This is a genomic window from Roseivirga sp. (assembly GCF_049099775.1).
GTDB lineage: Bacteria > Bacteroidota > Bacteroidia > Cytophagales > Cyclobacteriaceae > Roseivirga.
This window is the reverse complement of sequence record NZ_JAGDZM010000002.1, coordinates 403,137-518,479: the sequence shown is the minus strand read 5'-3', so window position 1 is coordinate 518,479 and position 115,343 is coordinate 403,137. Positions and strand designations below refer to the sequence as shown.

Genomic DNA, 115,343 nt, shown 5'->3' with positions numbered 1-115,343 from the left:
TCTAACCTCCCCAAGGTAAAGACATCTTTCAGTAGTGAGTTCAGTCGCTCGAGTTCTGTTCTGATTCGGGTTACGTGTTTAGAAAGCTTTAAGTCAACTGGAACACTAGATTTATCTAAGTACATCGCAATTAACTCATTACTCGATTGAATAGTGGTTAATGGGGTTCTAAACTCGTGCGAAGCCATAGATATGAAACTTGACTTGAGTTTATTTAACTGGCGTTCTTTATCCAGAACTTTAATAATTTCAGAAATGTCTCGGGTAGAAGATTGAATGTATTTAGTCCGCTGATCGCTATCTAGAATAGCGGTCATAGAAATGCCCACCCAGAGGTACTCACCATCTTTCTTTTTCAGGCGGAAAGACGTAATGGTATCTTTTCTTCCGTTCTTGATGGTATCTTTAATAGCTTGGCCTAATTTCTCGCTATCTTCTGGATGAACATGTTGATAGACATCAGTAATCGCCATTGTTTCTTCCACAGTTAAACCCGCTAATCGATAGCAAGAAGGAGAAACAAAGGTGAAGTTTCCGGCGAGATCATGTAGAGCAATTACATCTCCTGAATTTTCAGAAACCAACTTATACTGCTCTTCTTGTTCTCTAAGTTTGTCTTCTGTAATTTTCTTTTCGGTAATATCTGTTTTATTGGAACGTATGTAAATTGCTTCCTCCTCATCATTGAGAATTATACCTCCAGTGACTTTTACCCAGCGCCATTCTCCAGACTTATGAAGGAACCTAAATTCAGCTGAGCTATCTTTAACCTTATTTTCGATGGCCTCCTGCATGGAACCAGCAATCATTGGTAAGTCTTCAGGATGAATAAACTCAGTGGTATTTCTACCCAACATTTCTTCAGGCGCATAGCCCATTGTATCTTTTATGGAAGGTGAGATAAAGATATAATCTCCTTTAGTATCCATAAGTGATACGATGTCGTTCGAATTTTCTGTGATTAGCTTATATCGTTCTTGGCTCTCTTTTAGCTTTTGTTGCGCTTCAATTCTATCCGTTACGTTTCTTGTAGATGTTTGGAGATAAATGGCCCTTTCGGTTTCGTTGTCAAAAATGGCACCTGCCACGGTTTCTAGCCACTGCTTCTGGTTATTGATATCGTAAGCCTGATACACCATTGTCGCCGTTTTCTGCTCTCCTCTAATGACAGACAATATCGTATCTCTAAGCAAGTTTCTATTCTCTTCCTCAATAAACTCTTCTAAGCCGAGTTTTTGCATTTCTTCAGGCGTGTATCCTAATACATCAGTTGAAGATGGGCTTACAAAAACAAACTCACCTGTAACTTCATGCAGGCAAATACAATCACTCGAGTTCTCGGAAATAAGCTTGTATTTCGCTTCACTTTCTTGCAACTGAGACTGTGCTTCTTTTAGCGAAGTGATATTGGATAATGATCCAACAGCTCGTTGCGGTTTGCCTTGACTATTGTAAATAATTCGAGCCTTGAAAAGAGCCCAAATAATTCTTCCATTTTTAGCGACAAGCCTAATCTCTAAGGTTAGATCGCCTTCTTGCGCTTTATAAGTGGCATTAATTTTATCAATAAATTCTTGCGCCTCCTCTGCAATTATATATTTCGAAATCAGCTTGTCATCTAGTGGCCTAACTTCAGGAGGTATTTCCATTCCTTCCCAGAATTGTGGTGATAAATAGGAGTATTTAGACACAAAGTCATACTCCCAGATTACATCGTTTGTACCCTCAACAGCCAGCTGATATCGTTCATTACTTTCCTTAATTTCTCGTTCTAGGTTCTTTCTTACTGTTACATCTTGAAGTATGGTAATAAAACATTCTTGATTTTGGAATTCAAGCGGCATCGTAGAGGCGCTTACCCAAAACGATTCACCATTCTTGTTTTTTAGCAGTAATTCATGATTCTGCACATGGCCATAGCGCGTAAGGTCTTCTATATAAGCCTTTCTCCCCTCAAAATTTTCATAAAACTGAATCACCTTTTTTCCCAGGAAGTCGGAAGGCGACATTTCATAAACTTTGAAGAGTATTTCATTCGCAAAAATGGAAGTACCTCCCTCTTTTGTAGAAATAAAAACAGGATCTGGTAAAGCATCAACAATACTTTTCAAGCGTTGCTGGCTTAGCTCTAGGTTCAACCTTGACCTTCGAATGCTGTCAATGTCAATACTGATACCATCAATTCTGATTGGTCTATCATCTTCGAAAAATACACTTACCCTATCTCTAGCGTACCGATATTCTACGCCCTTTCTCTTTACCCTGTAGGAATAACTCGCAAAACCTGTTCCAAGGGCATTAACCATTTCTTCTAAAACCCGATCTCTATCATCCGGATGAATTAGTTTTTGCCATTCTTCAATGGTTTTCGGGGGTAATTCAAGTTGCTCTATATTACCATGTTGAGCTAAGGGGTCGTTATGATAAATAATTTCATATGGTTCTGAAGTAAGATTTATCGACCAGACTGTTTCTGTAAGATTAGAGATAACTGAGGATAGATCGACCTCCCTCTTCTTCGCATCCGCAAAATCGTTTAAAGTATCCCTAAAAATGTTTTCCATCACACTATTGCTTCGTCAGCCATGAAATTGATTATTTTTAAAGTACTATTTTAATGGTATTGAGCCAATTAAAATAATAATTTCAGATATTCACCTAAATAAAGTCTCTAACATGGAACAGGCCTATAGCCAAAGTCCGAGGATATTGATTGTCGAGGATGAACCGTTTATTGCGGAGAATCTACAAGAAATGTTAAGTATTTTCGGCTACGAAGAAACGGAAATTGCCAACTCCGCAAACCAAGCCATCAAAGCAATAAAGAGTTCTAGACCTGATTTGGTGCTCTTAGATGTGAAAATAAAGGGAGATCAAGACGGAATTGAGCTTGGTGCTATCATTAAAGAGCAATACAAGGTTCCATTCGTATACATCACATCTTATTCTGATAAAGAAACGATTAACCGTGCTAAACATACGCAGCCTTTAGGTTTTATTGTAAAGCCTTTTACTAAGGATGACGTGTATGCGGCCATTGAGGTAGCCTTGTTTAATAAAAACAGAGTTGCTGGAAATGCTGCTGCCGGCCCTATGGTTGCTGCCAACCCAACTACTTATAGCAACGATTCCATTTTTGTTAAGAAAAAGAGTCTTTTAGAAAAGGTTAAGTACGAAGACCTGCATTGGATTGAAGCGGATGGAAACCACATCACCATTCATGCGAGTGATGGTAGAGATTATACCATTAGAAAGTCTTTAAAGGAAATAACGGATAAACTACCTAAAGACAGGTTTTTACGTGTTCATAAGTCATTTGTAGTGCTTGTTGAAGCTGTAACAGCTATTGATACGAACTTTGTTTATTTGGGAGAAAAGAAGATTCCTATTGGAAGGTCTTATTACAACGCTTTCACGGCTACCTTAAATACGATTAGCGCTAGTTAATTTCTACTATAAGAGTAAAGTACCACCGGCTGATTATTTGCTAATTCACTAATAGTATAAAACTGATTGCCATTGGTATGCCAAGCTATGGCTTCGCCTTGTGGCTCAACAGTATAATTGAGTTTAGAAGGGGTAGTGGCTAAAAGTTCTCCTATACTTTCATTTCCAGTTTTTACCCAATGATAAATATTCAAATAATTTTTAATCAATACTTGACTACCATCTAGGGAAATATCTGCCGCTGTAATTTGAGTAAATGGCAATACGGTAACTCTTTCGGCAGTATCCATCTCTGCTAAATTCTGTGGAAAAGGTAATACATAAAGGATTACGCTTGCCTCCCTTTTTGAGACGATATAAACATCATTAGAAGAAGGGTCTACCATAAGTGCTTCTGCATCTCTCGGACCATCTTCATAGACATAATTAATCGTTTCTACGTTGGAAAGTGTCGAAGTAGCCGGTATATCAGCCACGTTTAAATCTGGCTCTGGAACCCTATATATAGCTCTACTGGGTCGTTCTCCTCGGTTATCGCCAATGTCACCTGCATATAAATAGTTTGTATTAGGAACAGGCCCTGTACCGATGGCAACATCTTCCCAGTCCAAATTCTGAGCACCATCAATCACAAATCGACCTGAATCTGCACCCGCTTCAGTCATCAGAAAAAGTACAGGATCTCCACCGCTATCATTATGAGACCACAAATAAAGTGGGTTCGACCTACTGTGTGCTAAGCCTGAGGCTTCATCTAAATCAGAGATTTGAATTTCACCTAAAGACTGTCTATCAGAAAATAGATCACTCAATTCTTGGTCATCCAACTGAGGGTTGGTGTCTTGGCCAGAATCTTTACAACCATTGGCACAAATTGATAAAACTACTAAGGCAGCGAATATCCTTTTCATGATGAACTTTATTGAGTTTACAGAAATTCTGTGCATCACTTTAGCTATTAACTGCCCTTAGAAAATTTTAGTATAGAAAAAGCTATTTCAAACTAGCTCTTACTTTGGCGACTTTGGCTTTTGTAAGGGTAGTCTTAGATTTGTTTTCCCAAGAATTCATGACATAGTTCAATACATCAGCAATGTCCTGATCGTCAAGACCGCTAGCTGGCATTACTTGATTGTATTTAGTGCCATTCACCTCAATTTCACCTGATAATCCTTTAATAAGGCCAGCGATAGCTCTATCTACATCTTTCATTAAATAGTCTGATTTAGCTAAAGGAGGAAAAACAGTTGGGATACCTTGGCCACTATCCATATGGCAGGCTAAACATACGGCGCTGTAAGTGCTTTTTCCTGCTTCCATGCTCTTCTTTAAGGTATTATCCTGATCCTTGAAAGTGAATGATGCCATCATGATTCCTAGAAGAACGACTACTTGAATTGATCTTTTCATAATTATTTGCGTTTCTGTATGCTAAAATACTGATTTATTGAAACGTACAAGCAATATGCCAAACAGATAAAAGGGGCTTTTTTTAATTAAATATCAATCTCAACTTGATTTCTTATCAAATCTTCGAACTCTTCACGCTTTCTTATCAAATGTGCCTCGCCATTCAGTATTAATACCTCGGCAGGTTTCAACCTTGAATTATAATTAGAAGCCATACTAAATGCATAAGCACCAGCATTTTTAAAAGCCAAAATATCTCCTTCTTTTACTTCGTCAAGTTTTCTATCTAGACCAAAAGTGTCTGTCTCGCAGATATACCCCACTACAGTGTAAACCCGTTTGGTATCAGAAGAGTTAGAAATATTGACAATCTCGTGATAGGAATCGTACATCATAGGTCTAACCAAATGGTTCATTCCTGAATCTACTCCTACAAAAACGGTGGCTGGTGTGGTTTTTACCACGTTAGTTTTTACTAAAAATAAGCCTGCCTCACTCACTATATATTTTCCTGGCTCGAACCACATTTCAAGTTCTCTGCCATAGTCGGCACAAAAATTCTTGAATGACTCACCCAGTTTCTTCCCTAAGTCTTCTATATCCGTAGTGATATCTCCAGACTTATATGCCACTTTAAAACCTGATCCAAAATCAATAAACTGAAGGTTCTCGAAATTTTTGGCAGTATCAAAAAGAATTTCAGAGGCACGTAAGAATACTTCTGAGTCTAAAATGTCAGACCCTGTATGCATGTGCAGCCCTACCACATTCAAATCGTAAGTTTTTACAACACGGAGAATATGAGCCATTTGGTAAATAGAAATACCAAACTTAGAATCGGCGTGACCTGTCGATATCTTTTTATTCCCTCCAGCCATAATATGAGGGTTCAATCGGATGCAAACAGGTACTGAACCATGGAATTCATGTCCAAATTGCTCCAGAATAGAAATATTATCAAGGTTAATCATCACACCGATTTCTACTGCTTCCTTTATTTCATTAAAAGAAACACAATTTGGCGTATACAAAATTTGATCTGGAGTAAACCCTGCCCTTAAGCCCAATCGCACTTCTTGAATAGAAACACAATCTAGTTCTGATCCATAGCTTCTAAGCAACTTGAGAATAGACAGATTTGTCAAAGATTTACAAGCATATTTGACCTTAAGCTTCACACCACCAAAGGCGTTATTTAGTCGGTCAAACTGTGCACGAATCTTATCGGCATCATAGACGTACAAAGGCGTGCCATATGCTTTGGCAAGGTCGAGTAAATCGACGCCTTGTACATTATATCTGTCGTTTTCAAGTAACATGATCAATAAATTGAGCGGCAAATATAAGCGCTAAAAAAGAAAAAGAGGAAGCTTTTAGAACTTCCTCTCACTAAACAAATTGAAAGCGTATCTTATTATTCTATAATTACTCTTTTCGTTAGGGCCTTGTTGTTCTGTACTACTTTCATAATATAGATCCCAGGATCTTCGTCGCTAAGGTCTACTCGGAAGTCATATCGGCCATTGCGAGGAGCGCCAGTTCTATTATAAACCTCATTGCCATTAGGGTCGACAATGACTACTCTGATATCCGACTCGCTACCTGTTTCAAGCTCTACATCAAATCGACCATCGCTCGGGTTAGGGTAAAAATTAATATCTCTTAATTCTAAACGCTCCATTTCTTCGGTCCCAGCTACTTCTTTATCTTTTTCACTTGCTGACCTTACAAAAACCTTCACTCGGGAAATAACCTTCACATCATCGTCATCGTCACCAAACCTCCAGGTTCTGAAAGAACCATTGTCGTCATCATCGAAATCGAAATCAAAGTCGAACTTCATATTGCCAAACTGGTCTTTTAGTGCATCTCTCAAGGAATCCATATCCATGAATTCTTGATCGTTGAAAAAGAAACGACCATTATCATTTTTAAAGCTGAAGCGCTGCATCAGCGAATCCATGTCCATAAACTCGTCGTCATCGAAACCAAATGAAAATACATTCGGTCCAAAACCTTTCATCATACCTCTCAGGCTGCTTCTTAAAGAGTCTACATCAAAATCATGATCATCCCAAAAACTGTTTCCAGGTCCATTGCGCAAGAAAAACTTAGGTGAACTGTTTGTTCCTCCAAAAGAGAAAGAAGTTCTGAGGTCGATGCCATATTTCTCCAGATCAGGGTCATTCTTCATGTCTTCATGAGAGTCATAAGTTTTTTCAAATGTGGTTTCATCATTGCCCACAATCTTTTTCACTTTCAACTTGACTTTACCGTCTTCCGTGGTGGAAATAGAAACGGACTGACTTTCTCTTTTACCTTCATCTTGCGCGTTTAAGGTTTGACCGAAACCTATGAGCATCATGAGTAGCACTGTGGCTACTATTTTTGCTTTTTGCTGTTTTAAATAATTCATAATTAAATAATCGTTAATGACTTGATATAAAAGTACTTGTATGAAATGCAAAACGATGTTAAAGGTCGGTTAAACGATGTTAATTAATGTTAACCTGATGCTCTAGGGTAATAATTAGAGTACTTTTGGATATGACTCGTGTTCGAATACGATGGTTAATTGGCTTGCTGAGCTTCGCCCTTCTAGGCTTAGTTGGGTTCCAATACTATTGGATCACAGAGGTTACCAAAGTGAATAAGGAGCGCTTCAATCAGAGTGTAAACGAGGCTTTAAATGAAGTTACGCAAACACTAGCCATTGAACAAGGGGTTAGTTTCCTTGAAGCCAATATGGGAACTAGGCCTCCACTAAGACGGGCAGATCAACCTGTTTATAGAGATTCCTTACGTAATGCTTCCAATGTCAATAATCCGGAAACTGTTTCCGCTTCTCCTATGCCTTCCCCTCCAGAGGAATTTGTACAGGCATTTTTCCGCGTTCAACTTGACGAAAGAAATGGACAAATTTTAATAGAGCTTGATATTGAAGGATTATCTCGAGCATTACCCAATAATTATGCGGCACAAGGCATAGACCCACGGCAGCAACAGCTTCAAATGGAACGCCAGCTGAATACATTAAAACGGCGTTGGGCTAACCATCTGGCTGGAAGTGAGCAACTATTTACAAGAATTGATCCTTTAAAACTAGACACGCTAATCGCGCAAGGCTTAGAAAACAGGGGTGTTAATATTCCTTATAACTATGGAATTCTACATGCGCCTTCCAATGAACTAAAACTATTTAATGCCAACCAAGAAAGTGATCGTGAGAGCGTTAAATCATCAGAATTAAAAGTGAATCTATTTCCAATGGATTTGATTGACAAAGAATTTTATCTAGCCATTGACTTTCCAAAACAGAAAAGCTATTTATCGAACAAAGCCATCATTCCTCTTTCAGCATCAGGTTTATTACTCATCCTTGTGATTGGCTGTTTTGGATACGCCATTATGGTCATTCTAAAACAGAAAAAGATTTCTGAAATCAAGAGCGACTTCGTGAATAATATGACGCACGAGTTTAAAACACCGATTGCCACAGTTTCTTTAGCAACTGAAGCACTGCAGGACAATGATATGAAAGGCAATCCAGCCATTGTAGATCGATACGTACAAGTGATTCGCGATGAGAACAAAAGGCTAGGCATGCAAGTGGAGAAGGTTCTTCAAATTGCTAGCCTAGACAAAAAAGATTTTAAATTAAAATTCGAGGAAATAGACATTCATGGAGTAATTGAAAAAGCGCTCGTGAACATAAATATCCTTGTCGAAAAGCGTGGCGGACAGGTTACGAGTCAACTACATGCATCAAACTCTGTATTAGAAGCTGACCCCGTTCATTTGACAAACATTATTTATAATTTGCTCGATAATGCTAACAAATATTCCCCCGAACCTCCTCAAATACACATCCGAACCGATAATATTTCATCTGGAATTATTTTAAAAATTACAGATGCAGGTATAGGTATGTCTAAAGAGGCCATTGAGAAAATTTTCGAGAAGTTCTACCGAGTATCTACTGGAAATGTTCACGATGTAAAGGGTTTTGGCTTAGGACTCTCCTATGTAAAGACAATTGTCGATATGCATGCAGGATCGGTCAACGTAAAAAGTGAACTCGGAAAAGGAAGCACATTCAAAATATTTTTACCTTTTAATCATGGCTAGTTTCAAAATCTTACTTGTAGAAGATGACCTCAACTTAGGTCAGATATTAAATGAATACCTAAGCTTGAAAGGGTATGAAACCAAGCTCTGTCGCGACGGAGAAGAAGGCTTAAACGCTTTTAAAAGAGAGTCATACGATCTATGTCTTTTCGATGTTATGTTGCCTAAGAAAGACGGCTTCTCTATGGCCAAGGAAATCAGAAAAAATGACTCTGTCACACCGATCATCTTCCTAACGGCCAAATCTATGAAAGAGGATACGGTTGAGGGCTTTAAGATTGGCGCAGACGACTATATTACCAAGCCTTTCAGCATGGAAGAACTCTTATTAAGGATTCAAGCTATACTCAGGCGAACTGCCGAAAAGAACCCTCAAATTTCAGATCAGAAATCATTCGATTTTGGAAACTTCCACTACGATTATGATAAACAACTTTTAAGCGAAGGCAATAATCAGACAAAGCTCACATCGAAGGAGTCCGAACTATTGAGACTGCTTTGTTTACACATAAACCAGCCTTTAGATAGATCTGTAGCCCTTAAATTGATTTGGAGAGACGATAGTTACTTCAATGCGAGAAGCATGGATGTCTATATCGCCAAGTTAAGAAAGCACCTGAAAGTAGACCCAACTGTTCAAATTATGACATTACATGGCTCAGGTTTCAAACTGATTACGGACGCTCAGGCTTCTTGACGAAAACAGCACTTTTATCTAGGGAAACTCGCTAATATTCCTTATTTTCATAGGCTTCGGTTGTAACAATTATTTAAACTTGACTTTACCAGAGCTCGTTTAAAAATTGCTATTTTTGACCGTTTTCCGATTTGTACAAGAGAAACATATGATTCAAATTATTCCTTCAATATCAATTATCAATGGCAAACTGACTAGACTTAAGCAGGGGGATTACTCCAATGAAAAAGTTTATAAAGATAGCCCTGTTGATATTGCACGACAGTTTGAAGAATACGGAATCAAAAAGATTCACATTGTCGACTTAGATGGTGCTAGGAAAGGGAGTCCGGTAAACTACCATATTCTAGAGGCAATTGCTGGCTATACCAACCTTAAAATTGATTTTAGTGGTGGTATTTCCACTGATGGAGACATCAGCAAGGCTTATGAATATGGCGCTAGCTCTATTACCGCAGCTTCCATAGCCATCGATAAGAAGGAATTATTCTCTTCTTGGATGATGTCTTACGGTCGTGAGAAAATCACGCTAGGTGCCGACGCAAAAGACGGTAAAATCGCTATTCGTGGATGGCAAAAGAACACCAAAATAGAAATGGAAGAACATATCGACTATTTCTATATGCGTGGAATTAAATATGTTAAAAGCTCTGATGTAGAGAAAGATGGGATTCAAGAAGGACCAAATTTTGAAATGTACGAAGGGCTTGTGAAGAAATTCCCTAATGTTCATTTCTTGGCCAGTGGTGGCGTAAGGTCAATTGACGATATCAAGAGGCTTGAAGATACAGGCGTTAAAGGAGTAATTTTCGGTAGAGCGTATTACGAAGGCAACCTAAGTCTTAAGGACATTGAAAACTTACTTAAGTAGTAAGTCTTAGAACGTATAGCTCAGTTTTAGACTAACGTTTCTGCCCAAGTCATCGGCATAATATCTAAATCTATTCAAATAGTCTCTATAACTGTTATTTAACAGGTTATCAACGGACACGAATACATTCAATACATGACCATTCTGCATTGGCCAATCGAAACCTCCGCTTAAAGCAAAATTCACATAACCACTTGGTGGATCTATAAAATCAAATATGCTCGGGTCATTGGCGAATAGATCAACATCATTATTTCTTGCTTCTAAAACATCGGCAATACTAATTACTCTAGGTGCATTTTTCTGTTCCGCTACGGCCTTAAAGCCAACCGATGCATAAACGTTCTTTAATTTACTTTCATTGAAAAAATAGGACACCGAACTCTCTATATGACTGGTTGGAATATTAATTAAGGGGCTATCTAGCGTTCTGTCTTTTGCATTAATGAGAGATGCACGCGAGTTAGTTTTCCATTTTTCAGAAAAATCATAATCCAAGTCAATATCTAAGCCATATAAAAGGGCATCTGTTTGTCTATACCTGAAAACAGGAAATGCTCCTCTAATCGTGAGCTCGACACTCTCAGGCCTTAAGAAAATGTAATCATTGATAATGTTATAGTAAGCTGAAACACTTAAGTTCATGTTACTCATCTGTTTTTCGAGACTAGTAATCCATTTGACCGACTTTTCTGATACGAGTTGATCATTTCCTTCTTCCAGTGCCGCAGCACCATGGTGAAGACCTTCACTGAAAAGTTCATTCACGTGAGGTGCTCGCCAAGCAGTACCCACGTTGGTGCGCAATGTCCAAGAATTATCTAAAAAGAAAATAGCTCCCGCTGAACCAGTCACATTGCTAAAGTCAAATTCAGGTTTTTGAAGCACATTATTTCGATCAAATCGCTTGATTAAGTAATGCTTAAAATCGTACCTAATGCCTATTTCCAGCTCGAATTTCGATTCTAAATAACGACTAATGACATGAGCCCCAGCGGTTGAATTAGTAAAATTTGGAATTAATGGTCTGATACCTGTTTCAGAATCATTGTCATTGTCTTGATACATAAATGATGCACCCACATCCCATTTCCAGTTGCCCGTTGCATCCATATCCAAATCTACGTCTAGGGTATGGGTGGAGAGCGCTAAAGATAAAGCGGGAACCTCCGATCGACCAGCACGGCGAACATCGAATTCCTTTCTGACATTTTTCTGAAAACCATACTGTAGCGAAAAATCCCCGATATGGCCATTTGCCTTAAAAAGTTGATGCTGAACGTCCTGAAAAGGGTTAATAATATCGTAGCTAAAATCTTCGATGAACAGGGGCCTATCGCTTTCAATTGCCCTCTCTAAATCTGTCAAATTACCGATATGAGCACTTCTTAGAACACCCAATTCAGAATCGAAACTGCTATAGAATACTTCAACGCCCTTATCATCTTCATGAAAGCCTAAACCAACTGAAAAATTGCGCTCTTCTACCCCTGTATTTGTTAATCTATAATCAGCTGCTTGTGAGTCACCGGCTTTTTTAAAAGTACCCTGCACTCGCCAACCAAAGCCTTCAAAACCCCGGACTCCTCCTTCTAATAAGACGGATGTTGCATACAGCCTGCTATTTGACGCGCCAACTGTATTGATTTTACCCGAAAAAGATGCTGTGCTAGGAAGTTCGGAAGGGTTAACTAAAATAACGCCGCCAATTGCATCAGGGCCGTACTTCACCGCTGCTGCACCTTTTATCAGTTTTAAATTATTAGCTACAAAAGGATCAATTTCCGGCGCATGTTCTTGCCCCCATTGCTGACCTTCTTGACGAATACCATTATTCAGGATAAGAATTCTATTGCTATGGAGTCCATGAATGACTGGCTTGGCAATTGTTGGCCCCGTTTGTAGCATATTGACTCCTGTAATACTTGTTAGCGCCTCTCCCAAAGACGCTCCTGCCGACCTTCTTAATGCCTCAGCATCAATTTCTTCAATTTTCAACGAAACAATTTCTTCAACCTTCTCCTCTTCTACGGTAACGTCATCCAGACTCTTAACATCAACTTTTAACTCGATAGTAATTTTATTAATTCCATTTTTTAGTTGATACTTTTTCTCAAATTTTTGAAAACCTACAAATCGAACGATGATCGATATTTCTGACGAACAAACTTTAGTTACTTTAAAAGTTCCATCAATTTCGTTTACAAGCGTCTGCTTTTTATTACCTTCTTGGATTTCTACTGTGGCCAATGGTATAGCTTCGCCGTTTTCAGCTGAAATTACCAATCCGGCAATTTCATACGGGCAGTACTTTTGAGCCTTTATTGGTATGGCTAAAAGGAAACAAATACAACAAGTTAAAAGGAGTGCCCTTAACATTGTGCAATATTATATGTTTTTGCAACAGTATTGCAAAATTATAATGTGAATGGTAAGGATTGACTAAAAGGAGCCGGAATTATCGACTTGTTTGAACTTATAAAACAACAAGTAGAAAATATTAAAGGAAATATCAGATTTACCCTCCTTCACTTTCGCTTTATCTTCTCCAGAAGTTGAAGGCGTCGGTTTAGCAGGTATAGTATTTAGTTTAATTGGGATAGTGGAAAGCACCTCATTGGCTGGAACTTTTAAAACTTCAGCTGAAGGAGATAACTCTAATTTTCCATCTTCAGGAAGTGCTTCAACATTTGAAGAATCGCTATTTGAAACGATTGGAACCACTCTTTCTTCAACTCCACCTTCTTCTTGCGCTTGAGCGTTTACACTCAAAAAACATACTCCGAGGAGCGAACTAGCAATGTATATAGAGACCTTTTTAAACATACTTTACTCAGTAAAGGGTCATAAAAATAACAAAATTTTGTAACTAGCCTTACGTGCATTACAAAAAAAAGTTTCTGTGCAATGCAATTCAAGTCGATAAAAGCACAAAATGAAGCATATTGATTGGGAAGATTTTCAGAAAGTTTCACTTCAGGTAGGAACCATAGTAGAAGCAGAAGTTTACAAAGAAGCTAAGCGACCTGCCTACATTCTTCATGTCGATTTAGGAGAAGAAATGGGCATTAAAAAATCTAGTGCTCAAATTACATCCGTTTATTCTCCCAATGATTTAATCGGAAAACAAGTCGTTTGTGTAACAAACTTCCCGCCTAAACAAATCGGTAAAATAATGTCAGAAGTATTGGTTACTGGTTTTCCTAATTCTGATGGCCAAGTTGTACTTTGCACTCCAGACATGGGCGTACCTAATGGGTCCAAACTCTATTAATAATTTTCAGTTGGGCATTCAAGAAATAGCGAAAACGGTTGGAGGTAGGTTCTTATCAAGAGCTGAGGACACTGACATTGAAGAAATTTCAATCGACAGCAGGCATATTAGACTCAATTCGAAGGAATTATTCATTGCGCTAAAAGGTAGGAACCACAATGCCCATGAATTTATTCCTCATTTGATTAAAAGAGGCGTTAAAAATTTTCTGGTCGAAGAGTTCTTCCCTGAACAAAAAGGCGTAAATATTTTACAAGTCGATTCGTGCTTGAAAGCCCTTCAACAATTATCAACAAAAAAGCGGCACTCATTTTCTGGACGAGTGATTGGTATTACTGGTAGTAATGGAAAAACTATTGTTAAAGAGTGGTTATCGGATATTCTATCTAACCAATTCACCATTCTGAAAAGCCCAAAAAGTTACAATTCTCAAATTGGTGTACCGCTTTCTGTTTGGCCAATTAGCGATCAGCATGAAATCGGAATTTTTGAAGCAGGTATCTCTCAACCAAATGAGATGCAATATTTAGCTGATATTCTTGCACCTAATGTTGGTGTGTTTACCAATATCGGTACAGCACATGAGGAATTTTTCGAGACGGAACAACAGAAAATTAGAGAGAAATTAAAACTCTTTGCTCAAAGCGAAAGCCTGATCTATTGCGCTGATTACATTCAATTATCTAAGGAAATTGATTCAGGTTATGCTGGAAAAAAAATTAGCTGGGCATTTCACGAAAATGCTCGGTATAAAGTAGCGTTCATTGGTAGCAGTGAACTGACCATTGACGATGGCAATACTCAAACCACCTTTAACTTAAATTTTAAAGACCAGGCTTCACTTGAAAATATTGTTCACTGCATAATAACATGCCTGCATCTAGGACTTGAAGCTTATCAAATCCAACAAGGAATAAATGTTATTCAGCCAATTAAAATGAGATTGGAGCTGAAAAGAGCCATCAATCGTTCCTACCTGATCGATGACACATATAACAATGATGCTGCTGGATTAGAAAAGGCACTCGACTTTATGGATCAGCAAAAACATGTGAATAATAAAACCGTAATTCTTTCAGATTTCGTCCAGTCCAAAATCACTGACGACTTTTTCAAATCCCTTAATGGGCTTTTAAAGGAAAAGAATGTCACCAAACTAATCGCCATAGGACCGGAATTAGAAAAGCACAAGGAAGCCTTTCAAATGCAAACTAGCTTTTTCAAAAGCACTGAAAGCCTATTAGCATCTAACACCATTCAAGAATTCAACAAGGAACTTATCCTTATCAAAGGCGCTCGAAAATTTGAACTTGAAAGAGTTTCTAAAATCATCGCTGAAAAAGGCCACAAAACGGTTTTAGAAGTAAATCTTGATGCCATTACGCATAATTTAAGCTTTTATAGAAGCCTTTTAAAGCCTGACACAAAAGTGATGGTGGTTGTAAAGGCTTTAGCCTATGGCTCAGGCGGTGCAGAGGTTAGCAAAGTCTTGGAGTATCATAATGTGGACTACTTAGCTGTAGCCTATGCAGATGAAGGCGTGACGCTACGTAAAAATGGAATAACCTTGCCTATAATGGTAATGAATGCATCGGAGGATGACCCTTTCAACCTAATGCATTTTAACCTTGAACCTGAAATTTTCAGCCTCGAACAACTCAAATCGTTTTCAGAGGTTTATGCCATGGCTGGAAAAAAGCTTTCGGCACATTTAATTTTGAACACTGGCATGAACCGGCTTGGCTTTAACCCTGATGATTTAGAAATGTTGATGTCATTTTTAGCATCAGATGATACCGTTACTGTTAAAAGTGTTTTCACCCATTTAGCTGCATCTGAAGACCCTAACGAGGAATCTTTTACTAAAGAACAAGTAAACTTATTTAGAAAAGGAGCCGAACGTTTAGAGGCCATTCTGCCTTACAAAACCATTCGTCATATACTTAATTCAGGCGGAATTGTACGTCATAATGCCTTTCAAGAAGATATGGTAAGGCTAGGTATTGGGCTTCATGGAATTGAAGTAAGTCAGCTCAATGCTGATCGCTTACAGAATTCTGCTGTCTTAAAAACGGTTGTATCGCAAATTCGAATGATTACTCCAGGTGAAACGATCGGCTATGGCAGAAAGGGTGTCGCTGAAAAAGAAATGAAAATAGCGACCATAGCCATTGGTTATGCTGATGGGTATTTAAGAACCTTCGGGAATGGTAAGGCCTATGTTACTATAAATGGTAAAATGGCAAAAACCGTAGGTAATATCTGTATGGACATGTCGATGATAGACATTACTGGTATAGAGGCTAAGGTTGGAGATGAAGTAATTGTATTTGGAGATAATCCGACGGTTAGTCAGCTGGCAGAATGGGCCAATACGATCCCCTATGAAATATTGACGAATGTGAATAGTCGAGTCAAAAGAGTCTTTTATACTGAGTGATCAGCCTCCACAACCCAAGTTCTTTTTTAAATCCACGCCTTTCGGAAAACCGCCAAAGTCAAAGTCATCTTCAACCTCATTTGATTTATCGACTACCTCCTCTTTTGTTTTACCTTTTCGAAGTGCCGTCTTCGGAATTGACTTTTTTTTCTTGTTTGTCATGTCTTTATAACCTTAAATTAGACTATAAAATTCAATTACACACGCAGTGATCTGGCTAAAAAAGCAATTTCAACCCGTCGATAATGCCCCATTAGTTCTTTTCAGAATCGTTTTTGGGTTTTTGATTTTTGCTGAAAGCTTTGGCGCAATCATGACTGGATGGGTACGTCGTGTTTTTATAGAACCTGAATTTACGTTCACGCTCATCGGCTTTAACTGGCTTCAACCTCCCGACGATAATTATAGCATGTACATTTATTTCGGTTTGATGGCGACCTGTGGCATTGGGGTAATGCTAGGACTTTATTATCGCGCGTCTTTGGCTACGTTCACCCTCCTCTGGACCTGCGTTTATTGGATGCAGAAATCGTCTTATAACAATCACTATTACTTTCTAATACTGCTTTGTCTTTTCATGCTTGTGGTTCCGGCTCATGCCTACGCCTCCTTAGATGCAAAAAGAAAAAACGCTGTAATCTCCACTACTTGCCCAAGGTGGTGCATAAACATTTTCATATTTCAGATGTGGATTGTGTACACCTTTGCGGCAATTCACAAATTCTATCCTGGATGGGTTTCGGGTGAGTTTATTGCCATGAATTTTGCGAGCAAAACAGACTACTGGCTCATTGGGAATGCGCTTGGTCAGGAATGGCTGCAGAAAGCTGTAGTCTACGGAGGAATAGTCTTCGACGGACTGATTGTTTATTTTCTGTTATTCAAAAAAACACGTGTTCCTGCTTTTATCATATCAATCGTCTTTCACCTTTTCAACTCGTTTGTATTTCAGATTGGGATTTTCCCATACTTAATGATTGGTCTCGCCGTATTTTTCTTCGAGCCAGAATCTGTACGCAGAATCTTCTTTAAGTCTAAACCCATTGTGAACTATGATGAATTTCCATTACCCAAATTAGGATCAAGAAGTTTGGCAACTTGTTTTGTGATGATAGTCTACTTCAGTTTTCAGTTCTATTTACCACTTAGGCATCACCTGTATAAAGGAGATGTCTTTTACACCGAAGAAGGACACAGACTTGCCTGGAGAATGATGCTGCGGTATAAATCGGGCAATGTTAAATACAACATTACTTCTAGCGACTCTACCTGGGTAGTGAAGCCAAGAGATTTTTTAACCAGAAAACAATCCTCCGCAATGCCTGGCAAACCAGATATGGTTTGGCAATTCGCTCAATACTTAGACAAAAAGTATAAAAAAGAAGGTTTTGGAGATGTTGAAGTACGCGCCGAAGGCTATGCGAGATTAAACGGTGAACCCATTTATAAGCTAGTTGATGAAACTGTTGACTTGTCGGCCATTCGATGGCAATCTTTAAAGCATGCTGATTGGATCTTAACGCCTGACAAATAAGCTCAAACCCTTTGTAAAGCAGATTCTGACAACTAAATTGCGCCTCTTTATAATTAATCTAAATAAGAATTGCGGAACCTGACCCATCTCAAGCTATCCGAAAAGGGTATTATTAAAGGCTTTACAGACGATACGTTATCTGTTAAACTGATGGAAATGGGATGTTTACCGGGTGCCGAAATCTCTTTAGAACTTGTAGCCCCTTTGGGTGACCCTATTGCCATAGAAGTGGCCGGATACAAACTCTCTCTTAGAAAAAACGAGGCTTCGAGCATTCTGATCGAAGATTAAAAATATGTCAGCCAAGCCGGATTTGAAAATAGCTTTAGTTGGTAACCCAAATTCAGGTAAGACTACACTTTTCAATTTACTGACTGGTCTTAAGCAGCGCACGGGAAACTTCCCCGGTGTTACTGTCGATAAGAAATCAGGTCCAGTAAAACTTTCCGATGGACAAACGGCCGAACTTATCGACCTCCCAGGTACTTATAGTATCTACCCTAAAACATTAGATGAACAGGTAGTTCAAGATATCCTCTTCGACGAAGCGCACGCACTACATCCTGACTTAATTGTCATTGTGGCTGATGCTTCCAACCTAAAAAGAAACCTGCTACTTTTCACTCAAATTAGAGACTTGAACATCCCCATAATTCTTGTCCTGAATATGATGGATGTGGCCGAGAGAAGACAGTTAAAGATTGACTTGAGGGGATTGAGTATTGATTTGGGTGTAAAAATTATACCAACAAATTCACATTCTGGTGATGGTGTAGATGCGCTAAGAAACGCCCTTAATCAGTCTTTAATTAAGCCTAAACGCGCATTTTATAACGTTAGGCCATTGGCAGAAAAAACCATCGATGACTTAAAGTCGGAATTCAACCTTCAGGATGACTACCGTGCCTATCAGCTAGCGCAACAAAGTGTCAGGCTTAATTTTTTAAGCGAAAACGAGAAAAACAGAATTGAGGCCATCAAACAAGAAAATGGTTTCTATGATGTGCCTACGCAATCTCAAGAAACCCTCGATCGGTATGCATTAATTTCTGACATCGTAGATCGGAATATCAAAAACTCAGAAGAGGCTGGTAAAATCACGCTTTCACAAAAGATAGATAGAATTACCACACATAAAGTATTCGGCTATGCTATCTTCTTAGGCATACTTATGCTCATTTTTCAAGCAATCTTTTCTTGGGGTAATGCCCCAATGGACTGGATTGAAGGAAGTCTTGGTAGTTTGAGCGATTTAGTAAAAACAAGCCTGCCAGAAGGTGTATTAAATGATTTACTCACCGACGGTATTATCGCAGGACTAGCCGGTGTACTAGTATTTATACCTCAAATAGCCTTGCTTTTTGGCTTTATATCCTTGCTGGAAGAGTCTGGCTACATGTCTAGAGCTGTTTTCTTAATGGATCGGCTCATGCGAAACTTTGGGCTTAGTGGTAAAAGTGTTGTACCGCTTGTTTCTGGAATGGCCTGCGCCATACCGGCTATTATGGCCACAAGAAACATTGAGAGCTGGAAAGACCGTTTGATTACAATCTTTGTCACGCCATTTATGAGTTGCTCGGCAAGGCTACCCGTTTACACTTTACTCATTGCACTAGTCGTACCAGATGAAACTGTCCTAGGTGTATTCAACCTAAAAGGGCTAGTTTTAACTGCGCTTTATTTATTAGGATTCTTCGCAGCACTTCTTTCCGCTTGGGGAATGAAGTTTATCTTAAAAACTAAACAGAAAGGTTATTTCATTATGGAATTGCCAGGGTATAAAATCCCTAAGTGGAAAAACGTAGGCCTAACCATTTTTGAGAAGTCTAAGACTTTTGTTTTTGAAGCCGGTAAAGTAATTATAGCGATTTCAATTCTTCTGTGGGTATTGGCCTCTTATGGTTTTGGTGATAAGTTTAACAACGCTGAAAAATACGTGCGATTGGAACTTCCTACTAATGCTTCAGATGAGGAATTTGAAACCAGATTGAACGCCTATAAATTGGAACATTCTATGGCGGGTTCTTTCGGTAAGCTAATCGAACCTACTATTTCGCCACTTGGCTATGATTGGAAAATAGGCATTGCCCTCATTACATCATTTGCTGCAAGAGAAGTCTTTGTTGGAACCATTTCCACTATCTATAGCATTGGTGCGGATGAAGAAGATCAACTGACTATAACTGAAAAACTGAGCAAGGAGATAAATCCAAAAACCGGAGAACCTATGTATACCATGGCCCTTGGCTTTTCGCTTATGGTATTCTATGCATTCGCTATGCAATGTATGAGTACAATTGCAGTGGTTTATAGAGAAACTAAAGGCTGGAAATGGCCACTTATTCAGGTAGCATACATGACGGCCGTGGCATACTTATCGGCATTAGCTGTGTATAATATTTTCTCTTAGTCTGGCCGGTAGTTTAACGGGAGAAAGTCTGAAAAAGCGCCCCATCTCCACCAACCACTAAACAAGACATCTCTTGGATTGGTAAACTGACCCGGAAACACAATCGGTGTATCTCTATTTTCAAAGAATATGATAGACTTCTGAAAAATCTCCACCTCATTCGCGTCTAAACCGATGGTCTGGTAACTCGAAAGACTCAACGAATCTGTAAGTGAAATGGAAGAACGAACTTTTCTGTCGGTGTATTTAATATTACCGCTACGCGACGTGCTTCTGTAAAGCTTCTTATAGCCACTATCCTCATATTCTCCTCGGTAAGTAATTTCTAAATCCGATTCAGCATGTAGCGTAAAAAGGTAGTCTGTATCCGTCTTTCTTACCTCAATGATTTCTTCTATCGGCGGGGGGTTGAGTGGCGTAGTATATTCAGCAGTTACAGAATCGTACTGTATCAAGTTTAAGCTAAACCCTTCTTCGTCCGTAGTACCATTGAGCATAGCATTTAGGAAGTGTCTTACAGAACCATTGTATGCCTTCTCTCGTGCGTTTTCCCATCGGTTATACCTTTTCCTAGATCGAGCCCTCATCTCCTCGAACTTGGCACTTCCAATGCTAGACTTTAAGCCATTCTCGTACTTAAATTCTTCTAAGATATAGCCTACTCTATAACCTAATGCGTTATTCTCTATGAAAAGGATGTCATCCGCCGTTACTCTATAGTTTCCTAGGGAATCGAGCACTTCAAAATTTAAGACCTCGGGGTTAACAATCTTGCACTTTTTGGCATTGTCTGATTGCCCCAAAAACTCCGTTTTAAACCTTCTGAAAAGATTTCTAGCTTCATAGCTTTTTCGTTTTCTCGATTTACTAACGACATATATACTTTCTAAAGCGACTGGATCTACTTCCAGTTTAATCACAAAGTTGACATTGTCGAGTTCTTGTTTGTAGTTAAAGGGAATTGATTTTGGCTTATAGCCTACGTAGGAGATTACAAGATTAAATCCGATATCGGGGATATTCTCAATTTCAAATTCACCTTTTAAATCGGTTGCTACTCCCAATGTACTTCGCTCAATAAATACACTGGCGTATGCAAGCGGAGCTTCACTATCTTTATCAATAACGCGGCCGGAAATCTTTCGCTCGCTGTAAATATTTTTAAGAATAATAACCGTACCAGCTACCTCGCGATAATACAGGTTGGCCATCGACAGTAAGTCTTCAATAATTACCCTAAGCGATTCATTACGATAAGACCTATCGAACTTAGGTTCTCGAGAAATAATATTGCTGTTGTATGAAAATTTTACGCCGCTGAGTTTATCAATTTGGCGCAAAGCGTTTGGAATGGAAACCCCATTAAACTGTACCGTTATTCTAGAATCAAGGTTAGATTCTTCTGCCTCTTGGGCATAAGCTTTGATTGATGAAAAGATTAAAATGGAAATCAGAAATTTCCTGACCATGTACCAAGTTAATTAGCACATGCCTTTCCTTCTAATTTTATCTGATTTTCTTTAGTGCGAAGGACTATTAACTGACTTTGAGGGAGTGTTGCTTTCATTACTTCAAAGGCCTGGTCAATCGACAGGTTTTCAAAAGTGGACGTCAATGCACAACCCTTTAAGGCCTCACTAAATTCAATATCGATCCAATAAGTGTTTTCTAGCACTTCAACAACCTCCTCGAAACTAGTTGCTTCGAATACTAATTTTCGCGTCCACCAAGCGGCATAGTTATTATCCGTCATTTTGCTTTGCTCAAGTGTCGTCCCATCTTGAGACAATTGTGCGCGCTCGCCGGCTTTTACTAAACCATTCTGATCGCTCACTGCATTTGACGAGAACCGAACTTGCCCTTCCGTTACATTGAGTAGAATATTTTTACCTGGGTAGGCATTTACATCGAAGCTAGTTCCTAACACTTCCACCTCACTTTTCTCAGCACTAATAATAAAAGGTAAATCTTCATTGCGCGTAACATCAAAATTAGCGCCGCCTACTAGCGTTAAGTTTCTATGTGCATCGCCAAAGCCTTGCTCATACGTGAGTGTCGAGTTCGCGTTTAGCTTGATCAATGAACCATCAGGGAGCTCAAACTCCTTCATTTCTGCACCAGTACTAATTTCACTCAGTGTTTTAATACTATTATCCGAACTTGAGAAGGTCTCTTTAACAGTATCAGATAAGAAGTATCCTGCCACTAAAAGAATTAATAGAGTGGCTGCTATTTTCAATAAAGTGTAACTAGGTTTAGGCGCTATACGAGCGGTTTTATTCAAAGGAGTTTTTTGAATAGACATACCTGCCCAAGCCTCATCAGCATCAAACGATTGCAGATTGGCGCCATCAGATTCGTGCCATAAGTTCAAATAATCTTCAAACTCATTTCTTAATTGCTCATCTTCAATAAGTTGCAATTCGAACGCTGAACGTTTCTTCTCACTTAACTCATTAGCCAAATACTCGGCCATCAGCTTTTCCATCTTCTACTTTTTTCTATTCTCAAACTTAACAACCAAGCCTATCATAACCCCTACATCAATGTGATAATCGGCAGAAAAAAGACTAAATAGTCCTTTAAACTAGCTCTCAACAACTTAAGGGCTTTTCCCATATGTACTTCTACGGTTTTTTTGGATATGCCTAGCTCTTCCGCTATTTCATGGTATTTCAAACCTTCTTCCCTACTTAACCTAAATACACGCTGGCACTGAGGAGGCAAATCACTCAATGCATCTTTAATACGGTTTTGCAGCTCAAAATCGGGTTGGTGACTAACAAATTCTCTTTGGATTTCTACAATTCGGTCCTGTTTTCGAGCAACGAAAGTTGAAACTACCTTACGGTGTTTAATGTAATTCAAGGCCGTATTATAGGCCGCTCGAAATACATAAGATTTGAAACTAATATCGGAGCGAATGAGCTCCCTTTTTTCCCAAAGATTAACAAATGTGGCCTGAACAATTTCTTCTGTGGTGTCTCTATCACGAATAATACGAATTACATACCGACATGCCGGTTCGTAGTATTCAGCGAATAGTTTTTCAAAAGCTGCTTCACTGCCTTTAGAAAAGGCATCGAGCAACTCGCTTTCTTCAATAGCCACAGATTATCTGTTCAGTAAGCTTTGAAGATATAAAGAATTTCTAAATAGAAAGAATGTGTCAATTGACTAGTTTAGCAGACTTTCTGAAATCCATTTATACATTATTTCCGTTAAACCGGATTTAACTCACATTGCCTTGAAAAAAGACATCTACAAAAACTTTGAAACGCGTCAATCGCAGTTTTCAGAAACTGCCGGTAATCTCAAAAGTTTATACACTACACTATCATGGGTTCGAGTGCTTCTGTTTGTTGGAGCGACTATAGGAGTCATAGTTTTTGCAGACAATAAAGACGGCGCGGCCATGCTTTTTACAATAGCGGCAGCGTTTGTTGCTTATGTAGCTTTGCTCAAAAAACATTCGACGGTTCGGTTCGAATTAAAGCTGGCTCAAGCTCGTGAGCAGATTAATACCAACGAGTTAAAACGAATGGACAATGACCTCAAGGAGTTTGAGGATGGCAAGAAATACTACGATATAACACACCCATATCATGAGGATCTAGATGTTTTTGGGAAGCATTCGCTTTTCCAGCTTATCAATAGAACATCTACATTTCTAGGGGAAAAGACTTTGGCCCAATGGTTAGGTTTTGGAGCCACTGTAGATGAAATTCAGGATAGACAAAAAAGTGTTCAAGAGCTTTCATCTAACTTAGATTTCAGACAAGATTTTGAGGCTTATGGAAAGGCGAGCAGTGATACTGATATTGACCACCAGCCATTGCTCGATTGGCTCAATGAGGACAATTCACTAAAAAACGTTGGTCTATATAAGGTGGCACTGGCTATTTTACCTGCGGCGATGGTCATCACTATCGTGCTGAGCTCTTTGGGTACACTTCAATCAGGAATTCCAGTACTGATTGGCATATTTAACCTAGTGATTTTAGGGGGCGTTTTGAGTAAGGTTCATGAAGTGAGTAAGCGAACTGAAGAAGGATATAAATCATTGAATGCCATGAGGTATCAAATTCAAATGATTGAAAATACCGATTTCTCAAGCCCGCGATTAGTTCATTTAAAAAAGACGATCTCAAATGATAAAACCAGCGCCTCCCAAACTATAAAAAGTTTGACTTTGATTTTGGATAATCTTCAAAACAGGGTCAATGTATTTTATATCGTGCTTGACATACTCTTGCTATTAGACATTTTCTGGTACATTAAAATTGTTAACTGGAAAAACCAAAACAGTGCAGATATTAAAACTTGGTTTGAAACCATCGGAGAAATCGATGGGCTTTCTAGCGTTGCTGGTTTTACTTATTCAAACCCAGACTTCAATTTCCCTTCTATTAGTACCAATCATTTCGATATTGAAGCAGAAGCTCTTGGGCATCCGCTTATTAAATCTGGGAATAGAGTTACTAACAATTTCGAGTTTCATGGAAAAGGAGGAATCTGCTTAATCACGGGGTCCAATATGAGCGGGAAAAGCACCTTTCTGAGAACCGTTGGTGTGAATTGTGTTTTAGGCCTCATGGGTGCTCCTGTTTGTGCTGAAAAAATGACGGTAAGTCCGTTAAACGTATTTACGAGCATGCGTAGTCAAGATGATTTAGAGGAAAATGTTTCTTCGTTCTACGCTGAATTAAAGAGACTGAAACAGCTTCTTGCTTCAATCAATAATGAAATTCCTATTCTATTTATGATAGATGAAGTACTGAAGGGGACAAATTCAAAAGATCGTCATAAAGGTGCGCTCGCTTTGATCAAACAACTTAACGCTTCCTATGCATTTGGGTTTGTGTCTACACACGACATTGAGCTTGGTACCATTACGAATGAGCTGAAAGGAGTGAAAAACTATAGCTTCAATAGTGAGATCATCGGGGATGAAATTAAGTTTGATTATACGCTGACACCTGGTATTTGCAAGAGTTTTAATGCTACCAAACTGATGCAAAAGATGGGAATAGACATTCCTGAGTAAGCCTCAATTTTAGTTTATTTAACTAACTTTGAGAATTCTTAGAATTGCTTTATGTCGTTTAATCCTAACCTTAAAATAGGTGTGCTTGGAGGCGGTCAGTTGGGCCGCATGATGATCCAATCCGCCATTGATTTCAATCTAGATATTCACGTTGTCGATCCTGATGCAAACGCACCCTGCAAAAACATTGCTACTACGTTTAGAACTGGTTCTTTAACAGACTTTGACACGGTTTATGATTTTGGGAAAGACAAAGACCTCGTTACGATAGAGATTGAAAACGTCAACACGAAAGCATTACATCAGCTAGCCGCTGAAGGCAAAAAAGTATTTCCTCAGCCTGCCATTATTGAGCTTATTCAAAATAAGCTTCACCAAAAAGAATTCTACAAAGCGAACGGTATACCAACGGCAGGTTTTACAGTTGTGAATAGTCGAGAAGAAGTTTCTATGCTTGCGGATTCACTTCCATTCGTAAACAAGTTGGCAACAGGTGGCTATGACGGTAGAGGGGTTCAAGTAATTAGAAAAACAGAAGATTTAGATAAGGCATTTGATGCACCTGGCTTCGTTGAAGACCTAGTAGATTTTGAAAAAGAGCTCTCCGTTGTGGTTGCGAGAAATGAAAATGGAGAAATCCAGACTTTCCCGACAGTCGAAATGGTTTTTCACCCCGAAAAAAACTTAGTAGAATACTTGTTCTCTCCTGCTGAAATTAATGCCAAAGTTGAAAATGAGGCTCAGTCATTAGCCAAAGACCTGATTGAAAAATTGGACATGGTAGGCTTATTGGCCATAGAAATGTTCTTAACAAAAGAGGGCACTCTTTTAGTCAATGAAGTTGCTCCTCGAACTCATAATAGTGGGCACCAGTCTATCGAAGGAAATGTCACTTCTCAATTCGAGCAGCATTTGAGGGCCATTTTAAATTGGCCGCTTGGCGCTACAGAAAACGTTAGCCCTTCAGCCATGCTTAATGTTTTGGGTGAAGATGGTTTTACAGGTGAAGCGAAATATGAAGGCATGGATGAAGTACTCGCTACATCAGGAGTTCACGTTCATTTGTATGGAAAAAAACTCACTAAACCTTTCCGTAAAATGGGCCATATTACCATAACGGATAAAGACAAGGAGCGATTAAGAGAAAAAGTTAACTTCGTAAAATCACAACTTAAAGTAAAAGCATGAGTCAGCCAGTCGTAGGAATCATTATGGGTAGTCAATCTGACTTACGTGTTATGCGTGAGGCAGCTTCAGTTTTAGAAGAACTTGGTGTAGCATTTGAACTCACAATTGTTTCAGCACATAGAACTCCTGATAGAATGTTTGACTATGCAAAAGGGGCAAAGTCTAAAGGACTTAAAGCCATTATAGCTGGTGCTGGCGGAGCGGCTCACTTGCCAGGTATGGTAGCCTCTTTGACTACACTTCCTGTTATTGGCGTGCCAGTTAAATCAAGTAATTCTATAGATGGATGGGATTCTGTTCTATCTATTCTTCAAATGCCTGGGGGCGTTCCTGTAGCAACTGTTGCATTGGACGGCGCTAAAAATGCGGGTATTCTAGCGGCTCAAATCGTTGGAACCTCTGATGACAACGTAGCACACAATCTGCAAGAGTATAAAACTGCGCTCAAAGATAAAGTGGAACTTAGTATAGACGAGGTTGCTCAAAAAGGCTGGAAGGTCTAAATCTCAGTATTATTTTCAATCGGGCCAAAATCCATCCAGAAATCTACTTGATCGTGTTCAATTACCTCATTGGTTGATCCACTGACCGTGGTCGTAAGGCTATTGTCACCAGACTTCATTGCACCCTTAATTTTGAACGCTTGATCAATAGGTAATCGAAATATCTCTATATAATCGGTTCCTGGCTTTGTGTGCGAGTTTGGAGTTGTCATGGTATTGCAATGCTAACACAAAGCAGTTGTTAGCTCCCTACAACATCCTTTATCAAAACATTAAAGAATTGTGTACAAGACTAGTTGTCCTTTTTCTTCTTCTTTTTAAGTAGGCCTTTCAGAACACCCTTAGCTTTATTTTTAACCTCTTCAAGCTTTTTATCTGTGCTGTCTTTGTTCAGTCCCAATTTTTGAGCGGCAAGGGTAGAAATGGAGTCTTTCTGTGCTTGTAGTAAAGCATCCGCTTTTAATGTCATGGAATCCTTTTGCGCCTCAACTACTTTTGTTGCTGAGTCTTTTGCTGTAGCCACTTTGTCATCTACTAGTGCCTTAGCTTCTTCTTTCTTCTCGTCTACTTTATCTGAAACCAAACCAGTTACTGCTCCTTTAACTGTTTCGCCTTCTTCAGAGCTTACACTTCTTAAAGAGAACTCGGGCTTAGAAAATATACCCCCCATGCCGATGTTCAAGGTAATGTTATCGCCAACTAGACTTTGCCCACCGGAAAAAGAAGAGACCAATGAATTCAACTGTCCTCCAACTTGACCTGCGGGAACATCCATTTTTAGGAGATAGTCAATTGATCCGTCAATTCCTGTGCTACCAGAAACCACAGTTTTATAGTCACCTAATTTTACGTCAAACGGTTTTATAAATAGCCTTCCTTCCTTTACCTCAGCGGTCATCTTGATCTTGTCCAATGTAGCCGTACCAACCTTGGCCAGCTTTGTCACCGAGGTTAAACCAGATAGTAAATCTGAATTGCCTCCTAAGCTCGCTTCTAGCACTTGTATTAAACCACCTCCGGTAAGGGAGGTATAATCAGGCATCATATCAGCACCTAAAAACCCTTTTAAGCTAAAATTAGAAGTAAACTGCCCAGTCATTTTTTCAGCTACGGGTGCCATTCTTTGTACCATATCCAGGGCTTGAAATGAGGAAGGAATTGAGATCTCTTTGGCACCAAACTTAAAATCGAAAGTTGGTTTTTCAGGCTTGCTGTCATATTCTCCGTTTACATCGACGCGCCCGTTCATTGCGTTAAAGCCAGCATCCTTAAGGTTTATTTTTCCTTTACTTACAACAACCTGTCCCTTCATATTATTCATCTCTAAGCTGTTGTAAGTAACTTTATCGACTGAAGTCTGGAGGTTGAACTGAACATTTTCAGGGATTCTCACTACTTCCATTGCTTCTTCACTTGTTTCTGATTCCGTCGTCTCTGCCACTTCATCAGTTACCATCCATTCACTTATCGCTAGCTGGTCCGCTGTCACAGATAACGTCCCTTTCAAGACCTCGTCATTGAGTGCAAAGCCCAAATAATTACTGAGTTTACCTGTCATGTTATAACGAGTCGATCCTGCGGTTCCACTGTATTCTGAAAGTTCAATTTGGCTATTGGTGAATTTGGCTTGCGCTTTAGAGATAGTTATCGCCTGATCAATGCCTTCTCCTTGATAGTCAAAATTGGCCAAGGTTAGCGAACCACTAGTTGGCATTTTATTATAACGTTTGGCTTCTAAATCACTCATTCGTCCTTTACTAGATAATTCTGTGGAGATTTGACCTTTTAGCTGCATCCCTTCCATAGGATAAAGCTTCATCAGTTTATCTAAGTCAAGGTTTCCTTTCATTTTCACATCCCATTCGAAATTATCTGGGTTTTGAAGTGTCATACTCGACTGAAATGGTTGGTCATCTAGCTCCATCGAAATGTTTTCAACAGAAATCTTGGTGTCCTTTAGTTTACCAGTCGTGTTGGAAATATTAGAACTCACCAAAAACTTTTCAATCGGCGAAGGTAAATCTGGAGTTTTTATAAGTCCATCGACTAGGTTGATGTCTATATTTAGTTTTGGGATTATGTGATTAACGCTATCATAAACGCCATCGGCTTGGGCACTGAAATCTAAAAGTCCAGCGAGTTCGTATCCCTCGATTGGAAAATAATTCATCAACTCATTCAGGTTTAGCTTACCCTGCATATCTGCATTTAACCTGAAATCTTTCAAGTTCTGCATAAGCAATTTCGCGTCTACCGGGTTCGACCCCATTTCGAGATGCATTTGACTTAGATCGATCCGTGTCTCTTCTATGATTCCTGATTTATTCTCAACATTAAGTCTCATTTGAACATTGCTAACAGCATCTGGTAAATCAGGATATTGAAACATTCCATCATTAACCGCTAGATTTAAGCCAAAAGCTGGCATTGAATCCTCATTGTATGTACCTGTTACATTGCCATTAAAGGATAGTGTCCCGTCTGACTTCAAGTCTTTAAAAGAGTCCGTATATACGCCTGGAATTAGAGAAAGCAACTGTTTAAATTCTGACCTAGGCGCATTGAATTTCAAGTCCATACCGAAGCCATCGTCAAGAAGTGCGAAAAATCCATCGACCGCGAGTAGGAATGAATTAATTGATATTTCATTTTCCTTGAAAGTGTATTTCGAATTGGGCAAATCCATCGAAAGAGTCGCATCGATGTCTACCAACTTATCGGTGACATAGTCTGTGCCATCGTAATTAAGATCAACCAAATTTAATGTTCCTTCCGTTATCAGATCGAAAATGTCAGCTGCGAAATCACCAGAACCTTGAATATTAATATCTGCTAATTGAGTAAAGAAGCCTATCGATTGATCATAATAGACGAAATCTCCTTCTTCTATGCTAAAGGAATTTATCCCTAAACTTAGGCTTGCTCCTTCTTCTGTTTCTTCTGCCGCTACTTCTTCAGACGCACTTTCTCTAGCTATATCATAGTTGGCCGAACCGTCTAACAAAGTGATGATGGTTATATCAGGCTTAACCATCTCAATGGATTTTAAATTTATGCTTTCTCCAAAAAGAACTTCTTGCAAATCAATTGAGGCGCTTAAATTGGCTACACTTAGTAATGTATCCCCCTCAAACACTCCTTTACCTGTGATACCCATATCCGAAAGGCCTAATGTGAAATCTGGGAAATTGCTAAAGAGATTCAGGCTTACGTCTCCAAAATACAGTTCAGCTTCGGTACTTTTCTCAAATTCGCTGATAACCAAAGCCTTGATTTTATCCTTAAAAAGAACTGGGATTAATATGATGGCCATCAATAGGACGCCAAGAACGATCAAAAATATTTTACCAACCTTTTTCATAAGACTTGTGATATGCTTAACTCGAATTTAGGGATTTATTGAGTCTAGAGCGCTAGTAAAGCGCAATCTTCAACAACCTTTAACACTACTGACTCTTTTTGATACCTCTTATTTTCTTAGGTCCCCACCAAAGCCAAAAACCGGTGATAATTAGGAGTAGTAAGCCCAAGCCAAGGAAGTTCATGGAGAACAACTTAAAAAAGTCCGAAACAATGGATCCATCATGAAGGCTTTCAATCCAATCAGAATGTCTTTTTGCCACGGATAGTACTTTCAATGTAGTAGCATCTACTTGTACCTCCCAGTTTCCAGTATCGAAGATAACCTTTGCAATTCCTTTAGTCGGGCGATATTCGATGCGATCTAGATTTTCACCGGTTAAGTTCAATGAATCCACGGCGGCAAGGGCTGCATTCGCCAATAGATCGACAGACTGATATTCTGAGATACTTAATTCTTCTCCTTTTAGAGTTGGAGGCTGAAGCACATCAACATCTTTCTTCCAAGCTAGAAGAATACCGGTTATAGCACTGATAACTAAGAGTATAGCAATGCTTAAACCAAGATATCTATGAATCTTTCTATACCCTCTAATCGACTTCGCAATTGTTCTCGTGCTCATATTCTAAATCAGTGCGCAATAAGTACAAAAAAGCATTTTGGTGCAAGTCTTAATGTTATGTTAACATAATGTTACCTACATCTTGAAAAGATGTGTTTACAGCCTTTTTAGGTAGTATATACTTTACGTATTTGTTTTAATGTTAACTTAATGTTAACTTAACGTTATGCTGAGTTTATAGAAACGTCATATAAATCAGTAAGTGAAGACTTGATGAAGGGAAGAATTACCATATTAACAGTGTTTTTGATTTGTCTAGAAACGGCATGTTTCGGACAAATGGATGTTATGGTTACTGAACTCAGAAAAGAAAATACTCATCCCATTAAGGCATTCTTAATTGAAAAAGAACTTCGCACTAATGACGCTGAATTGTCTAATTTATATACTGCATACGATGATGTAGTTGATATTCTTGAAAGACTTCGGAAGCACAAAAAGAGAGATAGAGCGTTCCTTAGGTCGATTTTCTATAAAGTCCACAAAAGAATCCTCATCAACTATGAACGGCAAGCCACTATGGCGGAAACCATGCAAACGGGCAATTTTGGTTGTCTTACTGGTACAGCGATCTATGCTCTCATTTTATCGCATTTTCAATTTGACTATGAAATCATAGAGTTACCAAATCATGTGTTCATAAAACTGAATGTAGACGGTCAAGATATGCTAATAGAATCGACAAATCCAGAAGGTGGGTTAATGAGTATTAGCAAGAAATTAGCCCAAAACATGGAACAAATTGGGTTTGACACTCGTAAACTAAAATTGTTGACCACTGTAGGCGAAGGTAGTGTAGGTGAGTGGGAGTTATTTGAAGGGCATGTAAAAATCAACCTTAGGGAGTTAGCTGGACTTCAATATTTCAACGAGTCAATCCGATACTACATTCAAAAAGAATATTTATTATCGATGGAAATGATCTCAGCAGCCTATGAGCACTACCCATCCAAAAGAAATGAAAAGCTGATGCAGTTAGTTATAAATAAAATATTGAAATACGATCACATTAAAGAGGAACTGAAGAACAAGTACTTAAAGCAGTACATCACTCGTGTTAAAAAACAGAAAATCAGCCAGACTAAGTAAAAACAACTAGTCCAATTCTATTATTTGAAACTCTACCCTTCGATTTAAGGCCCGCCCTGCCCTAGTATAATTTGTAGCAATCGGGTATTTCTCTCCATACCAGACAAATCGTAACCTTTCCGAACTTATACCTAAAGACGCCATAGCTCGTTTTACTGCTTCTACCCGTCGCTTCGAAAGTCTAATATTATAATCATCGGTACCATAGGCATCTGTATGACCGGAAAGCTCAACAATGGCATTTGGATAGTCATTCATAAATTCGGCAAGGTTCCGTATTTCAATCCAGGATTCGGGTTTTAGTATGGCCAGATCAAAATCAAAGAAGACATTCTTTATAACGAACGATTGACCTGGAACAGCTTTTACTACTTGTGGTGTCGTAGCCAAGGTTGGTAATTGAACACCACTAATTACTGCATTTGGACTTAGGTCAGGTAAACCAAGTTCTCTTCGCTGTGCATTTAGGATTTCAAATGTATCTCTTTTAAGCTCTGGTAATGCCAATGTAATGGCTACAGCCTTAATTACATCTTCTGGTACTTCAATCGGTTGTCCTAAGTCTAAACGAGTGCTGTCAAGGTCTAGTCTATCAAGGTTTACGGCATAAACATTCAAGTCTGAAATGTCCAGCAAATCGATAGTTGAACCGACTGGGATAAATCCAGGGATTACGGCTTTGTAGCTATATATTTCATCTGCGGGTAATTCTATACAGTAATTTCCGTTAGCATCAGTTCTTACCCTGCCTACTTCTACACCGTCTCTTAATCTAGAGAATACAACTTCAGAGTCTAAAGCACCTCCATTTTCTGGGTCGGTAATCTTACCACAAAGCGTTACTAATCTGAGCTGCCTTGTTACCAAAGGCAAAGTTAGGGAATGTATATCGAGATCGTTTCCTTCTACCTCTCGACAGAAATAACCAAAAGAACCATCTTTTGGTAGGAAGAGAAACATATCATCTTCTTCCGAATTAATTACTGGACCTAAGTTCTCTGGCTCTGTCCAACTCTTCCAAGAATTGTCTAACCTTCTTGTCATAAACAGATCTTTCCGCCCATAGCCACTATGCCCATTGGAAGAGAAAATGAGAGTCTTTTTATCGGACATTAAAAATGGGCCTTCTTCTTCACCGGCCGTATTTATAATTGGGCCCATACTAATTGGTTCGGTCCAAAGTCCATCTCTTTGAAGGAAACTTACATAAAGGTCTCTCTGCCCTTCTGTTCCTCTACCTTCTTCTGATATGATGAGTACCTCACTATCCGTTGTAATTCCAAAATTCACATTCTCATGAACATTTAAATCATTATAGATTCTCATGTTTTGAGGGTAAGTCCAAGTAGTTTTATTAAGTCTTCTGCTTTTAGAAATTCCGTAGTTCATTCTACCGGAGAGGTACTCGTTTCCTAACACTATGTACTCTTCATCTTCTTGTAAAAAGCCGCTGATAAAGTTAGGGTCGAGGTTATTTAACGGTTCACCAATATTTAGTCCGAGCGACCAGTCTTGTGTGATATTATCAAAATCAGAATACCAGATATCCTCTAAATCATCTAGGCCACCTACGTTTCCTTCATGGCCTCTTCGACTATAATAAAGCGTTTTGCCATCTCTTGTTAGTAGGGGTTTAATTTCGCGTTTATCACTATTTATCAAGTCATTTAAACGATAGACTTGAAGTTTCGTATTGATGTCTGGCATTAGGTTAATCTTAGCCTGAACTGGTTCACTTGAATTGGAAACTCCAATACAGTCTATATCTGAAAAACCATCTACAGCAGAACCTTCTATGATTATTTTAAGTGCTTTTACATTGTATTCTGTTTTATCGATAAAGATTCTGAACATTCTCCATAACTCTCTTACCGGGCCCGGTTCTTGTTCGAAAAGAAGATATTCATTCCCATCGGGGTCATAGGCAAAAACCTTTGAAATAGCCCCCGGGTTATAAGTTTCACCTATAGCGATTTGCTCAATAGGCATAGGCAACTCAAATTCTACTTTTATATATTCTTGCGTATTGGGCTTATAAGGCCTCCAAGCATTTGGGTTGTCACCTCCACTAGGAAGAATATTGGGTTTCAATAAGGCTTGACGAGCAGAGTGCTCTAGTTCAGTAAATTCCGACGAAACCTCTGCCACCCGCGTTGCCCATTGAACGGTGGTTTGAGCGACAGCCGTCTGAATAACTGTGCAGAAAATGAGTAGTCTTAAAATGTGCTTCATCTATGAAGAGAATACTTAAACGTATCGCAAAAAACTTTTAACGCTAGTGCGAAATTAAACATATGTAGTTTAGGCAATCTAATTCAATTAGTGAGGTTTACGCTCAAAGATAAGATAACCGAATGATAACATAAGTCCAAATGGCACATTATTCTGTTCTATGTAGTTAAGTCTTAGGCTAATTGGCCCTGGTAACGTGTTATAAATCAATGCAGCCATCCCTAGCAAAGACACTGAATCAAAGCCCGTATTCACCAAAGCTTCTTGATTTGACCCTTCTATTATACTTTTAAACGGGCTATATGCATATAGCTCTAATCTCATTTCAAGAGAGCGTCTGGGCTTCCAAACATGTTTCATGCCCGCTCCAACAAAGCCTTGTGCGCGATAATTTTCTAAAAAATATGTTTTTGAATCGAATAAAGGCTCAAAAACCGGAAGATACATTTGAGTCCCTCTGAAGTTATATAGGGGATCGAAGGTTGAATATTGTCCGTTGAACATCCAACCAAATGAATATTTTTTGTTCACTTCAAAGTATTCTTCAAATCCAACATCGAGCGCTAGCCAATTTGCATCTCTAGAAAGTTCTGTTACTTGATTCGGGTTGAAAATTATAGAAGTAGACCCTGGATTATAATCAATAGAGCCATTGAAATATTTTGCCGAAGCAAAAAACCTTGTGCCTGATGATGGAAACTGTTTTTTATTGAGGCTATTGCGCTCATAATTAAGCTCAGATACAAAGGAGGTTAGGTCTAGCTTGTCTAAAACATCATTTGAGGAAACTACAATGCTATTGCCAAACTCATCGGTGTTGCGAATAAATCGAGTATTGAATGTGACTAGGCTTCTTCTTCCTAGGCCTATTCCCAATGTAGCCCCAATACTTCTATCAATTCTGTTAATTACCAATGGCTCCACATCCTTGTCGAGAATATCACCGGTGTTTAGGTAGTCCCAATGATTAAATGTGAAATTGGGCTCTACAAAGAGTCTGTTTTTTGGATTAATATTCAGTCTAGCCCCAAGACTCACGGCCTCGTAAAACCTTCCGGTTGATAGTCTTAGTTTATAGGTATTCAACTTTCGTTTAAATGAATTTAGTTTTGCACCTAGTTGTAAAACACTAATCTGCCGAGTGGCGATATTTCCGCCAAAATCAAGCGTCAATGCTTTCTTTGCTGTGGGTTTTAGGAACAAATCAAAAACGTAGTGTTCTGATTTCTTATCATATGAAAAACTGGGATAAACATTTTTGAAATAAGGTTCTGAAACTAACTGAAAATAGGCATTTCGTATATATTCAAGCTCTTTTTTGCCATCTGTGAAATCAATGAGTTTCTTAACGAACTTCTGTTGGTCTTTATCAAAACCGTGAAGCTCTAGTGCGCCAAACTCATAGGGTAAAAAAGATTGTTTGAGTGCCGTTCTTCTTTCTTCTAAATCAGATTTTTTGATAGTCCTTTTCACTTTCTCTTTTAGAATTGCCACCTTCTCCATCGCAGCCTCATATCCGATATCCACCAGAGTACTGGCCTTATCAAAGTCAAGAGCGGTGTAACCCTTAAGGTTTGGTTCTATATAGACATCTCCTTCTCTTAATTCATCTGGATCAGAACGATCTAAAAACATAAAAAGAAGGGTGTTATTTATCACTTCCTCATCTGTTTCGTATGGATATGATTTATCTTTTTTTGTGGCCACATTAGAGCCTATTACCATATCTGGTTTAAACTCATCGAGCATAATATCTACAGGGAAATTGTTATAGATTCCCCCATCAAAAAGGTACTGGTTGTTGAATTTAATTGGTCTATAAAAGAAAGGAACTGCCATCGAAGCTCTAACAGCTTGCATAATTGAACCTGAATCAAGGGCTATTTCTTTCTGCGTGAATACATCCGCAGTAACGGATTTAAATGGTACAAAAAGCTTATCGAAATCAAAATTTGCTTGTTGTGCTGCTTGGGTCAGGTATTCATTTAATACAAAGTTGATGATCAAATCATTGGCCAATGGGGTATTAATACTGGCCTTAGATTTCTCATCAATTAGCAGGTCTAAGCTGAGCCAAGAGGCATCGTCTTGAGATTTTGTATAGTTGTATTGATACTTCTCAGTGGATGTTCCATTCATCCAATGTTGAAAAGAAGGGCTACTCACAATGGCTTCCATTTCCTCAGGGCTCATCCCTGCAGAATATAGCGCCCCGACAACGGCACCCATTGAAGTACCAATGATGTAGTCAATTGGAACCTCATTTTCTTCCAAAGCCTTAATTACGCCAATGTGAGCGCTTCCTTTAGCTCCACCACCACTTAATACTAAGCCTACACTTTGTGCCGCAATAGTGCTTGTCAATAATAATAGTGCTATGGAAGCAAAGGTCTTCATGCTAGAAGGAAGAAACAAAAAATGAAGGCATACACCTTCTTAAGAAAAGGTTCTTTTAAAAATTTACTCGTTGCTCGCGCTTACCGACTTGTCAGACCAAGTGTTTGGTATGTCTTCTAGTCGTTTATCCATCAGACTCATCAATGCATCGAAACGGACCAATTCTCCCGCTGGCAAAGGTTTTTCTGCCGGAAGTTTCTCTTTCAAGAAGTCTACTTGTTTTCCTCTTTTCCAGAACCTAAAGCATAAATGATTTCCAGTACTGCTACCTGTACTACCCACGTAACCTATCGTTTGGCCTTTTTTAACTCTTTGACCGAGTTTGAATTTACCAAAACGGTTCATATGCAGATATCCGGTTGTATAGGTACCATTATGCTTAATCTTGATATAGTTGCCATTGGGTCTCGTAAATCCTCTGGCTACAATTACTCCATCTGCTGCTGCTTTAATTGGTGTGTTTTTGCTAGCGGCAAAATCGGTTCCTAAATGTGGCTTATAGCGGCCGTACATTTTCAGGTACCTATTGGGATTATACTGAGATGAAATTCTGGTAAACGCTACCGGATATCTGAGAAATGCTTTCTGGACGCTTTCTCCTGACTCGTCAAAGTATTCATGCCCATCACCCATATCATATCCATAGGCCATGTAGTCATTCTTAATGTGGTTAAACTGTGCACTAATAATTTTTCCAATCCCTACTGACTTGCCTTCTACTAGCCTGTCTTCATAAATAATTTTAAACCAATCTCCTTTTCTGAGCGTTTTTGGATCGATTTGCCAGCCAAAGATATCGGCCATAGCATTTACTAAAGCGGGAGAGCCGCCTTCTGCGCGAATTGAATGATCTAGTGTTTCTGAAATTACACCCGCCATGGTTCGCTCAACAATTTCTACATCGCGGGACTCTCTAAAAACACCTAGAGAATCCACCAACTGATAAACTACATACTCTAAATCATTCGGCTCATATACAAAGTATGATGCTTTTTTAGTGGAATCGGAATTATAGAATATTGTATATTTTTTGTTTACAACAAGACTTCTTACGCTAAATACATCGCGCGAAATCTTATCCATATTAAAGATGTCTTGTCGGCTAACGTTGTAAGGCAAAAGTATATCGGCGAAAGTCTGGTTTCTTTTGATGCGTCCTTCTTTCAATTCAAATAAATCTACAGGAATACCGAATTTAAAAAGTGGTGTGTCATCTAGCGTTTCTTCAGCTAGCGACTCCTCAGAGAAAACCTCTTTATCATCGAAGGGGGACGATGATGGAGAAAGGAAATATACTAAGGTGAAAATGGCAATCAGAGAGACTCCAATAACAGTGACCAAACGCTTACTCATGAATAACTTTTTTGCCTTAACGCGAAAATAACATTTTTAAGGTGTAAAACATTCAAAAAATGCTGATTCCATCTATTAGGAGGCTTTGAGCCTTAAACTATTGAGCACAACACTAAGAGAAGAGAACGCCATTGCGGCGCCTGCTATCATTGGGTTTAATGTAAATCCATTGATAGGAATTAGAATGCCAGCGGCAATGGGAATAGCTACTAAATTGTAAATAAATGCCCAAAATAAGTTCTGGTGCATGGTTTTAACCGTTTTATTAGAAAGTTCAATCAAGGTTAAAATCTTAGGTAAATCTCCGCTTATTAATGTTACATCTGCGCTTTGCATGGCAACATCCGTTCCTGTACCCATGGCAATGCTCAAATCTGCTTCAGCCAAAGCAGGGGCATCATTTATTCCATCTCCTGCAAAGCCTATCGTCTGATTTTCTTTAGCCTCTTTTACCAATTGCGCCTTATCATGAGGCAATAAGCGAGCATAGTAGGATGCTACACCAGTTTCATGAGCCACAGCAGCAACTGCCGATTCATGATCTCCAGATAAGATCTCCGTTACAACGCCTTTTTTATTCAAAGCCTTAATCACCTCAGGTGCGGTAGATTTTACGTTATCTTTAAGACCAAACATTGCCATAAGAGATTTTCCTTCCCAAAACAGCACCAAACTCAGCCCTTTACTCTTCATATTTTCTAGGGCTTCTAGTTGAATTGGAATTAGGTTTGTTTCAACATTTTTAACGCCTGATACTGTATATTCTTTCTCTTCAATTATCGTTTTTAACCCTATTCCTGGTAGTGTTTCTACCTGTTTCATCATAAATGGGAATAATCGAAAGTTTTTGTCCAAGTAAGTAACTATAGCTTGGGCTATGGGATGAGAAGAACTTGATTCTAAGCCATGTAGAATACTCAGCAGCTCTAACGACATGTCCTCTTCAAAATAAAATTGAGCAGCTGTTACTTCTAATTGACCTTTTGAAACTGTTCCTGTTTTATCAAGAAAGAGTTTGGTCATCTTCTTTGCTTTCTCCAAAGCGGTAGCGCTTTTAATTAAAATACCGTGGCTAGCTGCTTTACCAATACCTACCATAATGGCAGTAGGCGTTGCTAAGCCAAGCGCACATGGACAGGCAATAATTAAAACATTGAAAGTATTGACGAATGCTAAACTGATAGAAGTTTCTGGTACCAAGAAGTACCAAACACTAAAGGTTAAGAGTGCTAAAACCAAAACTATAGGCACAAAAACTGATGCTATTTTATCAGCTAGCTGTTGAGCGGGAGCCTTTGTGCCCATGGCATCGGAAACTAGTTTAATAATCTGACCGAGAACGGTATCTGCCCCTAGCCTTTCTGCCTGCATCTGAATCAATCCTGTTTGATTGATCGTTCCTGCTTTAACGCTATCGCCTTTTTGTTTTTCTAATGGAATAGACTCCCCTGTAAGCATACTTTCGTCAACAGCTGTGGAACCACTGATAATGACACCGTCAACCGGAAACCTTTCCCCAGCCTTTACCAGAAGAATATCTCCGAGAGCAACTTCGTCTAAATTGATTGTCTGATGCTCATCATCCTTCAGACGTATTACGTTGTTTACTTTTAGTTTATATAGGCTTTCAATCGCATCGCTAGTTTTCCGTTTTGCTTTTTCTTCTAGAAATTTACCTAATAGTATAAACGTGATGATTACCGCTGCTGATTCATAATAAACATGCGTTTCAATTCCTTGCGCTTCAATCCATTTTGGGAAGAATGTGGTGACTAAACTGAATAAAAATGCCGCTCCAGTGCCTGTAGCAATAAGTGTGTCCATATTCACGTGCAAACGCAGCAACTGATTAAACGCGCTTCTATAAAACCTGAGTCCCGACCAAAATAGTACTGGAAGGGTAAGTCCAAGAAGTAAGTATTCTTTGAATTGGAAAATGCCGACAAACATGGAAAGCACTACTATCGCTATTGTTAGTGGCATAGCAACAAACAGATGCTTTTGAAGGTTTTTAAGCACTAGCGCTTGACTATTTTCTTGTGAATCGGATTCTAAAAGGAGATCGTACCCTGCACGCTTTACCTGCTTCCTGAGTTTCGAGAGCTTTATGCCTTCTGATAGCTCAAGCTGAACCGAATGGGTAGCATAATTGACGTTCGCTACGTTTACCCCATCTTCTTTGAGCAAGGTTTTTTCGATAGTGCTAGCACATGCCGCACACGTCATGCCCTTTACTGGAATGGTATATGAATTGGAAACTTCATTCATATACTAGTCATTTATCGATTGGCAAATTCCGCTTTAGCTTCATCGAGAAAATTGATGAAGTTCTCAACGCTTGGGTCATATGATACAGGCGAAACCAAAGGTTGTTCATTGTTGTCGAGTAACACATAATATGGCTGTGCGTTACCGTTAAATCGAACGATCTGGAAATCGAAATTCTGCTTACCGATGGTCTTTTTTACTTTATTATCGAAAGAAGAGGTATACCATTCCGATTCTGGCAATTTGGTTCTATCATCAATGTAAATTGCCACTATCACAAAGTCTTCCTTCAATCTTTTCAATACTCCTTCATCGGCCCAAACGTTTTGCTCCATTTTTCGACAATTCACACAACCATGGCCTGTAAAATCTATGAATAGGGGTTTATTCACTTCTTTAGCAAATGCAATTGCCTGATCATAATCAAAAAAGCCTTTCAGCCCATGTGGCAACTCAAGAAAGTCAGCATACTTTACTTCTCCTTTGAAACCATCGGGCGCAACGTTCACTTTTTCTTCAATAGCTGCTAAACCGAGTACTTCTTGGAATGAGAAATCTGTGCTTTTTTCCGGAGGTAAATAACCTGCCAAAGCATTTAACGGGGCGTTGCCAAACCCTTGGAATAGATAAACTGAAAAGGCTATACTACAGGCTGCCACCAATAAGGCGATGGGCTTCAATTTTCTATCTTTACCATCATGTGGGAAACTAATTACCCCAATTAGATATAGTGCCAATAGGATGGCAAGTACAAACCAAATAGCGATATAAACCTCTCTATCTAAAAGTCTCCAATGGTAGGCCTGATCGGCAACGCTTAAAAATTTAAAACCAAGGCCTATTTCAATGAAGCCCAACACTACTTTTACGGAATTAAGCCATCCTCCTGATTTCGGTAGATCTTTTAGCATACCTGGAAAGAAGGCAAAAACGGTGAAAGGAATAGCAAAGGCTGAAGAAAAGCCTAACATTCCAATTACCGGCTTAATAACTTCTCCTTGAAACGACTGAATGAGCACAGTACCTACAATTGGACCGGTACATGAAAATGAGACGAGTACAAGGGTAAAGGCCATAAAGAAAACGCCTAAAAAGCCTCCTTTTTCAGCCTTCTTATCCATTTTATTGATGAAACCCGTTGGCAAGTTGATTTCGAAGTAACCAAAGAAAGAAATCGCAAAAATCACGAATACTAAAAAGAAGATAATATTCGCGACTGCACCTGTAGCCAGATCATTAGCCAAACCAACTCCAAAAAAGCTGGTAAACACTAGGCCAATAAGAATATAAATGGCGATTATAGAAAGTCCATAGGTTAAGGCCTTGACTTTTGCTTGACCTTTTGATTGCGAGTTATTGGTAAAGAAAGCAACCGTCATCGGAATCATTGGAAAAACGCAAGGCGTAAGCAATGCCGCCAAACCGAAAAGAAAAGCCCCAATAAAAAAGCCCCAAAGAGAACTGCCTTCATTGGCATCTAACAATTGACTGTAGTCTCCTGATGCCGAAAGGGTTGTTCCTGAAGCATTTCCTTCTGCCCTCGTATTTATAAAACCAAAATCAAGGGTATCATCTCCTAAAACGCAGAGTTTGGTTACATCGGAGCAAGTCTGAAAGGATACCTCTCCTACGATATTCAAATTATCATTCAGCACTTTAATTCGTTGCTTGAACTGACCTTGGCCTGTAAAGTAAGTCACATCTGCCTTCCAGGTATCTTCGTATTTCTTCTTAGGGTTAATGGGTATCAAGTCACCGATAAGTTCGAAAGAACCGTTCATTTCGAATTCAATGGCCGTCGGTATAGGTCCAACATCCTCAGGTATATCGCTAGAGTATAAGTACCAATTGTCGACAATTTCTACATTGAGTATGAGATCTATTTCATCTCCAGCCTTTACGGATTCTTGACTTGCACTGTATGACCATTTTGTTCTTTTATCAATTCGTTGACCTAATTGAATTGGCTTTGGGGTTCTCTTTTTCTCTACAACACTTATGAAAGAGAAATCAACGTCTTGATAACCGGGAATACACAAACCATTAACATCTGTACAGGTCTGAAATGAAAGCTCTCCAGTAATATCAAGGTCCTTTTTCAACACCTTTATTTTCTGTCTGAACTCTCCTACCCCAGTAAAATAAGTCACATCACCCTTCCAGATTTTGTCAAACTTTTTCTTTGGGTTAATGGGCATTAAGTCGCCAATTATCTCGAAAGACTCACTGTCTTCGAACGTAATTTCGGTGGGCATTGGACCTAAATCTTCTTCAAGATCGCTAGAATAGAGGTACCAATCGTCTATGATTTTGGCTTTGAAGATGAGTTCTATTTCGTCACCAACATTTACTTGCTTTTTACTAGCATCAAAAGTCCATTCCGTTGTTTTACGGAACTGACTAAAACTGTCGACGCTGACAAGAATTAGAAATAGAAATAATAGATACTTTTTCATAGCCATGTTACAAACGCATTAAATCGGTTTAAGATTCAATACAGTTTAAGTGAAACCACCCTACTCCTGCATGTCGGAAAAATTCTGGAAGAATAAAGGAATCGTCTCTATCCCTTTATAGTAGTTGAATAGCCCATAGTGCTCATTTGGAGAATGTATGGCATCGGAGTCTAGTCCAAATCCCATTAGAACAGTTTTAGAACCTAGTATTTGCTCAAAAAGTGCAACAATCGGAATACTTCCTCCTCCTCTAAAAGGTATTGGTTCTTTTCCGAAAGTAGTTTCCATCGCTTTTGATGCCGCCTGATAGGCTATAGAATCTGTAGGTGTTACTGCTGGCTGACCTCCATGGTGCGGAGTCACTTTTACACTTACAGAATCTGGAGCTATTGATTTAAAGTGCTCTTCAAAAAGTTGGGTGATTTTATCTGGATCTTGATTTGGCACCAAGCGCATGGAAATTTTAGCGTATGCCTTGGAAGCGATTACAGTTTTAGCCCCTTCTCCGGTATAGCCGCCCCATATTCCGTTTACATCCAACGTAGGTCGAATCGAAGCTCGTTCCATACTGTTATACCCCGTTTCACCTTCAATATCACTCAAGCCAATGGAATCCTTAAACTCGCTCAACTTAAAAGGGGCTTTTGCCATTGCAGCTCTTTCAACTGCCGATAACTCCACGACATCATTATAGAAACCCAAAATATTGATCCGTTGATTTTCATCTTTCAATGAGGCAATCATTTCGGCCAAAATGTTGATTGGATTGGGCACTGCTCCCCCATAAAGTCCTGAATGTAAATCTCTATTAGGACCGGTTACTTCAACTTCTACGTAGCTCAGTCCTCTTAAACCCACAGTTATTGATGGTACGTCGTTGGCAATAATTCCAGTATCTGAAACTAAAACGATATCCGCCTTAACCATTTCTTTATTCTCTTCTAAGAATATGCCAAGGTTATCTGATCCAACTTCTTCCTCGCCTTCAATGATAAACTTCACATTGCAATTCAATGAATTCGTGGCCATCATTGTTTCGAAGGCCTTTACATGCATGTACATTTGGCCTTTATCGTCACAAGCACCTCGGGCAAAAATTGCACCGTCAGGATGTAGATCCGTTTTCTTTATAACGGGTTCGAATGGTGGTGAATCCCATAATTCGTAGGGGTCAGCTGGCTGAACGTCATAATGCCCATAAACCAAAACGGTAGGTGCATCTTGAGCGACTATTTTCTCTCCATAAACAATTGGGTGACCGGCAGTCTCACAGATTTCTGCTTTATCAGCACCAGCAGAAAGGAGCTTTTCTTGGATAAAATTTGCCGCATTTCGAACATCCTCCTTAAAATTACTATCAGCACTTACCGATGGTATTCTTAAGAGGTCAAGTAGCTCATTTAAAAATCTGTCCTTATTGGATTCTATATAGTCGTTAATGGCGCTCATGCATTTCTAATTTGAAGCAATTTACTTGAAAATGTGCCAAAGTGCGAATGGGAAATCAGATAATCAATGGGTGGTAGAAACAGACTTAGAAACCATCTCCGGTAACTGCCTTTTTCTTCTTCAAAGTCTGATTGGAATCGGTAGACATCAGCAGCTTATAAGGCTCATCTATTCCGTAGTAGAGTTTTCGAAAATCTCTAGCCCAATTGCTGATCTCAGGAATACTTCCTAGTGATACCTTGAACGATCCGATTTGATTTTTGCCGGTATTGGTATTCAAAACTGTAGCATTGTAAATTTCATTCGAAGAAAAGGATGTAAAACTGAAACCATCATAGTTAAAGAAGTACCAAGTACCATCGGTCATTTGTAGTAAGATGGTAATGATGTCGCCCTCCCGCGTTTTACGAACTTCAATAAAGCCTTGCAGCTCCATATTAAGGTCTATATTCGACACATGAGAAACTCCAATTGGACCTTCGCTATAAAATGAATTTGTCTGTTTAGACCACTTCATATGAACTTGCGAAATCACCAAGTCTTTGATTAATTCTCCATTTGGCGAAGCAGAAGCTAATGGAATTGGCACTGTTCCATAACTTTCGTCCCACTGCCTTGTTGCCTCGTCACCGATAAATTCGGCCACTCTATAAATCAATTCAGATCTATCAGAAAGTGCCCTGGTAACACCTAAATTTTCGGCCATATCCGTTAGGTTTTGACCAATTGCTGCTAATCCGTCTACTGGTAAACCAAAGGAGAGCACTAACATCGCATCAAGATCAAATGCGAGCGAGTCTAAATTTCCGTCGCCTTTTCCAGCGGCCTGAATATTAGCTCCTTTTGAACCTGCAAAGAAGTTAAGTCGGCCTTCAAACGTAATATCCTGACTGTTTTCTTGATAAGAGAACATGCTGCCGGCATAGTTCGATTCTGGGTTTGCAGACTTGGCCGGGTTTTCAATTTTATAAGACTCTTTATCATTATCATAAAACAGATTTCCTCCTCTTGGCACAAAGAAATCATCGTCTGCCGGATCACGCTTTTCTGTAATGAACGACATGTAAGGATTCCTTCTACTATCGAAATGTAAGCCTGCATTTAGGGGCGATCCTTCTCGAGTAACTGCTTGGTCAAAAGGAATTACAACTTCTTCAACATCATCGTTTGACGCATGTTCAATCCAAACATTTCTCTCCGATATCTTCTGTAAATCAAGTCTCACGGCACCGTTTAGCCGAAGTGCCTTTTTGTAGGCATACATTGTTAACTCTCCTTCATAGATAAACCCTGGAGAAATAACCACTTCTTGCGAACCTAAAACTCTTCCGGACGACTTGGTATGCGGTCCATTTACTTCGTCATTTTCTACAAATTGAAATTGATCGAATTGGATGGAAAATGTATCTGCCTGTGCATTAACCAATTCATAAGTTCCTTTTCCCCTGAATTCTGTCCTCGACAATATCTCAATTTCAGCATTGAAAAGTCTGTGATAAGCGTTTGCCGTATCAATTAAAATTACGGCGTTTTGAAGTTTCTCAATTCGCGAATTTTCGAGTATGGTCAATTCATTTCCTTCTGGGGTTATTTTGGCATCTGCCACCTTTATAAATGGAATCCCTTTTACATTTAGCTCCTTCTTTTCAATGTCATAGAAACCGTCAGTTGCACTAAAAGCAAGTGAGTCTAACTTCTTATTGGTAGAATAAAAGAATGATTGTTCAATCGGAACACTTTCCGGTTTAGTCATGGTAACCGACTTCTGATTTACATCCCATAGTGCCGACGGTATAGAGGTTTTAAATTGTGCAAATGGAAATTCTAATGATGCTTCACCGGCCACCCCAGGTTCTATTCTTGCTAGCGCGTTGGCTACATCGAAATTGATATTAGAGTTGCTTGTACTTAAGATGGGTTTGCGTGTATTTGGTGCTGCTAAGGTAAATTCTGTGTGCCTAGACAGGAATGAATCTGCGGTAAAAGCAATTGAATCAGATTTTAGCTGCGCACCATTAATTGCCATTTCTCCTGAGCCAAATAAGCCCACCTTTCTCAAGACCATTTCACCTCTTAATTGTGCTTGGTTATCGAAAATTTGGAAGGGTTTCTTAAACTCAAGGTTCTTAAGAATCATACTGTCTCGCTTTGCGAGCCAATTCATGTCGTAGGCTTCTAAAGTCATGGATGGGAATGACACCGTATCGACCATCCCTTTAGTCATAGTGGCTTTTATACCTTTTGGTGTAACAAGTGAGTCGAGAAAAAGCGTTGCTCGTTCTTGGGTAAAGGTTGTGGTGAGATATTCTATACTGCCCGGGGTAGAAATTCCATTTTCATCCATTTTTACATCCCCATAAAGCCGCGCTCCTTGTTCATAGAGATTATATCCGCTATCTGGAATAGCATGTTGAAAACCGAAACTCTTATCTTTCATAAGCTTCAAACTCTCTTTAAAAACTGGCAGAATTCCACCTGAATAAAATGTTCCTTGAAAGGCATATTTTGATGGATCTGCGTCAGCAACGCTGTCTAAAACAAAGGGCGGAACATCGAAGTAAACGGTGCTATCATATGCTCCTTTTAGCACGTCCTCTTTGCTGAAATATACATTGGCGCTTTTTGTTGATGTAAAGATTGGATATTCTGGCATAGACCTAAAAGCGGATTTATTATCTGGTTCATTGATCAGAATTAATCCTGAAGTTCCTACAAGCTTATTGCTTAACTCTTCTCTCTGCCCACGTGCATTTTGGACTTGCAGCTTAATGGAATCAATTTTTTCCATGTTCACTAAAAAGCTATCGTAACGAAAGGTAAACTGGGTTCCATTAAACTGAAAATTACCTGCATTAAGCGATCCATCGAACTCAATATCTCTATTCTTTAAAACGCGCATCACACCATCGTCCGGGGCAATCAATACGTCGAGTGAATCACTCACTACAAACCTTTGTACACCTCGAACGGTAAGCACAGAGTCTTTAAAGTTCATGGTTGCATTTGGTGCATTATCTATTATCGACGGAATCAAAATATCGTCGTAATTAGGGTCTTTTCTTCCTGCTGCAGCATAGTGGTACCCTTTTTCCAAAACCTCCACTTTTCCCGTTAGCCTATCGAGTTTGACCATACCCTCTGCCATGAGTAATTCCATGGTCTTTTTCACAAGGGATTCATCTAAATTTTTATCTCTGGCCATCTGGCTGGTATAAAAAACATCGCCTCCTGCCTTTTCAGCCATATTTACGGCCATAAGCAATGGATGAAAGTTGAACACTTGTGCCAGGTCTTCAAATTTGGCGTTACTATAAAAGTCTTTCGATTCTAACATGAGCGGAACATCAGCCCTTGCTGAGTTAATGGCAAAATCTAAGGAATCAGAATTCAGATCCCAGCTTAAAGCATCACCAGAAATATCCATGTTGTAAAAGGAAGATCTAAAAGGGGTTGTTTTATATCCTTTAACACTTGTTTCTAATTTGAGTATGTCTGTCTCATAGTCGTAGTCAAACTCTACCGCTGGGTGATAAACGGAATCGGCCAAATGATAAATCGTGAGCTCTGCATCTAGAGAAGATACGGTGGAGTCTTTATTATCAAAGGTGAAGTCTTTACTGCGCGCAGTGAACCGTTTTACGCCGTCAATTGTCCCGGTTATTACTGCAGTTTCTTCGTACAGTGATCGAGAAAAGAAGTCGAGACCTTCGTAATTGATTCCTCCTTTGAAGCTTATTTTTTCAGAGCCCAATCCTTTAATCGGCGTATTGGCATTATATGAAAGAAATCGAGGAAAAGTTCCTCTTTCGTTTCTTGACGGGCGAATATTCAGGTATAACTCTCCTTCAATGGGTTTTTCGATTTTAGCTGGCTGGCTAAAGAGTACATTCTCAAACTTAAAACTGCGCTGATTTACGGGCAGCTCAAAGTTCTTTAAACGAACTTTCATTTCTTCTTGGGGCATTCCCAATTCAGACCAATCAACAATTCCATCTTGACCGATAAATATATTTTTATCGAACCTAAAATAACCGGATGTTCCTTCGATTACCGCAGTATCAGTGGTACTAGCCAATACCAAATCCCCTTTTATCAAATGGATTACTTGACCAAGTTCTTCGTATTGTTCCGGGAGGTCTTCGTTCATCAGATCTCTCGGTTTTGGTTCTGGAGCCTTATAGCCTGCCTTCGATCTGGCCAGTGCTTCTTCGACTGTTAACTTCTTTTGAGGTTTATAAACAACTACTTCATCTGCTGCTTGGCTTTCCTCGTTTAAAAGGACTTCATAGGTTGCATTTTTAAAATAAACGGATTGATATCGGTCGGCATAAATTGCCGTATTTTCCATAAATCCATGCAATGTTTTCAGATAGGCAAGAAACTTGACTCTATTGAGTTTTTCTGTTGCACCTCGTATTGATTTCGTCAGATTTTCCATCTGCTCATCATTGAAATTGTGCTTTTCCTTTGCAAACTGTAAGGCCTCAAAAAGATCGCGAAGGTCATAACGAATTCTGACTCTCAAGGCTTCTAGCTTAACCAAGCTAGCCAATAAGTTCTGTTTTACTTCGGGCGTAAAACGGCTCTGACGATAGTTTTCAATAAAGAATTTATATTCTGGAGCAAAGTCGGCAACATCGTTGTCTTTAACGATGGCTTTTACATTTGGAGATAATTCAACAGGGTCGTTCGCTGCTTCTTGCGCATGGAGTGTACCGCACAAAAATAGGAGTAGAAAAAACCTAAAAACGACCTTTTGACCAGTAAGCATATCAGATGAAATCTTCCTTGACTTAATAAATGAACGAAGAAATGCGCAGAATAGTGAAAACTTAGGTCACTTTCTGATATACAATCCCAACCCAATTTTTGCGAGTTGTATGCCTAACTTCTTTCAACCCTTGTCCAACTACCAATTCATCAACTTTTGGAAGGTCTGACTCGTAGAAGCCGCTTAAGAACAGGTAACCGCCATCATTTAGTAATTTGACGTACTCAGGAATCTCATCTAGCAATACGTTTGTATTGATATTCGCCAAAACTAAATCGTAACTATCCTTCAAAGCCAATTCTCGGATGGTGCCTTTTTTTATAAAGTTTGGCTTTACCTCATTCAGGTCGAAGTTGTCTTGAGAATTTTCAATACACCATTCATCAACATCAGTTGCCGCAACGCTACTTGCCCCTAATTTGGACCCCATAATAGCCAAAATCCCTGTCCCTGAACCTATGTCAAGAAGACTTTTTCCTTTGTGGTCAATGTCATATTGAAGGGCTAACATCTGATGGGTTGTTTCATGATGACCTGTTCCAAATGACATCTTCGGATTGATGACGATTTCATATGGAAACTGAGGTTGTGACTCATGAAAAGTAGCGCGAACGTATACTTTATCATCTACATTAATGGGATCGTAATTCTTTTCCCATTCTTCATTCCAGTTTACTTTTGGTATCTTCTTTAACTCATACCAAATTCTGGTTTGCTTTCGGTAGTTGTTAAATAAGGTTTGGACTGCAGGATGGCTAAACTCGTCTTCCTCGATATATGCTTCGAACCCAAGTTCAGTCTCTACAAAAGACGTAAACCCTATTTCCCCCATTTCAGCAGTTAAGATTTCACCAAAAGGTGAGTCGCAGTGTACATTGATTTGAATAAAATCCATTAGTAGGATTTAGTAATATCAATGAAATCGCGTGATTTTAAAGATGCTCCTCCAATAAGACCTCCGTCAACATCTGGTTGACTTAATAATTCTTGCGCATTGGATGGTTTCATACTACCTCCATAAAGGATCGAAATTTCTTCTGCCACTTCATGAGAGTACCTATCAGCTAAAGAGGCTCTTAAGCTCTTGTGCATGTCTTGTGCTTGTTCAGCACTTGCCGTTACGCCTGTTCCAATCGCCCAAATTGGCTCATAAGCAATGACTACTTTTTGTAGGTCTTCGGATGATAGATCATAAAGACTCTCTGACAATTGATTGGTAACAAACTCTACATGTTTACCTGCTTCGCGAATTTCTAGGGATTCGCCACAACAGAAAAGTGGTGTTAAACCTTTGGCTAGTGCTAACTTTACTCGCGCTGCCAACTGTTGGTTTGTTTCAAAATGATACTCTCTTCTTTCACTATGACCAATGATGACATAAGAAGCACCGGTAGAAGTAATCATATCGGCTGCTAAATCACCCGTATAGGCTCCTGATTCATGCTCACTCATATTTTGAGCTCCTACAAAAACTTTGTCTGAATTGGCAGTTATACCGCTAACTTGAGATAAATGAATTGCTGGCGTACACATTACTACTGTGACATCATTTGGCGTTTCATCATTTGCAATATTTACGACTTCAGAAGCCAGCGCAATGCCATCTTCTAAGTTTTTATTCATTTTCCAGTTTCCGGCAATTATCTTCTTTCTCATAGTTGATTTGAGTTATGCTCAAATATAATTGAGTTAAAAAGACTAATGCTTACAGATTGAATAAAAAATAAAACCCCACATCTCTGCGGGGTTCTAAATCGAATTCGACCAACAAGCGAAGATCTTTTTGTTCCTCTCCGAAGACCTCCAATGTTGTTTAGCAGAACAAGTAACCCTAACAATTACTCTGGCTAGAAACTAAGCGTCTCTTAATAACTAGCAAGCCAATAATTTGGTATTCCACATCGAACTACCTAAACATATCATATAGTGTTTTGCGTACTGTTCATTGACAATTCATATGCTCTAAGCTTCTGTTTTCGAAGCTGATACTTGGCTAAATCAATTAACCTTCCTTCTGGCCTTAAGCCATCAGCAGCATAGTATTCATTTATGTTCTCTTGGCTCACACAGATAAGGGCTATATTTTTTCCTCTTTTACTGGTCACAATAAGGTCTTCTATAGACTTAATTAGTAACTTTTTCAGGCCCTTATTGTATATCCAAAGCGGCTTTGTGTGAACGAGATTTAGACGATTATTTAATTTATGTTTGTGTATAGAAAGCACAATTGATGAGCCGAAGTACCCTTCGATTTCCTTATAGTCAATAATACTATTGAACCCAATAGAGAACTCTGTACACAGCCCAAATAATTGAAAAAATGGACTCCAAATAGCACGCATCTTATAATTAAAGAGCGTTCCATCACCGGTTATTTGTCCCCAAACACTATTGTATTCAAATATTAAAGCACGGCTTAATCCTTGATCCATAACTCACCTTGTTTTTTACACTTAGAAAGTCATTCACCATATGATTAACAGTTCTAGATTTATGCGCTAGAACTATTGGATCAAAACTCCAAAACCAACGGGAAAACAACTTTGACGGGGAAGGCAGTGATGAGCGTAATATTGACGTACGGAAAAAGGTATTTGCATATGCAAACCCAACTAGGTATCCGAAATCTTGAATTATTTTATTAAAAGGTATCACTGGCCTATTAATTGTTTAATGACTCAAAATCATCTATTCGATGATTGAGAGCTTAACAACTGTGCGCCAGCCAGCAAAACAAGGTGTTTTGCCTCTTAATTGTTACTGCTCCGATTACTCTAATTGAGTAATGCAGTGGTGAATATAGGAATTGGAATATGACAAATCCAACCTTTGACGTAATTAGTGTCTATAATTTTTAATCAAACACAATAATTATATTTATTACTCTACTTTATCTAAAATAGATATAATTTTTAATATGGAGTATGGCTATATCTTTTGTAGCTTGGAGCACTGATCCAGAACAAAACTTAGATTAAAATACTGTCCCTGATAAAATTTTATGGCATCAATCAATGTTATCAAGGAAGACCATCCAAGATACTTTTGGGTTCATTCTCAATTTCCTTCTAAGTCTATGCTTGGCTTTCTTTACACTATCGGGCGTTATATTAAGTAACAAAGAGATGTCCTTTGTGGGTATATTGGCCTTAAGCATAATGCATAATCGTAAATCATATTCCGTAAGAACAGGATATCTAAAAGATAGTCTCTGCCTTAGTTTAGCATGTGTACCATGGAGTTCCAAAACCAAATTATTAACCATGTTTCTTTCTTGAATAGTCATCGTATACTTTGCAGGTTTTTTACTTGTTTTTTTACCAGGACTAATATATTTCATGACAAACTCGTCCGTCGACTTACTACCGTGACATTTCATTCACAGTTCGCGGTAAAAAGGATGACATTTGAAAAACCCTCCTTTAATGTGTGTTTAAGGCTATAATTATCGGTTCAAGATGTCGTTCTACTCACCTATTATGACTGATACTTCCATTAAATACTGGTCGGTACTTGTCTTGTTTTCGATGTGTTTTTTTGATGGAAGTCGTTTCGGTCTACCGCATTAATTTCTCCATCTAGGTTGAAGTCTGCCGCACCATTACTACCATAACTAAAGGTGATCCCATTATTTGTTTGCCAGGTGCCGAGGTCTGTACCATTAATATTTCCATCTTGGTTTAGATCACCAGATGGCATTCCGAACTTGCTCCCAGATAAGGCTACTAGTGCCGTTGTGGTTTGATAAGTATTGGCTGAGTTTGCTGTGAAATCTATTGTCAGTGTGCCGCTACTTCCTACGATAGCATTCGCTGACATGATCGGCAGGTGGTTTCTGTGATAGATCACCACATAGTAATCGGTTCCAGTATTCCCTGATAAGTTTATTGAAAGGTTACTTGTCCCGTCTATAGCCTTTATCGACCCATTGCTCATTAAGAAGCCTGCTGCTGAACCCTTTCTGGTTGAGTTTACCGCTCCTGCTGCCGAACCCGCCTCTCTTAATTCTACCAATACCCAATCTACCGCTCCGTCTGGAACAGCAGCTGCGCTCGCCACTGACTCTGAACCTGCATGGCTGTTAGTTCCATTATAAGGAGCACTGGCAGAAACTAGATTTGCATCTTCTAAAGTAGTGTTCATTGCATTAGTGCCATTCCAGGCGCCTTCTAAGAATACCGTTGCTGCTACTTGAATAGACGCAGGCGCAAGCGTGGTTACATCAACCTTTGTAGGACTTGCTTGTATGTTGGGAGAGCTTTCATCGTCTTGTGCTACAACATATACATCATAGGCTGTCCCGGCGCTCAGGCCTGTTACACCAAAGTTGTTAGTGAATCCTCCAGAGTTTACGACTGCATTTCCACTAGTTACTACTGAACCTCCCCCTGAGGATTGGCCTGCTTTTACATTCGCCGATGTTGGGGCAGTGGCTCCATTAGCCACAACTACATAGTAAATGGTACCCGCCTCGTTTATATCTGTGCCTAAGGTAAACCCTGTTTGTGTGATAGAGGAGGATGTTGGTGTAGCGTCAAAAGATGGAGGATCAGTGTCTGAAGAAACCGTCGTTAAATTCGCTGGTATAGCAGCGACAGCTGTTGTGTAATTAGATGCATTGCGATCATTTGTTTTTATAAAGTTACTCGGGTTGGTCATGGCAATTTTTGCAGCAGCTATTGCGGCAGCTTGATTTCCCGCGCTGGAAAAGTCATAACTTCCACTATAAACTACATTATCCCATTCATCACTAGCACCACTGCCAGCTCCTAAAGCTACCGCTGTCCTAGGTGATGTTGAAGCCGATAAACCAGTTGGTAAATGCGACTGCGTAGTACCATCCGCACCGTTACCAGCAAATTGTGTCGATGAAGTATGCGCAATAAAGATATAACTCGGGTTCCTCCCCGGTTCTTGGCCTCCAGTGCCATCTCCATCCTGAAAAACCAATATTTGATCACCTGAGGTAGAAAGGTTCGTACCTCCACCAGATCTTCTCATTCCAGAATCGGTGTAATCGACAAAATCACTACTTGTACTCCATGTAACAATGTCTCCAGCACTTAAACCTCCAGCAGGAACCGTGTACAAGTCAGCGCCTTCGCTACAAGCAGATGCATCATTTGGAAAGAAACTTGGATTACTTCCAAAAGATCCGGATGAGGTTACTCCACAATCTGTGAAATAAATCTTAGTGCCAGCTAGAATATCCACAAAGGTTATAAATGTATAATCATCAGGGTCATCGTGCGTCATTTTGATTATGGCAATGTCACCTACGCTTAAGGTAGTGGTCACTATCTCCTTTTTGCTTTCAAGTAACTCTAATAAACTATTTGTTGTAACGCGAGAAGAAATATTGAGGGCATCAGCAGGAAAAGCAACAATTCCATTATTTCGCATGACACCCTCACTGGAAGAAGAATTGTCTTGGTCAGTTTGACAATACAAATTCAGCGTACTTATTAAAGTTAATGTACAGCCAATAATCCATTTCTTATTTCGAATCATCTCTAGTCGGTTTATCAAAAAAAGAGTGCCCAAAATTCTTTTGAAAACATGGTTTGGCGGTCAACAACGCAAACAACCAAGTACAAAAAGAGTCAGCGCGATTGCGCTCTTATTGGGCATTCTTTTCTACACGACTAAACTATTCCATGATAGTGTGGGTGACAGGATTGTAACCGTGACATTTCAGTCACACTCAATAGGAAAAACCATGACATTTAAGAAAAAGCCACGTTTAAGCTTGTTTTAAGGCTAAATCAACCTCTTTAAGATATGTGTCTAAATGTTGTTTATGGGTGAGCCCTATTTTTTTATTAAGCCTAGACTTTGCCTTAATTACGCTATTAGGGCTTATGGCCAATAGGTCAGCAATCTCTCTTGTGACCAAACCTAATTTGATTAAGCAGCAGAGCCTTTCTTCATTGACCGTTAACTGGTGACTATCTAAGGCGTTAAAAAAGGACGGAAATTTTTCGTCAAAGGCAATTCTAAAAGCAACCCAATCTACAGCGTGCATACTGGAAGATTTTAAGAAATCGACAAGCCTATTTTCTTGTGCACCTTGACTTGCTAGTTCTTCTGCTTTCTCTAACTTTTCTTTATAATCGACTATGCGCCTTCCTTGATCTTCTATTTCATAGTTTTTCAACTTCGATTCTTTCTCAAGCAGGGCCTGCTCTTTTTGTGTCAATAAAAGTCGATGTTCAAGTCGTTTTTTATTCCACAGGAAAACTAATATACTCACGAGAAAAACTATACTGAGCACGAGAATTAGCAAATTCTTCTGGGTAATCTTAAGCTTATTAATCTTATTAAGTTGCTCTTCCGCTTCCGCCTTAGTTTTCAATTGATCGAATTCATATTTGGCATTTATTTCCGTAATTCTATCGAACCTCTCTTCTGAAAATAAGCTGTCCCTTAAGTTTGATAAGGCCTTTTGAGCAATAAATGCCTCTTTATATAGGCCTAAGCGTTCATTAAACTCAACACTCAAATCATAAAGATCCATTTTCAAACCAATGCTCTCTCTATACACATCTCTCATGAGCATGATTTTGTTTAAAAGCGTTAATCCCTCGTCATTGCGCCCATAATCTAAATACACTCTTGCCTTAGTTCGCATTATACTCACTGAACTTAGGGTCAAGCCTAACTCTAAGCTCAGGTTTTGAGCGCTATCTAAATACTGCAAAGCTCTTTTTTCTTGATACAATTTGGAGTAAATCTGACCTAATTGAGACCAAGAATGAATCTGAAGTTTTCGATCACCCGCTTCTTTAATGTAGCCTAAAGCCTCAAGGTGGTACTTTTCTGCATTTGCGAAATTGCCTCTTGCAAACTCAAGGTTACCAAGGCTTCCTGTAAAATGGATTGAATTAAAACTGGGGTTTCTAGATTTAATGGATTGAATACCCTCTCTAAGGTACATTTCGGCCTCATCATATTGACCGATAGCGGATTTAGCTATACCTAAATCTAATAGATTACTCATTTCAAGGTTATGATTCTTTGATAGCCTAGCCTCTTCCAATCCTTCAATAAAGCATTCAATGGCCAAATCGTAAAAACCAGACTTCATATAGTTTGATCCTAAACTATAGTTGACCTGAGCTATCCCTTCTTTATATGAAGCTTGCTTTGCGAGCGCCAGCGCTTCACCCAGTTTTTCTCGACCCTGTTCCAATTGGAATTTTATGTTGTGAAGTGCACCTAATACGGTTAGGGCTTCTACCTGACCCTCTATATATTCCAACTCCTTAGCAAGAATAAGTGCGCGTGAGGCATATTGTTCTGAAAGCGCCGGATCGCGATTGAACATCTTAATTGCCGTTTGATATAGCTGAATTACTTGTACCGTATCTGAGCGCTTTTCTATTTCAATATCGAGGCTTTCGACATTGATCTGCGCCACACTATTATGCGCAAGAAAGAATAGTACGATGATGGTTATACAGCCCTTCATTCTAGGTTCACTTAGATATGTCCCCCCAATATATAAACTTGGAAGAACACCATTATAAAACTTGTCCCCCTTTGCAGAAACAAAGGGGGACAATAATTAGATAATTAATGAACAAGATAAATGACTAAAAAGCAAGAGGAAAGCATCTTTAGCGTCAGAAATAAAACTTATTCTGATCTTAACGATTTCACGGGATTGCTTAAGGCAGCCTTTATGCTTTGATGACTTACTGTAAGTATTGAAATAACTACAGCCACCAAGGCAGAAGTCGCAAAAACTACCCATCCAATTTCAATCCTATAGGAGAAGTCTAACAACCACTGATTCATGGCAACCCAGGCCAGCGGTAATGAGATAATAATTCCTACAGCGACCAGTTTTAGAAAGTCAGTGGATAAGCGAAGTGTAATTTGAGCTACGCTAGCTCCAAGTACCTTTCTAATACCTATTTCCTTAGCTCTTCTTTCGGCATTGAAGGCTGCTAAGCCAAAAAGCCCTAGGCACGCTATGAAAATAGAGAGCATGGTAAAGGTGATGAAGATACGCCCTAATCTCTGCTCTGCTTTATAGGTTTCATTAAATGAATCATCCATAAAGTAAAAATCGAACGGCTGGCCCGGTGCCATTTCAGACCAGAGGTGATCAATTTTTGTAATCGTTTCAGAAAAGTCTGAAGCATTTAATTTAACCATCATTCTATTCGCATCTCTTTTCCCAATTATCAAGCTTAAAGCATCAATATTATTCCTGAGGGTTTCAAAATGAAAATTCTTCACCACTCCGATAACTGTGTAAAAGGCCATTTCACCTTCATCTGGATTTCTGAAATCATCAGTAATGCGCATGCCTAGTACGCTTTCAGGAGACTTCCCAAGCATTTTCATTGCTGATTCATTTAAAATAACGGTCAACGAATCCGTTGTAAGTGATTTTTGGAAATTCCGACCTGCAATAAGCTCTAGATTCAAGGTCGGAACGTAGTCGAAATCAACATGCCACTGATCGATTATAATAGCAGACTTAGCCTGAAAGACTTCTCCTTCTGGAAAGTAAGTCACCCCACTTCTATCAGATGGCGTTGGCAGGTAACTGCTCAAGGAAGTTCTCTCTACCTGAAATATCCTATTTACTTCTTGTTTGAAAGCTTGTACCTGATCACCTACAGCACTTACATCATTCAGCACTAGAATTTGGTCTTTTTGAAAACCCAGATCTTTTCCTTGAATAAAACTAATTTGTCTAAAAACAATGAGCGTACTGGCAATTAGAAATACAGATACAGCAAACTGAACTATGACCAGAATGCTTCTAATTCTAGCGCCTCCGATGGACTGATCTCCTCCTTTTAAGCCTTTCAAAGGTGAGAATTTCGACATTAAAAATGCTGGATAGCTACCTGAGAAAATGGCTAAGACGAGTGTGATTCCAAGCAACAACAACCAGAAATTTGGCGCATTAAAAGGAATCGTCATTTCCTTTCCAGACAATGCATTAAAATAAGGCATCACTAAATAAGCAAGAGCTATTGCCAACACTAATGACAAGCATGTGACCAGTGAAGCTTCGGTTAAAAACTGACCAATGACAGCAGAACGGTGCGACCCGAGTGTCTTTCTAATACCTACTTCTTTAGCTCTTTTCAAAGATCTAGCTGTAGATAAATTCATAAAGTTAACACAGGCGAGAAGAATCAGAAATAGGCCTATAAATGATAAAATGTACACATTCTGAATATCTCCATTTAGATTAAATTCTCCTGAAAGGTTTGGGGATTTTAAGTGTATATCCGTAAATGCAATGGCATCGAATATCATATAATTACCCGATTCTTCTTGCGCTTTTACACTTTGCTCTGTTAGGCCAGGAAATGTTTTCATAGCCCATGGAATGAGGTATCTGTCTTTTACTGTTCCTAGATACTCCTGTAAATCGGCTGCATTTGCACCTGGCTTCAGTTTGACAAAAGTCGGAAAATTCCAATTATTCCAAGCGGGACTGTCATAGTCATCGAAACTAGAAATAGAGAGCAATACTTGGTAATTATTGAGAAAGGAGTTCTTAGGAAAGTCTTCAATTATGCCTGTTACTAAGTAGACTTCATCATTGTCTAAAAGCATCTGCTGACCCAGTGCTTCATTTAACCCAAAGTGTTTTTCTGCCGCAGTTCGGGTAAGTACTAAGGAATTAGCTTCATTAAATGCCGAGTTTTTATCACCGATCATAAGGTCTAAACCAAACATTTCAAAGAAATCTGGGTCGGCCGCTACTACTTTATCTTCTTTTACATTCTGGTCGGCATCGATGTGTCTAATCAACTTGCTCCCAGTGTTTTTAAACCTTGTTATAGATTCAACATGTGGATAGTCACGTTTCATTACTTCTGCTAAAGGCCCAGAAACGGCGGCGTATTTATTGGCTTCACCAGCAATCTTATTGTCAATATTCAGACGGTAGATTCGCTCGGAATCGGCGAACATCTTGTCGTAGCTGAGTTCATCGTATATAAAAAGTGAAATCAATAGTCCGCCTGCCATACCCACAGCAAGACCAAAGGTATTTAGCGTGGTAAAAAAGGGCTGCCTAATGAGGTTTCTCCACGAAACCTTGAGATAATTCTTGAACATGGCTGTTGTATTTGAGTTGTTAAATTTTTGAAATGATTTGATAAAAGCTGGCCTGAAGTACTTCAATACACTCCAGGTAAACTTTCTCCGTGCCTTAGAGGGAGACCTCTCATAACGTTTTTCGAAGAGCTCGACTAGATCGCCTTCTACTTCTTCTATAAAGTCTTCTCTGCAAAACCATCGCAGGAACTTCAATGACCGTTTTGGTGGCTGAACATTCATTGGCCAAATGAAATGTTAGGGATTTGCTTATATATGCTCGTTCTCAATTCATATTGACGGTCTAGCACTTTTTTACCTAAAGCTGTAACAGCATAATATTTCTTACGCCTTCCTCCTCTTTGATTGGTAATTCCTCCATAACTGGATTCTACAAAGCCCTTTTGTTCGATGCGTTTTAAAGCCATATGAACTGCACTTATACTGACTTTTTTACTGAGTTTCTCTTCTAAATTTTCCAATATAAGTACTCCATAAGCCTCCTTATTATAGGCTGCAACAATTAATAGCACGAGCTCTTCGAATTCTCCAAGGGAGTGGTCAGACATAGGTTAAATATTTACTCAACAAAAGTAAAAGTAATAATTAAATTCACTTTTGTTGAGTAAATGAAACGATTTTTAAAAATTAACTAGAAAACAGAGTTTCTAGTCATTCAAAAAAAGACTGATCATAAACGGGTTTATGAATATAATAGCGGAAAGCAACTCTGGAAATGATATGACTTTTAAGACTTACTCAGAACTACTCCCCAAGTATCCTGCGGTCTCATGACTATTTTCTTCCTCAGCCGATGCTTGGCTTTCTTAACACTATCGGGGGTGATGTTTAGCAGGGTGGCGATTTCCTTGGTGGATAGGTTTGCTTTCAGGTAAGTGCATAACCTTAAGTCGTAGGCCGTCAGGTGGGGGTGATGCTGCTTTAGATTGTCTTGCCAATCATTGGCTGAACTCTGTAACTCCGAAATCAAATGATCAACCAATCGTCGTTCTGTGATCATCATAATCTAAGTACTTGGTACTTGTCTGGTTTTAGCTGTGTTCTTTTGATGAAAGCCATTTCGATCTACTGCATTGATTACGCCATCCAGATTGAAGTCAGATACGCCATTGCCTGAGTAGCTGTACACTGCGCCGTTGTTGGTTCGCCAGGTGCCTAGGTCTGTGGTGTTAATACTGCCGTCTCCGTTAGAGTCCCCTGCCGGCATGCCAAACTTGCTGCCTGCTAGCGAGACTAGGGCTGTAGTGGTTTGGTAGGTGTTCGCTGAGTTGGTTGTGAAATCTATCGTCAGTGTTCCACTGCTACCTGCTATGGCATTGGCTGACATGATCGGCAGGTGGTTTCTGTGATAAATCACCACGTAGTAGTCTGTTCCTGTATTGCCAGATAAGTTGATCGTCAGGTTGCTTAATCCATCGGTAGCTTTGATCGTTCCATCGCTCATCAAGAAGCCTGCCGTCGTTCCCTTCCTTGTTGCGTTGGTTGCTGTAGCAGCTGATCCTGCTTCTCTTAGTTCTACCAGTACCCAATCTACTGCACCATCGGGGACAGACGCTGCGCTGGCTACGGATTCTGAGCCGGCATGGCTGTTGGTTCCATTATAGGGAGCACTGGCTGAAACTAGATCAGCATCTTCTAAGGTTGTGTGCATTGCAGCAGTACCGTTCCAGGCTCCTTCTAGAAATACTGTAGCAGCTACCTGAAGTGAACTTGGGGCTAAAGTGCTTACATCTACTTTAGTAACTGATGCTTGGACATTCGGAGTGCCTTCATCATCTCTGGCTACTACATATACATCATACGCCGTACCGGCAGCTAGACCTGTTACTGCTGAGGACAGGGTGAAGGGATCTGCAAGACTTGTGCCGTTGCCTGATTTAATCGCTACACCTCCGCCATTGGCTTGGCCAGCGATTACATTAGCTGAAGTTGGTGCAGTAGCCCCATCAGCCACCACCACATAGTAAATATCTCCTCCTTCATCTATGCTGGCTCCTACCGTAAAACCTGAAGCCGTCACTGAACTCGTAGCCGGGGCAACATCGAAAACGGGGGCGTCGGTGTCTGTTGTTCCTATCGTTATTTGGGAAGGAATATTGTTAATAGCATTCGTATAAGTAGCATCAATGGCTAAACCCGTATTAATATCAACCACGTTAGGACTATTGGTACCGTGCCAATTGCTTAAATTGGTTATGCTAGCCTTAGCATCAGCTATACTCGTAAAAACATATTGACCCTTGTAAACAACATTATCCCATTCATCTTGAGTTCCAGAACCAACCCCTAAGCCCAAGGCCGTCTTAGGGTCAGAGGTGTCACTCAGGCCTGCCGGTAAACTACTTTGGTTACTATCATTGGCATCACCAGTAAACACCGTTGAAGAAAGTTGAGCAATAAATATAAACTTAGGGTTGCCAGAAGCGTTTGATACACCTGTTGGAGAGGTAGCAGACTGATAAACAATTAACTGATCCCCAGATGCCGCAAAGTTTAGCGAGCCGTTAAATCTTGAGTCGGTTGGTGTTGAAAAATCCGACGCAGATTCACTATACTTGACCGTACTTCCTGCACTTAAACCGCCAATTGGGGCAGTATATTGGACAACCCCTTCTGTTGAAGAAGAGGGAAAGCCACCCCCAGCAAAAGTTCCAGCATCTGTAAAATAAATTACCGTACCTGCGTCAACGTTCACGAACGTAACAAAAGCGAAATCGTCTGGTATATCTGCTTGAACCCAGATTATGGCAAGATCTCCAGCTGACAAGCTAGTGCCACTTACTGGGTTACTAATCGTTCTATTTTCGAACGCATTAACCCTCCGGTTTTTTTCCGAAAATGAAGAGGATTCTTTAACAATAGAGCCTTTTAAAGGAATAAACTTAAAGGTACCTTCGGAGCGATGGTTATTGCTATTTACTGTTGATAAGGTTTGATCTAACGAAAAGAATATTTGCCCAAAAGATTGCATAGCGTTCAACATGAGTAAAAGGGCAAGAAAAGTGATGTGCTTCATGAATTAAACTTTTCGTGAAGCTTAGAATAATATTATTCAGGCCTATGTGACACATGGAGTCGAACTTGGACAATCTGTGACGTTGGTTACTTTTGAAGTATGAATACCCGCATTTCCTCAGGGCTAGCAAAGTTCAATTTCCTGTAAAGACGGTGTACGGACTTTCTAACACTGTCATAGCTAACATTGAGGATTTGTGCAATGTCCTTGTAAGAGAGGTTAATCTTAAGCAGAATTAAAAGGTCAAGTTCATTTGGGCTTAGACTACCGAACGTATTTAACAAATTAGAAACAAATTGTTGATGCACCTCATCAAATTTTAAGCGAAAATCTTCCCACGATAAATTCTGGCCTGCTCTGCCCTCAACCGAAACTGCCATTTGACTGAGCTGCTGTTCTTCCCTGTCTCGGCCATTGCGTTCCGAATCAACTAGCTGTACTTTATACCCCTCAACTAATTCCTTTTGATGTTTAAGTTGGTTAGTATAATGCAGCAACTTTAAATCTTTTATTTCTAAATCTTTATTCGAATTGATCTTTTCCTGTTCTAAGAGTTTTTTCTCCACTTTAACTCTTGACATTTTACTTTTAAACCATAGCCATAAAAACACTATTAAAAGAGTCAAAATGACAATTGAAATCAACAATGAAACCTGTCTCGACTTGATTAAGCCTGACTGAAGAGCAACTCTTTCGAGTTCCTTTTGGCTTGCCAGTAATTCTTGCTCTTTTTGATTGAATTCATATCTGACTCTTATTTTGTTCAATTCAATCTGTTTTTGGGCATCAAACATTTCTCGCTCATACATGAGGTATTCATCGAGGTGGTAAAAAGCCATTTTCAGATTACCCATTGATCGATAGGTTTGATTGAGCGCTTGATGTGCTTCGAAAAGAGCGTCTCTAGTACCAAGTTCTTCTGCAATCTTTAAGCTCTTTAAACCGTAATCAAGAGAAGATTGGTAATCGAACTGTTCCCTAGATAGATCGCTTAAATGGTTATAAGCTCTTGCAGTCGAGCGGAGAACATTTGCTTCTTTGGCTGCTGTAAGAGACTCTAAGAAATACCTCTTTGCCTCTCTCCTATTACCAATTAACCTATAACAACGGCCAATATTAGCCAAAGTAATATAGTCTCGGGTTTGGACTTTCATATTCCTTCTCAGTTCTAATGACTCTAAGTGATAAGAAATAGCCTCTCCATAATCACCCTGCGATTGCTTTACTGCGCCAATATTATCCAAACTAAAAGACCAGCCAAGTGTATCGAAAAGTTCCTTTTTCATTTCTATTGATTGTTCAAGTGCATCAATGGCCAAGTCATAATCCCCAGTCTCTTGATACAAGTTGCCGATGTTATTAAGCACTTTTCCAATTGATACTTTATATCCCAAATGCTCTTTTATTTCTAGGGACTTAAGATAATAGTGAAGCGCCAAATCATACTCGCCTATTTTTTTATACAGCAGGCCTATGTTTCCATAACTAAAATGAACAGACATGGTATCTTCAGCCTGTTTCCTTAATTGAATAGCTCCTTTGTAATAATTCAAAGCCTCGGCATATTTCTGTTGCATTGAATAATTAACGCCTAAACGGTCATTTGCTAATCCTTGTCCATCTATATCTTCCGCCTGCGTATAAAGCTCCAGAGCTTTTACATAATAGATCGTCGTACTGTCGTACTTTCTTTCGGCTTGAAAGGTCTGTCCATAAACAAGATTGGCTAAACCCTTTAATGAGTAAATTTTACTTCCTTCTAACTGCTCAATAGCTTTGAGTGACTTTGTTCTAGCCAAGTACGGATTTTTCATTCTGAGTAAAGCAGTAGCCCAGTTTACATTGAACTGCGCTTTCTCTTTAGATGCGGAAGAAGAGTTTGCAAAATCATTATAAATGTTAGCTAAACTATCTGCCTTGTATGGATTAACATCCATTTGCTGCTTGATTAATGAATTAATCGTCTCAAGCTTTAGTGAAGATCTTTTTTGTTCTGCTAACCTATATAGGCTATCTAAACGAGATGTTTGGGCACTTAAAGAACCTGTCAGAAACAAAAGTGATACTATGATACGTTTCATAACGCTAATCTAGCTCATGTCCGCCTCAAAGAAAATTGCACTAATTCTCAAGGTACTAGTATAAATAAAACACTGTGTTTTAATATTCAGTGATTTTCAATAGAATTTATCCCTTGATAATCATTCTCTCCATCGTCATTCTAATAAAACATCAAAGAAAGATGCCCAATTTTCCTTACAACCCACTCTCAGTTTCTTCCTTAGCCTGTGCTTGGCTTTCTTAACACTATCGGGTGTGATGTTTAGAAGAGTGGCTATCTCTTTAGTGGATAGGTTGGCCTTTATATAGGTGCTTAGACGCAGGTCATAGGCGGTTAAACTAGGGTATTGTGTTCTTAATTTATCCTGAAAAGGAGAGGAAGAACTTTGCAGTTCAGTTATCAGGTGATCCATGATTCGTTGTTCTAAAACTGTCATCTTTTAACTGTTCGGTACTTGCGTTGATTTACCGGAATTTTGTTGCTGATGATCATTTCGATCTGTAGCGTTTATCTCGCCATCCAGATTCAAATCACTTTTCCCGTTACTGGAATAGACGTAAGTAGCCCCATTCTGAACTCGCCAAATTGCTAAATCATTAGTGTCGACATCACCGTCATCATCCGCATCGCCAGAGGGCATCGCGAATACACCTGTATCAACTTCAATCATAGGACTTGAACCGAAAGCCTGACTTTGGCTGCTGGTAAAGTTGTAAGTATAGGTGCCTGAAGAAATCGAAACTGCTCCCGCCGACATGATAGATAAATGGTTTCGGTGATGAATTACCAAATAATAATCGCTGCCATTCGCAGCTGAAATAGTGAATGTACTACCATCTTTGTCAACAACAGACCCATCGCTCAATACAAAAGCGGCTCGGCTACCGACTCTGCTACTAGCGGCTGTACCGGTTCTAACCTCTACTTCAATCCAGTCAACTGCGGTTGCCGGAATTCCTGAGGAGGATTCCGCAGCTGGGTTGGTATAAGGCTGTGCCGTGGGAATCTCATTATTCGACCTTAAAAAAGTGCTCATTGAACCGCTTACAAATGGACCCTCTAACATAACTGTAAGCGCAAAATCTGCCTGAGAAGTAGTAAAACTTGCAGTTGAGCCATAACTGGTACCTTCTGAATTCGTAGCATATGCATTGAAATAGACCGTTGTGTTTGCGGGTAAGGAATTAATGGTTTCGCTAAAACTTCCCGTTGCCGTTCCTCCCTCCGCATCAGCGTTGACTCCTGCGTCTCCAATTCTAGGATCAGTATCGGTTGTAGACCAAACTACGCCTCTGGCCGTAATGCTGGCACCACCATCTGCTGTGATTTCACCGCCCATTAAAGCACTTGTGGCTAAGATGGATGATGCCGCTGTAGTGGTCACAGTTGGTGGTGAAGAAGAAGCTGCCACAGTACCAGCGACCCTCATATTATCAACTATAAATGTTTCATCACCTCCATTCGATTTCATTACGATACGAATAGAAACATTAGCACCGGTGCCTGCTATGTCAAAGCTTAAATCCGATAGCGTAATATTATTTGCTGATAAGGTGCCAAAAGGTAAAACAATTGTGCCGTCACCACTTCCATTATTATCAGCATCTAATGAGACATTAGTGCCACTACCTGATCCTCGGAAGGAAGCTAATAAGGTATAGCTCCCCTGCGTAAATGCAGTTGAAACTCCTGGATGGGAGGTAATATCTCCGTCGAATGCATAGTAAATCTGAAGGTAGTCGTCAGTTTCAAACCTATTCTCTCGATCTACTCCTAAAAGAAATTTGGCCTTTAATCCCGTTGCGCCAGAAACATCAACATTATTAAAGGTTATGATACTCAAATGATCTAATCTAGGGTTATCGTCATCATCAAGGTCATCAACAGCGTAAAAGTGTTTATCTCCTGTTCCATCATCATGTATATTATCAGGATAACCTGAAGAAATATGATAGGTTACTGAAGGTCCGGTTCCAGCGTTGGCATCATTAACTACACTTGAATAGTCACTAAAACCGCCAGACCAATCATTGCTGGTATAACCAAGTTCATCGCCAGTGCCTTCGAAACTCTCGTATGCTATAGTAGTTTCAGCAAACTCTGTTAGCACTATTGTCTCGTTAGTAGATAATGGTATTATGCCCAATAAAAGTAGTAGTAGGCTCGAATATCTGATCATGTTTGTCTTGGTCTTAAAAAAACCAGAATACCTGCCATAAAAGCTTATGGGAGTACTTCCTTAACATGAATTAATAGAATGACCTAGTGGCTTTAAAATATATTGCTTGAGTTGCCCTTTATCTAAAGTGAGTCGTTATTCTGGGTTATTTATCGGTTTTGGAAGGAACTGTGGCATTTAGCTGTTCTAGTAAATATTTCTTCCTTCTACGACTCACTTCTAAACGCTTTCCATCGATCATTTTTACAAAGCCCCCATTGCCATATTCATAGTTTGAGATGCTATTGAGATTGACCAGGTGAGATTTGTGAATTCTCGAAAATCTAGATTCTGGGAGCAATTTTTCGAAATAGCCAAGGTTTTTGGAAGAAAAAAAGGATTGATCTCCCGTGATAAATATTCTAGCATAGTTCTCATCTGCTATAATATATTTTATCTCTGATTGGTCGATAAACTCGAAGCCTTCTTTGGTAGGAACGACTAGTTTTTGCTTGGTCATGGAGTCCTCAAAAGCTGCTTTGATCAAACGAAGTTGACCAATGTTACTTTGACTCACTCTACTTTTGAACCGATTAATGGCCTGATCTAAGTCTTCCATGTCCACTGGTTTTAACAAATAATCAAGCGCAGCACTTTTTATGGCTTTCAGGGCATATTGGCTATATGCTGTAACAAAAATGACATGGTAATCTTGAAATACTGTTTTCTCTAGCACATCAAAACCGGTAGACTTGCCTAAACGAATATCAAGGAAAATCAGGTTTGGCTTCTCTATATCTATTCTTTGAATGGCCTCATCCAAATCGAACGCCGACGGCACCAATTTTATGTCAGGATGTTTAAGCTTTATAAGCTTCGATAGCAATTGTTCTCCTGACTCTTCATCGTCAATTATGAGTGCTCTAATCATATGCTTAGTTGTGGTAAGAGTTGCACTTTTACTTTGGTCCCTATGCTTTGGCCTTTTTCATAAAGGTCTAAAATTTCAACTTCACCAGAATGTTCTCCTTTGTGTTTCCGAACCAGTTCGTTGACAATCCGTGTTCCCAACCCTTCTTCTTTTTTGTTACGTTCAGATTCCCTGCCAACCCCATTGTCCACCACCTCGAGTCCTAAGCCTTTAAGCGTATTTTTAACCCTAATAGTTACAAGGCCTCGCCTTTTGTTTTTTAAGGGGGTTATACCGTGCCAAATAGCATTTTCTACATAAGGTTGAATTAGCATACTTGGTACTTTGGTTTGTAAGTCCACCTCTGGAGAAACTATTACTTCAAAATCAAATTTATTGTTGAGCCTCAGGTTTTCCAATTCCATATAAAGTCTAAGTGTTTCTAGTTCCTCGGCCAGAGAAACCATAGATATATCCGAGAACTCCAGCACCCGTCTGATCAGTTTACCAAACTTTGCCAGGTACTGATAGACTCCCTCTGTATTATTGTCCAAAACCATGTTTTGAATTGAATTGAGGGAATTAAATATAAAATGTGGGTTTAGTTGAGATTGCAAGGCCTTGCGCTCTGCCTCGGCAATTTTCAACTGAATATCGAACTTACGTTTCTCTTTGATTTTATTTCGCCTAACTACGAATTGGATTAATAGAAAAAGGGAAATGGAAAAAGCGATTATAGACAGAGTTATGAACCACGAAGTAGCCCAGAACGGTGTGGCAATAGTAAATCGTCGATTCGAAACTTCACTTTCGTCTCCGAATGCACTAATTGCCTTTACCTCAAAGTTATAGTTTCCGGACCTTAAGCCATTAAAATCAACTGTATTCTGGTCGGTCTTCCGCCAAGTATTATCAAAACCTTCAAGTCTGTATTTATAGGTCAGTCTATTTAAACTCTGAAAATGTAGCCCATCGAATTCGAATTTGATATTCTTAACATTTGGTGTTAAAGGTGCCATTGACATGATAAGAAGATCATCAACAATCATTGACCTCATGTTGAGTTTCGGTACAAGCTTTGGCGACTCCCAATCGGTTAAACTAATTTTTGAAATCCCTTTACTTGTCGCTGCCCAAAGTTCTCCTTCCTTGATTATCAGGTCGTTCACATCTTCACTTATAAGGCCGTCCATTGACTTAATGCTAGAGATTAATTGCTCATCATTCCCTAAATCAAGTCTATCTATCCCAGAATTTGTGGCAAGCCAATAAACGGAACGGTCTTCTATAAAGACTCTTTTTATAATGTTAGAAGACAAACCATCCTCTGTCGTAATATTTGTCAAACTATCACCTGAAGCTAACAGTAATCCGTATCCACCTGAAGCTAAAACATAAGTGGAATCGTTTATGCTGATGATATCATTAATGACAGAATTCATCGCAGGGTGGCCATTCACTTTTGAGAGTTCTAATTCATCATTCAAAAAATAGAGTCCTCGTGCACTCGCGATTAGCATTCCATTTCCATGTGGTTCTATATCCAGCACAGACCCAAACTTAAATGACTTTACCGCAAATGCTCTATCGCTATACCTCCAATTCTTAAAAACAGTCTTAGGCCCGATCTCATCAAACTCCTCATATAACTTGTCTATGTCAATCACTACAAGCCCCCAAGTTATGCCCATAGCATATAGTTGGTTCGTCCATTTATTAATCGTCTTGATTGACCCTGGCATTCGTGAAAAGGTACCATTGGCTCTTTTTAAAAGGAGACCTTCCTCAAGTACAATCAGAAGGTCGCCATCATCGCGACCTTTCATTATTTTTTTTGTCCTTGACCTTCCATTGGATAAGTAAAGGGAATTGATGTCTATTTTCTCATCTTTTATTTGACCAAACCTTGCCAAATTTGCCCCAATCCATATTTCGTTGTCCAAATCCACAACGGTCAACACATTCCCAATCGGCACATTGTTAATTTTTGAGATTGATCTATTGTCTAGCGAAGTCACAAAGTATACTCCGTCTCCAAGCGTGGTAAACCAATAACCATTTTCTCTATCCTTCAATACATGAGTAATCTGTTTACCGGGTAAAAAGAGTCTCGAATCGCCTGTTTTTTTATTTAACCTTAGCGCACCACCGAAAGTACAAACCCAGACATCGCTGTCCTTGTAGACATGCATTTTCGAAAAATCTTTGAGCCTTGAGATGTCCTTGTTACTCAAACGTTTTATATAATCTTTATCTCCATTCTGATTAGAAATCATTAAATAGGAGCTATTACCGGATATGAACTCTGCTTCATCTGCTGTTCCTATTACCGAGATTAAACGATCTTTATGCTGTGCAGCATGGCTTAGGTTATAGGTAGTATTATTAGCGATTGCTTTCCCCCACACCTCACCATTTTTTTCAATAAATGAGCCAATACGCACTTTTTGGTTTAAAGGGTTTTCGCTAAAATTAATGACCTCTCCTTCTCTACCGATCTTCACTAAATGTATTTTACTAGCTAGCCAGATGTTTTGCTTGGAGTCCTCAAAAAGTGAGATGTAATAGTTATTCATTACAACTTTTGCCAGTGTGGTGTCATTAGTTGCGTTGTAAAAAGTTCCTTCCTTGTAGTAACTTAATTGACCATTGAAAGATGAGAACCAGATTCTACCTTGGGTGTCTTGATCTATTCTGAAAACTTCATTATCTCCCAGACCATCGGTTATATAAAAATTCTCGAAGCTTTTTCCGTTGTACCGGCTTACACCTGTTTCAGTGCCAAACCAGATATAGCCTTTATCATCTTGCAGGGCGCAATAGACATTATCGCCAACAAGGCCATTTTCAACCGTTAAATTAATTGAGGTAAGCTCAAAGTCTTGCGCAGAAAGCGACAAGGTAAATAAGACTAATACTAAAGCAAAGAAACACCTCATTCCTACCAATTACGGTGGATTATCTTTTCTAAGCAAATTAATAAATGGGGTGTACGAATAACGATTTTCTCAATTCCAGAACTTTTCTGAAAACGAATCGAACGGCATCATTTCTAATTTCTTCCTCAGCCGATGCTTAGCTTTCTTGACACTATCTGGTGTTATGTTGAGTAACGTCGCTATTTCCTTCGTAGACATATTAGCCTTTAAATAAGTACAGAGTCGAAGGTCATAGGCCGTTAAATGAGGATAACTGGACTTAATGCTATCTAGAAAACTTGATGCTGAATTTTGTAACTCCTCTATCAAATGGTTCATAATGCGTTGCTCTAAAACGGTCATAGCCTTAGCCTTATGTGGTCGGTACCTGTCTGGTTTTACTCGTGTTCTTCTGTTGGAAGTCATTCCGATCTACTGCATTGATCTCTCCGTCTAAGTTGAAGTCGACTAGGCCACTGCCTGAGTAGCTATATACAGCGCCGTTGTTCGTTCGCCAGGTGCCAAGGTCTGTGGTGTTAATGCTGCCGTCTCCGTTCGAGTCCCCAGCTGGCATACCAAACTTACTGCCTGCTAGTGATACAAGGGCTGTAGTCGTTTGGTAGGTGTTGGCTGAATTTGTGGTAAAGTCTATAGTATAACTACCTCCACTTTCTGAAATAGCGTTTGCCGACATAATCGGTAAGTGATTCCGATGATAAACCACCACATAAAAATCAGCCCCAGCGTTGCCAGTTAGCGGAACTGTCAAATCACTCGTGCCATCTGAAGCTTTTATTGTCCCATCATTCATCAAAAATCCAGCAACTGAACCAACTTTAGTAGAATTGAGTGCCAATGCTGCAGATGAAGCCTCCCTTAACTCCACAAGCACCCAATCGACGGCTCCGGCAGGAATAGAGCCCGCACTACCACCACTATGGCCATTTATACTATACGGTTGAGTTGTAGGAATGCTTGAATTAAGTGCGGTGTTTAGATTGGTACCATTAAAGGCGCCTTCTAGAAATACTGTCGATGCCACCGTTGCCGATGAGGGTGCGCTGGTTGTGGCAATCATGGTGGCTGCTGTACCATCAAATGCACTGTTCGCAATTATCGCTGTATATGGGCCTGCATTGAAAACTTGGCCTGCTCCATAGGTTCCGGGAGTTGCATGAATGGCTGTACCTGCTGGAATAGTGAGGGTCTCGCCATTAGCAATTGTTGCTGAAGTGGGCAATGTGAATACAACTACTTCATCTGTTGTATGAATAAACGGGCCGAAAGTCAGGCCATAAGTGCCCATATTAGCAACATTCCCTGATTTACCACCGGAAGTTGTATAACTAAGGCCAGAAGCGCTTGCAAAACCTCCCGGCGAAGGTGTCGCATTGTAAAGGTTCTTGATGATTATACTAAAAGCATTTTGAACAGATGAGTAAGACTCTGAAAACTGGAAAGTAGCTGGCGCATTTAATACCATCTTTAACCTGTAATTGCCCATTGTTCCTGGCTCTACACTAAAAGTAGCGTCCAATTGCTGAGCCTTTAGTTGTGTTTGACTTATAAAGATTAAAAGAATCAACCCAGCAAACCCTACAATTTTTCTAATGCGATTAAACACTGTCATTTTCAGAATACATTAATGATTATCGAATCACGAAGACATTTCGTGATCGTTAAAACTTAATGCTAAGAAACTAAACAAGAGGGTGTTAGGCCAAGCGATTGAGGCGGACAATTGACGGATTGAACAACCGGACAATTGACGGACTAGACCAAATCCGATAGGAATCCGAGTAATTCTTTCGTTTCAACAAACCCGAGTTTTTGTTTTAGTCTATACTTGGCTCGAATTACGCTATCGCTTGAAATATTCAGCAACACAGCTATTTCTTTATTTGACAGGTTGATCTTTAGAAGAGCTAGAAGTCTTTGTTCGCTATTTGTTAATCGTACCTGTTTATCACTCTCGATCAGGGAGAAAAATTGTGGATAAACGGCTTCGAAATAAATAACAAATGCTGCCCAATCTTTTTCCCCATTTACGGCAAAGTGCATCTTCTCTACGAGATCATCTAAATCACTATTCGAATTCTGATCTAAATCGAGTTTTTCTTCAAGTTCAAGTGCTTTTTTCTCAAGCGTCTTGTTACTAGATAAAAGCCCTTTAGCATATGCCACCAATCCTTCTTTTTCCGTTTCAAATTGGTGCTGTTGCAGGGCTATTTTCTGATGGGCGATGAGTCTATCTTTTTCCTTTATAAGCAGTTTTGTTTTGAGCTTATTACGATTCCATAGGGCCCAAAAAGTAATCATCAACAGTACTACCGCAATAACCAAGGTCAATTGCTTACTTTTTGCAATTTTTAGGTTCTCTATTTCAATTTGTTGTAACTGCATTTCTTTGTCAGCCTCCAATTTTTGAAACTCGAAATGTTGAGTCATTCTAGCAATATTCTTCTCACTAGCGCGAATAGCTATTGAATCTTTCAGGCTAATGTATTTCCTGTAATAGACTAAAGCTCTTTCATGATTCGGTAAGGACTCGTTTGCCTTAGAGAGCAAGGAATAGACTTCACTTAAGACTATGTCATCTAGAAATTTCTCTTTTTTGAGTGCCTGCTGTAAAAAGCTGATTGCTAATTCAAACTCACCGGCAGAGATCATCATTTCGCCTCTGTTTTTAAGAATTATTGCCAGGCTTCTCTCATTTTTCAGTTCTATCCAAATAACCTCTGCCTGATCATAGTAATTGTTGGCATTACTGAAATCTCCAAGCTGGGCATAAGAATACCCCATGTTGAGCAAAACATTGGCCGACTGTGTTTTAGAATTCTGTGTTTCAAAAACGTTAAGGGCTTCTTCAAAATAGATTAAGGCACTACCATAATCCTTTTTTACAGCACTCAATATTCCAAGGCTTCCATTAATCTGCCCCTGTCTAATTTCTGCAATTCCAGCGCTTGAATCGACTAGTTTCCGGGCATCAAGCAAAAATTTCTCGGCATCTGCATAATCTTTGAGGCTTTGTTTAATGGAACCAATATTGATGAGGTTAGACACTTCTAAATCAGCATTTTTAATTTTCTTGGCCGCCTCAATACCAGAGAATGAGAGTTCAAGGGCTCTGGCGTAATCATTCCTCCTCATGCTGAGCGTCACCAAACTTAGGTTAGCATAGGCCATACCTCGGTGAAAATTGAGTGTTTCAGAGATTCCTTTTGCCTTTACTAATACTTCTTCCGCTTCTTGATAAAGGGATTTACCATTTAGGATTACTCCTTGATTGATGTAGGACATGACTTTACCTTCATCATAGCTTATGCTTTCTGATAAATGAATTGCTTGATTTGCCAAATCCATGGCTTCATCAGGTGTAGCGTACATTAAGCCTCTAGTCAAGCTATTTAGTGCATCGACTTTTTCTTTCCCTTTGAGTAAAGGAATTTGATTTCTGACACTATCGATTCGGGCTTGCTGAGCAAGAAGGTTTACAGAAAAAAGTAAGAAGGTTAAAAACCAAATTTTAGCTGCTCGCGACATATTGAAACAATGTCGAAAGTAGTAATTAGTGAATCATTGTCCAAAAAGAGCATTAAAGGAAGTGATTGGACTCATTTTCAGTTTCTTCCTGAGCTAATGTTTTGGGTTTCTATTTAACTGATTTTAACTCATTCACTGGATTTGGTCAACTTCGAATGATCATAAGTTTCCACAATGTATTTTAACATAAGCCGAGCAAGTTTGGCCCTACCGAAATCAGCAGCGAGTTTTAGCCCTCCCTCTGCCAATCGTTCCACAACGTCAGGGTTGACTTGTAGGGTATCGAGTTTAGATATGAATTCTTCTATACTGTCTGGCTTAAAAGTTAATCCCGCTTGATAAGCTTCTACCAATGCCTTAGATTCTCCTTCTACCCCTAGTAATATGGGCTTACCCATAGCAGAGTTTTCAAAAATCTTTGAAGGGATAACTGTTTTAAATGTCTCTGATTTCTTCAAGGGTACTAATGCGCAATCTGTAATACTAATATACCTGTTCACCTCTCTGCTATGGACCATGTTAAGCATTGTAACATTGGTCAGAGACAATCTCTCACACTGCTTTAATAACCTCTTTTTCATCGCACCTTCTCCAACTAATAGAAAGTGAATATGTGGGTTCTGAACCCGGGCAGCGGCATTCAGAATCATATCTAGGTTGTGTGCAAGGCCATGAGTACCTATATAGCCCACCACAAACTTACCTTCCAGTTCGTGTTGCCTTATTAGTTCATCGTCTGAAGGTTGAGGAAAATACCGCTTATGATTAACTCCATTTTTGACTATTTCAATTTTTGAAGAATCTATACCCTCGCCACTAATACGTTCTTTAAAGCTATCGGTCACAACTATGATTTTATCTGCTTTGAGATAAAGGAAAGTCACCAGTTGTTCAAGTTTCTTGAGTATACGCTTATTATTGATTGCGCCTAAAGCATGTATTGATTCAGGCCAAAGGTCCCTTACCTCCATAATCCAAGGCTTGCGTTTAAAGACTGCCGCACAATAACCACCTAAGGCGGTAAATAACTGAGGAGAAGTGGCAATAATTATATCGGTTTTAATAAACAGGCTGGCGAAAAACGAGGTTAGTGCAAAGCTCATATAGTCTAAGATGCGCTTGAAAGTACCTCGGTTAGGGGTAATGTAGGTCCAAACGCGTATCACTCTGATGCCATCCATCATTCTACCGCGATACAGCCTGTTTTTATGACCAGGGTATATTTCACCTTTCGGGAAATTAGGATTGCAGGTGATCACTGTTACTTCTGCACCTAACTTTATCCATTCAATACAATGTTCATATGTCCTGTTAGCAGGGGCGTTACTCTCAGGAGGAAAGTTATCCGTAAAAAAAAGAATGCGCACTGGTTTCATGAAATATGGATATGAGTAGTTAGCTTAATTGAAAAAGTAATAACCGCCACTTTCGCCTTGCGAGTCATATTAAACCCAAGAGCTAAGTCATATGACTCAATGTTAATGGCGGCGGCATTTTCAAAAAGTATTGAGCCAAACTCCCCTATGATTTTCTGGCCTTCAAGGTTAATTTCTATTGAAGGTTCAAAGTGAAAGAATGCTTTTGCTTCTGCTGGCCTTGTAAGGCTATCTTTTATAACAATTGTATCGTCAGAAATCTCAAATGACCGCTCGTGAGTAATCCCCCAATTTTCATAGCCATTATGACTAGCGATTAACCTTGATGGCTCGTCTGCAATGATGGTAGCCTTTGCTCTTCTTCCTACACGGAAGCCTCCCCAAACATCTGTTTGCTCCATATTGTTTACCATCACCGTATTATGAGCAGACGTTCTCCTTTGAGCCGATCGCTTGCTGTTTTTTTCATATGTAGAAATACCAGTGTCTACTATTACAGCCTGATCCCTAATATTGAGCAAAAAATTTAGTGTATCGCTGTGTGCATGACCGGGGATATAGTCGGGACCAATATTGCCAAAATCTACGAATAACTCGAATAAGGGAGTGCTCCTCTTCCTGTAGCCAGAAGCCCCAAGGGGAGCTTCATCCCATACAACACCAAGTTTTTGCGCGTAATCAAACAATGCTGTGCTGCTGGGGGCAATCCCTTCTGTACTGTCATTGACAGCAGGTAAGGTGCCGTTTTTAAAACCTATAGCAGCCAACCAGCCAAGCATTAATTTAGCTTTTGTAATCATTAACTCCATGAGGTCCTTAGCCTCAAAAACATCGTTGTGTTTAAGTAAGTCAATACTGCTTAAAAGCCTTGAAAGAATGATCTGATGATACATTGGGCTGAGCTCAAAATGTGCGCCATCATCCAGTACCTGCTCCTCCAATTGAATTGTTAAAATTGCAGATGCCTTTTGATATATATCAGCATTCTGAAAAAAGATTGACCCAAAGAGTAACCCAAAAGCATTTTCCATCAGATGGTTCCCTAACAGGTGATATTCAATATTCTTACTCAGCCTGCACAAGTCATAAAAGATAACCTGATTCAATTTGTCTTCTTTGACATTATACTTTGCGATAAAGGCTACCCAGTTCATAATCCTTAATGAAGTGGGATAAGATTCTTTTCCATCAATCAGTTGGTTGTACTGGTCTGCAAACGCTGACATCAACTGTACGCCATTTTCAGGGCTAAAGGCTGCTTGGTGTAAAAAATCAAAGTAGTTAAGGTTATAGGTCCAAAGTTTCCCATGCCCTTTGAAATTCCAATCGATTTCGCCTTCAAACTCATGCTTTACGTTCAGAAATATGAAGCCTTTCTGTTTTAGGTATGAATTATTATGTTGGATGGGGCAACTGTATTTTAAGGAAATTACAGACGGATGGTCTACTACTTTTGGCTGAAAGCGACCTAAAAAACACCGCTTTAGCACATAATACAAACGGTACCTAATTTGTACCAGCTTAAGATGCTTTAATGTATGCCAGTACTTAAAAAACAGGCTCATATATCGCTCATGGTTTATTCATTAATGTAGATGTTTTTAACCCACCTTTTCCTGAAAACCCTTTTAAATACCTTATCTGGAAGTAAATCCCTGCCTAGTTCGAATATAAAAGTTTTGACCCTTGTGCTGACGGGGATATGAATATCGACATTTTTTCGGTCGCGCATTCCGGTTCTTTTACTAATCAGAAGTTGGCCAAAGTTGTCGAGCTGATTGAGCCAAATGCGTCTGAATATGCCGAGATCCTTGTATAGCCGGTCCGAAAATTCGAACTCAAGATCGTAACCGAGTCTTTTTAAGAGCGGGCCTTGAATTCTTTCTAGATTTCTTCGTTGCCGAGTATTCAATTCTGTTTGAAAAGAATGAATCTTATCAGTTCGAAAATCAGAATGCACGTAGGATTCATCACCCTTTGACTCTTTCTGGCCTACCAACATATATTCCTCAAAATCGAGTTTCAGAAATTTGCAGATTCCCCTGATCGTATCCTCAGGCTTGGTAAGTAGGTCTTCATATTTAACAAATAGATACGCCCCTTCTCCCACAAGCATTTTATTCGATAAACCCAGTATATTGCTATCTACCCATTCTTGAGCACCGAGCAATAAATTTTTCTTGGCTCTTTTTTTACGGCTTAGCGCCACTGCTCGGCCATCCCTCACCACATGAATGAATTTAGCCTCAGGAATTATAGTGAGTAATTCGGGCATAAAATAATGGACTCTAGGAGATTTGTCGCCAAATACCTTCTTCCCGCTTTCAAGGAGTTTCTTCTCTATGCCTGAACCCACTGCAGACCTACTATCTGTAAACTCATGAAGCTTTTCCAAGTCAATTAAATCTGACAATCTACCTTTGTAGTCGTTTTTAATAAGCCATGCCAACACCTCTTTAGGCGCATGCTTGAGGTTATACTGCAATACCTGGGGAGGAAGTTTTAATAAACAGGTTACCAATCGAAAACCCAGAGAATTTCCATCCAAATGGATTTGGCTGTGTCTACTCAGAATGACTGAAAGAAGTGTAGTACCAGAACGTTGCTCTCCTGCAATGAAGAATGTACTCATAGATAAGTCAGGTTTTATGCTTTAAGGGTTTGCCGAAAAGATTTCTAATGTCGTTGAGTACCTGGCCCATGACAGGGCCTATTTTAAAATTTTCTTTATAGTAATTTAAGGCTCCTGTACTCATTAGTGCATGGCTGTCTGGAGTAAAAGCTTTTATAGCCTTTTTGAGTCCCGCTGAGTCCCTTGGGGCTACCAAAAGGCCTGTTTCTTCAGGAAAAACCATCTCTGGTAAAGACTTCCAATCAGTAGAAATTACGGGCAACCCTACTGAATATGCCTCTACGACCACTCCTGGATAGCCTTCTCCATTATAGTATGTTGGCAAAATCAGTACGTTGTAGTTACTCAACATAGTAAGTACCGCTTGCTGCCCTTTTACAATCCCCTTATAATAAGGCTCGTCACTCAAAAAAGCATATTCAGGTTCTTCTATCGGTCCATAAATATGGATCTTATAGCTTTCATCGAGCTGGTTTATACAATCTATCAATTGATCAATCCCCTTATCCTTTCTTATCTGTCCTAGAAATACAAAGCGTTTGTTGAAGGGCTTTTTATTATCGACAATACTTTGTTCTGGTTCAGGCCTGGAAGTTTTCAGCTGTTTTACCGACGGGCTTTTCGGCCGGAAAAAATCGAGTAACGCTTCAGTCTGTACATAAAGAATATCTGCATTCAGCACGTCCTTATCAAAGCTCATTCTCTCTCTTTCTGACAGCTCATCGAAGATAGTTTGTAAAGAGCTCCCAAAAGGTCTGATTATAACCTTTTTACCCATCTTTCTTGCCGTTTTAGACAATACAGGCGCCAGCTTTCGTATTCCGTTCTGGCTCAAGTTGATAAAGACAACATCTGCTTTCCAAAGCAATCTTATATAGGTTAATATCAATTGAATTTTTCGTCCTAACCCGCTCCCTATCTGTGTATTTAACACACTATATTTCAATCCTTGGGTTTGAAAATATGAGATCATCTCTTCGAAAGACCGTGTTGCTCCACCAACGTTAGTTCCCTGCTGGTTGAAACGAGGACCAATTAGAAGTATATGAAATTCGAAGTTTGTCAAAATTTAATTTACTGAAATTTTAAACCTTTTCGCCCAACCCAAAAATTGCATGATCAACCAGAGTTGATGAGAGGCTCTGAAAGCGCTAATTTTACTATTATCTTGCATAGTGTTTAACCCCTGATGATAAATTCTTTTTAGCTCGCTTGATGCAAACAAACTGGGTAGCGGATTTTCCTGAAACAGCAGCCGCTTAGCCAAAGTCCTGTAGGTCTCATTCTGATACTTGTGCAAGGGAATATTAAAGCCCTGTTTGGGGTGACTAAAGACCTCTGCTGGAAGCTGATCTTTCATGATTTCACGAAGCACCATCTTACCCAACCCATCTCGCATCAGTGCATGGTCGGGTAAACTTGCAGCTGCCCGTGTCAACTCAGGGTCTAAAAAGGGGGCTCGCACCTCTAAAGAGTTCGCCATACTCATTCGATCTACCTTCACTAGCATATTGGCAGTTAGAGTGTGACGTGTTCGGTAATACATGATTCTTCGCAGGTCTGACCATGATTCGGCACCTTTTGGGTAAGCCTTCAGTAAATCTAAAGCTCCTGATACTTTCAGGTCACTTCCACTCAACAGATTCTCTATGTCTTGTTGATCAAACATTTCATTGAGAGCAATGGCAATTTCCTCCCTGTCCAACTCAGCGGTTTTCAAGGCTCTTCTGGCCTGTCGTAGTTTTGATGAACTGGAAAATCCTGGTAAATAAGATATGAGATTACTCGTTTGCAGCATGCTTTTTCTAGCATGTACATTGAGCCTTTTTATTTTCAGAATCCTTTTATACCATTGAAATATGTCATACCCTCCAAACTGCTCGTCACCACCATCGCCTGAGATAGCTACTTTTACATGCTGCCCGATGGCTTTTGATACAAAGTAACTGGGTATGGCAGATGAGTCTCTAAAAGGCTGACCCATATGCTCAATAATTTTCCAGAAAATGTCTTCGCTAAACTCTTGGTTGGGAATAACCACTTCATGATGGTCAGTACCGCAGTGCTGTGCCACAGCTTTTGCAATTGGACTTTCATCATAGTTTTGATCTTCAAATTTTACGTTAAAAGTAGCTATGGCTTTGGAAGATTGCTGCTGAAGGAGCGCCACCATAGTGCTAGAATCAATGCCTCCTGAAAGAAAAGCACCTAAAGGCACATCACTCACCATTTGTTTTTTTACGGCGTTAATTAGTGCTGGCTTTATAAGTTCTTTTGCCTCGTTCACATTTTGAACCTTAGCTGCATTATAAAAGTCAGTAGTGTGGTATTCTTCAACACTTATTTTATCACCTTCTATTTTCAAAAAATGACCTGCCGGTAGTACTTCTACTCCTTCAAAGAGCGTAAGAGGCTCAGGTATAAGGGAGGTACGCAGGTAGTAAGGCAATGCTTTTTGGTTAAGTACGCGTCTTATTGATTTGTGCTCAAGAAGTGATGTCAACTCGCTTGAAAAAGCCAATTCTTCATCGTTGTGCCAATAGTATAGTGGCTTTTCTCCAAACCGATCTCGTGCCATTAAAAAAGAATTGTTTTGCTTGTCGTAGATACAAAAAGCAAACATACCCTGAAGATGGCTTAGCATCTTTTCTTTGTATTCTTCATAGAGGTGAGCGAGTACTTCCGTGTCACTATCGGTAGTAAATTGGTGCCCTAAATTCTCCAATTCGGCCTTCAACTCACGGAAATTGTAAATCTCACCATTTTGAAAGACCAAGACATCTTTGTTTTCATTAAAGGCCGGCTGATCTCCATTCTTAAGATCAATAATCGATAACCTCCTCATGGCCAAGGCGCAAAATTCATCGGAATAGGAGCCTTCAGAGTCGGGGCCACGATGAATTAGGGCCACGTTCATTTTGGCCACGACAGATTCTCTTTGATCTGCCAGATTGCCTTGCTTCGATATTATGCCTGTGATACCACACATAGCTTTTATAGTTCTTTCAATAGCTTAAATGGGACTCCTCCAACTACACAGTTATTGGGCACATCTTTATGGATAAGACTGTTGGCGCCAATCACTACGTTATTGCCAATATTTACTCCCCTGAGAATGGTGCATTTATCTCCAATCCAGACATTATTTCCAATATTGATAGGGGCAGTTTGGTAGCCATCGAGTTTTAGATCGCCATCTTGCATAAAAAAGTTATGGTCATGATCAAGAATTGCCACCATCTGACCAATAGTAACATTGTCTCCAATCGTAATTCTCTCATGTGCAACAATTCTTGTATAGCTATTGATACCGAGATCCTTTCCTATAGTTATAAGGCCTTTTGCTTGAACTATCACATGGTCGTTGATAATGAACCTGCCATTACAGGTAATCCGTCCATTTGTCTGGATGTAAATCCCGCATTTTCTACCAATCATTGAGGTAATCGGAGCAGAAAGCTTATTTAGATAAAAAACCTTAAGCGCATAAAACCTTAATACTGCAATGACTTTGTATAAGGTGCTTTTATAGATCAATTTCATACGCTTATTTTTAGTTGCTCTTTCAATCTAGCAGCTACATGAGGACCGTAAAACAATTTAACCGTTTCTGCGGCATTCTCCACAAGTTTCTTCTGATACTGCTCATCTTGTACAACCTTATTTAGTCCAGCAATAATGGCACTAGCATTCGCAGTGTCCACTAGGTGAGCACATGCGTTTTCTTGAATAAAATTATTGAGGAAAGAACCTTTTGGTGAGTGGACAAAGATGGGCTTTCCTGAAAGTAATAAAGGGATGGTTCTGGTTGGAAAGATTGTTTGATACTCAATTTCGCCATAGCCTCCTTCAAAACCGTGAGTTAAGACGCAAACATCATATTGTTGAATTACCTCATTTACTTCTTCTGGCCGAACGGCTCCTTTATAATTGAAGAGTGCGGGGTCCATTCCTCTTTTCTCAAGAAGTAATTTAGGTACGTGTGTATAAATACTCAGTGTGAATTTATTGGAGGACCCAATTGCATTCAACATTCTCTTTGATGCTTCTAGGTTTGATTCATTAAAATTACCAATAGCTACCAAATTATAAACGTCTTTATTGGCGCCTGGAATTCCCGTCTGACCTTCAGGTAGAGGGTATTCGTTAAATGTGTGAACCAGCGGAATAAACTTATCTGATCTATACTCCTTCTCATAGTAAACCTGCATTCCTTTACTCATTACAAATACCTGCTCGGATTGATCGAAAATACCTTGCTGCCAATCGGCCGCTCTGGCATCTTTAATACTTCTGTTTTCTATATAAGTATTGTGAAAGTATGAGCTAAATGGGCATGCTGTTCTTTTGGCAGCGATGCAGGCGGCGCGACAGTAATCTATGTTTGGAAAAACACCTATGACATGGTCTATTTTCTGTTCTTTGATTACCTTCTCTATAGAAGTAACTAATTGATTGAACCTGAGTTTTCTGAACCAGCGGAAAAAGCGATTTCCCCGCCCCATAAAATACATCTCCGTAAAAAAATATATAAACTTTGGACCATCAGGGTTTCGGCCTGGCACCTTTCTAGGGTTCCAGGTACTAGAACCAAAAACCACGAATTCTGTTCGCTCAAAGTTTTGAGCTAGGTTTTCTACAATCACACTACTACCACCTGTTTGAGGCAGTATGCTACTACTTACCAAAAGTATCTTCATGGCCTTTTCTATTGGTTCAGCTTAGTCTTTTATCCCAAGAAGCCACAATTTCTTCGAAAACAGTTTGAAGTGATTTAGTAATGTCCCAATCAGGATAATGTGCCTTCATTTTAGAAAGGTCTGAAATGTAGCAGATATGGTCGCCCTCTCTATTTTGCTCTGAATACTTGTACTTCATCTTTTTCCCCGTGATGGATTCAACACGAGAAAATGCCTCCAATATAGACGTAGAATTATCTCGGCCACCTCCAATATTGTAAACTTCACCTATGCGCGGCTGATCGAAAAAAGCGCCTATGAACCTGGCCACATCCAACGAGTGAATGTTATCTCTCACTTGTTTGCCTTTGTAACCAAAAATGGTGTATTCTATACCTACTATATTGGCCTTTATGAGGTACGAAAGAAAACCGTGAAGCTCAACGCCTGAGTGATTTGGTCCTGTAAGACATCCTCCTCTTAGAGCACAAGTAGGCATGTTGAAATAGCGGCCATACTCTTGCACCATAATATCTCCTGCTACTTTTGAAGCGCCAAAGAGCGAATGTTTAGACTGATCTATTGTAAATGACTCTTTAATTCCGTCGGCATATTGTAAATCCGCAAAGTCATAGCGAGTGTCCAGCTCATTAAGGTTAAGGTTATTAGGAGCATCACCATACACCTTATTGGTACTCATATGGGCAAAAGGGGAATCTTTGCAGAACTGCCTTGCAGCCTCTAACAGGTTGAGGGTACCCACTGCATTTACATCAAAATCATCAAAGGGTCTGCTCGCCGCTAAGTCATGACTGGGCTGAGCAGCAGCATGACAAATGAAGTTGGGTCTTAACTTCTTAAAAAGCTCTAAAACCGACTTTCTATCACGAATATCGAGTTCAACATGTTCAAAATTCTGGCATTCATCTACCAATTGGTGCTGCACCCAACGCGTATCTCCTTTCTCACCAAAAAAGTCTGCCCGCATGTTATTGTCTACACCATAGATTTTCCATCCTATTTTGTCGAAATACCTTACTACTTCAGAGCCAATTAGGCCTGAAGAACCCGTTACCAAAAGTGTTTTATTCATATGCTTCAACATGCTGTTTATTATCTATTTCTAAAAAATTTACCCTTGTCGACATCGTTAATAATATCCAAAACAAGGGGCTAATGGTGTTTTCGTTTGTAATACCAAACAGGATCAAGCTGACAAGCACTAAAAACCCGAATTGATAATATATCCGAACATCCAATTCTACCGATGTAATATATTTGATCAGAGCTTTTTTTACCGTTAAGAATAAAAAAATCAGATAGCCTAGTAGTCCAAGAGCGCCATAGATGGCAAGTAAGGCCAAATAATCACTATGAGGAGATAGAAAGTAGTCGTTTCGGACAACTCTGTGAATCAATTGATTATTCTCATTTTGGTAGAACTCCCTAAACCTTGCTTTGAACTGTCCTATACCCAAACCTATATAATTTGCCGACTCAGCACCCTTTAAAGCACCCTTCCAAATGGGAACTCGGTTATCGGTGGAAGAGTTTTTTTTGAGCCTATTCGCCAATATCACGGGACCTGCGCTCTCCACAATGTTCCACCCTCCGAAAGTCAGGAATACAGATAGTAAAAAGAATATGGTTACTAGTGCTCCACGTGCTTTTCCTGGTGAAAAATAGAACATTAGCCCGATACAAAAGATCAATATGACAAAGGAAGTACGGCTACCAGCTAGTATGATGATATATCCTAAGAAAAAGACCAATAGCAGCATCAACAGCCTCTTGAAAAGACCTTTGACTGACTGATAATGAGTAATTAGAAATAATATAGTCACAACCGCTGAAAGAGCTAGGTAATTTGGATTGTCCATGAACCCTCCATCGCGATTATAAAGCTGATTGAAAAAGAATCCATTAAAAAAATACAGGCAATTAACAAGGATACCTGCCATCAGAAATTTCATCATTCTGGTAATATCATTTCTTGTAATTTGCACATGTCTAATCACCACGAATACGCCCAGATATAATGATATCTGAAAGGCATCGTTTAAAAAAAGAGGGAGTTGAAAAGGGACTGTGATCATTCGTACTAGTGTAATAATCAGGCCATAGAGAAATATACCGTAGAGAAAAACATCTTGCTTTAACTCCGGATTAGATGTCCACCTGAAAAAGGATCGAACTATGAAGCACCCGATAATAAGAATGGCCAAGACTCTATAAGGCTTGAGCGTAGTATCGATCTGAAAAATCACCTCCAGAATTTTCTCCAAAGGAATTAGAAAGGTATAACAGCACAGAAGATGAACTATGACACGGTCGATATTTATTTCTACTTGCCCTCTCATGACTTTGCTTGCCGAATCATTTGGCGAAGAGCCTCTACTACCCGTTGTGTTGAAAGGCCATCGTCTTTAAAACATTCACGCAATAATGCCGACCTTCTTTTCTCCAAATCGTGCTCGGGTGTTTTGAGGTAGATGTTAACAGCATGCTTCAGTTCGCTATAATCACCAACCGACCTTACACCGCCTTCCTTAATCAGCTTGGCAAGGTGCGTATAGTCCTTAAGCCTTTTGGCCGAATTCCAATAAGCTAATTTTTTGTCTCCGTCAAAAGAGGTAAGAATCACAGGTTTGTTATGCATTAATGCGTCGATAGAAATAGTAGAACCTGAGTTGAAACAGATACTACAATCAGAAATAAGGGTCGAAAGACGCGTCATATCGCTTTTCTTCATACTCCAGCGTATCTTACTTTGGAGCATTTCAGGGTAATCTATTTTTACTTGGTCACTTTCTATTTTATCCAGCCTACCTAGCCAAGACTTTTTCGCCGTAAAATCTTGAACGTTTTGAGGGTGTGGCCGCACAACCAATGACATTTCCGAACCAAACTGGCCAGAATCGATGGCGTTTGCCAACCACTCCACGATATCAATTTCCCTAGGTGCGAAACGAGGAGAACTCATAGCAAAAAAGAGGTAGGGCCGTTTAATTGACTGGCCTGTTTGCTGAATATCCTTTAAGCTACATCCTGACTCTCTTATTTCGACATGTTCATCAAAATGTGTTACCCCACACTTAACTATTCTATCTGAATCAATGGAGTAAAACGATTTTAGTTCCTCCTCCATGATTTCTCCCCAAACGATAAACCGATCTGGCAATACTGGAAACTTACCTTTACATGTTATATTGTCCCAGCTAAGTAGGTGCAGGACCGTTTCGATCCCAGCATGCTTGGCCTCATAGAGCAGCTTAGCTTCCATTATGCTTACTGGATAAGTGGAAACTAGTAATCGCGGCTGAATGATTTTGAGCAAGTTCTTTGCTTCTTCAGAGACAAGGTACTTACCCTCCTTTTTGAGGAAATTCTTTCTGATAGAAGGAATCCGCTTAACAAGAGTGTATATCAAATAATAATAAATAGGTCTTAGCCTTTTCCACGGATGAATTGACTTGCTATAAAAGAGTGCATTATAAAACTTCTCTTTTAGAGCTGTGTTGGCCTTAATGTCTTCGAGAAAGTACATTCTCTTATACAAGTAGTCGTCATCCCAGATACTACTCTTACTTTTCCATTCGAATAAAGATACGAGCGGGTTAGCTGCAAAACTTTCAAAATTTGGGTCTTTGGCATTATGACTGATGATGGAAACCTTCAGCCCACACTCTGTCAAGCGCCCAATGAGATTGGTCTGAAGCAGCATTCGAGCTGCGAAACCATGGGATACTATATAGCAAATATCACTTTTCATGCGTGATATAATGGTTTTCTGCTATTTGCCAATCTGCCGGAGTATCTAAATTGATGTCGGGAGATATAGTATTTTCAAAATAGGCCATATTCTGCCCATAAAGAGACCTATCATGTAGAATAATTGCAGGTTTGGCAAGGTAAACGGAGCCATCTCTATAATAAGCCTTAGGCAAATCCTGGCGTCTGGAAATTATCTGACTTTCGCCTGTGGCTATTTTGAGTAAGTCTTTATTCTTCGATGATTCAAAACACCAGTGAGGATTAAATTTATGTGGAACTTGTCTTACAGAAACCAAACTATCGGCTCCTGAGTTGATGAATTTCTCAATTGCACTATTAACTTCTTTTACCTCCCTGAAGGGCACGGTAGGCTGTAATAAGCATACGGCATCATAGGATTGCCCGTGACTTGTCATGTATTGTAATGCATGAATGACAGTATCTATTGTGGGTGAAGCATCAGAAGAAAGTGCATCAGGCCTGAGAAACGGAACCATGGCGCCACTATTTTTACTAATCTCTAAAATCTGCGGACTATCTGTAGAGACTAATACCGTGTCAAAGTAACCGCATTCAAGACCCAGCTTGATACTATAATTGATCAAAGGTATATTCCCTAACTTCTTTAAATTTTTGCCTGGAATACCTTTCGATCCTCCTCTTGCAGGTATAAGTGCCAGTATCCTCATTTTTTCAAAAACATCAATAGGTAATCCGCTTATCAGACTGCAATTCAGCCTTTGCCAAAATGTCGGCTATGGCTACTCCCGCATTCCCTTGTCCATAAATCTGTTCTCCAGAATAAGGTCCATGGGCCAACTGCTGTCTAACAGCAGATATAATTTCATGGCGGTCATAAGATACATCAATAGTATTTGCTCCTCTTTCTCTACCTTTTTGCCTAGAGCCTATGTTTACTATTGGTACTCCTAAATAAGAGCACTCTCTGATCCCAACACTAGAATTACCTATCAGAGCTTTAGAGCCCTTGAGTAGCTGTAAAAATTGAGTCGGCGGCATATTCTTGAAAAAGTGAATCTTTTCGGGTTTTCGAATTTCTCTGAAGGCTCTTATTCCGTTTGAAGTACCATCCGAACCCGCATCGATGTTTGGCCAGAACCATAATGCCGGAATTTTCAATTCCTCCACTGCCCAAAGCGTTTCTTCAATATGCTCTCTGGCCAATCCAAACTCTGAGGTAACCGGATGTTGCATTACTACTAGATATCCATCACCTAAAGCCGGCTGGCTTCCAACTCCACCATAGTTATAAGGATTGAAATTAAGATCAATAGCCTCACGCTCTTGAACTGCATGGGCAAGATCTATTGAAGGACATCCCGTGACATATACCAAATTTTCAGCCTCTCCCATTTTCAGCACTCTTTCTTTAGCTCTGGTAGTTGAGACCAAATGAAGATCGGCAAGTTTCGTAATTGCATGCCGCACTTTCTCGTCGATATTACCTGTAACCTCTCCCCCTTGAATATGGGCGAGAGGAATATTCATGTAGGCCGCAGTGATAGCTGTCGACATGGTTTCATACCTATCGGCTATGGTCACAACAACATCTGGCTTAAGGGAATCGAATACATTAGCGAGTTCTATCATACCCAGACCGGTAGTTTTTACCTGCCCTGTGAGATTACCGCTTTCTACTACATTATAGACCCTTGCCGTTATGGTAAAACCATCGTCTTCCATTACTTTGGCGGCATTGCCAAACCTACCTAACAAAGCAGATGCTGTTACAATAAGCATTAACTCAAGTGATTCATGATCTCTGATTGCCTCCAGCGCTGTCTTGCAACGGCTATAACTAGCCCTTGCGGTTATAACCACTCCTATTTTCTTCTTTACACTCAAAGTTCGTTCAGGTCATCATAGGTTAGAAAATCGTATTTCTTAAGTCGCCTCATTAGCTTTTTACCAATCACTTTTTGATAATCCTTTGCCGGAACCCCCATGCCAGAAGGCTTTTTGGACTCAAGGTCTTCTTGTTGTAAAATATGACCCTCGGAAAGTGGCTTGTTAACAGCTAGAGATTTTTCAAAAATCGGTTTTAATGTTTCATATGGCGAAAGATCGTTCTTATCCACAGGGTGCTGGAGTGATTTTTCAATGAACCTTACCCCTTCTACTAGCCTTTTTACTTCCTCAATTTCAAGCGAAGACGAGGCATCGGGACCGAACATCCTTTTATCAAAAGTCACGTGAAACTCCAGAATTTTTGCTCCAAGGCTAACAGCAGCCAAACCGGCATAAATATTTCCAGAGTGATCCGAAAATCCAATAGGTAAATCAGGATAATGCTTTTTGAGTTCTTCAATTACGTTTAGGCCTAAATGTTCTCCTTTCGTAGGATAACTGGTAGTGCATTGCAAGATCGACACATGATTGCCGTATGGTTTGAGAAAATTTACTGAAGCTTCTAACTCATTATAATTACTCATTCCACTTGATATAATTATGGGCTTACCTGTACGGGCAATCCGTTCTAACAACAACAAGTTGTTTACCTCTCCAGACCCTATCTTGTATCGATTAACATTCAAACATTCTAAAATTTCTACTGCTGCTAGAGAGAAAGGAGAAGACATAAACTCCAGCCCTACTTCTTCGCAATGACTTTTGATACCTACCCATTGCTCGAATGTAAAAGCCATTCGTTCCCAATAGTCGAACCGAGTATTATCTTCATATGAAAAGTTTACTCGAAATGGCTCTTGTTCACTGCTTTCGGCTTTGGCAACATGTGTTTGAAACTTTACAACATCAACCCCTGTCCCTGATAGTGCATCGATGTAAGAGTGCAGTATACCCAAGCTACCGTCATGTGCCTGTCCAACTTCCGCTATGATAGAAACTTTACTCATTTCTAATTCTTGAGATAATAGCCGTAGCCAGAACCGGAATTATAGCCACCATAGGCTCGGCTACCTCTGACATTAATGTCGTTGATGATGATTGAAGGATTCACCAACTCATCTTTCTGATATTGTTCTTGCATAAGCCTTAGTGATTCTTTCTTTGTTTTTCCGTGCCTTACTACATAGAGCATATTAGTTAAATATGCCCTGAGCAATAAACCATCCGTTACAATTCCAATAGGGGGACAATCAATGATGACATAATCAAAGTCCTTTTTGAGTTGTTCAATGAGAACACCCGTTCTTTCGGACATAATCATTTCTGTAGGATTAGGAGGTATAGGGCCACAACCAATAAAGCTGAAATTTGGATATCCATCAACGTTGTTCAAAACATCGGAGAGTTCCGCTTGCTGAATGAGGTAACTTGTCACGCCTAAAGATGTGGGTTTCTCTAGGTACTGTGAGATTTTTGGCTTTCTCAGATCCATATCAACAACTACAACCTTCTTATTAGCAAGGCTAAGTGTTATGGCTAAGTTAATGGCCGTAATCGATTTCCCTTCCCCACTTACAGAAGACGTAATAACGAAAACTTGCTTCTTTTTGTCAAGGTTGGTAAAGTTAAGGTTGGTTCGAAGCAGTTTAAACATTTCCGCTCGAATCGATCTTTCTCTTGCCTTTAAAAGAGGTGGTTCATTCTTCTCATAGTGAGGAATCCGTGCCATTATTGGTACTGTAGTAAGGCCTTTTATGGTTTCTTCATCGTCCACTGACGTTTTGAGCAAGTCAAGCAGCAATATCAATAAAATTGGAGTAAGAAGTCCTAATGACACACTAGCCAGACGAGTAAATTTTCTGTTTGGGAATATCGCTCCCGAACCACTTCTTGCGGGTTCTATAATACGGGTGTTAGCCGTTGAAATCGCCATAGATAACTCTGTTTCTTCCTTTTTTTGGAGTAAAAACAAATAAAGATTCTCCTTAATTGATTGCATTCTAAGTTTCTCAATCAACCTTTTTTCAACAGATGGTACGGTATTTAAATCTCCTCTGAGTTCTCTTATTTCATCTTTTGTTTGATTAATTGGAATTTCCAAGTTGGCTTGGAGGTTAGACAAACTTCTACTAATTAAGCCTCTAAGATCTTCTAATCTTGTCGTTGCTTGACTTCTTAGTGGATTTTCTACGGAAACAGTATTTGAAAGCTTCTTTCTATCAAGAAAGAGTTGATTGTACTCCTCAATGAGACCCGCAAGGACGGGTGCGTCCGCTGATACATTGGTAGGAATAAGGCTTTCGGGGTTAACCTTAATGTTCGTCTCAACGGCACTCAGCAACTCTCGCTCAAGTTCCAGTTCCGCTAATTTACCAAGTGCAGACCTAAGTTCTCCTAAGGAGAAATCTAGGCTAGAAGCCGCCGTTTCAGTGATGATATTATTTGCACTTTTAAAACCCTCAATATTACTTTCTATACTGTCTAGTTCATTAGAAAGTCTTGTGATTCTGTCACCTACAAAGTCAACAGTGTTTTTTAGGATTACATTATTATCAGCTATTTCTTCTTCATTGTAAACACTAATTAAAGTGTTTAAAACATCAGCAGCTTTAGTCGCTGTTGGGTCTACCAGTTTTAGTTCAAGTACACTAGAAGAGCGTTGTCCTCCAACCAATTCGATTGTTAGAGCGTTTTTAAAGGCATTAGCTACATTCTCGGGGTGCATTACATTTATCTGATAGCTGCCTGGGAAAAACTGTGCCTCTGGATTAACACTTATCACAAATCTTCCAAATTTATTTTCAAACGGTTGTCCAAAAACATGTGCCTCTCCTTCCGTATCTCGATCCATGCTAAACTCAAAGTCCTTGGCACCACCTACTTTTATATAAAAAGAAAGGTTTTTACGATCACCTTTTATTTCATATTCAGAAACCAATAATGGAGTGTCTTTGTAAAGCTCAGTGTCCCTTACAACTCCCAATCGATAGTAGGTTACATTGATGTTTAGCTGATTCACTACTTTAGTTAAAACAGGTCTTGACTTGAGAATTTCAATCTCATTAGTCAAGTCTTTACCACCGCTATTTAATCCTAAACCCTCTGATAATATAGAGATCTCAGAAAGGGCTGGAGTTCCCTGAACTCCCTTTATAAGGAGCTTTGCGCGTGTCATATATTTAGGCGTCGAGTATCTCAAATAGGCCTGTCCTAAAGGAACAGCGATACCTAGACATATAACAAATAACCACCAGCGGGAAACAAATTTCCATGCCCACTTGCGGAAGTCAATTTTCAAATCAGGCGTATTATCAGATGACATAGTAGAGGGCTTTAAAATCTTAATTATCGGTTTCTTGAGATTGTAAAAGCTAATAGGATAACACTAATTCCAACAGAAACGTAAGGCAAGATCTTATCCTGTCTAGTACGAATGTTACCCAAAACTCTCTTTTCAGGCTTCACATAAATAATATCGTCTTGCTTAAGATAAAAATATGGAGACTTGAATATCTGGTTACTATTAAAATTCACATATCCAAAAGACCGCACCCCGTCGGTTTCTCTTACCACCATAACACTATCTCTATTAGAATAAGGCGTAAAATCCCCTGAGGTAACCACTGCTTCAATAATATTAATTCGGTCGTTTTGGACAGATAAGACTCTAGGCGATCCAACTTCACCGTTTATAGTAACTTTAAAATTGGTAAGGGCTAGATTGATTGTTGGCTGAACCTTGAAATACTTACTCAACTTTTCAAGCACTTCTATCTTTGCTTCCTCAATTGTCTTTCCAGCCAACTTTATTTGACCAGCCAAAGGAAAATCGATATTCCCTTTTGAGTCTATCAGGTATCCACTTGTTTGAAAATCTTTATAAACGGCTACTGCGTCCAAATCAACACTACTTACTTCTACTTTTAAAATATCTCCCGTTTCTAACCTAATCGGTTTATAATTAGAGATTACTTCTGGTTGCAAGGAAGAAGAAAGTGGCTGATAATTGACAAGAGTAGGGTAGACATTACACCCACTCATCATGATTCCTAAAAGGCAACAGAACACCAATTTTAAAACTCCTAATCTATTTTTTGAGTGAGCAAAAACCGTATAATGCATAGGATAAAAATAAAAAATGGCTATGAACAAAGCTATAGATTTAACTGGATTGATTTTGAGAAAATTTGATTTCACTTATATAGTGGTCAAGGGCATAGGATCATTAAGTAAATAACCCTCAATTTGCTTTTGATGTACCATGAATTTATTCGTCCTGATCATATTCTTATTTTTCGATTAAAAGTCTTTTAAAATACCTCCTTTTATCAGTGAAAACCCTAAGCAAATAAATGCCTGGAGACATTTTAGACAAGGAAATCTTTGCCTCAGAATTTCTGCCAAGTCTTTTATAAAAAACTTCCTTCCCTGAAAGGTCTAGAACCTTGACAGACTTTATTATTGAATCAGAAGTTACTAGCCTTACTTCTGAATTAGCAGGATTGGGAATAATCTGTAATCCCACTGAAATTTCTTCAATTAGTTCTGGAGCTTGAATAATGGCGGATTCTGAAGCCACATTAGTAGAGGTACTTGCTATGGATAGCGTAGTAAAATTTTTTATTGAAGACCAAGGAGAGACTTCCAATGCCCCACCTACTAAGCACACGGCCCTTATTTGGAAATCATAAGAAGTTCCGGTTTCAAGACTACCAATCCATCTCCGGGAGGCCGCTTGGGTGCTTATTAGTTTCCAATCACTAACCCCTGATTTTCTCCATCTAATATTGGTTCTATAGCTATTTTTATTCTTCCAGTTAATTCTCGCTCTATCCTCCTCTATCGGTTCAACACTGACCTGATTGAATTCGATTTGACCACATGCTTCAGCTTCTATTCTAAAGTCATTTTCATCAGAAAATTGCCCCCAAGATTCACCACATTGAGACTTTACTTTCCAGGTATAAGTGGTCGATTGACCAAGCCTATTTAAGACGACTGACTCCGCCCCTGTCACCAGTTGTTTATTCCACTTAGACTGACCCTGAGCTTTAAAGAAAAGAAGGTATTTACTAGCACCTTCTTGTCCTGTCCACTTTAGGTCAACCGTGGTCTGGTTAATGACTTCCGCGATGAGATTGGTAGGTTGAGGACACTGATCAACCCCCAAAATTATTGGTTGACCGAGCTGCTCTTGGTCAAGTTCTATCACCTTGTTTTCACAAAGTACCGGCGAGTTCCATGTAGCCATGTCTCCATCATAGACAATCCTTAAACCTTTAATAGGGCAAGCTACAGCAGAAGTAATTGCGGGTAATTTTTTCACTTTAAAGTAAATCCGAATGCGATTACATCCTCCAGCTTCTCCACAAGGTTCATAACCCCAATTCCCATTAACAAAGGAGCCTCCTTTGTACCCATTGTTGAAAACTATGCCTTCTTGTTCGTCATATACCTCATTGACCCACTCATGATTCTTTGCCAATGTAGGATTGAACATATCTGCTCCTACTAAGTCGAAATACTCATTGTCATATTGAAAAAATATACCCTTTACATAATTCTCATTTGAGTTAATCATGTAGATAGAATCCAATGGAATGTTGATGAGCTGCCCCATTTCCAAGGGCTTATCGAAAGATGAAAATGCGCTACAAGCAGATTCACCTACGGGTTTAGGAATAGCAAGGAAGCAGCTTCCAGAGGAAGTGTTCGCTTTCAGGGGGTTTTTATTGTTGTAGACAACATTGGTGGAATCGTATCGATAGAACGGACGAAACCCTATCTCCTGGTTCTCGGTTTCAATAATGTTATCCGTAATAACGAAGGCGCTGTCATCATTGGATATGAGGCCCATTCCCAACTCATTGAGCTCAGATAGTCTGTTATACGAAACCCTGAAATTACGTACCCTAGAACTGAAGGTGAGTGCGGCTTCACTATGCTGCATCACATCATTTCCAATTTTGTTCAAGTTTGAAAATTCATTGTAAAGCACTTCTGTAGGGCCTCCTTTTGCCGAGCAGGAAAAATGAATTGCAGAACCGTTGAAGTCCTCTCCTGATGAATTGGTAATATTGGTTCCGCAAAGGAATATATTTTCAGAAGCGCTATTATAGAATCGACATTTATCAATTACAGAGCCTGTGTTTGTAGGAAAGATGATAGTCGTATTTACTCTCCAATCATAGTTCAATGTATATTCATGACTATTACCATTAAGTACAAGGTTATCCACTTTAATGTTATCTGCCTCTGCCCAAGATACTCCTTCCATCAATGGGAAAAAGAGGCTTACTGAATCACCTGGTTGCATTACTTCACGGATGGAACGCCCAGAAAGAAAGATAGTTGTATCGTTTTGAGGGTCACTAGCAATAGAGGCAGTATAAGAAACAAATCCGGCCAGTGAATCATAGTTTTGATCACTGGCAATATTGATTCTATGACGTGTTCTAAAACCCTTATTACTCTTCACATAGATCTGTTTATCATTCACTGCTGTGCTATGGGTGAGTATAGTTTTAGGGGGAGTTTCTCTGTAAAAGCCGGAGCTATCGGTCATACCCAAATAGGTGTTATTCTCCAGAAGCCAAATTGAGCGGTCTATCTCATACATTCCTGTAATTTCAATTGTACCTCCTCCAGCTAACCAAGCGGTGTATGCAGCACTATTAATAGCATCAGCCTCTTTAACTACCACCCCAATACCATTTGCTGGCGAAAGACCTCCGATTTCCCAAAACCTTGGTGAATAATTATCATGAACTCGTTGCCAACATCCCGATGCCAAATTGAATCTAGTTCCGTAATTTGTTTCAGTACAGCCACTTTTCACAAAGAGGCCATGGTATCTGGGATGCTTAATGTTAATAGAATCCGCCGAACCGTTGTATTGAAATAGTGTTGCATAATCATTAAGCTCATCTACCTGTGAGAAACACCGAGCGATGAAAAGAAATGTGAAAAGAAAAGTCAAAACGACTCGCACGTTATCTTATTAATGTTTTAAAAGCCCTAATGAAACCTTTATTGCATCGGTTCAAATGCACCGGAAACAAGAACTATTCTCTACATCTTTAGCCAAGATTTAGATACCAGATCAGAAGTATCAAAATCGCCCTCATTGAACCACTTTTTTGGAGCAATTACGTTCCGTTCTTTGTTTTCATTTAACCATACGGCCCACCAGGCAAAAGAGCTGTTTGGTATGATGAAATTTTTACATGTTTTCATCAAATGAAGATAGTTGTCGAACTTATATCCCTTCATTTCATGGCCCACTATAGTCACAGGATACTCCAGTTTAATATTCTCTTTACACCACTTAATATCATCTGAAAATACAAAAAAATGAGGCTTTTCAATTAAGTCTGACATTATATCGGCACTTCTGAGAAAGTAATCTAGGTTTGTCGCATTGAGCGCTGGTGTTGTCAAAAAATCAGTTCTCCTCACATTCAAGCAAACTGACTGGGAGCCCTCAATCTGCTTGAACAGCTCCTCGGCTTCAGAAATTATAGCATTTCTGAAACAGAACGCTTTCTTTACAATATCTGCAACATTAGAAAAGTACTTTTCGCTTTGCCACCACCCATCGTAAAGCGCATTATCAACAGGGTTTTTGATAAGGTTCTTATCTACATGAAAGTGTCTCTCTTTTTCAATTGTAAGCCCTCTGGCAGCATAGTTCTTTAACCACCTTGACAGCGTGGATGATTTTAGCATGTAGTACTTATGAAGTAGGTTTGGGCTCATACTAAATTCAGGCTGGGCCTTAAATACATCAAGGTCCATATTCCGATAGACAAAATCTTTTCCTCTGGCCCTATCTAATAGGGCAGAACAATCAAGTTTCAAAGATGTACCAAGTCGCTGGGCCTGGCCTAGGCCAAAGGCATACTGGAACATCTGATTGCCCAAACCTCCTTTAAGTCTTACCTGGATCATGGTTTAAGTCTTTTCATTCGTTTTTGCATAGATGCCAGATCTTTTTTGGCTTTTTCTCTATTTACTGCCAGTGTATCTATTCCTGCATCAAAGAGCTCATATTTTGGGCTCAAAAACACCTTTGCATTCTTTATTTCTTCCTCAGAAAGGTGGTTGCTTTCAAAGAGAATAAAAGTAGGCGCCAATTTTTCAAGGTCAAGCTGAGAAAGGATTTTCCAATCATAACCTTCGGTGTCTATGTGTAACAGATCAAGTGAACTGACTTTATGCTGCCTTAGCAATTCTCCCAAAGTTTTGCCTTCCAGTGTTTGCGAAATTATGAAGGGCTCCATCCTTTCGCCTAATTCATTCAGGATATGCTGTCTGTCAAATGACCCCAGTTGATCATACCAAAAAGGAAGGTCGTCGAACTCATTTTTTACTTTTGGATCTATCCAATAAAAGTCAAGCGGTATTCCTTCATTGATCGCAACATTAGCGAAACTAAAACGAGCACTTCCCTGATAGTTTGACCTTAACCTTTCGAAAAGGTATGGTACAGGCTCTACAAATAGTGCCGACCAATTTTGATTTTTATGAAGCAATTCGTTGAATGGGTCTCCCGTTTTTCCATCATTTGAGCCTATTTGGAGCAAAAATGCTTCCTTTTCACCCATTACCTTATTGAACCAATAAGGGGGATTACGGTCGTCTTTGAGAAACGGTTTTTTAAAAAGTTTCCGCTTTATACGAGCCAACTGGGTTCTCAAGTTCATTTGCCCTGTCTTTTTGATATTCCTACAGTGTCAAGTCCTTCATAATGTCTGGATTTCATTACTAAAATACCGTCCCAAGAATAAGACTCATCTACATTGGCACTGGCTACCTCTACAAAGTCGTGTTTCAGAAGAAAGTTTCTACAGCCGTTGTGAAGTTCATTAGAATGGGTAGAAATGAAGGCATATCCAATCCTTTTATCAGAAATCATTTGCTGGCTACCCTCCAGCATTTCTAGCTCAAAACCTTGAATATCAGCGTGCAAAATATCGAGAAATTCAATGTTATTATTCGCACAAAGTTCATCTACAGTTCGAATATTCTTTTTAGGGTTAGCCGACTTGCCAATACCGGCATGAATGAACTTTCCTTCAAAACCGTTGGCATGAAAATTCCGCTTGCCATAGTAAAGGTTCTTTTTGTCAGGCTCTACCATAAAGCAATCGGATTTCGGAAAAAGGTCTGAAAGCCACATAGAATAAAAGGACCAATATGACCCTAGTTCTAACATGGTCAAGGGTTTGGATGTACTCAGTTGTTTTAATACTTCATGAAAAATAAGTTCTTCTTGCGGTTCATGTACTCCTTTGTTCTCGACAAGCATCTTCATCAAACCAAATCCATAATAGCTCATAGGATCAATTTTGAGACCATTGTGCATCACTAACCAGTCTTCTTTAAGCTTTCCGGCCTCTTCATGTCTTGGAATAAATGCATTGTCCTCTGCAACAAGTACATTTTGAATACGTGAGGCCCAATGCTTTTTAGCATTCTCAGGGACTCCTTTCATCAAGTCGGTACTACTCTTAATCATTTTGAGAAGCTGTTTGCGTGCATTGGCATCCTTTTTCTCAAAATACATTTTCGATAGCAACCAGGGACAATTGCTCGAATACAAAAACTCTTTAAAGAACTGTTTAAGTTTACTCATTACCCGTTGAATTATTTAGCCTAATTGCTTCTTTCAAATCCCTTTTCCAATATTCATAAAGTGCAATATCCCATTGATTATAGCTCTTAATTAGCTCTATTTCTGCATTTTTAGGTTGGTTATAACTAAAGTTTCTTTCGTTAGGTATTTGCTCAAAAGGAATATGGTGATCTTTCATAAACTTTACCACTTCTTCTGAAAAATCACCAAAGTCAATGACTGCATAAAATTGGCTTAGGTGTTGTTCTGCCTTGCGAAGTGTCTGCTCGTTAGGCTCCGCATCCACCTCACTTGATAGATACCTGCAAGACATATTTCTAGCCGCCCAACATTTTTTTAAAAACACATTCAACCCCTTCCTTGCCCACTTTTGATAGGGGTAGCCAGGTTCACTTCTCAAAACCATCTGGTAATAGGACCAAACACGAGCCACCGGCTCACGCATTACTGTAACATACCGAAAATGAGCTGGCGGACAATTGATTGAAACAGGTCGATGAATATTGAGCTTACCAAACCGCTGCTCCGGGTCTCTTTCTAAAATTTTACAAAGAGATGTACCACCCGTCTTAGGCAAATGCAGGAAGTTTATTTCGTTTTCATCAAAGCTATAGCCTGGGTTATGATAACCGTTGTGATGATACACAAAACGAATGAGCCTATCAGAGTTGGATAAGAAATCTAGCACTTTCAGGTAACTCCTGATAAGGCTGTATTTAAATCGGGCAAGTTTAACACGTAATGAACTCATTCGTCATCATGGTTTAGGACTGTTGAAGAGTTAACTCCTAAACTCTCCAGTACCTCCTTCAGCTTTTTGGTATCACCTTTAGGGTATAGATTACTCACTTCAGCCAGTCGACTTTTCACTTCATCTGAAGCTAGAATATCACTGATCTTGGTTTTAATCTGTTCCGGGCTGTCAATATCTTTGTTGGCACTTATACCAATGCCGTGATAGTGTAATCTGGCTGCACATCCGTTCTGATCAGAGCGCTTTCCAGAATACACCAGCATCGGCACGCCGAAATGAATACATTCATTGATGGTATGAATACCGCCATGATTGATAGAAAGATCAGCGTTTTTCAAAACTTTCAGTTGAGGCACTTTCTCAAATGCAAACACATTGGCGGGAAGGTTTTTAAATTGATCGCGCTTCAACTTTCCGCCTAAACTAATGATCAGATTACAATGAACTAGGCTTTCGACAGCAGCTATAACTTTTTTCAAAAAAGTAGCATCACCTGCTTTAAAGGTGCTCACTGAACAATAAATGAGTTGTTTCCCCTTCTCTATTTTGTCTTTATAAACAACTTCCAATTGATCAAAAACCTCTTTAGAGATACCCGAATCCTTTCTCTGCTCATACACCATGGGCCCTAAATAGTTTGTCTGATCATTTTTCTCATGTTCAAATTCAACATTTTCGGCAGTCATGTGTACTAAGGGCAGGTGCTCATATGAAAAAGGGCCAGGCCAATAATTTTTCCTAATATGCCTTTTTGGAAAACCCACAATATTGGCATAGGACTGCAAAACAGACCTCCGGTCAGTATATACTGAGGTGAGTTTCTTTTTAAAGAAAATAGTCCAGCGCTGATACTTCACCTTTAGCCAATGCAATTGAATGCCCAGCTTGGAACCTGAGAAACCTTGACCCGGTACAATTGTCGACTGAATGGGAGGTAAACCTTCACTATCGAGTGTTGAAAACCATTGACTCAGCAATAAAACATTGAACTCCGAAGCTACAAGGGTCATAATGTATTCGTGAAGCTCTATATCTGCAATGACCATTTCAGGTTTGCAAGCCTTCATTTTTTCTAGAAACTGATCCATTCCTAAGTTAGTGATGGCTTGCTTACGCCTTTTTTTCACATAACGAATTTTATGTACTAGACGCTTGAGCTTTTTCTGGCTTCCATTGAAAACAGGAACGGATGGTGCCGGATCGAAATTAATATGGTCTAATTGAAGGTATTCAAAACCCTGAGCCTTAACTTTTTCACTAATGGGCTGTGGGCTTGCACTGACTACCTCATGTCCAAGGGCTTCTAGCCTACTTACTAGTTCAAAACTAGCGTTCAGTATGCCGGAGAGTCCGGAAGTTATGCATAGGATTTTTGCCATTTACTCTGTGTCCATTTCTTCTAGCAGTTTCATAATGGTTTCTCGCACGTATTCAGCAAAAGCGGCAATTGTAGGCTTGTTGAAAGCCAAATTGAGCGGCAAATCCAACTCAAATGCTTCATTGGCCCTGCTTATTACTCTAATAGCTGCCAAGGAGCTCCCCCCTAGTTCAAGAAACTTATCATGCACACCTATTTTATCTATATTGAGTACCTCAGACCAAATATCGGCTAGTGCCTCTTCAATATCGGTACGTGGTGCTATATAGCCTACCTCTGTTATCCGCCTTACATTCTCGGGCAATGGCAAAGCTTGTCGGTCTACTTTTCCATTTTCTGTAAGGGGTAGTTTATGCAGGTGGATAAATTGAACAGGGACCATATAATCCGGCAGGTGGTTTTGAAGGTAGCTTTTAAGTTCAAAGTCGTCAAGTGGTTCTTTTGAGACATAATATGCGACTAAATGCTTTGTGTCTTCATCCTTTTCTCTGGCTTCTGAATAGCCTATTTCCTTCAGAATTCGCTCCACCTCTGGTTCATCTATCACCTCATTAATTTCTTCTAATGAAGCATCTCTAGTTTTATGACCTAGCCGTACATCCCAGCTGTAAGGAAAAGCATAGTTGCTATAACCTCTTTCTTTTTTATGCACATGAATTCCCGCCTGATTTATAAGGCAGTTGGTGGATCTTCCCGTATCAGTTGGCCTTATCCAAGACACTTTTTCATCGAGGAAGTGGAGCATCTCGTCTAAACTCACGTCGGTATAGCGGTAAAAATCTATGAATTTCACCTGATCGAAAACAGCATCATCATCAAATGCAGAAACATCTAGCAAGCGTTTCACTGCATCATCTACTCTATGGTAGGATTTACGGGCTTCGAGTATGATTTGATCAATTTTTGCCAGGTCAGCCTTATCGTCACGAAAAAGCTCTTCAGTTAGTCTGGTTTCAAAAAATTGCCCTCTGGAGAGGCCTGTAACAATGTAAGGAATGTTTTTTTCTAAGGCCACCTTCATACTCAAGGTATAAATGGTCTTAAAACACCCATCACAAACATTGCAATGAGTTTTTAGGCTGTCTACAAAAATTTGGTTCATTGCTGGAGTACTGCCATACATGTGGTCTACCCCAAGTTCGGTAACTACTCGCTTAATATTATCTTTCGCTTGTTCAGATATGTAACCATTGTCAAGGGTGAATGCCAAAACTCTTAACCCCATTTCTACCAGTCGGGCTAGAGTGTAGGTACTGTCTTTGCCTCCACTCAGCAGAGCAATACAGTCATAATCTTCTTTTCCAGGTTGCTGGTTAAAGAGGTTTTGCAGATCGCTAGTGGTTTTGAAGTATTTCTGAACCCTGTTTTGATAATCTTCAAAAGACCTGCAGAGGCCGCAAGTATTAGTTTCATCAAATTCTGCTTGAGGATAGCTTGAAGGTAGGCCACAGCTCACGCAGTTTATTACTTCTTGTTTCTTTACTGTTCTGGATTTCGTTCTTAATTGTACTGTGGCAGCAGTTATTTCTGGATAACCACCCAGCGTGTACTCAATCTCAGCTAACTCTATCCGTCTACCACTTATTTTTACTTGTTCATCTTTCCTTCCCAGATACTCGAGTAACCCTTGATCATTGAGTCGTACTAAATCGCCTGTTTTATACATGCTCATTTCAGCGTCAAAAGGATTGGGTAGAAAACTTTCTTTGTTAAGCGCTTCCTGTTTCCAATATCCCTGTGCCAAGCCAGGGCCTGATACATAGAGTTCTCCTGCTACACCATCGGGCAACGGATTTTGAAAATCATCTAGAACATAAACTTTAGCGCCTGTTATTGGAACGCCTATGGGTACTGATGGTCTTTCTTTTTCTGTTGTATTAAATAAATGAACTACGCAACCCACAGTAGCTTCCGTAGGACCGTATTCATTAAAAACATGAATTTTGCTACCAAATGAAGCATGGGTGGCTTGTGCTACATCCCATTTAAAATCTTCACCACCCACAATCATGGTTTTAAGTTGTGATTCGAGGTACTGCTTTCCTCTTACCATGGAAAGGTGAGAGGGCGTTAGCTTTAGAAAATTAACCTTATTATCTTCTAATACTGTGAATAGCGACAGGTCAGGTCCGCTTTCTGGTTCTGAGTAAATCACCATTTTCCCACCAGAAACTAAGGGTAAAAACAATGAAGTAACCGTAAGGTCAAAGCCAGTGGCGGTAAATAATGCGGCAATCAGTCTTTCATCTGCATTATATTTTTTTTGAGCCCAAGCTAGATAGAAACCAAGGTTACCATGATTAACCATAACTCCCTTCGGCATACCAGTAGAACCGGAGGTATACATAATATAAGCCAGGTCCTTCGCATCTGGTTTTGGTTCTAGATTAGTTTTAGGTACCTGCTCAAGCTCTTCAGTCAGACCATCTAACGATAAATGGCCTTGATCTTCTGCTAAATCAAAGTCCTCGTCTATTGCTTCACAGGTAATTAATACCTTTGCTGCGGCATCTTTGAGAATTGCACTGCTTCGTCCACTTGCATAGTTAGTATCTATGGGTACATAAGCTGCTCCTGTTTTCAAAATAGCCAGTATGGTCACCACTAGGTCTGGGTGACGTTTCATATACACTGCTCCTCTATCTCCTTTTCCCAGACCCTTTGAACGGAGTAAGTGCGCAAGCCGGTTGGCTTTTTCATTCAATGCTTTGTAAGTCAACGAAAGGCCTTCAAATTCCAGAGCGATAGCATCTGGATATTGTGCTGCCTTTATTTCGAAGGACTCGATAACTTGTAGCGTAGAATTTTCTGCTGATTCTTTTGGGAAAGGGCTAGGGTTTTCATTAAGCTGAATATCATCAAAGCTACCAAACCTATTATCTATGAAGGCATCGAGCAATTTGAGAAAATGACTTGGGATTTGCTTTCTTAGATTATCTGAAAAAAGGGTGTTGTTAAGGTCGAAACATAACTGAATGCTGCCAGTATCGTCAAAATCGTGCACTTGTAGTCTTAATGCATGAGAAGTATCGGCTGCATTTGGATGTACCCATTCAGACTTCATGGGTATTTCACCAAAATTGGAAAAACTGGCATTAATATAATTGAGTACTACATTGAAACTTCGGCTTAGCTCAGAAGAGGCCGCTCCTGGTTGGGCATACTTCAATAAGTCGAAAGCTTCTACTTTCACTTTTTCAAAGAGCGTGCTAAATCGATCTTCTTTATCTATATCAACACCAATAGGGAAAAGCTCAATAAATAAACCGGAAGTATTTTTATAAGCGGGCTTAACTCTATTATGAGCAGGTGTACCAAAAGCTAGGCTTTGTTGGCCACTTACTTTATATAAATAGGCAATAAGTACTGTAGCGAATATATTAAAAAGAGCCAAGTCTTGAGTCCAAGCTTGTAAATCAGGCTGTTTGGTCAGTGCCTTAAGTTTAGCCGAACGTATTTTTCCTAAGGGAATAACTGTTCGTTCAGAGCCAGGGCCTGTAGGAGTGGTATACCCGTAAAGTCGTGGAGGCTCTGCCAAATTTTTTAGTTTATTATTCCAATAATCGGTCACTCCTTTGCGTCCCTCTGTCTGTCGCAATCGAAGTTCATGAGCTAGGTAATCTGTAAAGGGTGGCAAAGTGGCTGCTTCAGGAAGATTCCCCGTCAGTGCAAGGTCATATAACTGTGCCATTTTTTTGTAAACTACGCCTACCGACCAGCCGTCTGTAATGAGGTGGTGCTGATTGAAGAACCAGATAAAACGTGAACTTGTCAACTTTATCAATACGGCATCGAACATTGGTTTGGCTATGTCGAAATTATTCTGGCTTCGTTGCTCAGTCCATGTTTTAATTTTTTCAATACTATGATCCTCTTCAGACCAATCGAGCACCTCTAAAGAAGAACTCAGTTGACTCAAAACTTTTTGTTTTGGCACTCCTCCCTCTGTATTGATAACAATTCGAAGGGTATCGGTATTATCGATGAGCACCTGAAAAGCATCCTTAAAGCAAGCAACATTAATGTTTCCTAATAACTCGAAGGCCAAAGCCATGTTATATAAGGGTGAACCCAAGTTTAGCCGTTGACCCGTCCAGATGAGCAGTTGGCTCTGGGTGAGATTAGTGTCTATATTTACACCATTTTGATTATTTCCTTCTGAAGCTGTCAAGTTGATTTTACCTTTTGGATGTAAGCAGCAATGGCGGATACTGAAATGAAATTCTCTATCACCATATCTTGAGGAGGTACTTTCATATCGTACTCTCCTTCAATAAAAGAGATTACTCGCATAATGCCTAAAGAATCGATCATTCCGCTGTTAAGCAAGTCATCATCAGGTAGCAATTCCTCTTCGGGGTTGCCCAGTATTTCCTCCAATATATATTTGGTTATTTTTTCTTTCATTGATATGTCTTTAGAGCTTCTGCCTGAAGCTGCCTGTTATTAATCTTTCCTCCACCAGTTCGAGGTAAGGCTTCAATCACCAAGTTTTTATCGGGAAGTGCCTGTTTAGGCAAAATATTTTTAATGAAACTATTCAAAGCACCTAGGTCGACTACCTTGCCCTTTTTTTCTGTTATAAAGCTTATGATGGCCATGTTTTCGTCTGGCTTTTTTATACCAACCACAGTGACCTCAAAAACAGCATCAAATTTTAAGATGGCTTCTGCTACTTCTTCTAACTCAACCCTGTACCCCCTTACCTTTATCTGGCGATCTTTCCTGCCATGAAAATGTAGTTTTCCTTTTGCGTCTAGCTTTACTAGATCACCAGTTCGATAATACACTTCCTCAATTCCTGAGTTTTTTCTTTGCCTGAAAAGCGATTTTTCAGTCAATTCAGGTTGCCGCCAATAGCCACTCATCATGGTCGCGCTTCGAATCAATAGCTCACCCATTTCTCCTATGGCCACGGGTATATCATCTTCATTTACTATAAGCCCATTGGTATTCTTCCAGAATGTGCCTAATGGTATGGGTAAATCTGTTTCAGGTGGGGTATCAAAGTTGAAAAAGGTACATTGGTTAACTTCTGCTGGGCCATAGACATTGCTGAATGTACAATTAGGCCACAATTCCATAAGACTGCGAATATGCTGAGGAGGAAAGGTTTCTCCCCCATAAAGCACCCACCTTAGTTTTGGCATGCTGCCTCTTTCAATGCTGCCAGAACTAAGCATTTGAATGAGCGCTAAAGGTACGGAATACCAAATGGTAATGTTTTCTTTATCGAGCAGCAAGGCGAGGCTGGCCGGCATCTTTGTGTGTGCATCAGTAGCAATTATGGTAGTAGCTCCCACCAAAGGAGCGGTTAAATAACCTAGCGTACTCATATCAAAATGCAATACACAGTGGTTACCAATCCGATCGTCTGCAGTAATCCCATAAAGGTTAGCCGTTAGCTGTGCATAAGCCAGCCCGCTTCTATGTGAATGCATAATACCTTTGGGTAACCCGGTAGAGCCTGATGTATATATAATATAGGCTAGGTCTCGTTCCATCAAGCCTACTTCAAAATCTAAGATCTCTTGCTCAAACACGTGACCCCAGGGTATCGTGTCTATTTGCCATTCCTGAGATAGACCAATAATCATTAACAGAGATGAAGGTATTTCAACTACCTTCTTCAATTCTCTACGTTGTGCCGGTGTAGTAACAATACAGGCAATCTCACAATCTTCTACCAGATTTAGCGTGCGTGATGTCGAGGCAGTAGGGTCTAGCGGTACGTAGGCTGCTCCTGCTTTCATAATGCCGTAAATGGCAATCGCACTTTCCAGGCATCGGTTCATGTAAACACCAATGCGGTCACCCTTTTTTATTCCCCTACTTACCAAAACAGAAGCCAACTGACTGGTTTGCTGTTCCAACTCCTTAAACGTGACCGAATGATTAAGGCAAACGAACGCTTCCTTATTAGGAAATTTTCTGGCCGATTGTTCAAGACTGTCCGTAAGCAAATAATTCATGAATTGGTAAAAAGCTTTTAAAGTCCCAGCAATCGTGAAATTATATTTCTTTGGATATCAGATGTTCCAGCATATAATATCCCTCCAATAGAGTCTCTGAGATCTCTTTCCACCTCAAACTCTGTTAAAAACCCATTGCCTCCTCTACTTCTTATGGCATCAAGACTAGACTGAACGAAGCTTTCTCCTAAATGAAGTTTAAGCATGGCGGATTCCATAAGTGCATTTTCTCCTTGGTCTTTGAGCCAAGCGACTTTGTATAAAAGTAATCGAGCTGTTTCAAGTCGTAATTTCATATCGGCAATGCGATTGGCAACGGATTGAAACTTGCCAATTGACTGGCCAAATTGGTTGCGTTTCTTTACAAAAGAGACTGTATCTTCCAATTGCCTTTCCATAGCTCCTAGCTGGCTTGCCAAGATACAAGCCTTGTCGTATTCTAGGGAGTGATTCATAATGCTGAAACCTGCTCCTTCGGCACCCAATCGATTCTCTTCTGGCACGAAGCAATCTTTGAAGTCTAATTCTCCGATGGGTACTGTGCGCATTCCCATCTTATCGCGGACGGGGCTTGCTGTAACGCCTTCACTATTCGTTTCAACCAAAAATGCTGTAATCCCCCATTTTCCCATTTTTGGGTTAGTAATAGCAAAGACCAAAGCAATATCAGCAATTGGTGCAAATGTGATCAGCCGTTTTGAAGCATTGAGTAAATACCCTCCTTCCACTTTTTCGGCCCTGGCGGCCATACTATAAATATCTGAACCGGCTTCTGGTTCGGTTAGTGCATGACAAGCAATTTTTGACCCGTTAACGAGTTTCGTTAGAATACTCGTTTTTAGTTCTTCGCTACCAAATTCAGCAATGGGAAGCTGTACTGTCCACATCTGAGCATTTAAGGCCAAGGCCAAACCGTTGTCATTACAGCCGTAACCAAAACCTTCCATGGCTAGCATAGCCTTGGGCAAGTCTACTTTCTCGTCATGACCTCCATAAGCTGAAGTAACAGAGAGTCCTTGAATTCCAAATTCAGCACATTTAAGCCAATTTTCACGAGAAAATTCTCCTTTAGCGTCACGTTCAATCAAGTTGTCGTTCAGCTCTTTTTGGGCAAAGGCAATTAGGTCTTGCTTAAAATCAATGTGAGATTGCGGCCAGGAGAAATCCATTGTTAATTTTAGTTTTTAACGGCCATTGCAGCCTTTTTGATAAAACCATATGGACTTTTGGCATCGCCTTCAATTGCTTCAATTTCCATTTCCTTGCCTAACCCTAGTTTTCTAGCGTAACTGGCAAAGAGTTCCATTACCACAGCATCCTCCAAAGCCCATCCTGTAGAATCGAAAACTGAACGTTCATTGCGAATATGAGCGTAGTTTTTTTCATTCTTCAATACATGATTAAGCTCTGGCCCTATATCACTAGGTAACAGTTGCTGGCACTCCCCTTCAATAACCGCTTGCTCTCTAAAGTCAGGGCATACAAAGCTCTTTTTCAGAAAATCCAAAGGCACTTCAATCTTTCCAGGAAAATCTGAGCCTACCGCATTTATATGTAGGTACGACTTTGTGGGTAAGTCACTAAAGAGGGGACCTTCCTGCGTTTCAATAGAGGTGGCGGTACAGATGATGTCGGACTCCGCAGCGATTTCTTCAATTGATACTATTTCGATCTCAACGTCAATTTCTAAGGCTTCGCACCTGCTTGCAAATGTAGCCATGGCTTCAGCGTCGATATCATATATCAGTACCTTTTTAAGTTTGAAAACCCTTGAAAGAGCATGAAGCTGAGTAACGGCTTGTGCACCACACCCGATTAGGCCCAATACTTCTGTTTGGGGACTTGCCAATAGCCTTGAAGCCACTGCCGATGCAGCACCAGTTCTTAAAGAGGTTAGCAAAACGCCATCTACTATACATTTGAGATGGCCTGTGTGAGTGTCATAAGCTGAAATGGTGGACAATATTGTGGGCAAGTCATATTTATTTGGGTTTTCTGGATGGTAACCTACCAGCTTTATGACTACATCCGACTCTTTATTATAGAGTGGCATCCACTCTACAAGACCAGGGTTTGGACTCGAATAATTAAAACCTGAGCGAATAGGAATATCTGTCTTCTTAGGATCGAAGGATCGGATCATTTCTGTTAAATTCCCAATAAGGTCGTCCATGATCGCATTGAGCCCATAACTCCTTACAATATCATGCACCACATCTTGAGCAAGTACTAGGGTTTTTTTTGCCGAAATATCCATCATTCGTGAAATCAAAATTTAAATGTAACACCACCCCTTATTGCGAAAGGTGTACCGGGCGTAAAGTGTATTTCTTCTACTGACTGTGTTTCGTTAAAAAGTCTAGATTCTGTGGCAAACTGTGTCTCTTTCCATTCAGAGTCGAACAGGTTTTCTATGGCAAACCCAAAGACCACATTACCCACAGAATAGTTGAGATTAAAATCCGTTATAAAATAGCCTTCCGCTACAATAGAGTTGTCTTCATTAGCTGGTCGGTCATCGACAAAACGAACTCTGACCCCACCGCTAAAATTGTTGTAGTCGACTAGGTCGATTCCTCCGGTTGCAGTAAACTCTGGGGCAAGGGGGATTCTGTCTGCTCCTTCGGGCTCATCTCTAGAACGAGCCCTAGCTAGATTTACATCCCCATAAAGAAATAGGTTAGAAGAGGCTTGATAACGCAGGCTAAAGTCTACTCCAGTTCGGTGAGTTCTACCGCTTGGTTCTACGATACCTGCATCGCCCACATAAACAAACTCTTGTTCAAGAAACAAAGACCATAGGGCTGCATTGATAATCAATTTACCAGACGGTTTCCAAATTGCTCCCAGATCATTGCCAAAAGCTGCAGGAAGAACGGAATTACCCTGCCGCGTTACTACTACCCTTGTGTCGTTTGAGTGAAAGCCCACGCCGGTTTTGAAATAGTATTGAAGGCTTTCCGACTGGTTGTAAAGAATGTTAATTTTTGGGCTGAAAATTCCTTTTGCCTCTGCCAAAGTATTGTATAATGTGGCCGTTTTATCATTGTATTTAAAGTCGAAAAAATCGTACCTCAGGGCTGGATTAATCATCCACTTACCTAATTCCAACTCGGCGCTTAAGTAAGTGAAGGTATTTGTTTCATCAATATCTCCAAGTTGAATATCCTCTAAAGTAGTACTTCGGTTAAGCGTTCTGGACAAGCCCACATCTTGCGCTCTGTCATTTCTAAAACCGACTCCGGCCTTGATTAGCAAATCATTGTTTACGAATTTGTTCCACTCACTACTAGCCCCGATGATTTGTCTGCTTTCTCGTTGCCTAATTTGATCGCCATTAATAGGGTCTTCTAGGAAGAAGGTGAAATTTGAAAAGAGCTCAAAGTCATATTGCGAGAAGTAAACCTCACTTTTCAGGTAAGTCTTACGATCAATGCGTTTTGTATAATCGAACTTTATGTTGGTTCTGCTTGTATTACCTCCTTCAGTATCGTCTACGGCTCCAAAACGGTCGAGCACTCCACTCTCCACAAGGCGCACTGGTATTTGACCAGAGGCATCCCATTCACTTACGAAACGAGACACGCTCAGCGAAACTACATCATCATTTGCTAGACGGTTTGTGTACTTGGCCATCAGGTTAATTCTGCGAAAATTCTGAGAGCTGATGAAAGGGCCATCGGTCAATTGCATATCGGCTGCTACGTAGGCCGACTGTCTTTCGGTGTTGAGAATGTTGAACATTCCGAGTGTACGAAGGGCATTGAAACTGCCAACCTCAGTTCTAATTGAGCTTTGATCCAAGCGGTCTTTCGTCTTGAATGCCGCATAACCGGCAGTATTAAAATTACCTTGGTTGGCATAGTAGGGACCTTTACCAAAGTCTATCTTATCAATTGTTTCGGGAATAAGAAAGTGAAGATCGGCATAGCCTTGGCCATGCGCATGCGATACCATATTGACTGGTAAGCCATCAACTGTTATGTTAATATCCGTTCCATGATCAATATCAAAACCCCTTAGAAAAATTTGTTCGGCTTTCCCACCTCCGGCATGCTGGCCGATAATTAAACCTGGTATTTTTTGAAGTACTTCCTGTGAGGATTTTACAGGGGTAGTGCTCATATCAATATCTGCGAAAATGTTTAGAGCGTCAATCTCATTAGTTACTACTACATCACCTAACTCTAAAACTTCTTCCTCCAAAAAGATTGTTAAATCATTCTGAAGGTCTTGTACGACCACTGTTTTTCCCTTGTAACCAATGCTACTTATCACAATGGTATCTCCTTTGACAATTTCTTCCAGCTCAAATTCTCCAAAAACATTACTATGAGTATGTCTCTCGGTGCGATGAAACAATACGGTGGCTCCGGCAATTGGCTGCTTCTTCACATTGAGTACTTTCCCGGTTAGTACCTGAGATTTAAGTGTTGAGCAAAAGCAAAATGAAAAAAATAATGACAGGCAATAAAACCTCATAATGATCGATAAATACGGTTAAAATATAAGTATGTAGCCTTTCGGCCAGAGACTTATATCGAATGGTTCAGTACAGTAAAAAAAGAGAATATTTTAAAAGGGGACAATGGAATTGACTTATTAATTTTCTCCCCACCCTCTTAAGTTTACTTTTTTTATCAATACCTATTTTTAAGAAAAAAGGCTGCCTACCAGTGGAAAAATTAACAACACATATGTGATTCTGTGCATGGCTTGAAATATTCGGTTAATTTGCAGGCAGCCAATTGATGATTTTATCTGTATCTCTAAGACAGCGCATACAATCATGTATAAGGAAGCATAGGAGTTTTTATAATTATCTTAATGATTAAGTTGAGAACAGTTTGGCAAGCCTTTATTATACTTTATTGGTTATTGCCTATTTAATATTAAAATGAGCGTTTTATACACTCTTTGATCGCAGCCATAATACCTAAATCACTAAAAACCTTATTATCAAAAAGATACTCGACATACTAAGCCAGCGGGATAAACGAAAGTTATATTTTTTACTTTTGATTATTCTTTTATTAGGATTTTTTGAAGTAGTAGGAATTGCTTCTGTACTACCTTTTATGGAATTGCTTTCAAAGCCCGACGCACTGGCTTCGAGCGATTGGCTAACTTATATTAATGACTTTTTCAATTTTCAGTCTTATCGGTCTCTGGTAATTGCCACGGGAAGCTTCATTATTATCATTATAACTGTAGCGAACTTACTTGGGATTTTCTCACAATATTATCACCTGAAGTTTTCGTGGAATATGGCGCATAGAATGAGCACTAACCTGCTCAAGGTGTATTCAAAAAAACCATACAGCTTTTATCTAAAACAAAATACTTCTGACCTAAGAGCTTACTTGCTAAATGAAGTAGTTGCCTTAACCAGTGGAGTGCTCATACCTATAATAGAATTTATTTCTCGCTCAATAATTTGCGTAATAATTTTGGTCCTTTTACTCATGGTAAGTATGAAGGCCACGCTTATCATGGCCACATTTCTGGGAGGATCATACGTTTTGATCTACATAAGCAGACAGCGGGCCCTGAATCGGTTGGGTAAAGAAAAAATCAGGTCAAACACTTCGCGATTCCGCTATTTAGAAGAGATGCTAACAGGCATAAAGACTGTAAAAACCTATGCGGCCCAAGACTTTTTCCATAATAGATTCGATCGCGAATCAAAAAAATTCAGCCTTATCCAGCCAAAGGTTCAGATGACCTATGCGACTCCAAGGTATATCCTAGAAATATTAGCCATGGGCGGTGTTTTGACCATTACCATGTACTTTTTCGTGACATCGGGCAACTTATTAAAATCTCTCCCTAGGCTTACTTTATATGCAATAGCTGGGTACAGACTCCTCCCAGCCTTACAAAAAGCATTCTCGGCCATTGCCAAAGTAAAACACAGCATGCCTTCTCTTCATAAGCTTTATGACGACCTTATGCTGGCAAAAGGCTTGGAAGATAAAGAAGGTGAGTCAATTGAACGAATGCCGTTTAAGAATAAAATTAGTATCAAAAACATCAGTTTTCGATATGAAGAAATGAACAGTGATGTTTTGAAAGACCTTAATTTTGAAATCTGCAAAGGCAGTATGACAGCATTTGTGGGAGCTACAGGTTCTGGTAAAACGACTTTGATTGATATAATAACAGGACTCCTAAGCCCGGAAAAAGGAGAATTGATTGTTGATGGCGTCAATACGACTTCTCACAATATTGCAGAATGGCAGCAAAACATCGCTTACGTGCCCCAAGAGGTTTACCTCTATGACGACACATTAAAGGCCAACATTACCTTTGGCAAAGACTTGGTCGACAATGATGACAAAAGAATGACTTCTGCGCTTCAAATGGCGGGTATTTACGATTTTATTATGAATGAACTCCCTCAGGGACTTGATACTAAGATAGGTGAAAGAGGGGTAAGGCTAAGTGGCGGTCAAAGGCAGCGCATCGGCCTTGCAAGAGCACTATATCGCAACCCTACAGTCTTAGTCCTAGATGAGGCTACAAGCGCACTAGATAACATAACAGAAAAAGCAATCATAGAATCCCTTAAGTTGTTACCTGATGAAATAACCGTAATCATGATTGCCCACAGACTATCCACCGTAAAATACGCAGATACTATCTTTTTACTGGAAAAGGGAGAAGTAATAGGAACAGGCTCTTATGATGATCTGATTGAATCGAACAACACATTTAGAGAAATGGATAACATTTCAGAGAAAAAGAAAAGCAGCGAAAGCGCAATGTTATAAATTCAAGTATTACACCTACCTTAAATATATCTTAAGCATTCTATTGAGAAACTCATGAGACAAATTCTTTCTATTTTTCTGGTATCTACTTTACTGCTATTTCCAAATCAAGCAGATGCACACGAGCCAAATCATTCTTATATTTTTTTAAAGATATATGAAAGCCAAATTATAGGTAGGCTCGAAATTCAGGCGTTAGATTTAAATAGAGAACTGCAACTAGGGATGCAGGAAGAGCTCTTAAAGACAGAACTTAAGGCCTCTGCATCGGAAATCCGAGCCTATTTGAGTTCTGTTCTCTCATTTACAGCTGGGGCACAAAGTTATGACCTTGCTTTTACTGAAGTTTCCGCTTTGAAACTTGACGATGAAGCAGATAATGTTGTTATCCACTTTGAATTAAGTGGTCTTTCAAAAATACCTGACAACCTCACAATTAATTATAATGCCTTTTTTGAAAAGAAATCAGATCACCGTGGTGTTCTGATTATTGAACACAACTGGAAGGCTGGTATAATCAATAATCACCTCGAAGTAGCGGATATTTTTACTCGCAATGATGTAAGTAAAACACTCGATCTAACAGATGATTCTTCATGGAATGGTTTTGTTGCGATGGTTAAATTGGGAATGTGGCATATTTGGATTGGCTTAGATCATATTCTGTTTTTAGTTGCATTGATATTACCTGCTGTAGTACGACGCAGACATAGTGGTCTAAAAGTAGAATTGATAGAAAATGGCAATACCAATTGGCTACCAGTAGCGAAATTCAAGCCTGCTTTCATCTATATTCTTGGTATAGTCACTTCGTTTACCATTGCTCATTCTATTACGCTTGCAATCGCTGCCCTGGGTATTATTGACATACCATCGAAATATGTGGAATCAATCATTGCATTTTCCATTGCCCTAGCTGCTTTCCATAATATTCGCCCAATTTTTAAAGCTCGTGAGTGGGTTATTGCATTTGCTTTCGGCCTTTTTCATGGCTTTGGTTTTGCCAGTGTACTCGGTGAAAAAGGACTAGCTGGAGAGTTCATCTCTTTATCGTTGCTTGGCTTTAATGTGGGTGTTGAAATTGGTCAGGTATTGATTGTTGCTGGAATTTTTCCTTTACTTTTCCTACTAAGGAAACTTAAAGCCTATCCAAAACTTCTTACATATGGATCAGTATTATTGATAATTATCAGTTTCCATTGGGTAGTTGAAAGGCTTTTTGAAATAGATATTCGTTTAGGGCGAATTCTTGATTCTATTTTATAAAACGTCCTATGGCAGAGGATCTGGGTAAAGCACAAAACGCAACGCTTGACGCATGGCTCAAACGCAAAAAGAAAGGAGCTTCTTCTTTTAACGGAATTCAACCATTAAAAGAAGGAGACCCACCTGTGGTATCACATGGCCAGGAGAGACTATGGCTCCTTGAGCAATTATACCCTGATCAGAACCTATATCACTATGCCCACCGATACCGCCTCACTGGCGATGTTAATATTGATGCCTTTACAGAAAGTTTTCAAGTCTTAGCCAAGGCTCACGACATTCTACTCTCAAATTACCAATCAACCGATGTTGGTGTCTTACAGAAAGTAAAACAAGAGGAAATCCCAGTAACACACTTTGACTTTTCAAATTTAAAAAGTGAAGAGCAAACAAATGTGAAGCAAAAGAAAACCAAAGAGTTATCAAGAATACCTTTCGATCTTGAGAAAGATCCTTTGATTCGACTTTATGTCTTTAAGCTAACTGAAAAAACATTTGAAGTATTAGTTGTGCTTCACCACATTATAGGTGATGCCTGGTCCATGGGTATTATCAATCGTGAACTAAGTAAATTTTACGAGCAGCATATCGCTAACGGAGTCCCTGCCCAAAACACTTCTTCTATTGCCTATAAAGATTTTGCCAGCTGGCAGCGAAAAAAGGAAGTAAAAAAATCAGACCTTGAGTACTGGAAAGAAAAACTCTCTGGAGATCTGCCCGTTTTTTCTTTACCAAAAAACAAGGAAACTACTTCAGTATTTCAAGGAAATACTTTCAATAAAACACTGAATGGAGAATTGAACATTAAACTTCATGAACTTGCCACGAAGTGCAATACAACAATGTATGTCTTGATGCTGGCTGCCTATAAGCTTCTTGTCTCCAGATATGCGAAGAATCAAGATGTTATCGTAGGTTCTCCTTTTTCCAACCGTGATACGCCAGATCTTGAAAAGCTTATCGGTTTTTTCAATGAAACATTAGTCTTACGAAGCCAAATTGATGAATCTTTAAGTTTTACAGCGCTCGTAGACCAGCTAAAACAGACCACAATTGAAGCTCTTTCTCACAAGAATGTGCCTTTTGACCTACTTGTGAATGAATTAGGTGCAGAACGTCTGGTGGGTGAAACCCCCCTTTTCCAGACGATGTTTTTATACAATAGTCCAGCCATCAGCCTGGATTTAGGAAAAGGTATTGCCATTGAAGAAGAAATGCTTGATTTGGGTGTATCGAAGTTTGATCTCACCCTATTTGTGAATGAGGGGACTGACAAAAGTCTGAAATTGGCCTTCGAATACAATCAACAAATCGAGGAATGGATCATAGCCCAAATGGCCACTCACTTCGAAAACCTTCTCCAGGAGCTTGTTAACAGTCCAGAGGCTCCATTAAAGCAACACTCGCTCTATTCGGCTGAAATGCGCAAGACTTTTTCCAACAATTGGTATGGTCAAAAAACCAAAGTAACAGAATACGAGAGTATACATGAACTTATCCGACATCAAATAGAGAGAAATGGAAATGCGGATGCTGCTACTTTTGAAGACTCATCCATCAGTTATGAACGCCTTGATACAT

82 protein-coding genes and 1 pseudogene (2 of these 83 cut by a window edge) are annotated in these 115,343 nt (G+C 39.6%); 17 read left to right on the top strand and 66 right to left on the bottom strand.

The features are described from left to right. Nucleotides 1–2,564 carry the 5' portion of a PAS domain-containing sensor histidine kinase gene (locus JXQ92_RS04390; RefSeq protein ID WP_421985368.1) on the bottom strand. The gene continues 472 nt to the left of window position 1, outside the view, so the window shows 2,564 of its 3,036 coding nt (coding positions 1–2,564); the start codon lies at nt 2,562–2,564; its stop codon lies off the left edge, out of view. A 112-nt stretch (nt 2,565–2,676) separates the two neighbouring features. Here JXQ92_RS04390 and JXQ92_RS04385 point away from each other — a divergent pair, with 112 nt between their 5' ends. Then, nucleotides 2,677–3,447: a response regulator gene (locus JXQ92_RS04385; RefSeq protein WP_421985367.1), complete on the top strand. Its 771-nt coding sequence runs from the start codon at nt 2,677–2,679 to the stop codon at nt 3,445–3,447. On the opposite strand, the gene JXQ92_RS04380 is transcribed toward JXQ92_RS04385, so the two are convergent. The 4 genes from JXQ92_RS04380 to JXQ92_RS04365 form a co-directional block, all read right to left on the bottom strand. Next, on the bottom strand, nt 3,444–4,358 hold the full coding sequence (locus JXQ92_RS04380) for a hypothetical protein (RefSeq protein WP_421985366.1): 915 nt from the start codon (nt 4,356–4,358) through the stop codon (nt 3,444–3,446). The two genes, JXQ92_RS04385 and JXQ92_RS04380, sit on opposite strands and share 4 nt — an antisense overlap. Before the next feature lie 82 nt (nt 4,359–4,440). Further along, on the bottom strand, nt 4,441–4,857 hold the full coding sequence (locus tag JXQ92_RS04375) for a c-type cytochrome (RefSeq protein ID WP_421985365.1): 417 nt from the start codon (nt 4,855–4,857) through the stop codon (nt 4,441–4,443). An 86-nt stretch (nt 4,858–4,943) separates the two neighbouring features. Further along, complete coding sequence (gene lysA / locus JXQ92_RS04370) at nt 4,944–6,176, bottom strand: diaminopimelate decarboxylase (RefSeq protein WP_421985364.1); 1,233 nt, start codon at nt 6,174–6,176, stop codon at nt 4,944–4,946. Between the two features lie 95 nt (nt 6,177–6,271). Next, a complete protein-coding gene (locus JXQ92_RS04365) occupies nt 6,272–7,273 on the bottom strand; it encodes a T9SS type A sorting domain-containing protein (protein ID WP_421985363.1) in 1,002 nt (333 codons plus the stop codon). A gap of 131 nt (nt 7,274–7,404) precedes the next feature. Between JXQ92_RS04365 and JXQ92_RS04360 the strand changes: the two genes are divergently transcribed. From JXQ92_RS04360 to JXQ92_RS04350, 3 genes are all read left to right on the top strand, one after another. Then, nucleotides 7,405–8,985: a sensor histidine kinase gene (locus JXQ92_RS04360; protein WP_421985362.1), complete on the top strand. Its 1,581-nt coding sequence runs from the start codon at nt 7,405–7,407 to the stop codon at nt 8,983–8,985. Beyond that, nucleotides 8,978–9,682 carry a response regulator transcription factor gene (locus JXQ92_RS04355; RefSeq protein ID WP_421985361.1) on the top strand — a complete coding sequence of 235 codons (705 nt, stop codon included), beginning with the start codon at nt 8,978–8,980 and terminating at the stop codon, nt 9,680–9,682. The genes JXQ92_RS04360 and JXQ92_RS04355 overlap by 8 nt, the downstream gene beginning before the upstream one ends. A gap of 115 nt (nt 9,683–9,797) precedes the next feature. Then, on the top strand, nt 9,798–10,553 hold the full coding sequence (locus JXQ92_RS04350) for a HisA/HisF-related TIM barrel protein (protein ID WP_421985360.1): 756 nt from the start codon (nt 9,798–9,800) through the stop codon (nt 10,551–10,553). 6 nt (nt 10,554–10,559) lie between these two features. Here the strand turns inward: JXQ92_RS04350 and JXQ92_RS04345 are convergent, their stop codons facing one another. Together JXQ92_RS04345 and JXQ92_RS04340 are read right to left on the bottom strand one after the other, a co-directional pair. Continuing rightward, complete coding sequence (locus tag JXQ92_RS04345) at nt 10,560–12,932, bottom strand: TonB-dependent receptor (RefSeq protein ID WP_421985359.1); 2,373 nt, start codon at nt 12,930–12,932, stop codon at nt 10,560–10,562. Nucleotides 12,933–12,995: 63 nt separating this feature from the next. Further along, the gene (locus JXQ92_RS04340; RefSeq protein WP_421985358.1) at nt 12,996–13,379 is read right to left on the bottom strand and encodes a hypothetical protein; all 384 of its coding nucleotides are present in this window, start codon (nt 13,377–13,379) and stop codon (nt 12,996–12,998) included. 109 nt (nt 13,380–13,488) lie between these two features. Between JXQ92_RS04340 and JXQ92_RS04335 the strand changes: the two genes are divergently transcribed. Then, nucleotides 13,489–13,827, top strand: coding sequence for a tRNA-binding protein (locus tag JXQ92_RS04335; protein ID WP_421985357.1), 339 nt, complete (start codon nt 13,489–13,491; stop codon nt 13,825–13,827). Beyond that, entirely contained in the window at nt 13,766–16,267 is a 2,502-nt protein-coding gene (locus JXQ92_RS04330; protein ID WP_421985356.1) for a bifunctional UDP-N-acetylmuramoyl-tripeptide:D-alanyl-D-alanine ligase/alanine racemase, read from the top strand. The genes JXQ92_RS04335 and JXQ92_RS04330 overlap by 62 nt, the downstream gene beginning before the upstream one ends. Here JXQ92_RS04330 and JXQ92_RS04325 read toward each other — a convergent pair whose 3' ends face one another. Beyond that, nucleotides 16,268–16,429, bottom strand: coding sequence for a hypothetical protein (locus tag JXQ92_RS04325; protein ID WP_421985355.1), 162 nt, complete (start codon nt 16,427–16,429; stop codon nt 16,268–16,270). Nucleotides 16,430–16,475: 46 nt separating this feature from the next. Here JXQ92_RS04325 and JXQ92_RS04320 point away from each other — a divergent pair, with 46 nt between their 5' ends. The 3 genes from JXQ92_RS04320 (at nt 16,476) to feoB (ending at nt 20,211) form a co-directional block, all read left to right on the top strand. After that, nucleotides 16,476–17,801 carry an HTTM domain-containing protein gene (locus JXQ92_RS04320; RefSeq protein ID WP_421985354.1) on the top strand — a complete coding sequence of 442 codons (1,326 nt, stop codon included), beginning with the start codon at nt 16,476–16,478 and terminating at the stop codon, nt 17,799–17,801. 69 nt (nt 17,802–17,870) lie between these two features. Continuing rightward, nucleotides 17,871–18,092, top strand: a complete 222-nt coding sequence (locus JXQ92_RS04315; protein ID WP_421985353.1) for a FeoA family protein — start codon at nt 17,871–17,873, stop codon at nt 18,090–18,092. 4 nt (nt 18,093–18,096) lie between these two features. After that, nucleotides 18,097–20,211, top strand: a complete 2,115-nt coding sequence (gene feoB, locus JXQ92_RS04310) for a ferrous iron transport protein B (RefSeq protein ID WP_421985352.1) — start codon at nt 18,097–18,099, stop codon at nt 20,209–20,211. On the opposite strand, the gene JXQ92_RS04305 is transcribed toward feoB, so the two are convergent. The 3 genes from JXQ92_RS04305 to JXQ92_RS04295 are packed head-to-tail and all read right to left on the bottom strand — an operon-like array spanning nt 20,208 to nt 23,322. Continuing rightward, nucleotides 20,208–21,680 carry a carboxypeptidase-like regulatory domain-containing protein gene (locus JXQ92_RS04305; protein ID WP_421985351.1) on the bottom strand — a complete coding sequence of 491 codons (1,473 nt, stop codon included), beginning with the start codon at nt 21,678–21,680 and terminating at the stop codon, nt 20,208–20,210. The two genes, feoB and JXQ92_RS04305, sit on opposite strands and share 4 nt — an antisense overlap. Before the next feature lie 8 nt (nt 21,681–21,688). Further along, nucleotides 21,689–22,699 (bottom strand): FecR family protein, encoded by a 1,011-nt coding sequence (locus tag JXQ92_RS04300; protein ID WP_421985350.1) that lies wholly within the window; start codon nt 22,697–22,699, stop codon nt 21,689–21,691. Between the two features lie 50 nt (nt 22,700–22,749). Then, nucleotides 22,750–23,322: an RNA polymerase sigma-70 factor gene (locus JXQ92_RS04295; protein WP_421985349.1), complete on the bottom strand. Its 573-nt coding sequence runs from the start codon at nt 23,320–23,322 to the stop codon at nt 22,750–22,752. Nucleotides 23,323–23,458: 136 nt separating this feature from the next. Here JXQ92_RS04295 and JXQ92_RS04290 point away from each other — a divergent pair, with 136 nt between their 5' ends. Genes JXQ92_RS04290 through purE form a run of 3 tightly spaced genes read left to right on the top strand, consistent with a single transcriptional unit; the run spans nt 23,459 to nt 26,949 of the window. After that, nucleotides 23,459–25,258, top strand: a complete 1,800-nt coding sequence (locus JXQ92_RS04290; protein WP_421985348.1) for a MutS-related protein — start codon at nt 23,459–23,461, stop codon at nt 25,256–25,258. Nucleotides 25,259–25,309: 51 nt separating this feature from the next. Next, entirely contained in the window at nt 25,310–26,446 is a 1,137-nt protein-coding gene (locus tag JXQ92_RS04285) for a 5-(carboxyamino)imidazole ribonucleotide synthase (RefSeq protein WP_421985347.1), read from the top strand. Continuing rightward, complete coding sequence (gene purE, locus JXQ92_RS04280; RefSeq protein WP_421985346.1) at nt 26,443–26,949, top strand: 5-(carboxyamino)imidazole ribonucleotide mutase; 507 nt, start codon at nt 26,443–26,445, stop codon at nt 26,947–26,949. Before JXQ92_RS04285 ends, purE begins: the two co-directional genes overlap by 4 nt. On the opposite strand, the gene JXQ92_RS04275 is transcribed toward purE, so the two are convergent. The 3 genes from JXQ92_RS04275 to JXQ92_RS04265 form a co-directional block, all read right to left on the bottom strand. After that, complete coding sequence (locus JXQ92_RS04275; protein WP_421985345.1) at nt 26,946–27,161, bottom strand: hypothetical protein; 216 nt, start codon at nt 27,159–27,161, stop codon at nt 26,946–26,948. The two genes, purE and JXQ92_RS04275, sit on opposite strands and share 4 nt — an antisense overlap. Nucleotides 27,162–27,241: 80 nt before the next feature. Continuing rightward, nucleotides 27,242–30,310: an AsmA-like C-terminal region-containing protein gene (locus JXQ92_RS04270; protein ID WP_421985344.1), complete on the bottom strand. Its 3,069-nt coding sequence runs from the start codon at nt 30,308–30,310 to the stop codon at nt 27,242–27,244. Between the two features lie 85 nt (nt 30,311–30,395). Next, complete coding sequence (locus JXQ92_RS04265; protein WP_421985343.1) at nt 30,396–30,932, bottom strand: PepSY-associated TM helix domain-containing protein; 537 nt, start codon at nt 30,930–30,932, stop codon at nt 30,396–30,398. 213 nt (nt 30,933–31,145) lie between these two features. Here JXQ92_RS04265 and JXQ92_RS04260 point away from each other — a divergent pair, with 213 nt between their 5' ends. Continuing rightward, nucleotides 31,146–32,021 carry a hypothetical protein gene (locus JXQ92_RS04260; RefSeq protein WP_421985342.1) on the top strand — a complete coding sequence of 292 codons (876 nt, stop codon included), beginning with the start codon at nt 31,146–31,148 and terminating at the stop codon, nt 32,019–32,021. 6 nt (nt 32,022–32,027) lie between these two features. Here JXQ92_RS04260 and JXQ92_RS04255 read toward each other — a convergent pair whose 3' ends face one another. From JXQ92_RS04255 to JXQ92_RS04000, 52 genes are all read right to left on the bottom strand, one after another. Further along, a complete protein-coding gene (locus JXQ92_RS04255) occupies nt 32,028–34,253 on the bottom strand; it encodes an OmpA family protein (protein ID WP_421985341.1) in 2,226 nt (741 codons plus the stop codon). An 87-nt stretch (nt 34,254–34,340) separates the two neighbouring features. Next, nucleotides 34,341–36,650, bottom strand: a complete 2,310-nt coding sequence (locus tag JXQ92_RS04250) for a patatin-like phospholipase family protein (RefSeq protein ID WP_421985340.1) — start codon at nt 36,648–36,650, stop codon at nt 34,341–34,343. A 63-nt stretch (nt 36,651–36,713) separates the two neighbouring features. Further along, nucleotides 36,714–38,003 (bottom strand): peptidoglycan DD-metalloendopeptidase family protein, encoded by a 1,290-nt coding sequence (locus tag JXQ92_RS04245; RefSeq protein ID WP_421985339.1) that lies wholly within the window; start codon nt 38,001–38,003, stop codon nt 36,714–36,716. 75 nt (nt 38,004–38,078) lie between these two features. Further along, nucleotides 38,079–40,271, bottom strand: coding sequence for a heavy metal translocating P-type ATPase (locus JXQ92_RS04240; RefSeq protein ID WP_421985338.1), 2,193 nt, complete (start codon nt 40,269–40,271; stop codon nt 38,079–38,081). A gap of 11 nt (nt 40,272–40,282) precedes the next feature. Next, on the bottom strand, nt 40,283–42,727 hold the full coding sequence (locus JXQ92_RS04235) for a protein-disulfide reductase DsbD domain-containing protein (protein WP_421985337.1): 2,445 nt from the start codon (nt 42,725–42,727) through the stop codon (nt 40,283–40,285). A gap of 60 nt (nt 42,728–42,787) precedes the next feature. Then, nucleotides 42,788–44,167: a dipeptidase gene (locus JXQ92_RS04230; RefSeq protein WP_421985395.1), complete on the bottom strand. Its 1,380-nt coding sequence runs from the start codon at nt 44,165–44,167 to the stop codon at nt 42,788–42,790. A gap of 94 nt (nt 44,168–44,261) precedes the next feature. After that, nucleotides 44,262–48,947, bottom strand: coding sequence for a hypothetical protein (locus JXQ92_RS04225; protein WP_421985336.1), 4,686 nt, complete (start codon nt 48,945–48,947; stop codon nt 44,262–44,264). 61 nt (nt 48,948–49,008) lie between these two features. Further along, on the bottom strand, nt 49,009–49,842 hold the full coding sequence (gene prmA, locus JXQ92_RS04220; protein ID WP_421985335.1) for a 50S ribosomal protein L11 methyltransferase: 834 nt from the start codon (nt 49,840–49,842) through the stop codon (nt 49,009–49,011). Further along, entirely contained in the window at nt 49,842–50,603 is a 762-nt protein-coding gene (gene tpiA, locus JXQ92_RS04215; protein WP_421985334.1) for a triose-phosphate isomerase, read from the bottom strand. Before tpiA ends, prmA begins: the two co-directional genes overlap by 1 nt. Nucleotides 50,604–50,866: 263 nt before the next feature. Continuing rightward, the gene (locus JXQ92_RS04210; protein WP_421985333.1) at nt 50,867–51,379 is read right to left on the bottom strand and encodes a hypothetical protein; all 513 of its coding nucleotides are present in this window, start codon (nt 51,377–51,379) and stop codon (nt 50,867–50,869) included. 575 nt (nt 51,380–51,954) lie between these two features. Further along, nucleotides 51,955–52,287, bottom strand: coding sequence for a helix-turn-helix transcriptional regulator (locus JXQ92_RS04205; protein ID WP_421985332.1), 333 nt, complete (start codon nt 52,285–52,287; stop codon nt 51,955–51,957). 155 nt (nt 52,288–52,442) lie between these two features. Then, nucleotides 52,443–54,458, bottom strand: coding sequence for a dockerin type I domain-containing protein (locus tag JXQ92_RS04200; RefSeq protein WP_421985331.1), 2,016 nt, complete (start codon nt 54,456–54,458; stop codon nt 52,443–52,445). A gap of 232 nt (nt 54,459–54,690) precedes the next feature. Further along, nucleotides 54,691–56,418 carry a tetratricopeptide repeat protein gene (locus tag JXQ92_RS04195; RefSeq protein WP_421985330.1) on the bottom strand — a complete coding sequence of 576 codons (1,728 nt, stop codon included), beginning with the start codon at nt 56,416–56,418 and terminating at the stop codon, nt 54,691–54,693. Nucleotides 56,419–56,585: 167 nt separating this feature from the next. Then, nucleotides 56,586–59,264, bottom strand: coding sequence for an ABC transporter permease (locus tag JXQ92_RS04190; protein ID WP_421985329.1), 2,679 nt, complete (start codon nt 59,262–59,264; stop codon nt 56,586–56,588). After that, on the bottom strand, nt 59,261–59,590 hold the full coding sequence (locus JXQ92_RS04185) for a PadR family transcriptional regulator (RefSeq protein ID WP_421985328.1): 330 nt from the start codon (nt 59,588–59,590) through the stop codon (nt 59,261–59,263). Before JXQ92_RS04185 ends, JXQ92_RS04190 begins: the two co-directional genes overlap by 4 nt. Before the next feature lie 179 nt (nt 59,591–59,769). Further along, entirely contained in the window at nt 59,770–60,045 is a 276-nt protein-coding gene (locus JXQ92_RS04180; RefSeq protein ID WP_421985327.1) for a helix-turn-helix transcriptional regulator, read from the bottom strand. A gap of 3 nt (nt 60,046–60,048) precedes the next feature. Next, nucleotides 60,049–62,058, bottom strand: coding sequence for a hypothetical protein (locus tag JXQ92_RS04175; protein WP_421985326.1), 2,010 nt, complete (start codon nt 62,056–62,058; stop codon nt 60,049–60,051). Nucleotides 62,059–62,144: 86 nt separating this feature from the next. Next, nucleotides 62,145–64,139 (bottom strand): tetratricopeptide repeat protein, encoded by a 1,995-nt coding sequence (locus JXQ92_RS04170; protein WP_421985325.1) that lies wholly within the window; start codon nt 64,137–64,139, stop codon nt 62,145–62,147. A gap of 135 nt (nt 64,140–64,274) precedes the next feature. Next, nucleotides 64,275–64,556, bottom strand: coding sequence for a helix-turn-helix transcriptional regulator (locus tag JXQ92_RS04165; RefSeq protein WP_421985324.1), 282 nt, complete (start codon nt 64,554–64,556; stop codon nt 64,275–64,277). A gap of 3 nt (nt 64,557–64,559) precedes the next feature. Further along, the gene (locus JXQ92_RS04160) at nt 64,560–66,299 is read right to left on the bottom strand and encodes a hypothetical protein (protein ID WP_421985323.1); all 1,740 of its coding nucleotides are present in this window, start codon (nt 66,297–66,299) and stop codon (nt 64,560–64,562) included. A gap of 145 nt (nt 66,300–66,444) precedes the next feature. After that, on the bottom strand, nt 66,445–67,209 hold the full coding sequence (locus tag JXQ92_RS04155; RefSeq protein ID WP_421985322.1) for a LytR/AlgR family response regulator transcription factor: 765 nt from the start codon (nt 67,207–67,209) through the stop codon (nt 66,445–66,447). Then, complete coding sequence (locus JXQ92_RS04150; RefSeq protein WP_421985321.1) at nt 67,206–70,127, bottom strand: histidine kinase; 2,922 nt, start codon at nt 70,125–70,127, stop codon at nt 67,206–67,208. The genes JXQ92_RS04155 and JXQ92_RS04150 overlap by 4 nt, the downstream gene beginning before the upstream one ends. Before the next feature lie 69 nt (nt 70,128–70,196). Next, nucleotides 70,197–70,469 carry a helix-turn-helix transcriptional regulator gene (locus tag JXQ92_RS04145; RefSeq protein WP_421985320.1) on the bottom strand — a complete coding sequence of 91 codons (273 nt, stop codon included), beginning with the start codon at nt 70,467–70,469 and terminating at the stop codon, nt 70,197–70,199. Nucleotides 70,470–70,479: 10 nt separating this feature from the next. Continuing rightward, the gene (locus JXQ92_RS04140; protein WP_421985319.1) at nt 70,480–71,736 is read right to left on the bottom strand and encodes a hypothetical protein; all 1,257 of its coding nucleotides are present in this window, start codon (nt 71,734–71,736) and stop codon (nt 70,480–70,482) included. Nucleotides 71,737–71,879: 143 nt separating this feature from the next. After that, nucleotides 71,880–73,652, bottom strand: coding sequence for a tetratricopeptide repeat protein (locus JXQ92_RS04135; protein WP_421985318.1), 1,773 nt, complete (start codon nt 73,650–73,652; stop codon nt 71,880–71,882). 128 nt (nt 73,653–73,780) lie between these two features. Next, nucleotides 73,781–75,028 (bottom strand): glycosyltransferase family 4 protein, encoded by a 1,248-nt coding sequence (locus JXQ92_RS04130; protein ID WP_421985317.1) that lies wholly within the window; start codon nt 75,026–75,028, stop codon nt 73,781–73,783. After that, the gene (locus JXQ92_RS04125) at nt 75,025–76,593 is read right to left on the bottom strand and encodes a heparinase II/III domain-containing protein (RefSeq protein WP_421985316.1); all 1,569 of its coding nucleotides are present in this window, start codon (nt 76,591–76,593) and stop codon (nt 75,025–75,027) included. The genes JXQ92_RS04130 and JXQ92_RS04125 overlap by 4 nt, the downstream gene beginning before the upstream one ends. 14 nt (nt 76,594–76,607) lie before the next feature. Continuing rightward, nucleotides 76,608–77,660 carry a sulfotransferase family protein gene (locus tag JXQ92_RS04120; protein WP_421985315.1) on the bottom strand — a complete coding sequence of 351 codons (1,053 nt, stop codon included), beginning with the start codon at nt 77,658–77,660 and terminating at the stop codon, nt 76,608–76,610. Nucleotides 77,661–77,667: 7 nt separating this feature from the next. Next, nucleotides 77,668–78,726 carry a glycosyltransferase family 4 protein gene (locus tag JXQ92_RS04115; protein ID WP_421985314.1) on the bottom strand — a complete coding sequence of 353 codons (1,059 nt, stop codon included), beginning with the start codon at nt 78,724–78,726 and terminating at the stop codon, nt 77,668–77,670. Between the two features lie 3 nt (nt 78,727–78,729). Next, the gene (gene asnB / locus JXQ92_RS04110; protein ID WP_421985313.1) at nt 78,730–80,649 is read right to left on the bottom strand and encodes an asparagine synthase (glutamine-hydrolyzing); all 1,920 of its coding nucleotides are present in this window, start codon (nt 80,647–80,649) and stop codon (nt 78,730–78,732) included. A gap of 5 nt (nt 80,650–80,654) precedes the next feature. Beyond that, on the bottom strand, nt 80,655–81,203 hold the full coding sequence (locus JXQ92_RS04105; protein ID WP_421985312.1) for an acyltransferase: 549 nt from the start codon (nt 81,201–81,203) through the stop codon (nt 80,655–80,657). Next, complete coding sequence (locus tag JXQ92_RS04100) at nt 81,200–82,360, bottom strand: hypothetical protein (RefSeq protein ID WP_421985311.1); 1,161 nt, start codon at nt 82,358–82,360, stop codon at nt 81,200–81,202. The genes JXQ92_RS04105 and JXQ92_RS04100 overlap by 4 nt, the downstream gene beginning before the upstream one ends. A 16-nt stretch (nt 82,361–82,376) precedes the next feature. Next, a complete protein-coding gene (locus JXQ92_RS04095; protein ID WP_421985310.1) occupies nt 82,377–83,432 on the bottom strand; it encodes an NAD-dependent epimerase/dehydratase family protein in 1,056 nt (351 codons plus the stop codon). Next, the gene (locus tag JXQ92_RS04090) at nt 83,425–84,699 is read right to left on the bottom strand and encodes an O-antigen ligase family protein (RefSeq protein WP_421985309.1); all 1,275 of its coding nucleotides are present in this window, start codon (nt 84,697–84,699) and stop codon (nt 83,425–83,427) included. Before JXQ92_RS04090 ends, JXQ92_RS04095 begins: the two co-directional genes overlap by 8 nt. Continuing rightward, nucleotides 84,696–86,111, bottom strand: a complete 1,416-nt coding sequence (locus JXQ92_RS04085) for a hypothetical protein (RefSeq protein ID WP_421985308.1) — start codon at nt 86,109–86,111, stop codon at nt 84,696–84,698. Before JXQ92_RS04085 ends, JXQ92_RS04090 begins: the two co-directional genes overlap by 4 nt. Beyond that, complete coding sequence (locus tag JXQ92_RS04080) at nt 86,101–86,802, bottom strand: cytidylyltransferase domain-containing protein (RefSeq protein WP_421985307.1); 702 nt, start codon at nt 86,800–86,802, stop codon at nt 86,101–86,103. Before JXQ92_RS04080 ends, JXQ92_RS04085 begins: the two co-directional genes overlap by 11 nt. Before the next feature lie 13 nt (nt 86,803–86,815). Next, entirely contained in the window at nt 86,816–87,979 is a 1,164-nt protein-coding gene (neuC, locus tag JXQ92_RS04075; RefSeq protein WP_421985306.1) for a UDP-N-acetylglucosamine 2-epimerase, read from the bottom strand. Continuing rightward, nucleotides 87,976–88,989: an N-acetylneuraminate synthase family protein gene (locus tag JXQ92_RS04070; protein ID WP_421985305.1), complete on the bottom strand. Its 1,014-nt coding sequence runs from the start codon at nt 88,987–88,989 to the stop codon at nt 87,976–87,978. Before JXQ92_RS04070 ends, neuC begins: the two co-directional genes overlap by 4 nt. A 2-nt stretch (nt 88,990–88,991) precedes the next feature. Beyond that, entirely contained in the window at nt 88,992–91,304 is a 2,313-nt protein-coding gene (locus tag JXQ92_RS04065; protein ID WP_421985304.1) for a polysaccharide biosynthesis tyrosine autokinase, read from the bottom strand. A 23-nt stretch (nt 91,305–91,327) separates the two neighbouring features. Next, nucleotides 91,328–92,026 carry a polysaccharide biosynthesis/export family protein gene (locus tag JXQ92_RS04060; protein ID WP_421985303.1) on the bottom strand — a complete coding sequence of 233 codons (699 nt, stop codon included), beginning with the start codon at nt 92,024–92,026 and terminating at the stop codon, nt 91,328–91,330. Between the two features lie 244 nt (nt 92,027–92,270). After that, complete coding sequence (locus JXQ92_RS04055; protein ID WP_421985302.1) at nt 92,271–94,973, bottom strand: T9SS type A sorting domain-containing protein; 2,703 nt, start codon at nt 94,971–94,973, stop codon at nt 92,271–92,273. Nucleotides 94,974–95,053: 80 nt separating this feature from the next. Further along, a complete protein-coding gene (locus JXQ92_RS04050; protein WP_421985301.1) occupies nt 95,054–95,932 on the bottom strand; it encodes an alpha-1,2-fucosyltransferase in 879 nt (292 codons plus the stop codon). Next, on the bottom strand, nt 95,929–96,687 hold the full coding sequence (locus tag JXQ92_RS04045; RefSeq protein ID WP_421985300.1) for an FkbM family methyltransferase: 759 nt from the start codon (nt 96,685–96,687) through the stop codon (nt 95,929–95,931). Before JXQ92_RS04045 ends, JXQ92_RS04050 begins: the two co-directional genes overlap by 4 nt. Next, complete coding sequence (locus tag JXQ92_RS04040; RefSeq protein WP_421985299.1) at nt 96,684–97,619, bottom strand: FkbM family methyltransferase; 936 nt, start codon at nt 97,617–97,619, stop codon at nt 96,684–96,686. Before JXQ92_RS04040 ends, JXQ92_RS04045 begins: the two co-directional genes overlap by 4 nt. Next, nucleotides 97,612–98,370: a hypothetical protein gene (locus tag JXQ92_RS04035; protein ID WP_421985298.1), complete on the bottom strand. Its 759-nt coding sequence runs from the start codon at nt 98,368–98,370 to the stop codon at nt 97,612–97,614. Before JXQ92_RS04035 ends, JXQ92_RS04040 begins: the two co-directional genes overlap by 8 nt. After that, nucleotides 98,367–99,752, bottom strand: a complete 1,386-nt coding sequence (locus JXQ92_RS04030) for a glycosyltransferase (protein WP_421985297.1) — start codon at nt 99,750–99,752, stop codon at nt 98,367–98,369. Before JXQ92_RS04030 ends, JXQ92_RS04035 begins: the two co-directional genes overlap by 4 nt. Further along, nucleotides 99,753–103,922, bottom strand: coding sequence for an amino acid adenylation domain-containing protein (locus JXQ92_RS04025; RefSeq protein ID WP_421985296.1), 4,170 nt, complete (start codon nt 103,920–103,922; stop codon nt 99,753–99,755). Beyond that, complete coding sequence (locus JXQ92_RS04020; protein ID WP_421985295.1) at nt 103,919–104,158, bottom strand: acyl carrier protein; 240 nt, start codon at nt 104,156–104,158, stop codon at nt 103,919–103,921. Before JXQ92_RS04020 ends, JXQ92_RS04025 begins: the two co-directional genes overlap by 4 nt. Further along, the gene (locus JXQ92_RS04015; RefSeq protein WP_421985294.1) at nt 104,155–105,723 is read right to left on the bottom strand and encodes an amino acid adenylation domain-containing protein; all 1,569 of its coding nucleotides are present in this window, start codon (nt 105,721–105,723) and stop codon (nt 104,155–104,157) included. Before JXQ92_RS04015 ends, JXQ92_RS04020 begins: the two co-directional genes overlap by 4 nt. A 17-nt stretch (nt 105,724–105,740) precedes the next feature. Next, nucleotides 105,741–106,892 (bottom strand): acyl-CoA dehydrogenase family protein, encoded by a 1,152-nt coding sequence (locus JXQ92_RS04010; protein WP_421985293.1) that lies wholly within the window; start codon nt 106,890–106,892, stop codon nt 105,741–105,743. 8 nt (nt 106,893–106,900) lie between these two features. Then, nucleotides 106,901–107,983, bottom strand: a complete 1,083-nt coding sequence (locus JXQ92_RS04005; protein ID WP_421985292.1) for an ornithine cyclodeaminase family protein — start codon at nt 107,981–107,983, stop codon at nt 106,901–106,903. Nucleotides 107,984–107,991: 8 nt separating this feature from the next. Next, nucleotides 107,992–110,205 (bottom strand): TonB-dependent receptor, encoded by a 2,214-nt coding sequence (locus tag JXQ92_RS04000; protein ID WP_421985291.1) that lies wholly within the window; start codon nt 110,203–110,205, stop codon nt 107,992–107,994. A 596-nt stretch (nt 110,206–110,801) separates the two neighbouring features. On the opposite strand from JXQ92_RS04000, the pseudogene JXQ92_RS03995 reads away from it, so the two are divergent. From JXQ92_RS03995 to JXQ92_RS03980, 4 genes and pseudogenes are all read left to right on the top strand, one after another. Then, nucleotides 110,802–111,503 (top strand): annotated as a pseudogene (locus JXQ92_RS03995) (ABC transporter transmembrane domain-containing protein); the annotation flags it as partial. Further along, complete coding sequence (locus JXQ92_RS03990; RefSeq protein WP_421985394.1) at nt 111,486–112,496, top strand: ABC transporter ATP-binding protein; 1,011 nt, start codon at nt 111,486–111,488, stop codon at nt 112,494–112,496. The pseudogene JXQ92_RS03995 and the gene JXQ92_RS03990, both read left to right, overlap by 18 nt. 54 nt (nt 112,497–112,550) lie before the next feature. Further along, complete coding sequence (locus JXQ92_RS03985) at nt 112,551–113,762, top strand: HupE/UreJ family protein (protein WP_421985290.1); 1,212 nt, start codon at nt 112,551–112,553, stop codon at nt 113,760–113,762. 8 nt (nt 113,763–113,770) lie between these two features. Next, a protein-coding gene (locus JXQ92_RS03980; RefSeq protein ID WP_421985289.1) for an amino acid adenylation domain-containing protein crosses the window boundary here: on the top strand, nt 113,771–115,343 show its 5' end (the start). 4,046 nt of this gene lie beyond the right edge of the window; 1,573 of the gene's 5,619 nt are visible here — the first part of the coding sequence; it begins with the start codon at nt 113,771–113,773; its stop codon lies off the right edge, out of view.

What these genes read in the sequence shown, in the direction of transcription:
- JXQ92_RS04385 (WP_421985367.1), top strand. Translation starts at nt 2,677, where the DNA reads ATGGAACAGGCCTATAGCCAAAGTCCGAGGATATTGATTGTCGAGGAT.
- JXQ92_RS04380 (WP_421985366.1), bottom strand. Translation starts at nt 4,358, where the DNA reads ATGAAAAGGATATTCGCTGCCTTAGTAGTTTTATCAATTTGTGCCAAT.
- JXQ92_RS04375 (WP_421985365.1), bottom strand. Translation starts at nt 4,857, where the DNA reads ATGAAAAGATCAATTCAAGTAGTCGTTCTTCTAGGAATCATGATGGCA.
- lysA (WP_421985364.1), bottom strand. Translation starts at nt 6,176, where the DNA reads ATGTTACTTGAAAACGACAGATATAATGTACAAGGCGTCGATTTACTC.
- JXQ92_RS04365 (WP_421985363.1), bottom strand. Translation starts at nt 7,273, where the DNA reads ATGAATTATTTAAAACAGCAAAAAGCAAAAATAGTAGCCACAGTGCTA.
- JXQ92_RS04360 (WP_421985362.1), top strand. Translation starts at nt 7,405, where the DNA reads ATGACTCGTGTTCGAATACGATGGTTAATTGGCTTGCTGAGCTTCGCC.
- JXQ92_RS04355 (WP_421985361.1), top strand. Translation starts at nt 8,978, where the DNA reads ATGGCTAGTTTCAAAATCTTACTTGTAGAAGATGACCTCAACTTAGGT.
- JXQ92_RS04345 (WP_421985359.1), bottom strand. Translation starts at nt 12,932, where the DNA reads ATGTTAAGGGCACTCCTTTTAACTTGTTGTATTTGTTTCCTTTTAGCC.
- JXQ92_RS04340 (WP_421985358.1), bottom strand. Translation starts at nt 13,379, where the DNA reads ATGTTTAAAAAGGTCTCTATATACATTGCTAGTTCGCTCCTCGGAGTA.
- JXQ92_RS04335 (WP_421985357.1), top strand. Translation starts at nt 13,489, where the DNA reads ATGAAGCATATTGATTGGGAAGATTTTCAGAAAGTTTCACTTCAGGTA.
- JXQ92_RS04330 (WP_421985356.1), top strand. Translation starts at nt 13,766, where the DNA reads ATGGCCAAGTTGTACTTTGCACTCCAGACATGGGCGTACCTAATGGGT.
- JXQ92_RS04325 (WP_421985355.1), bottom strand. Translation starts at nt 16,429, where the DNA reads ATGACAAACAAGAAAAAAAAGTCAATTCCGAAGACGGCACTTCGAAAA.
- feoB (WP_421985352.1), top strand. Translation starts at nt 18,097, where the DNA reads ATGTCAGCCAAGCCGGATTTGAAAATAGCTTTAGTTGGTAACCCAAAT.
- JXQ92_RS04305 (WP_421985351.1), bottom strand. Translation starts at nt 21,680, where the DNA reads ATGGTCAGGAAATTTCTGATTTCCATTTTAATCTTTTCATCAATCAAA.
- JXQ92_RS04300 (WP_421985350.1), bottom strand. Translation starts at nt 22,699, where the DNA reads ATGGAAAAGCTGATGGCCGAGTATTTGGCTAATGAGTTAAGTGAGAAG.
- JXQ92_RS04285 (WP_421985347.1), top strand. Translation starts at nt 25,310, where the DNA reads ATGTCGTTTAATCCTAACCTTAAAATAGGTGTGCTTGGAGGCGGTCAG.
- purE (WP_421985346.1), top strand. Translation starts at nt 26,443, where the DNA reads ATGAGTCAGCCAGTCGTAGGAATCATTATGGGTAGTCAATCTGACTTA.
- JXQ92_RS04275 (WP_421985345.1), bottom strand. Translation starts at nt 27,161, where the DNA reads ATGACAACTCCAAACTCGCACACAAAGCCAGGAACCGATTATATAGAG.
- JXQ92_RS04270 (WP_421985344.1), bottom strand. Translation starts at nt 30,310, where the DNA reads ATGAAAAAGGTTGGTAAAATATTTTTGATCGTTCTTGGCGTCCTATTG.
- JXQ92_RS04265 (WP_421985343.1), bottom strand. Translation starts at nt 30,932, where the DNA reads ATGAGCACGAGAACAATTGCGAAGTCGATTAGAGGGTATAGAAAGATT.
- JXQ92_RS04260 (WP_421985342.1), top strand. Translation starts at nt 31,146, where the DNA reads ATGAAGGGAAGAATTACCATATTAACAGTGTTTTTGATTTGTCTAGAA.
- JXQ92_RS04255 (WP_421985341.1), bottom strand. Translation starts at nt 34,253, where the DNA reads ATGAAGCACATTTTAAGACTACTCATTTTCTGCACAGTTATTCAGACG.
- JXQ92_RS04250 (WP_421985340.1), bottom strand. Translation starts at nt 36,650, where the DNA reads ATGAAGACCTTTGCTTCCATAGCACTATTATTATTGACAAGCACTATT.
- JXQ92_RS04245 (WP_421985339.1), bottom strand. Translation starts at nt 38,003, where the DNA reads ATGAGTAAGCGTTTGGTCACTGTTATTGGAGTCTCTCTGATTGCCATT.
- JXQ92_RS04240 (WP_421985338.1), bottom strand. Translation starts at nt 40,271, where the DNA reads ATGAATGAAGTTTCCAATTCATATACCATTCCAGTAAAGGGCATGACG.
- JXQ92_RS04235 (WP_421985337.1), bottom strand. Translation starts at nt 42,727, where the DNA reads ATGAAAAAGTATCTATTATTTCTATTTCTAATTCTTGTCAGCGTCGAC.
- JXQ92_RS04225 (WP_421985336.1), bottom strand. Translation starts at nt 48,947, where the DNA reads ATGCTTACTGGTCAAAAGGTCGTTTTTAGGTTTTTTCTACTCCTATTT.
- prmA (WP_421985335.1), bottom strand. Translation starts at nt 49,842, where the DNA reads ATGGATTTTATTCAAATCAATGTACACTGCGACTCACCTTTTGGTGAA.
- tpiA (WP_421985334.1), bottom strand. Translation starts at nt 50,603, where the DNA reads ATGAGAAAGAAGATAATTGCCGGAAACTGGAAAATGAATAAAAACTTA.
- JXQ92_RS04210 (WP_421985333.1), bottom strand. Translation starts at nt 51,379, where the DNA reads ATGGATCAAGGATTAAGCCGTGCTTTAATATTTGAATACAATAGTGTT.
- JXQ92_RS04205 (WP_421985332.1), bottom strand. Translation starts at nt 52,287, where the DNA reads ATGAAATATATTAGTCCTGGTAAAAAAACAAGTAAAAAACCTGCAAAG.
- JXQ92_RS04200 (WP_421985331.1), bottom strand. Translation starts at nt 54,458, where the DNA reads ATGATTCGAAATAAGAAATGGATTATTGGCTGTACATTAACTTTAATA.
- JXQ92_RS04195 (WP_421985330.1), bottom strand. Translation starts at nt 56,418, where the DNA reads ATGAAGGGCTGTATAACCATCATCGTACTATTCTTTCTTGCGCATAAT.
- JXQ92_RS04190 (WP_421985329.1), bottom strand. Translation starts at nt 59,264, where the DNA reads ATGAATGTTCAGCCACCAAAACGGTCATTGAAGTTCCTGCGATGGTTT.
- JXQ92_RS04185 (WP_421985328.1), bottom strand. Translation starts at nt 59,590, where the DNA reads ATGTCTGACCACTCCCTTGGAGAATTCGAAGAGCTCGTGCTATTAATT.
- JXQ92_RS04180 (WP_421985327.1), bottom strand. Translation starts at nt 60,045, where the DNA reads ATGATGATCACAGAACGACGATTGGTTGATCATTTGATTTCGGAGTTA.
- JXQ92_RS04175 (WP_421985326.1), bottom strand. Translation starts at nt 62,058, where the DNA reads ATGAAGCACATCACTTTTCTTGCCCTTTTACTCATGTTGAACGCTATG.
- JXQ92_RS04170 (WP_421985325.1), bottom strand. Translation starts at nt 64,139, where the DNA reads ATGAAACGTATCATAGTATCACTTTTGTTTCTGACAGGTTCTTTAAGT.
- JXQ92_RS04165 (WP_421985324.1), bottom strand. Translation starts at nt 64,556, where the DNA reads ATGACAGTTTTAGAACAACGAATCATGGATCACCTGATAACTGAACTG.
- JXQ92_RS04160 (WP_421985323.1), bottom strand. Translation starts at nt 66,299, where the DNA reads ATGATCAGATATTCGAGCCTACTACTACTTTTATTGGGCATAATACCA.
- JXQ92_RS04155 (WP_421985322.1), bottom strand. Translation starts at nt 67,209, where the DNA reads ATGATTAGAGCACTCATAATTGACGATGAAGAGTCAGGAGAACAATTG.
- JXQ92_RS04150 (WP_421985321.1), bottom strand. Translation starts at nt 70,127, where the DNA reads ATGAGGTGTTTCTTTGCTTTAGTATTAGTCTTATTTACCTTGTCGCTT.
- JXQ92_RS04145 (WP_421985320.1), bottom strand. Translation starts at nt 70,469, where the DNA reads ATGACCGTTTTAGAGCAACGCATTATGAACCATTTGATAGAGGAGTTA.
- JXQ92_RS04140 (WP_421985319.1), bottom strand. Translation starts at nt 71,736, where the DNA reads ATGACAGTGTTTAATCGCATTAGAAAAATTGTAGGGTTTGCTGGGTTG.
- JXQ92_RS04135 (WP_421985318.1), bottom strand. Translation starts at nt 73,652, where the DNA reads ATGTCGCGAGCAGCTAAAATTTGGTTTTTAACCTTCTTACTTTTTTCT.
- JXQ92_RS04130 (WP_421985317.1), bottom strand. Translation starts at nt 75,028, where the DNA reads ATGAAACCAGTGCGCATTCTTTTTTTTACGGATAACTTTCCTCCTGAG.
- JXQ92_RS04125 (WP_421985316.1), bottom strand. Translation starts at nt 76,593, where the DNA reads ATGAGCCTGTTTTTTAAGTACTGGCATACATTAAAGCATCTTAAGCTG.
- JXQ92_RS04120 (WP_421985315.1), bottom strand. Translation starts at nt 77,660, where the DNA reads ATGAGTACATTCTTCATTGCAGGAGAGCAACGTTCTGGTACTACACTT.
- asnB (WP_421985313.1), bottom strand. Translation starts at nt 80,649, where the DNA reads ATGTGTGGTATCACAGGCATAATATCGAAGCAAGGCAATCTGGCAGAT.
- JXQ92_RS04105 (WP_421985312.1), bottom strand. Translation starts at nt 81,203, where the DNA reads ATGAAATTGATCTATAAAAGCACCTTATACAAAGTCATTGCAGTATTA.
- JXQ92_RS04100 (WP_421985311.1), bottom strand. Translation starts at nt 82,360, where the DNA reads ATGAAGATACTTTTGGTAAGTAGTAGCATACTGCCTCAAACAGGTGGT.
- JXQ92_RS04095 (WP_421985310.1), bottom strand. Translation starts at nt 83,432, where the DNA reads ATGAATAAAACACTTTTGGTAACGGGTTCTTCAGGCCTAATTGGCTCT.
- JXQ92_RS04090 (WP_421985309.1), bottom strand. Translation starts at nt 84,699, where the DNA reads ATGAGAGGGCAAGTAGAAATAAATATCGACCGTGTCATAGTTCATCTT.
- JXQ92_RS04085 (WP_421985308.1), bottom strand. Translation starts at nt 86,111, where the DNA reads ATGAAAAGTGATATTTGCTATATAGTATCCCATGGTTTCGCAGCTCGA.
- JXQ92_RS04080 (WP_421985307.1), bottom strand. Translation starts at nt 86,802, where the DNA reads ATGAGGATACTGGCACTTATACCTGCAAGAGGAGGATCGAAAGGTATT.
- JXQ92_RS04070 (WP_421985305.1), bottom strand. Translation starts at nt 88,989, where the DNA reads ATGAGTAAAGTTTCTATCATAGCGGAAGTTGGACAGGCACATGACGGT.
- JXQ92_RS04065 (WP_421985304.1), bottom strand. Translation starts at nt 91,304, where the DNA reads ATGTCATCTGATAATACGCCTGATTTGAAAATTGACTTCCGCAAGTGG.
- JXQ92_RS04060 (WP_421985303.1), bottom strand. Translation starts at nt 92,026, where the DNA reads ATGATGAGTGGGTGTAATGTCTACCCTACTCTTGTCAATTATCAGCCA.
- JXQ92_RS04050 (WP_421985301.1), bottom strand. Translation starts at nt 95,932, where the DNA reads ATGATCCAGGTAAGACTTAAAGGAGGTTTGGGCAATCAGATGTTCCAG.
- JXQ92_RS04045 (WP_421985300.1), bottom strand. Translation starts at nt 96,687, where the DNA reads ATGAACTTGAGAACCCAGTTGGCTCGTATAAAGCGGAAACTTTTTAAA.
- JXQ92_RS04040 (WP_421985299.1), bottom strand. Translation starts at nt 97,619, where the DNA reads ATGAGTAAACTTAAACAGTTCTTTAAAGAGTTTTTGTATTCGAGCAAT.
- JXQ92_RS04035 (WP_421985298.1), bottom strand. Translation starts at nt 98,370, where the DNA reads ATGAGTTCATTACGTGTTAAACTTGCCCGATTTAAATACAGCCTTATC.
- JXQ92_RS04030 (WP_421985297.1), bottom strand. Translation starts at nt 99,752, where the DNA reads ATGGCAAAAATCCTATGCATAACTTCCGGACTCTCCGGCATACTGAAC.
- JXQ92_RS04020 (WP_421985295.1), bottom strand. Translation starts at nt 104,158, where the DNA reads ATGAAAGAAAAAATAACCAAATATATATTGGAGGAAATACTGGGCAAC.
- JXQ92_RS04015 (WP_421985294.1), bottom strand. Translation starts at nt 105,723, where the DNA reads ATGAATTATTTGCTTACGGACAGTCTTGAACAATCGGCCAGAAAATTT.
- JXQ92_RS04010 (WP_421985293.1), bottom strand. Translation starts at nt 106,892, where the DNA reads ATGGATTTCTCCTGGCCGCAATCTCACATTGATTTTAAGCAAGACCTA.
- JXQ92_RS04005 (WP_421985292.1), bottom strand. Translation starts at nt 107,983, where the DNA reads ATGATGGATATTTCGGCAAAAAAAACCCTAGTACTTGCTCAAGATGTG.
- JXQ92_RS04000 (WP_421985291.1), bottom strand. Translation starts at nt 110,205, where the DNA reads ATGAGGTTTTATTGCCTGTCATTATTTTTTTCATTTTGCTTTTGCTCA.
- JXQ92_RS03990 (WP_421985394.1), top strand. Translation starts at nt 111,486, where the DNA reads ATGGGCGGTGTTTTGACCATTACCATGTACTTTTTCGTGACATCGGGC.
- JXQ92_RS03985 (WP_421985290.1), top strand. Translation starts at nt 112,551, where the DNA reads ATGAGACAAATTCTTTCTATTTTTCTGGTATCTACTTTACTGCTATTT.